The sequence below is a fragment of the Pedobacter sp. TM02 genome, assembly GCF_059705275.1.
The window spans coordinates 229,170-344,512 of record NZ_AP046530.1 but is presented as its reverse complement, the minus strand read 5'-3'; the positions used below and the strand labels follow the sequence as shown (position 1 = coordinate 344,512).

General features: G+C 42.4%; 96 protein-coding genes (2 of these 96 cut by a window edge). 27 read left to right on the top strand and 69 right to left on the bottom strand.

From position 1 onward, the window contains the following. From sov to AC6H1S_RS01465, 16 genes are all read right to left on the bottom strand, one after another. Nucleotides 1-60 carry the beginning of a T9SS outer membrane translocon Sov/SprA gene (gene sov / locus AC6H1S_RS01540; RefSeq protein ID WP_497564873.1) on the bottom strand. It extends 7,095 nt beyond the left edge of the window, so only the first 60 of its 7,155 coding nucleotides appear in the window; it begins with the start codon at nt 58-60; its stop codon lies beyond the left edge, outside the window. Nucleotides 61-71: 11 nt separating this feature from the next. Next, a complete protein-coding gene (ruvA, locus tag AC6H1S_RS01535) occupies nt 72-656 on the bottom strand; it encodes a Holliday junction branch migration protein RuvA (RefSeq protein ID WP_199138454.1) in 585 nt (194 codons plus the stop codon). A gap of 6 nt (nt 657-662) precedes the next feature. Then, a complete protein-coding gene (locus AC6H1S_RS01530) occupies nt 663-2,981 on the bottom strand; it encodes an NADP-dependent malic enzyme (protein WP_497564872.1) in 2,319 nt (772 codons plus the stop codon). A 192-nt stretch (nt 2,982-3,173) separates the two neighbouring features. Then, entirely contained in the window at nt 3,174-4,571 is a 1,398-nt protein-coding gene (locus AC6H1S_RS01525; protein WP_497564871.1) for a lytic transglycosylase domain-containing protein, read from the bottom strand. A gap of 121 nt (nt 4,572-4,692) precedes the next feature. Beyond that, nucleotides 4,693-6,117, bottom strand: a complete 1,425-nt coding sequence (gene gatA / locus AC6H1S_RS01520) for an Asp-tRNA(Asn)/Glu-tRNA(Gln) amidotransferase subunit GatA (protein WP_199138460.1) — start codon at nt 6,115-6,117, stop codon at nt 4,693-4,695. Nucleotides 6,118-6,155: 38 nt separating this feature from the next. Further along, a complete protein-coding gene (locus AC6H1S_RS01515) occupies nt 6,156-6,353 on the bottom strand; it encodes a twin-arginine translocase TatA/TatE family subunit (protein WP_330109172.1) in 198 nt (65 codons plus the stop codon). 40 nt (nt 6,354-6,393) lie between these two features. Beyond that, a complete protein-coding gene (locus AC6H1S_RS01510) occupies nt 6,394-6,741 on the bottom strand; it encodes a Sec-independent protein translocase subunit TatA/TatB (RefSeq protein WP_199138466.1) in 348 nt (115 codons plus the stop codon). Between the two features lie 49 nt (nt 6,742-6,790). Next, nucleotides 6,791-8,068: a murein hydrolase activator EnvC family protein gene (locus tag AC6H1S_RS01505; protein ID WP_199138468.1), complete on the bottom strand. Its 1,278-nt coding sequence runs from the start codon at nt 8,066-8,068 to the stop codon at nt 6,791-6,793. Nucleotides 8,069-8,088: 20 nt separating this feature from the next. Continuing rightward, complete coding sequence (lolB1, locus tag AC6H1S_RS01500) at nt 8,089-8,880, bottom strand: lipoprotein insertase outer membrane protein LolB1 (RefSeq protein ID WP_199138470.1); 792 nt, start codon at nt 8,878-8,880, stop codon at nt 8,089-8,091. After that, entirely contained in the window at nt 8,858-10,555 is a 1,698-nt protein-coding gene (locus AC6H1S_RS01495) for a tetratricopeptide repeat protein (RefSeq protein ID WP_497564870.1), read from the bottom strand. Before AC6H1S_RS01495 ends, lolB1 begins: the two co-directional genes overlap by 23 nt. Nucleotides 10,556-10,606: 51 nt before the next feature. Continuing rightward, entirely contained in the window at nt 10,607-11,041 is a 435-nt protein-coding gene (gene dut, locus AC6H1S_RS01490) for a dUTP diphosphatase (protein ID WP_497564869.1), read from the bottom strand. Nucleotides 11,042-11,044: 3 nt separating this feature from the next. Further along, a complete protein-coding gene (locus tag AC6H1S_RS01485) occupies nt 11,045-12,544 on the bottom strand; it encodes a lipopolysaccharide biosynthesis protein (protein WP_497564868.1) in 1,500 nt (499 codons plus the stop codon). Nucleotides 12,545-12,658: 114 nt separating this feature from the next. Next, complete coding sequence (locus AC6H1S_RS01480; protein WP_497564867.1) at nt 12,659-12,943, bottom strand: acylphosphatase; 285 nt, start codon at nt 12,941-12,943, stop codon at nt 12,659-12,661. Nucleotides 12,944-13,041: 98 nt separating this feature from the next. Further along, on the bottom strand, nt 13,042-13,986 hold the full coding sequence (locus tag AC6H1S_RS01475; protein WP_497564866.1) for an NAD(P)H-dependent flavin oxidoreductase: 945 nt from the start codon (nt 13,984-13,986) through the stop codon (nt 13,042-13,044). 12 nt (nt 13,987-13,998) lie between these two features. Beyond that, a complete protein-coding gene (locus AC6H1S_RS01470) occupies nt 13,999-14,964 on the bottom strand; it encodes a D-2-hydroxyacid dehydrogenase family protein (protein ID WP_497564865.1) in 966 nt (321 codons plus the stop codon). Nucleotides 14,965-14,975: 11 nt separating this feature from the next. Beyond that, complete coding sequence (locus AC6H1S_RS01465) at nt 14,976-16,142, bottom strand: amidohydrolase family protein (protein ID WP_497564864.1); 1,167 nt, start codon at nt 16,140-16,142, stop codon at nt 14,976-14,978. Nucleotides 16,143-16,361: 219 nt separating this feature from the next. On the opposite strand from AC6H1S_RS01465, the gene AC6H1S_RS01460 reads away from it, so the two are divergent. Both AC6H1S_RS01460 and AC6H1S_RS01455 read left to right on the top strand, forming a co-directional pair. Continuing rightward, complete coding sequence (locus AC6H1S_RS01460) at nt 16,362-16,685, top strand: hypothetical protein (RefSeq protein WP_199138494.1); 324 nt, start codon at nt 16,362-16,364, stop codon at nt 16,683-16,685. Nucleotides 16,686-16,776: 91 nt separating this feature from the next. Then, nucleotides 16,777-18,096 (top strand): sigma-54-dependent transcriptional regulator, encoded by a 1,320-nt coding sequence (locus AC6H1S_RS01455; protein ID WP_497564863.1) that lies wholly within the window; start codon nt 16,777-16,779, stop codon nt 18,094-18,096. Here the strand turns inward: AC6H1S_RS01455 and AC6H1S_RS01450 are convergent. Continuing rightward, nucleotides 18,081-20,558 carry a hybrid sensor histidine kinase/response regulator gene (locus AC6H1S_RS01450; RefSeq protein WP_497564862.1) on the bottom strand — a complete coding sequence of 826 codons (2,478 nt, stop codon included), beginning with the start codon at nt 20,556-20,558 and terminating at the stop codon, nt 18,081-18,083. The genes AC6H1S_RS01455 and AC6H1S_RS01450 overlap by 16 nt on opposite strands. Nucleotides 20,559-20,684: 126 nt before the next feature. Here AC6H1S_RS01450 and AC6H1S_RS01445 point away from each other — a divergent pair, with 126 nt between their 5' ends. The 6 genes from AC6H1S_RS01445 to AC6H1S_RS01420 all read left to right on the top strand — a co-directional run bounded on the left by AC6H1S_RS01445 (nt 20,685) and on the right by AC6H1S_RS01420 (nt 26,617). Further along, the gene (locus AC6H1S_RS01445; protein ID WP_497564861.1) at nt 20,685-21,374 is read left to right on the top strand and encodes a helix-turn-helix transcriptional regulator; all 690 of its coding nucleotides are present in this window, start codon (nt 20,685-20,687) and stop codon (nt 21,372-21,374) included. Nucleotides 21,375-21,622: 248 nt separating this feature from the next. After that, nucleotides 21,623-22,114, top strand: coding sequence for a DinB family protein (locus AC6H1S_RS01440; RefSeq protein WP_497564860.1), 492 nt, complete (start codon nt 21,623-21,625; stop codon nt 22,112-22,114). A 258-nt stretch (nt 22,115-22,372) separates the two neighbouring features. Continuing rightward, nucleotides 22,373-23,341: a 23S rRNA pseudouridine(2604) synthase RluF gene (gene rluF, locus AC6H1S_RS01435; protein WP_199138504.1), complete on the top strand. Its 969-nt coding sequence runs from the start codon at nt 22,373-22,375 to the stop codon at nt 23,339-23,341. Nucleotides 23,342-23,434: 93 nt separating this feature from the next. Further along, entirely contained in the window at nt 23,435-24,484 is a 1,050-nt protein-coding gene (gene rlmN / locus AC6H1S_RS01430; RefSeq protein ID WP_497564859.1) for a dual-specificity RNA methyltransferase RlmN, read from the top strand. Between the two features lie 50 nt (nt 24,485-24,534). Further along, on the top strand, nt 24,535-25,233 hold the full coding sequence (locus tag AC6H1S_RS01425; protein WP_497564858.1) for a ComF family protein: 699 nt from the start codon (nt 24,535-24,537) through the stop codon (nt 25,231-25,233). A 1-nt stretch (nt 25,234) separates the two neighbouring features. Further along, nucleotides 25,235-26,617, top strand: a complete 1,383-nt coding sequence (locus AC6H1S_RS01420) for a hypothetical protein (protein ID WP_199138510.1) — start codon at nt 25,235-25,237, stop codon at nt 26,615-26,617. A gap of 107 nt (nt 26,618-26,724) precedes the next feature. On the opposite strand, the gene AC6H1S_RS01415 is transcribed toward AC6H1S_RS01420, so the two are convergent. Both AC6H1S_RS01415 and glyA read right to left on the bottom strand, forming a co-directional pair. Further along, nucleotides 26,725-29,496 carry a PAS domain S-box protein gene (locus tag AC6H1S_RS01415; protein WP_497564857.1) on the bottom strand — a complete coding sequence of 924 codons (2,772 nt, stop codon included), beginning with the start codon at nt 29,494-29,496 and terminating at the stop codon, nt 26,725-26,727. A gap of 11 nt (nt 29,497-29,507) precedes the next feature. After that, nucleotides 29,508-30,779: a serine hydroxymethyltransferase gene (gene glyA, locus AC6H1S_RS01410; protein WP_497564856.1), complete on the bottom strand. Its 1,272-nt coding sequence runs from the start codon at nt 30,777-30,779 to the stop codon at nt 29,508-29,510. Between the two features lie 149 nt (nt 30,780-30,928). Here glyA and AC6H1S_RS01405 point away from each other — a divergent pair, with 149 nt between their 5' ends. The 3 genes from AC6H1S_RS01405 to fcl all read left to right on the top strand — a co-directional run bounded on the left by AC6H1S_RS01405 (nt 30,929) and on the right by fcl (nt 34,614). Then, nucleotides 30,929-31,633 (top strand): hypothetical protein, encoded by a 705-nt coding sequence (locus AC6H1S_RS01405; protein WP_199138516.1) that lies wholly within the window; start codon nt 30,929-30,931, stop codon nt 31,631-31,633. Between the two features lie 87 nt (nt 31,634-31,720). After that, entirely contained in the window at nt 31,721-33,649 is a 1,929-nt protein-coding gene (dxs, locus tag AC6H1S_RS01400) for a 1-deoxy-D-xylulose-5-phosphate synthase (RefSeq protein ID WP_199138518.1), read from the top strand. 38 nt (nt 33,650-33,687) lie between these two features. Next, on the top strand, nt 33,688-34,614 hold the full coding sequence (gene fcl, locus AC6H1S_RS01395) for a GDP-L-fucose synthase (protein WP_497564855.1): 927 nt from the start codon (nt 33,688-33,690) through the stop codon (nt 34,612-34,614). Nucleotides 34,615-34,665: 51 nt separating this feature from the next. Here fcl and AC6H1S_RS01390 read toward each other — a convergent pair whose 3' ends face one another. From AC6H1S_RS01390 to AC6H1S_RS01210, 37 genes are all read right to left on the bottom strand, one after another. After that, nucleotides 34,666-36,282: a gliding motility protein RemB gene (locus tag AC6H1S_RS01390; protein WP_497564854.1), complete on the bottom strand. Its 1,617-nt coding sequence runs from the start codon at nt 36,280-36,282 to the stop codon at nt 34,666-34,668. Nucleotides 36,283-36,287: 5 nt separating this feature from the next. After that, nucleotides 36,288-38,240: a polysaccharide biosynthesis protein gene (locus tag AC6H1S_RS01385; protein ID WP_497564853.1), complete on the bottom strand. Its 1,953-nt coding sequence runs from the start codon at nt 38,238-38,240 to the stop codon at nt 36,288-36,290. 83 nt (nt 38,241-38,323) lie between these two features. Next, nucleotides 38,324-39,313 (bottom strand): MraY family glycosyltransferase, encoded by a 990-nt coding sequence (locus AC6H1S_RS01380; protein ID WP_497564852.1) that lies wholly within the window; start codon nt 39,311-39,313, stop codon nt 38,324-38,326. Nucleotides 39,314-39,399: 86 nt separating this feature from the next. Beyond that, nucleotides 39,400-40,293 carry an NAD-dependent epimerase/dehydratase family protein gene (locus tag AC6H1S_RS01375; RefSeq protein ID WP_497564851.1) on the bottom strand — a complete coding sequence of 298 codons (894 nt, stop codon included), beginning with the start codon at nt 40,291-40,293 and terminating at the stop codon, nt 39,400-39,402. 6 nt (nt 40,294-40,299) lie between these two features. After that, nucleotides 40,300-41,580, bottom strand: coding sequence for a hypothetical protein (locus AC6H1S_RS01370; RefSeq protein WP_497564850.1), 1,281 nt, complete (start codon nt 41,578-41,580; stop codon nt 40,300-40,302). Beyond that, complete coding sequence (locus AC6H1S_RS01365; RefSeq protein WP_497564849.1) at nt 41,580-43,028, bottom strand: lipopolysaccharide biosynthesis protein; 1,449 nt, start codon at nt 43,026-43,028, stop codon at nt 41,580-41,582. Before AC6H1S_RS01365 ends, AC6H1S_RS01370 begins: the two co-directional genes overlap by 1 nt. Nucleotides 43,029-43,050: 22 nt before the next feature. Next, complete coding sequence (locus tag AC6H1S_RS01360) at nt 43,051-44,166, bottom strand: hypothetical protein (protein ID WP_497564848.1); 1,116 nt, start codon at nt 44,164-44,166, stop codon at nt 43,051-43,053. Nucleotides 44,167-44,258: 92 nt separating this feature from the next. Next, nucleotides 44,259-45,407, bottom strand: coding sequence for a hypothetical protein (locus AC6H1S_RS01355; RefSeq protein ID WP_497564847.1), 1,149 nt, complete (start codon nt 45,405-45,407; stop codon nt 44,259-44,261). Further along, nucleotides 45,385-46,101, bottom strand: coding sequence for a WecB/TagA/CpsF family glycosyltransferase (locus AC6H1S_RS01350; RefSeq protein WP_497564846.1), 717 nt, complete (start codon nt 46,099-46,101; stop codon nt 45,385-45,387). The genes AC6H1S_RS01355 and AC6H1S_RS01350 overlap by 23 nt, the downstream gene beginning before the upstream one ends. 84 nt (nt 46,102-46,185) lie before the next feature. Continuing rightward, nucleotides 46,186-47,136, bottom strand: a complete 951-nt coding sequence (locus AC6H1S_RS01345; protein WP_497564845.1) for a Gfo/Idh/MocA family protein — start codon at nt 47,134-47,136, stop codon at nt 46,186-46,188. A 13-nt stretch (nt 47,137-47,149) separates the two neighbouring features. Continuing rightward, the gene (locus AC6H1S_RS01340; protein ID WP_497564844.1) at nt 47,150-48,124 is read right to left on the bottom strand and encodes a Gfo/Idh/MocA family oxidoreductase; all 975 of its coding nucleotides are present in this window, start codon (nt 48,122-48,124) and stop codon (nt 47,150-47,152) included. Between the two features lie 7 nt (nt 48,125-48,131). Beyond that, nucleotides 48,132-48,863, bottom strand: coding sequence for an SDR family oxidoreductase (locus AC6H1S_RS01335; protein WP_497564843.1), 732 nt, complete (start codon nt 48,861-48,863; stop codon nt 48,132-48,134). 5 nt (nt 48,864-48,868) lie between these two features. Then, nucleotides 48,869-50,167: a glutamate-1-semialdehyde 2,1-aminomutase gene (locus AC6H1S_RS01330; protein WP_497564842.1), complete on the bottom strand. Its 1,299-nt coding sequence runs from the start codon at nt 50,165-50,167 to the stop codon at nt 48,869-48,871. Nucleotides 50,168-50,169: 2 nt separating this feature from the next. Then, nucleotides 50,170-50,922 (bottom strand): cytidylyltransferase domain-containing protein, encoded by a 753-nt coding sequence (locus AC6H1S_RS01325; protein ID WP_497564841.1) that lies wholly within the window; start codon nt 50,920-50,922, stop codon nt 50,170-50,172. Between the two features lie 4 nt (nt 50,923-50,926). After that, entirely contained in the window at nt 50,927-51,943 is a 1,017-nt protein-coding gene (locus tag AC6H1S_RS01320) for a Gfo/Idh/MocA family protein (RefSeq protein WP_497564840.1), read from the bottom strand. A 2-nt stretch (nt 51,944-51,945) separates the two neighbouring features. Then, complete coding sequence (locus AC6H1S_RS01315) at nt 51,946-52,995, bottom strand: nucleotidyltransferase family protein (RefSeq protein ID WP_497564839.1); 1,050 nt, start codon at nt 52,993-52,995, stop codon at nt 51,946-51,948. 5 nt (nt 52,996-53,000) lie between these two features. Then, entirely contained in the window at nt 53,001-54,122 is a 1,122-nt protein-coding gene (gene neuC / locus AC6H1S_RS01310; RefSeq protein ID WP_497564838.1) for a UDP-N-acetylglucosamine 2-epimerase, read from the bottom strand. Then, a complete protein-coding gene (gene neuB / locus AC6H1S_RS01305; RefSeq protein WP_497564837.1) occupies nt 54,123-55,136 on the bottom strand; it encodes an N-acetylneuraminate synthase in 1,014 nt (337 codons plus the stop codon). It abuts the gene before it with no gap. A gap of 1 nt (nt 55,137) precedes the next feature. After that, complete coding sequence (locus AC6H1S_RS01300) at nt 55,138-55,758, bottom strand: acetyltransferase (RefSeq protein WP_497564836.1); 621 nt, start codon at nt 55,756-55,758, stop codon at nt 55,138-55,140. Next, the gene (locus AC6H1S_RS01295; RefSeq protein WP_497564835.1) at nt 55,755-56,906 is read right to left on the bottom strand and encodes a LegC family aminotransferase; all 1,152 of its coding nucleotides are present in this window, start codon (nt 56,904-56,906) and stop codon (nt 55,755-55,757) included. Before AC6H1S_RS01295 ends, AC6H1S_RS01300 begins: the two co-directional genes overlap by 4 nt. Before the next feature lie 4 nt (nt 56,907-56,910). Then, nucleotides 56,911-57,909 (bottom strand): NAD-dependent 4,6-dehydratase LegB, encoded by a 999-nt coding sequence (locus tag AC6H1S_RS01290; RefSeq protein WP_497564834.1) that lies wholly within the window; start codon nt 57,907-57,909, stop codon nt 56,911-56,913. 73 nt (nt 57,910-57,982) lie between these two features. Further along, the gene (locus AC6H1S_RS01285; protein ID WP_497564833.1) at nt 57,983-59,062 is read right to left on the bottom strand and encodes a lipopolysaccharide biosynthesis protein; all 1,080 of its coding nucleotides are present in this window, start codon (nt 59,060-59,062) and stop codon (nt 57,983-57,985) included. Nucleotides 59,063-59,133: 71 nt separating this feature from the next. Next, on the bottom strand, nt 59,134-61,602 hold the full coding sequence (locus AC6H1S_RS01280; RefSeq protein WP_497564832.1) for an SLBB domain-containing protein: 2,469 nt from the start codon (nt 61,600-61,602) through the stop codon (nt 59,134-59,136). A gap of 70 nt (nt 61,603-61,672) precedes the next feature. Continuing rightward, complete coding sequence (gmd, locus tag AC6H1S_RS01275; RefSeq protein ID WP_497564831.1) at nt 61,673-62,809, bottom strand: GDP-mannose 4,6-dehydratase; 1,137 nt, start codon at nt 62,807-62,809, stop codon at nt 61,673-61,675. Between the two features lie 164 nt (nt 62,810-62,973). Continuing rightward, a complete protein-coding gene (locus AC6H1S_RS01270; protein ID WP_497564830.1) occupies nt 62,974-64,245 on the bottom strand; it encodes a nucleotide sugar dehydrogenase in 1,272 nt (423 codons plus the stop codon). A 3-nt stretch (nt 64,246-64,248) separates the two neighbouring features. Then, nucleotides 64,249-65,109: a glucose-1-phosphate thymidylyltransferase RfbA gene (gene rfbA / locus AC6H1S_RS01265; RefSeq protein WP_497564829.1), complete on the bottom strand. Its 861-nt coding sequence runs from the start codon at nt 65,107-65,109 to the stop codon at nt 64,249-64,251. Nucleotides 65,110-65,128: 19 nt separating this feature from the next. Then, nucleotides 65,129-65,695, bottom strand: coding sequence for a DUF3109 family protein (locus AC6H1S_RS01260; RefSeq protein ID WP_497564828.1), 567 nt, complete (start codon nt 65,693-65,695; stop codon nt 65,129-65,131). A gap of 9 nt (nt 65,696-65,704) precedes the next feature. Beyond that, nucleotides 65,705-66,475 carry a DUF3108 domain-containing protein gene (locus AC6H1S_RS01255; protein ID WP_497564827.1) on the bottom strand — a complete coding sequence of 257 codons (771 nt, stop codon included), beginning with the start codon at nt 66,473-66,475 and terminating at the stop codon, nt 65,705-65,707. Between the two features lie 34 nt (nt 66,476-66,509). Beyond that, nucleotides 66,510-67,025, bottom strand: a complete 516-nt coding sequence (locus AC6H1S_RS01250) for a DUF2480 family protein (RefSeq protein WP_199141407.1) — start codon at nt 67,023-67,025, stop codon at nt 66,510-66,512. Nucleotides 67,026-67,091: 66 nt separating this feature from the next. Continuing rightward, nucleotides 67,092-69,188 carry a peptidylprolyl isomerase gene (locus AC6H1S_RS01245; RefSeq protein ID WP_497564826.1) on the bottom strand — a complete coding sequence of 699 codons (2,097 nt, stop codon included), beginning with the start codon at nt 69,186-69,188 and terminating at the stop codon, nt 67,092-67,094. Nucleotides 69,189-69,405: 217 nt separating this feature from the next. Beyond that, on the bottom strand, nt 69,406-69,981 hold the full coding sequence (locus tag AC6H1S_RS01240) for an LptA/OstA family protein (protein WP_199141409.1): 576 nt from the start codon (nt 69,979-69,981) through the stop codon (nt 69,406-69,408). Nucleotides 69,982-70,032: 51 nt separating this feature from the next. After that, on the bottom strand, nt 70,033-71,358 hold the full coding sequence (gene bamG, locus AC6H1S_RS01235) for a BamG family beta-barrel-assembly machinery protein (protein ID WP_497564825.1): 1,326 nt from the start codon (nt 71,356-71,358) through the stop codon (nt 70,033-70,035). Next, complete coding sequence (locus AC6H1S_RS01230) at nt 71,339-72,073, bottom strand: type III pantothenate kinase (protein ID WP_199141410.1); 735 nt, start codon at nt 72,071-72,073, stop codon at nt 71,339-71,341. The genes bamG and AC6H1S_RS01230 overlap by 20 nt, the downstream gene beginning before the upstream one ends. A 119-nt stretch (nt 72,074-72,192) precedes the next feature. Beyond that, entirely contained in the window at nt 72,193-73,173 is a 981-nt protein-coding gene (locus AC6H1S_RS01225) for a DUF6427 family protein (protein ID WP_497564824.1), read from the bottom strand. Between the two features lie 116 nt (nt 73,174-73,289). Next, the gene (locus tag AC6H1S_RS01220; protein WP_497564823.1) at nt 73,290-74,279 is read right to left on the bottom strand and encodes a glycosyltransferase family protein; all 990 of its coding nucleotides are present in this window, start codon (nt 74,277-74,279) and stop codon (nt 73,290-73,292) included. A 76-nt stretch (nt 74,280-74,355) separates the two neighbouring features. Continuing rightward, nucleotides 74,356-75,207: a UDP-2,3-diacylglucosamine diphosphatase gene (locus tag AC6H1S_RS01215; RefSeq protein ID WP_497564822.1), complete on the bottom strand. Its 852-nt coding sequence runs from the start codon at nt 75,205-75,207 to the stop codon at nt 74,356-74,358. Nucleotides 75,208-75,556: 349 nt separating this feature from the next. After that, entirely contained in the window at nt 75,557-78,043 is a 2,487-nt protein-coding gene (locus tag AC6H1S_RS01210; RefSeq protein WP_199141414.1) for a YfhO family protein, read from the bottom strand. A 304-nt stretch (nt 78,044-78,347) separates the two neighbouring features. On the opposite strand from AC6H1S_RS01210, the gene AC6H1S_RS01205 reads away from it, so the two are divergent. Further along, nucleotides 78,348-79,163 carry a DCC1-like thiol-disulfide oxidoreductase family protein gene (locus AC6H1S_RS01205; RefSeq protein WP_497564821.1) on the top strand — a complete coding sequence of 272 codons (816 nt, stop codon included), beginning with the start codon at nt 78,348-78,350 and terminating at the stop codon, nt 79,161-79,163. Nucleotides 79,164-79,169: 6 nt separating this feature from the next. Next, on the top strand, nt 79,170-80,105 hold the full coding sequence (locus AC6H1S_RS01200; RefSeq protein WP_497564820.1) for a TIGR01777 family oxidoreductase: 936 nt from the start codon (nt 79,170-79,172) through the stop codon (nt 80,103-80,105). 91 nt (nt 80,106-80,196) lie between these two features. Here the strand turns inward: AC6H1S_RS01200 and AC6H1S_RS01195 are convergent, their stop codons facing one another. The 6 genes from AC6H1S_RS01195 to AC6H1S_RS01170 form a co-directional block, all read right to left on the bottom strand. Next, nucleotides 80,197-80,457 (bottom strand): DUF4834 family protein, encoded by a 261-nt coding sequence (locus AC6H1S_RS01195; RefSeq protein WP_199141297.1) that lies wholly within the window; start codon nt 80,455-80,457, stop codon nt 80,197-80,199. A gap of 174 nt (nt 80,458-80,631) precedes the next feature. After that, a complete protein-coding gene (locus tag AC6H1S_RS01190; protein WP_199141296.1) occupies nt 80,632-80,829 on the bottom strand; it encodes a YwbE family protein in 198 nt (65 codons plus the stop codon). Nucleotides 80,830-80,919: 90 nt separating this feature from the next. Next, nucleotides 80,920-82,206: a DUF3472 domain-containing protein gene (locus tag AC6H1S_RS01185; protein WP_497564819.1), complete on the bottom strand. Its 1,287-nt coding sequence runs from the start codon at nt 82,204-82,206 to the stop codon at nt 80,920-80,922. A gap of 96 nt (nt 82,207-82,302) precedes the next feature. After that, on the bottom strand, nt 82,303-84,342 hold the full coding sequence (gene uvrB / locus AC6H1S_RS01180; protein ID WP_199141294.1) for an excinuclease ABC subunit UvrB: 2,040 nt from the start codon (nt 84,340-84,342) through the stop codon (nt 82,303-82,305). A 624-nt stretch (nt 84,343-84,966) separates the two neighbouring features. After that, nucleotides 84,967-87,375: a M1 family metallopeptidase gene (locus tag AC6H1S_RS01175; RefSeq protein ID WP_497564818.1), complete on the bottom strand. Its 2,409-nt coding sequence runs from the start codon at nt 87,373-87,375 to the stop codon at nt 84,967-84,969. Nucleotides 87,376-87,386: 11 nt separating this feature from the next. Next, nucleotides 87,387-87,971, bottom strand: a complete 585-nt coding sequence (locus tag AC6H1S_RS01170) for a HupE/UreJ family protein (RefSeq protein ID WP_497564817.1) — start codon at nt 87,969-87,971, stop codon at nt 87,387-87,389. A 126-nt stretch (nt 87,972-88,097) separates the two neighbouring features. Here AC6H1S_RS01170 and AC6H1S_RS01165 point away from each other — a divergent pair, with 126 nt between their 5' ends. After that, the gene (locus AC6H1S_RS01165) at nt 88,098-88,577 is read left to right on the top strand and encodes a DUF6702 family protein (RefSeq protein ID WP_497564816.1); all 480 of its coding nucleotides are present in this window, start codon (nt 88,098-88,100) and stop codon (nt 88,575-88,577) included. A 70-nt stretch (nt 88,578-88,647) separates the two neighbouring features. Here AC6H1S_RS01165 and AC6H1S_RS01160 read toward each other — a convergent pair whose 3' ends face one another. Next, entirely contained in the window at nt 88,648-91,083 is a 2,436-nt protein-coding gene (locus tag AC6H1S_RS01160; RefSeq protein ID WP_497564815.1) for an outer membrane beta-barrel protein, read from the bottom strand. A 405-nt stretch (nt 91,084-91,488) separates the two neighbouring features. Here AC6H1S_RS01160 and AC6H1S_RS01155 point away from each other — a divergent pair, with 405 nt between their 5' ends. The 7 genes from AC6H1S_RS01155 (at nt 91,489) to AC6H1S_RS01125 (ending at nt 97,668) form a co-directional block, all read left to right on the top strand. After that, on the top strand, nt 91,489-92,808 hold the full coding sequence (locus AC6H1S_RS01155; protein WP_497564814.1) for a polysaccharide deacetylase family protein: 1,320 nt from the start codon (nt 91,489-91,491) through the stop codon (nt 92,806-92,808). 150 nt (nt 92,809-92,958) lie between these two features. Then, nucleotides 92,959-93,603: a uracil phosphoribosyltransferase gene (gene upp, locus AC6H1S_RS01150; protein WP_199141288.1), complete on the top strand. Its 645-nt coding sequence runs from the start codon at nt 92,959-92,961 to the stop codon at nt 93,601-93,603. Nucleotides 93,604-93,615: 12 nt separating this feature from the next. Next, entirely contained in the window at nt 93,616-93,933 is a 318-nt protein-coding gene (locus AC6H1S_RS01145) for a low molecular weight protein tyrosine phosphatase family protein (RefSeq protein ID WP_199141287.1), read from the top strand. Nucleotides 93,934-94,002: 69 nt separating this feature from the next. Beyond that, a complete protein-coding gene (locus tag AC6H1S_RS01140; RefSeq protein ID WP_199141286.1) occupies nt 94,003-94,701 on the top strand; it encodes a YjjG family noncanonical pyrimidine nucleotidase in 699 nt (232 codons plus the stop codon). A 63-nt stretch (nt 94,702-94,764) separates the two neighbouring features. Continuing rightward, nucleotides 94,765-95,760: a proline and serine-rich protein 1 family protein gene (locus tag AC6H1S_RS01135; protein ID WP_497564813.1), complete on the top strand. Its 996-nt coding sequence runs from the start codon at nt 94,765-94,767 to the stop codon at nt 95,758-95,760. A 15-nt stretch (nt 95,761-95,775) separates the two neighbouring features. Next, on the top strand, nt 95,776-96,300 hold the full coding sequence (locus tag AC6H1S_RS01130) for a DinB family protein (RefSeq protein ID WP_199141284.1): 525 nt from the start codon (nt 95,776-95,778) through the stop codon (nt 96,298-96,300). A 39-nt stretch (nt 96,301-96,339) separates the two neighbouring features. Further along, on the top strand, nt 96,340-97,668 hold the full coding sequence (locus AC6H1S_RS01125) for a flippase (RefSeq protein ID WP_497564812.1): 1,329 nt from the start codon (nt 96,340-96,342) through the stop codon (nt 97,666-97,668). On the opposite strand, the gene AC6H1S_RS01120 is transcribed toward AC6H1S_RS01125, so the two are convergent. After that, complete coding sequence (locus AC6H1S_RS01120) at nt 97,665-98,354, bottom strand: FkbM family methyltransferase (protein ID WP_497564811.1); 690 nt, start codon at nt 98,352-98,354, stop codon at nt 97,665-97,667. The two genes, AC6H1S_RS01125 and AC6H1S_RS01120, sit on opposite strands and share 4 nt — an antisense overlap. 212 nt (nt 98,355-98,566) lie before the next feature. On the opposite strand from AC6H1S_RS01120, the gene AC6H1S_RS01115 reads away from it, so the two are divergent. The 3 genes from AC6H1S_RS01115 (at nt 98,567) to AC6H1S_RS01105 (ending at nt 105,195) form a co-directional block, all read left to right on the top strand. After that, nucleotides 98,567-102,673, top strand: a complete 4,107-nt coding sequence (locus AC6H1S_RS01115) for a DUF8696 domain-containing protein (RefSeq protein ID WP_497564810.1) — start codon at nt 98,567-98,569, stop codon at nt 102,671-102,673. 67 nt (nt 102,674-102,740) lie between these two features. Further along, nucleotides 102,741-103,643 (top strand): glycosyltransferase family protein, encoded by a 903-nt coding sequence (locus AC6H1S_RS01110; protein ID WP_497564809.1) that lies wholly within the window; start codon nt 102,741-102,743, stop codon nt 103,641-103,643. A gap of 100 nt (nt 103,644-103,743) precedes the next feature. Next, a complete protein-coding gene (locus AC6H1S_RS01105) occupies nt 103,744-105,195 on the top strand; it encodes an alpha-L-fucosidase (protein ID WP_497564808.1) in 1,452 nt (483 codons plus the stop codon). Between the two features lie 5 nt (nt 105,196-105,200). Here the strand turns inward: AC6H1S_RS01105 and AC6H1S_RS01100 are convergent, their stop codons facing one another. From AC6H1S_RS01100 to AC6H1S_RS01090, 3 genes are all read right to left on the bottom strand, one after another. Beyond that, nucleotides 105,201-106,739: a rhomboid family intramembrane serine protease gene (locus AC6H1S_RS01100; RefSeq protein ID WP_497564807.1), complete on the bottom strand. Its 1,539-nt coding sequence runs from the start codon at nt 106,737-106,739 to the stop codon at nt 105,201-105,203. Between the two features lies 1 nt (nt 106,740). Further along, on the bottom strand, nt 106,741-107,490 hold the full coding sequence (locus tag AC6H1S_RS01095; protein WP_497564806.1) for a class I SAM-dependent methyltransferase: 750 nt from the start codon (nt 107,488-107,490) through the stop codon (nt 106,741-106,743). 95 nt (nt 107,491-107,585) lie between these two features. Further along, nucleotides 107,586-110,780: a S41 family peptidase gene (locus AC6H1S_RS01090; RefSeq protein WP_497564805.1), complete on the bottom strand. Its 3,195-nt coding sequence runs from the start codon at nt 110,778-110,780 to the stop codon at nt 107,586-107,588. A 71-nt stretch (nt 110,781-110,851) separates the two neighbouring features. Between AC6H1S_RS01090 and AC6H1S_RS01085 the strand changes: the two genes are divergently transcribed. From AC6H1S_RS01085 to AC6H1S_RS01075, 3 genes are all read left to right on the top strand, one after another. Further along, nucleotides 110,852-112,132 carry a glycosyltransferase gene (locus AC6H1S_RS01085; RefSeq protein ID WP_233165727.1) on the top strand — a complete coding sequence of 427 codons (1,281 nt, stop codon included), beginning with the start codon at nt 110,852-110,854 and terminating at the stop codon, nt 112,130-112,132. Between the two features lie 6 nt (nt 112,133-112,138). Continuing rightward, nucleotides 112,139-112,888 (top strand): glycosyltransferase family 2 protein, encoded by a 750-nt coding sequence (locus AC6H1S_RS01080; RefSeq protein WP_497564804.1) that lies wholly within the window; start codon nt 112,139-112,141, stop codon nt 112,886-112,888. Nucleotides 112,889-112,979: 91 nt separating this feature from the next. After that, nucleotides 112,980-113,540: a type 1 glutamine amidotransferase domain-containing protein gene (locus tag AC6H1S_RS01075; protein ID WP_497564803.1), complete on the top strand. Its 561-nt coding sequence runs from the start codon at nt 112,980-112,982 to the stop codon at nt 113,538-113,540. Between the two features lie 41 nt (nt 113,541-113,581). Here AC6H1S_RS01075 and AC6H1S_RS01070 read toward each other — a convergent pair whose 3' ends face one another. Both AC6H1S_RS01070 and AC6H1S_RS01065 read right to left on the bottom strand, forming a co-directional pair. Beyond that, entirely contained in the window at nt 113,582-114,157 is a 576-nt protein-coding gene (locus AC6H1S_RS01070; RefSeq protein ID WP_497564802.1) for a thioredoxin family protein, read from the bottom strand. Nucleotides 114,158-114,172: 15 nt separating this feature from the next. After that, nucleotides 114,173-115,343: the 3' portion of a serine hydrolase domain-containing protein gene (locus tag AC6H1S_RS01065; RefSeq protein WP_497564801.1), read on the bottom strand. It continues 26 nt past the right edge of the window; the window shows 1,171 of its 1,197 coding nt (coding positions 27-1,197); its start codon lies off the right edge, out of view; it ends in the stop codon at nt 114,173-114,175.

The following is a 115,343-nucleotide window of genomic DNA, read 5'->3' as shown; positions in this document are numbered from 1 at the left end:
GGCGTTTGTTCCGGCAAAAAGAAAGAAAAGAAGAATTAAGAGTGTAAATTTATTTGTCAATCGGCGTTTGGTTATAAATTCTTCAAAGCTATTTTTATCATTTGCTCTACCGTTAAATCCTGCGTTGCATTTTTAACGGCATGGTCTAGTGCCTTCTCTGCTACCTGCTTGCCAAATCCAAGCATGATCAAAGCAGATAACGCTTCATCTTTAATTGTATTATGTTGAGGCATAGAAATTAACGAATCTGTACCTTCTTTCTTCAGTTTGTCTTGCAGTTCGAGCACGATGCGCTGTGCAGATTTTGCGCCAATGCCCTTAATGCGCTGGATGAGGGCCACATCAGCCTGTATAATGGCATTTTGGATTTCAACCGGCGTAATAGACGATAGCATCATCCGGCAGGTGGTAGGGCCAATGCCCGAAACCGAGATCAGGTGCAAAAAAAGGCGCCTTTCGCCTTCGTCGGCAAAACCGTACAAGGTATGGGCATCTTCCTTAACATGTAGCCAAGTGTAAATCTTGCAGCGCTCTGTTTGAGGCAGGGCCGAATAGGTATTGAGCGAAATATTGATGTGATAGCCTACACCTCCGGCTTCAACCACCACATAAGTTGGGCATTTAAAAGCCAATTTACCATCAATATAATCGTACATGAGCGTTTACTTTTTAGCTATTCTGTTTAATATTCCCCTTCTCTTTACCGGATTAGCATCTTCTTCCTTGGCCTGGACATCGAGTACCGCAATGGTAATCATATTTACAATTTCCCTTACCGAACTGCCCAGCTGCACAATGTGCACCGGTTTTTTAAGGCCCAGCAAAATTGGTCCAACGGCTTCGGCCCCGCCCAACTCCTGTAAGAGCTTATAGGCAATATTGCCCGACTCCAAGTTAGGAAAAACCAATGTATTTGCGGGTGCATCTGCTAATCTACTAAAAGGAAAATTATCTTTTAGCATAGCGTTGTTAATTGCAAAGTTACCTTGCATATCGCCATCTACAATGATTTGGGGATGTTTTTCGTGTAATATTTTTACTGCTTTACGCACTTTTTCAGGCACTTCGCCTTCATTTGACCCAAAATTGGAGTACGAAAGCAAGGCAATGCGAGGCTGGATATTGAATTTGCCCACCGATTTTTCGAGCAGCAGGGTCAAATCTACCAGTTCTTCAACCGTTGGATCTACGTTAACCGTGGTATCGCCGAAGAATACTGGCCCTTTTTCGGTCATCATCATGTACATACCAGCCACGCGGTTTACGCCAGCTTCGGTACCAATTACCTGCAAAGCGGGCTTAATGGTTGATACATAGTTTTTGGTCAAGCCTGAAATCATGGCATCGGCTTCGCCAAACTCGACCATCGATGCGCCAAAATAGTTCCTATCGCGCATGAACTTATTGGCCTCGAACAAGGTAACTCCCCTGCGCTGGCGTTTTTGGTAGAGCGATTCGGCATATTTTTTCATTCTTTCAGGCTCCAGAGCCGGATCTACGATCTGTACGCCTTCCAAATCAAGGGCATTTTCTTCAATAATCTGCTGGATTACTTCTTTGTTGCCCAACAAAATAGGAATGGCAATATTATCGTCTCTTACAATTTGCGCGGCCTTTAAAATCTTGTAGTTATCGGCTTCGGCAAACACCACACGTTTTGGCGCCTGCTTGGCCTTGTTGGTAATGGCACGCATAATCGAATCGTCCATGCCCAGGCGGCGTTTCAGCTCTTCAGCATAAGCATCCCAATCGGTAATGGTTTTGCGGGCCACACCACTGTCGATAGCGGCCTTTGCCACCGCCATAGACACATTGGTCATCAAACGGAAATCCATTGGCTTAGGGATGATATAATCTTTGCCAAACTTGATGTTTTTGGCATTGTAGGCCATGTTTACAGCTTCTGGCACCGATTTTTTGGCCAAATCGGCAATAGCGCGAACCGCCGCGATCTTCATTTCCTCGTTAATGCTGGTCGACCTTACGTCTAATGCGCCCCTAAAAATATAAGGAAAGCCCAGGACGTTGTTTACCTGGTTGGGGTAGTCTGAGCGGCCGGTAGCCATAATCAGATCTTTGCGCGAGCTGATGGCCAAATCGTAGGCAATTTCGGGATTGGGATTGGCCATGGCAAAAACAATCGGGTTTTTGGCCATCGACTTCAACATGTCTGCAGTTACGCAATCTGCCGAAGAAAGCCCGATAAACACATCCGAATCTTTCATCGATTCGGCCAAGGTATTGAGGTTTCTGCTGGTGGAAAATTCTTGTTTGATCGGATCGAGATTGGCGCGGTCATTACGAATGACGCCGCTCCTGTCGCACATCACTATATTTTCTTTTTTGGCGCCTAATGCCACATATAAACGCGAACAAGAAATGGCTGCGGCGCCGGCGCCGTTTACCACGATTTTGATCTTGTCCATTTTTTTCTTTTGCAGTTCGCAAGCATTGAGCAAGGCGGCCGCCGAAATAATAGCGGTACCATGCTGGTCGTCGTGCATCACCGGAATGTTCATTTCTTCTTTTAGCCTGCGCTCAATTTCAAAGCATTCTGGCGCTTTGATATCTTCGAGGTTTATGCCACCAAAAGTTGGCTCTAATGCCTTTACGATTTTCACAAAGTCGTCGACATTCTTGGTATCAAGCTCAAGGTCGAATACATCGATATCAGCAAAAATCTTGAACAACAAGCCTTTGCCTTCCATCACGGGCTTACCCGCTTCGGGGCCAATATCGCCAAGGCCCAACACCGCGGTACCGTTGCTAATTACGGCTACCAGATTGCCTTTGGCTGTATATTTATAAACGTCTTCTTTGTGATCAGCTATTTTCAAACAAGGCTCTGCTACGCCCGGCGAATAAGCCAAGGTCAAGTCTCTTTGCGATGAATAAGGTTTGGTAGGTACGACCTCGATCTTGCCCGGCCGGCCTTGGGAATGGTAATCTAAAGCGTCTTGTTTTCTGTTCGTTTTGCTCATACAGTACAGTTTGGTAACGGTCAAAGTTACAATTATTTTGTCCTAATGTAACTGTTTTTTAATTGTTATCACACGTACCTACAGCGAATTATGCAACAGCTCTCTGCGCTCAAAAAGTATCGAAACAGGTATTTTTACGGAGAGATTTAGGCAAAAATATCAGGTAATCGGACTCTGAAATGAGGCCCCGAACTAGCTTTTAATCTTCAGCACCATACCCGGTTGCAAGACTGCTTTTTTAAGGCCATTTGTTTTTTTGATCTGGGCCACGGTTACGCCGTCAAATTTTTCGGCAATGCCCGACAAGGTATCGCCAGCCTTTACTTTATAGTTAATGAAGCTCGCTTTGGCCGCAGGCTTGGCCTGTTCGAGGGCGGATCCGTAAATCCTTAGCTTTTGGCCCGGAACAATCGTACTGCTGGGCAACTTGTTCCAAACCTTAATATCCTGCACTTCTACGCCGTACAAATTGGCAATAGCGCCCAAGTTCTCGCCGGGTTTAACTTTATGGTAATTAGATTTGACCACTGCCTTTTGTACCGGTGCCTTCTTGCGAAGCTCCCGCACGTCGTCTGTGGAGGCCAAAACCACCTCACGATCCATTTCGATATCGTTATTTAAAACCTCGTAAATTTTGGCAAAGCTTTCTTGTTCTACCTTAGGCATGATGATGCGCTTAGGCAATTCTGCGGTTCCGTTAACGATTTTTTTCTTGTACGAAGGGTTTAGTCCAACCAAGGTTTCTTCTTCGTAGTTCATAGCCTTTGCCAAATCGGCCAGGGCTACAAAATGGCTCACATGAACGGTATCTGTTTTAAGCGTAATTGGCGAGGTCTGCATGGCAATATTATGCGTATTGGCATAGTTCATTACATATACCGTGGCAATAAAAGCCGGCACATAATCTCTGGTTTCTTTGGGCAGGAAAGGCCTGATGGCCCAAAAGTCTCGCGAACCTGCCTTATCAATGGCCCGAGTTACATTGCCTTTGCCACAATTATAGGCCGCAATGGCCAGCAGCCAATCGCCCAATTCTTCGTAGGCATCCCTGAAATAGGCCGCCGCGGCATAACTGGCCTGGATTGGATCCTTGCGCTCGTCTACAAAATTGTCCATGTTTAAGCCGTAAGCTTTGGCAGTGCCGAACATAAACTGCCAAAGGCCTGTGGCACCCACCCTTGAAATGGCATGCGGACTCATAGACGATTCGATAATAGGCAGGTATTTAATTTCGGCCGGAATGTTGTAGGCTTTTAGCGCTTTTTCGAAGATGGGGAAATAGTAGTTAGACAGCCCGAGCATTTTGCCCATCATGTCTTTTCGCCGACTGTAGATGTCGATAAAGTTCTGTACATATTCGTTATAGCTTAATGGAACCGTTTTTTGAATCGAATCCAAACGCAGCTTATACACCAGGTTCTGGTTATAAAACAGGGGCTTGTCTATGAAAGGTACGGCAATGGTATCGTGGGGCAAATTAGCCGTAACGGCCTTGAACAAGGAATCGTTTTGGTTATTTCTGATCGGATTTTGGGCTGTTGCATTGAAAAATGCCACTAAACTTAACGCAAATAGTACGATTTTTTTCATCAGCTTATTATTTGGTTTTAAATGACGGAAACTTCCGCAAGGAAATCCGGCATCAATTTTATTCGGTTTGCCCATGAATGCCATGAGCATGGCCTATCCAGTACCGCCGAAACGGCTAGTCCTAATTTTTATTTAAAAAGCTATGCGACAGGGAAAGTAGCTCCTGCTCGTTAAAATGTTTGGTCATTAACTGAACACTTAACGGCAAACCCGCCTGGTTATTGCCCAAAGGCAAGGCAACTGCCGGAATACCAGCCAGTGAAGCCAGCACGGTGTAAATATCGGCCATGTACATGACCAAGGGGTCTTGGCTATGTTCGCCCATTTTAAAGGCCGGTGTAGGCGTAACCGGGCTCAACAAGAAATCGTAGGTCTTTAACAGTTCTTCTATCTTTTCCCTAATTAAGCGACGTACCTGCTGTGCCTTTTGGTAATAGGCATCATAGTAACCAGCGCTAAGCACAAAAGTGCCCAACATGATCCTGCGTTTCACTTCTTCACCAAAACCTTCAGCTCTCGACAGCTTGTAAAGGCTGTTCAGGCTTTCGGCATCGGTATTGCGATGGCCGTAATGGACACCATCAAAGCGCGAAAGATTAGAAGAGGCTTCGGCAGTGGTTAAAATATAATAGGTTGGCACCAGGTAATCGAGCAGGTTAAACGATACGTACTCAATTTCGTGGCCCAGGCTTTTGAATTGCTCCAAACTGGCGAGTATGGCCTGCTTAATTTCGGGATCAAGGGCTTCGTTATCAATGGTTTCCCGCAACACGGCAATTTTTTTGGGGGCCAGTGGCCTTAAATGCTGCGCATATTGAGGCACTGCAAGCGTGGCTACGGTGCTGTCTTCTTCATCGGCGCCTGCCAATACTTCGAGCAACAAAGCGGCATCGCTAACCGAACTGGTTAAGGTACCTACCTGATCGAAGGAAGAGGCATAGGCAATTACGCCATAGCGAGAAATTCGTCCATAAGTTGGCTTAAACCCGATGTTGCCACAGAAGGCTGCCGGTTGACGAACCGAACCGCCAGTATCGGTACCCAGAGCTGCCAGGCACATATCGGCTTGTACGGCTACTGCCGACCCGCCCGAGGAACCGCCCGATACCCTTGCCTCATCGGCTGCGTTTTTTACCGCACCGAAATAAGAAGTTTCGTTAGAGCCGCCCATGGCAAATTCGTCGCAGTTCAAGCGGCCAATAATGATGGCATCTTCCTGCAACAGGCGTTTTACTACCGTTGATGAATAAGGAGAAATGAAGCCTTCGAGCATTTTAGAAGAGGCAGTGACTTCATGACCGGCATAGCAGATATTGTCTTTGATGCCAATAACCATGCCCGCCAGTTTGCCTGCCGTTCCGTTAGCTAGCTTTTGCTGTACCGTGTCAGCTTGCTGCGTGGCAGAATCAAAAAACACCTCATTAAACGCATTGAGGTGTTTATGAATGCTTATCTGCTCGAAATAATAGGCCAATAATTCCTGTAAATCAAGCTCTTTTTGGTCGAGCTTTGCACGTATCTCGGCTAGTGAAGCAAATTTCTTCAAGACTTGGATTTAAAAGAATTAGGATAGCGTGAATTAAATTAGTTTTTTTCGTCTCTGTTAGTTGGGTTGCCGCCCGAATCTAACCCGTCTTTACCGTCTTTAAATTCTTTTACGCCTCTTCCCAAACCGCGCATCAATTCAGGGATTTTCTTGCCTCCAAAAAGCAACAAAAGAGCAGCGATAATCAAAAGGATCTCTGGTGTGCCTAAGCTGGCAAGAATTGTTGGTTGTACCATGATTTTTTTATATTAAGTTTTTTAAGTCTGATTTTATGGCCTATGAGTAGGTTTCCTTATCCTTGTGGGGTTCGGTTGCCGTTGGCTCATTGGCTGGGGCTTCGCTTGTTTCTGCAGTAGCCTCTTCTGTTGGATGGTGGCGCGCCGCATTTTTCTCAATCTCTGCCTCTTCGTTCAATTCCTTGTCTATATCTACGGCATTTATGTTCCGATGGATTTCACGCTTGACACCTTCCGACGCATCTTTAAACTCTCTGATACCTTTTCCGAGGCCTCTTGCCAATTCAGGCAATTTTTTACCTCCAAATAACAAAAGTATGGCCACCATAATGATGGCAATCTCGCCGCCCCCCATGTTTAGGAACTCTAATAACACCCCTGAATACATCTTTAATCAATTTTTATACAAATATAGACAAATATTAGTTCTTAAAGGTTTAACGCGCAATCCAACCTTCCGGATTTTGTGCCTTATCGCCTTTCCTTACCTGAAATTCGAGCTCTCCTACACCATTGCTATCACCCACTACACCTATAACTTGCTTTGTAGTTACGGTTTCGCCTTTGGATACGCTAACGCTTTTGAGGTTAGAATAAACCGTAAAATATTCGCCATGATTGATCAGGATAAAGTAACGCCCCTGGAAAGGGCTGATCGATGTAACCTTGCCATTAAAAACTGCGCGCACAGCGGTGCCTTCTGCCGTGTTGTAAGTTACGCCATCGCTATTTGCCGTAGCCTGGTCAACTTTATAGGAACCAAAGCGCTGCACAATATAACCCGTAGCTACCGGCGCAGGCAAACTGCCCCTATTATTTTCAAAAGCGGCAGATAATTTGGCAGCTTCTGGAGTTGCTCTCAGCATTTCGCTGGTTGTTGCCGACTTAGGTTTTGCCGGAGCAGCCGGTGCCGGTCTGTTTTCGGCCTTGGCTTTCGCTGCGGCAATCCGCTCTCTTTCCCTTTCCTCTTCCTCGGCTTTTTTCTTGGCGGCGGCAATCTCTCTGTTAATGGCTGCCCTGATTTCCCTGCTTATGGCTTCCTGTTGCTGCCTTTTCTTCTGGATGTCTTGCTTATACTGTTTTTCCTGTTTGCTCAATTGGTTAAGCACTACGGTTTGCTCTATCTTCTTTTTGTCGAGTTTCGATTTTTCGCTTACCTGTTCTTTAAGCAGGCTGTTTTTGTTCTTTAAGTCTTTGTCGAGTACCACAATCTGATTGCTCAGGTCTTTTTCGGTTCCTTGTATATAGGCGGCCTGTTTTTTACGGTACTGACCAAACTGCTGCAGGTATTTGATGCGCTTGTAGGCTTGGTTGAAGTCGCTGGCCGCAAAAACAAACATCATCTTATCGTACGAGTTGCGGTTGCGCTGTGCAAAGCGGATCATATTGGCATACTCCTTTTTCAAATCGCTCAAGCGGTTCTGCAGGTTATGCACCTTACCCGTATTTTCGGTAATCTGCTGGTCCAGATTTTTCATCTCCGAATTAATGGTAGAGATTTTATCCTGCATTAAACGTACCTGGGCCTTGATCGTGTTGATCTCGGTCAGCGTTAGTTTCTTGCCACTAGCGGTTTTATTCAGGTTTTTTTCGGCTAATTCTATCTGCCTCTGCAGGGCTTCTTTTTTTTTGATCAGCTCTTTGCTCGATTGTGCAAAACCGGTTGAACATAGGCCCGTTAACAGCAGGGAAAGGAGTAACTTGTTTAACTTCATTGCACCAAAAATATAAAAATTTAGTTGATAACCTTAAAATTTTTAGGGACGTTGAAAGGGAACTCTACCGGCACATCGCTCTCTATCTTAGTGAATTCGATCTCAATATTGATCTTTTTCTCGCCCGACATCGTATTGATTTTAACGCTTGATGGGAACAGTGCATTGTTTACCGGTGTATATTTTCCATAGCTTACCTTGAGGGCTTGGGCAGCCTTGGCATCGTTCAACGTAACTTCTGATGGTTTGAGCAAGGTGTTAAAGAGCGTACGATAGGCCAGGTCGCCACTGTTGCCACTCAGCACCCATACACCGTTTTCCTGAACCAGATTGGCATCCATGTTCATAAACTCGGGAATGGTATTGCCGGCAAATATGGCCTGCAACAAGCCAAAACTGATCTGCTTGTTGGTAAAGTTGTAGATATAGCTGAACGGCTTTTGGGTATAGGTTTTTTCCAGCTTATTGAGCAAGAGCAAACTATCTGGCGTAATTACCGCCCTGGCAACTTCAACAATGCCACCGGCTGCCGTAATGATTGCCCAGATCTTTTGGTCTTTCTGTATCCGGAGATTGATAGTTACGTTATTCTCCTCGCCATTAATGTCAAGCTTTGCCTTGCCTTTTAAGGCCAGGGTATTAAAAGAAAGGTCTTTTCCCTTAAGCAGGTTAAGGTTGTCCTGCTTTTTATCGGGTTGGGCGGGTTGCTCCTGACTAACCGGAGGTGTGGCCACAATAATCTTTTTGGTCTTGCAGCCCGTCGCAAAAACCACCAATGCCAATAATAGGCTACTTAATATATTTCTTTTCATTGATTTTCTTGTTTAGTTTATCGGAATCATTTCCTGCCTGCTTGGCCTTTTGCCACTGCTCCAGCGCGGCTGTTGTTTCTCCTTTCAGAAAAAGGATATCGCCGTAGTGCTCTAGGTAAACAGGATTTGAAGCCTCATTGTTTTGCAATGCCTTTTCGATCCAGTTAAGCGCCTGTTCGTACTTGCCCTGTTTAAGCAGTACCATGGCATAAGTATCGGCGATGGATGCATTTTGCGGGAGTGCCGCCGCCGCCTTGGCCGCCAGTTGTTCGGCTTTTGTTAAATTCTGATTTCTTAACGCCAAATAATAGGCATAATTGCTCAAGGTCAAATAATTGGCAGGATCAAGCGAAATGGCCTTATCGAAAGCCGCATCGGCCTCCTTGAGCTTGGCCTGATCTATAAAAACCTCGGCCTGCAGGGCAAAAATCATGGCCTTTAAGCTATTGTCGTCGGCATCTAGCTGCAAAGCCGATTTGATTTCCAGTGCGGCTTCGGCATTTTGCCCGTTTCTATGCAATGCAAAGGCCTTGTAATAATATAAAATGGCCTGATTGGGATAAATGGCCAAGGCATCATCGCCGGTTTTAATGGCTTCTGTGTATTGGCCCAGTAAAGTTTGGATGCTCAATACCTTTTCCCAGGCCATATACAGCTGATCTGACAGCTTTAAAGCGGCCATGTACTGCGCTTTGGCCTGATTGAGGCTGCCTTGCTGGTAATATACATCGCCATAGAGGAGGAGGAGCTTTGGCTCGTTAGGATGCGCCTTTAAAGCCGTTTGAGCCAAAACCGTAGCATCTTTAGCTATACCCGGATTGCTAAATTTGGCCAACATGGCACTGATAATCTTGGTTTTATTGGCCACGGGCATCGCCGGATTTGCAAATGCACTCTTTAAGGCTTCTACAGCCAGTTCGTTGTTCTTTTGCGATTGATAAACATCGGCCAAGGCCAGGCCTATTTCGTAATTATCGGGTTCTAGTGCCTTGGCTTTTTGCAAGAGCGCCAGCGCCTCGGCCTGTTTGTTCTTTTCTAAAAGGATGCCGCTTAAATAGAGGTAGTTTTTGACATCGGCAGGGCCCTCGCTAATCATCTTGTTCAAGGCTTCGTCGGTTGCCGGGGTTTTGCCCTGCACGGCAATGCGCTGCTTGGCTAGGGCCAGCTCTTTTGACGAGCCAAATTTCTTTTCTACGGCATCGTAGGCCTTCTGGGCTTCTTCGGTTTTGCCGGCAATGGCCAATGCACTGGCCTTGTCGAAATAATATTCTTCGGTTTCTGGAGCGAGCTTTACCAATTGGTCGAGCACCGGTATCAAAGCTTCCATGTTGCCGTTGCGCTTGTAAATCTCCGATTGCAGTTTCAGATACCAAACGTTTCCGGGGTTAAGGGCGATGGCTTTTTTAATGGCCACTTCTGCATCCAACAGCTTGTTCTGACGCAGATTAAGCGAAGCCAATTCAAAATAAGCCGCATGGTTTTTGGCGTCCATGGCCACCACCTTGTTAAAGCTAACGTTGGCATTGGCATAATTTTCGGCCATTTTTTCTTTCAACCCCGCAAAAAACAGTTCCTTAACGGCATTGTTCTCTCTCGAAGGAAGCGTTACAGGTTCTTGCGCCTTTGTAAGGGCGCAACAGAGAAAAACCAATACCCAAACAAGTTTAAATTTCATCCCTTTTTAGTTGTGCATGCATTAACGCTTCATTCAAAATTATAATATTAATTATTTTCCCGTATGGCCGTAGCCACCGGCACCCCGCAGGGTATCGCCCAGTTCGGTGGCCAGTTTCCAGTTAACGGTTTCGTGCTTGGCCACTACCATCTGTGCAATCCTTTCGCCATCTTTCACCACAAAATCAGTGTCAGACAGGTTAACCAGCAACACCTTGATTTCTCCACGGTAATCGGCATCAATGGTTCCCGGCGAATTGACAATGCCTATGCCGTGCTTAAAGGCCAGTCCGCTTCTGGGCCTGATCTGCGCTTCGTAGCCTACCGGCAACTCGATGTGTAAACCCGTTGGAATTAAAATACGCTGCAAAGGTTTAATCGTAATGGCTTCATTAATGAAAGCCCTTAAGTCCATACCCGCGGCATGTTCGGTTTCGTAAGCCGGCAAAGGATGGGTTGAGTGGTTGATGATCTTGATGTTTAACATGGGCTAGCCTTTTTTTAAGATTTTCATTAAGCCGTCTTTCTCTACATAATAAATACCTGCAATAAAAACGACGAGCATGGCATTGCCGATATAAATATTGCGGTGAAAGATGAAAAACGAGGAGAATACAATGGCGGTAGAAATTACCAAATAAGCCAAAATCTTTTTCAGGTTATAGGGTATCGGGTAATATTTCTGCCCCAGCACGTACGATAAAACCATCATCACAAAATAGGCCAGCATGCTGGTCCACGCCGAGCCCATGTAACTGAATCTGGGTATCAGCACAAGGTTAAGCACAATGGTAATGATGGCACCTGCTACCGAAATATACAGGCCAAAACGGGTTTGGTCTGAAAGACGGTACCACACCGAAAGGTTCATGTAAATGCCCAGGCAAACATAGCCCAGCAACAGGTAAGGTACCGCAGGCAAGCCTACCCAAAACTCGGCAATGTGCTTTTCGTCTCGACTGATGAAATATTTAAGGATTTCGATATTGGCAATCAGTGCCACAAAAATAATGGCCAAAGCAATTACAAAGTACTGCAAAATGGTGGCATAGGTATTCTTGGCGTCTTTGTGCTTAGCATGACTGAAAAAGAAAGGCTCGGCGCCCAGCCTAAAGGCCGTAATAAAGATGCTCAGAAAGATAGCAATTTTGCATACGGCTCCATAAATACCCACTTCGCCGTTGGCAATCGCAGGGGGCAACAGTTTGTTCAATACGATCTTATCCAAGTTCTCATTAACAATGAAAGAAAGATTGGCCACTAAAATTGGCCAGCTGTAGGAAAACATGGCCGCAAACAATTTTTTATCGAACCTAAGCTGCAATTGCAAAAATTGGGGAATCAGGTAAATAAAGGTTACGATGCTGGCAATAAGGTTGGCAATAAACACATAGCCCACCCAATGGTGCCTGTACCATGTAGCCAGCCAATCGGCACCTAACCAATGGTGCTTAATAATTGCCGGAACGCCATAGATAAAAAACAGGTTAAACCCTACAAAACAGCCGATATTGAGAAATTTGGCTACGCTGTAGCGAACGGCCATTTCGTCGGCACGCAGTTTGGCAAAGGGGATAACGCTGATGGCATCGATGAACAAGATCCACAGGAAAAAATTAACATACTGCTTATAATCGGGTATTTCGCTGGGCTTATTGGCCAGGTAGCCGGCAATCTGTTCGTTAAACACAATACCGGTTAACAGAAACAAGGTAGAAACAAAGGCAATACAAAGAAACGAATTGTTGTATACCTCCTGTTTCTTGTCTTCAAACTTGTTGAGGTACCTGAAATAGGTGCTTTCCATACCAAAGGCCAAAATGGCATTGATGATGGAAGCATTGGCATAGATGTTCGTAAAAATTCCATACACACCCTTGGGATAAACCCTGGTGTAAATTGGGGTAAGGATAAAGTTGAACAGCCTGGAAAGAACCGTACTTATGCCATAAACAGCGGTTTGACCAATAAATTTTTTATATACAGACAATGTAATTTAGATTTTAGATTGACGATTTTAGATTGACGATTTTAGATTTTGGATTTCAGATTAGGCTCGAGCTTTTTGCAATCGTAAACCGTCAAGCTAAATCGTTAATCAGTTTTACCACAACAGATTCTTTTTGATAACTTCAAAGTTGCGATAATTTTTAATTTCTCCATCGGCTACTTCTACATTTTCTACTACCGATTTTTCGGGGCCTTCCTTGCACCAATCTAAAAAGAGCCCCAGTATGGTTTCACTGGCTTCGGCTTCGATGTAAACGGTCCCATCTTTTTGGTTCTTTACCCAACCCTTTACGCCCATTTGGTCGGCTACGGCTTTGGTACTTGCCCTAAAGAAAACACCTTGTACTTTACCTGTAACTTTTATATTGATATGTTTCATTTCGTTATTAGTTGGTTGGTTCGTTGTTGGTTGGTTAGGGTCGATGGTTTTTAGTAAATAGTAGTTAGTTAGTTAGTAACTAATAACTATAAACTGGGTTAAAAATTCATTTCTAGCAATCTTTTTTTCTCTAGCAAAAACTCTTCCCAAACTTCGTTTAGTATTTGTGCTGCAGGCTTAATTTCATCCAGCATAGCCGAAACCTGCCCAATTTCTAGCTCTCCCTGTTCCATATCGCCCTCAAACATGCCCAGCTTTGCCCTGGCCCTGCCCAAAAGCGCGGCCAACTGTTCGGTGCTGGCACCTTCGGCCTCGGCTTGTCCAACCGCAGCCGCAAATTCATTCTGGAGCAGGCGTACCGGCACCAGTTTTTTCAGCCTCAATTTGGTATCGCCCTCGGCCGCATGGATAATTTTTGCTTTAAAGTTGGGATGGCCCGACGATTCTTCGGCAACGGCAAAAGCCGATCCTATTTGAACCCCAGCCGCGCCTAAGGCCATGGCCGCCAACATGGCGCGTCCGCTGCCTATACCCCCGGCAGCAATTACCGGAATTTTTACGGCCTTGGCAATCATCGGGATAAGGCACATGGTGGTAGTTTCTTCGCGCCCGTTATGCCCGCCGGCCTCAAAACCCTCGGCCACAATGGCATCAACACCTTCAGCTTCTGCCTTGAGCGCAAACTTGGTATTGGCAATAACATGGACTACCGTAATTTGATTCGATTTTAAAAAAGATGTCCAGATGGCAGGATTACCTGCCGAGGTAAATACAATTTTTACGCCCTCTTCTACCAAAATATCCATAATTTCCTGAATATTGGGATAAAGCAAAGGTACGTTTACCCCAAATGGATGTTCGGTAGCCACCTTACATTTTCGGATATGCTCGCGAAGAACTTCCGGATACATAGACCCGGCGCCTATAATACCCAATCCACCAGCATTCGAAACCGCCGAAGCCAGCCTCCAGCCGCTGCACCAGATCATTCCGGCCTGTATGATGGGATATTTGATGTTGAATAGTTTGCAGATGGGGTTCATGTTTGATTTACCTTATTTAAGTACTTCTGGATTTACAATATGTGTTGGCCTGCCTTTGCTGTAGTTGACCACGTTTTCGAAGGCTTTGCCAAAATACAGTTCATAGCTGTTTTGCTCTACATAGCCCAAATGCGGGGTGCACACTACATTGGGGAGCGTTAACAATTCAAAATTAGCATTTTTAACGGGTTCGTTTTCATAAACGTCGATACCGGCAAAACCAGGTCGGCCGGCTTTTAGGCATTTGAGCAGCGCGCCACTTTCAATCAACTCGGCCCTCGCGGTATTGATCAATACGGCGGTAGGCTTCATGAGGCTCAGGTCGCTTGCCTTCACGATGGCCATAGTCTGTTCATTGAGACGCAGGTGCAAGGTAACCACATCGGCTTCGCTAAAAAAAACGGCTTTACTAGGAGCGGCTTCGAAGCCATCGGCTATGGCATTGGCCCGCGACTGTTCGCTTCCCCAAACCAAAACCATGGCGCCAAAAGCCTTGGCGTAATTGGCTACCAGCTTGCCTATTTTGCCATAGCCCCATATACCAATGGTTTTTCCGTAAACACTGGTGCCCATGTTGGTTTGCCAGTTTCCAGCTTTCATCGCGGCAATGGCATTGGGCAGTTGCCTCAGGGTATTCATGAGGAGGAGCCAGGTTAGTTCGGCAGGGGCTACCGGCGAACCCACGCCTTCGGCCACGGCCACGTTATAGTTGTTGCAGGCTTCCAAATCCAAGTGTCCGGCTATTTTACCTGTCTGACTAATCAGCTTCAGGTTGGGCAGCTGTTTAAGCAAAGCAGCCATAATGGTTGTCCGCTCTCTGATCAGCACCAATGCTTCTACATCTCGCAACTTGGTGGCAAGCAAAGTCGGATCTTTTTCGGTATCGTTCAGGATTTGTACTTCGTGGCCATCCAACAGTTCGAAACAAGCCAAGGTTTTAACTACATCCTGATAATCGTCTAATATGGCTATCTTCATGGTCTATCTCATTAAAATAAACGTTGGACCTGGTCGCTTTCCAGTTTAAAATCGGCCGAGAGCTGCACCAGGTTCAGGCCTGGCTTTTTGCCAACTTTGAGGCTTCCAAAAGTTGAGTCGATATTTAAAAACATGGCGCCGTTTAAAGTTGCCCATTGCAACAAATCGGCAAAAGGGATTTGCAAACGGTCTTGCAGGGTTTTCATTTCGGCCAAAATATTAAGCTGATGGTTGCTGGCCAAGCTATCGGTACCTAAAGTTAAAATTACCTGCTGAGCCTTGAACATTTTTACATCGGGCAAACAGTTTTCGATATACAGATTAGCATTAGGGCAAAGGCACCAATACAAATTAGCATGTGCTTGTTCGGCAAATTGCACATCTTCCAGCTCGCTCATGGTATTATGCACCAACAGCGTATTTAACGTTTGGTTGAGCTGGGGCAAATGGTAGCGGATTGCATTCTGGCCCGAGGCCTGTGCTTCGTGTGGAGGAATGCCTACACTGGTAAAAAAATCGGCCAATTTACCTGTTCCCTTGCTAAAAAGCTCGTTTTCGCCAGCCGTTTCCTGGTTGTGAATGCTCAAGATATCATCTTCGGTATGGTTCTTTTTAATTTCGGCAAACAGACTTGAAGAAACCGAATATGGCGCATGAGGTACCACAGAAGCCTTGAGTGGCAAGAAATCGGCCTTTAGTTTTAGGCCAGCTTCTATTACCGGTGCAGCTGATCTGCTGAAGCCAAAAACTTCAACAAAGGTATGGTAATAGATTTTGCTTTGCAGCTTAACAGGTTTCGAATCCAGTTGATTGGAAATATCGCCGACGGCAACAATGCCATTGGCATACATGGCTTCATCGGCTTTTTGCATAGCCGCGATTATTTCGTCTTCGGGCTGTGCACGCAAGGCCAAAATCTGTCTGATGAACTGGGGCAGGCCGGTATGTTCGTCGATTTTCTTGAACAGGTGCGAGAGCTCCAAATGGCAATGGGTGTTAACCAAACCCGGAATAATGGCTCCTTTATACTTAACAATGCCTTCAAGCTTCATTTCTTGAGCTTGTTCGGGCGTGAGCACGGCGGTAATGGTTCCATCGGTATCAAGGCCAATTACGCCATTTTGGACAGGAGCTGTTTCAACCGGAAAAATCCAGTCGGCCGAAATGTAATGTTGCATGCCACAAATTAAGCGCATTCTGTTCGAAACCTAAGAAGTTTATCTGTTTTTTGACGACAAAATCAGCAAGTTGTAGAGAAACGCTACAACAGCAAACCTCATCAATAAATTTATTACACTGATTATCAATTAATTGAAAATAATTTTTCTTTTGGCACCATTATGCGCTATAGCTCAGTATAATTATTTATTTCAAAACCCTAATTTAAAAATACAGTTATGAAAAAATTATTTTTAGCCGCTACGTTAGCATTCGCAGGATTTTCGGCAGCACAAGCAAGTGAAGCAAAATCAAAATCAAACCCAATCGAAATCGTTACTACCGTTCAAGACAGCGTAACCAAAACGCCGGTAAAATTGGAAGATTTGCCAGAAGGCATAAAAACTACTTTGGCTTCTGAGCCTTACAAAGCCTGGACAGCTACTGCTGCTTTCTTGGTCAAAGACGAAAAAGCCAAAAAAGAGTGGTACCAAATCGATGTGAAGAAAGAACAAGAAACCGGTTCTATCAAACTTGACAAAGACGGTAAACCTGTTGAATAGCTAAAAAAATCAACAGCATAATTGAATAGCAGAAAACACAATTATACTTTAACAAAGGCCAGATTTATCTGGCTTTTGTTATTTTTGTATCATGTCAAAATTCCTGATTGTTGAAGACGACTCCACTTTTGCGCAAATTATTGAAGGCTTTTTAATTAAAAGTGGTTTCGAGGTCTTATTGGCATCAAATACCAAACAGGCGTACAAACTAATTGGCGAACAGGATTTCGAGCTGTTGCTGGTCGATTATCGCCTGCCCGACGGCACCGGGCTCGACGTGCTCAAATATGCCCGCGAAAAAGGCATTTTCACCCCTACCATCATAATGACCAGCTTTAACGATGTGCGTACTGCCGTAAAATCGATACAGCTGGGTGCATTCGACTACATTACCAAACCGGTAAACCCCGACGAGTTGCTGATGGTTATCAAAAACTCGCTGGCCAAAGACGAAGCTGAACCTGTGTCCACAGACGATAACTTTATTAAAGGCAAAAGCGAAGTAGCCGAAAAACTGCATCAGCACATTGCCCTGGTAGCTCCAACCGATATGTCGGTGATTATACAGGGCGAAAGCGGCACCGGCAAAGAACATATTGCCAAAACCCTGCACCTGCAGAGCAAGCGCAGCACCAAGCCTTTTGTCGCCATCGATTGTGGCACCTTATCGAAAGATTTGGCCGGCAGCGAGCTTTTTGGCCATACAAAAGGTGCATTTACCGGTGCGCTGAACGATAAAAAAGGACAATTCGAGGCCGCTAATGGGGGTACTTTGTTTTTAGACGAAGTGGGCAACCTGAGCTACGAAGTGCAGGTAAAGCTACTAAGGGCCCTACAAGAGCGTATTATTCAGCCTATTGGCAGTACAAAAGCCATCCCTGTAGATGTGAGGATCATTGCCGCCACCAACGACGATTTGGCCAACAGCATCCAGCAAGGCGAATTTAGGGAAGACCTTTACCACCGCCTAAACGAATTTAAGATACAATTGCCTGCCTTGCGAGATCGAGGCAAGGATTTGGAACTGTTTATCAACCACTTTATTACGCTAAGCAACAAAGAACTGAGCCGGAACGTACAGGCTATTGAACCCGATGCCAAACAATTGTTGCTGGATTACGATTGGCCAGGCAATTTGCGCGAGCTCAAAAACGTGATCAAAAGAATGGTGCTTTTAAGCCCTGGCCAAACGGCCGGAATGGCAAGCCTGCCCGACGAAATGAAAATGGCCGTAAGCCAGCTGTCGAAAAACAGCAGCACCGACCTCAAAGCCGTAAACGAGCAAAACGAGAAACAGCTCATTACCGAAACCTTGCAAAAAGTAAGGTTCAATAAATCAAAGGCGGCCAAGCTGCTTAATATTGACCGGAAAACGCTTTACAGCAAAATGGAACGCTACGGCATCGAATAATCTATTTCATCGATCATTACCAGCAACTGATTTAGCTCTTTAATAAGGCTAATGGCCTGATTCTTTATCTTCTCGTCAACCTGGGGGCTTTCCGCTATTGCAAGCTCCAGCTTTCTGAACTTTGCCGCCAGCGCGGCAGCCCCAACCTGCGCAGTACGTCCGGCCAAACGGTGTACAATAAGTCGGCAATTGGCTTTGTCGTGTTTTTCGATGCTTTCCTTAAGCATTGCGCTATCCTGCTGGCAATCGGCCTGAAACTGGTTCAGTATCCTTTGCAGCAATTGTTGATCGCCCAAAGTCATCTTTTCAATGGTGCTCACATCAAACGCTACCTGTTCTTCAATCACCATCATTCTTTCGAAAATAGACAAGAGGTCTTCTGTTTTAAAAGGCTTTGTAATCAACCCATTAAATCCTTCGGCTAAAATAGCCTGCTGTTCATCGGGCAGTACCTGCGCCGTAATGGCGTAAAACTTAACATGCGAAGGCATTTTATGCTTCAGGATGCGGTGCAGTTCCAAGCCTGACATTTCTGGCAGGCGCATATCAATGAGCACATAATTTACATCGCTGTGTTCGGCATTGAGTATGGCTTGTGCAGTGTTAAAGGTTTGATAAGGGATATCGTGTTTTTCGAAAATCAATGCGCAGAGCTCTAAAATCAATTGGTCATCGTCTATCATCCATACTTTGCCGGTATTGACAATGGGGTTTTGGCCAATGGCTTCCAGTTCGTTTTCGGGTTTTTCGGCATGTCGATATTTCAGGTGGAAAGTAAAGGTAGTACCCTTCTCTTTTTGGCTCTTCACGTTAATGTGGCCACCCTGGCTTTCTACCAAAGATTTGACAATGGCCAAGCCCAAACCCGTTCCGGTTTGGTTATGGATGTATTTTTCGTTGCTTTCTAGCTGTTCAAACTCGTTAAAGATCCGTTGGATGTGTGCTTCGTCAAAACCAATACCCGTGTCTTTGATTACAAAGTTAAAATGCACAAAACCGCCATGCTTTTTTAGCGACAGATCGAAATTAATCTGGCCTTTTACCGTAAATTTAATGGCATTGCCCAACAGGTTGAACAAAATCTGCTTCAATCTAAAAGCATCGCCTAAGGCATACTGTACCCCATCCAAGTCAAAGGCTGCAACCAAACCAACCTGCTTCTGCTCGGCCAATGGGCGCATAACCTCTATCACCTCATCAAGTACTTTGCCTACGTTAAACACTTGTTGGCTAAAAGTAAACTCGCCCGAAATGATACGGTTGTAATCGAGCACCTCATTTACAATCTGCAATAAATGCATTGCCGATTGGTAAATGGCATCCACATTTTTTTGGTTCGGCTTATCCTGTTGTGCAATCAGTTCGGCATAGCCTAAAATAGACTGCAGGGGCGTTCTGATTTCGTGGCTCATGTTAGAAAGGAAGCGCTGCTTGGCCTTGCTGTGGTATTCGGCCTCGTCTTTGGCAGTTTCGAGGTCCTTCCGGTAGCGGTTAATGCTGGCAATATCTGTTAGGATGAGGTACACCAGCACAATGGTCAGGAAGAAAAAACCGATCAGCAAAGCCGTAATCTGCCCTGCGCCTTTATTCACGACGGCTTTGGCCTGGTTGTTTTTCAGGTCTACCTGCGCTACCGCATCTGCCTCTACCTCTTTCAGGATATTGAGCATTTGGGTGGTAATCAGCGTACTGGCCGTAGCCAAATCGGCTTCCCTTTTCAAAAACCTGGCGCTTTTTTCTTTCTGCTCGGTTTCAATGGTTCTTAAAATGGTGTCGATGTGGTTGGCAATGCTATCTTCAACCTGCGTATTTAAGGTATCGCGCTTGATCTTAAATTCTTCATTGATGATTTTATAGACTTCTGATTTCTTCTTGCCAAACAGCTTGCTTAAAAATCCCCTCGATTTTTTCTCCTCTTCGGGCGCTACAATGGTAGTCGAAGTAGACGTTTCGGTAGTCAGCAACGCACTATCGCGTTGTTGGCCGCGCTGGGCAATCAGATCGCTCAGCTTGCTTACTTCTTCTGAAAACGATTTGGTATTAACCAGGGTTTCGCGTACTTGCATGTACATCACAAACTGCTGGTCTTTATCATCAAGCAATCTTTTAATAGACCTGATGCGGCGCAATTGGGCCTTGTCTTTGGCATAGAGCTTAGCCAAGGTATCTAAATTACCACGCGAAGCGCGCGATTCCCTGATAAACTCGGCGCTCTTTCCCTTGTTGTTGATGGCCTGGTCGCGTTGCAACTGGTCGAGTTTTGAAATGCTGTGCGACAACTGGTTTACCATTTTGAGGCGCTCGTTTGGTGCCGAAATCTCTTCAACGGTGCGCAACATCTTCTTAAAGGCAAACCTGCTGATGGCCCAAGCTGTTAAAAGCGCAAAACAAGCCAATAAGAAGCCTATCACCACTTTGCTCTTTGCTACCGTAAAAAAACGCCTTTTGATATTGGTCTGCATTAAAATTGTTTCACGCTAAATAACCCTTAGTTAACGCAACGGTTTAGAAAATGTAGTTGCGTTTAAATTTCGGTTTCGTTTCTAACCGATTATCTGTAGTTTTATCACAGCTATTTTCAGGCCAAAATGAACAGAATAGACAGACTTTTTGGAATATTAATCTTATTGCAGTCAAGAAAATACGTAACTGCCGAAAAAATTGCCGACCAGTTCGACATCAGTATACGTACAGTTTACCGCGATATGCGGGCGCTTGGCGAACAGGGCGTTCCCATTAGTTTTGAGCCCCATAAAGGCTACTTTATTGTACAGGGTTATTTTTTGCCGCCAATTTCGTTTAATTCTGACGAGGCCAATGCGTTATTGCTGATGGAACGATTCTTAACGGGCTTTGGCGATAAATCTATTGCGCACCATTACACCACGGCACTCAACAAGGTAAAAGGCGTGTTGCGCAGCAGCCAAAAGGAAAAGCTCGAAAACCTGAACGAAAACATCAGGCTGCAGCTACCCGAAAGGCTGAAAAACGACACCGAATACCTCTCAGCACTCCAAAATGCCATCAGCGCCAAATGTATTGTAGAAATAGACTATAAAAACAAGAAAGGCGAAGCCAGCAAAAGAGAGGTTGAGCCAATAGGCCTGATCTTTTATGCTTTTAGCTGGCATTTGATAGCCTGGTGCCACCTGCGCAACGAATATCGCGATTTCAAGGTTATCAATATCGTATCGGTTAAATGCACCGAAACCCCCTTCCGCAAAAGTGAGCACATGGCCCTGAACGACTACATGAAGATATTGCCAGTGGATTATTAAGGTATCATCATGCCTGACCTCGATTCCTGCATCTCATCAAATCGTTTTTTATGCTTTCGTTGATTTTGAAGCGCAGTTTGAAGCCTTGATTCTTTGGTCCATTTCTCATCAAGGAGAAAGGACTAGCCTGCAGGCTAGGTGGCGAAAAACAAAATGCTGCTAAAATTTTTCATCCCGAATTTCGCACTGCCATAGGGTTGTCAGTAAGCGCTCGTTACTTTGTTTAAACAAATAGCAAAACGATGAACATGATTGAACTTTTATTGACCGAATTGGCGCAAGAAGCCCAAACAACCCGTAAAATGCTGGCTTTGGTACCTGCCGACAAATTGGATTGGGCGCCGCACGAAAAAAGCATGAAAATGAAAGACCTGAGCGTCCACATAGCCGAGTTGCCAACCTGGGTAACCCTAGCTTTAAAAACCGACGGCCTGGATTTTGCCACAGAGCCCTACAATCCAACCTCAGTAAGCAATGCCACCGAGTTGCTTGCCCTCTTCGAAAAAAGCTACGAAGATGGTCGTTCGAGCCTCAGCCAAGCAACAGACAAAGACCTGAGCGGCACTTGGGTTTTGCGCAACGCCGATCAGATTTATGCCGCCATGACCAAGTACGAAACCATCAGACATGCCTATAGTCAAACCATTCATCACAGGGCACAACTAGGCGTTTACCTGCGTTTGTTAAACATTCCAATTCCAGGAAGCTATGGCCCCAGTGCAGACGACCCAAGCTTTTAAATCCTGTACCTTGACAACCTTTTTGGCTACTTTGGCCCTAAGGGTTGTCAAAGTTTGGCTTGGCATTGTTTTAAACGTTGCCCGAAGCCTGATTTATTCTGAGGTTGGGCACCCGCGACTTGATTGACGGTATTTCAGCCCTAAAAATCCATAGCATACTGGTTTTGCATCAAAGATTTGATCGGCAAAACTCAGTATTGTTGCTGTTTATCGGATTAGAATTGGTTACTTTGTAAGATATTTCATAATCTTTACCCCATGTCTGATTCTACAACACGATTAAACAAATACATTAGCGAAAGCGGTTTATGCTCAAGAAGAGCGGCCGACAGGTACATTGAACTTGGCCAGGTTTTTATTAACGGGCGCAAAGCTAAGGTAGGCGACAAAGTGTTTTTTGGCGATGTGGTAAGCGTAAATGGCCAAACCATTGAGCCACAACAGGCAGAAAACACCATTCTTTTGGCTTATAACAAGCCTGTAGGCATTACCAGCACCACCGAAGCGAAGATCAAAGACAACATTGTAGATCATGTAAACCACAGCGAGCGGGTATTCCCGATTGGCCGGCTGGACAAGGACTCGCAAGGTCTTATCTTTTTAACCAACAACGGCGACCTGGTTAACAAAATACTTCGTGCAGGCAATAACCACGAAAAAGAATATGTGGTTACCGTAAACAAACCCCTTACCGATCAGTTTATTGAAGGCATGGGCAAGGGTGTACCGGTTTTGGGCGTGATGACCAAAAAGTGCAAGGTAACCAAAGAAGCAGCCAATGTTTTCAGAATCGTGCTTGTACAAGGCCTCAACAGGCAAATCCGTCGCATGTGCGAGCATTTTGGCTATGAGGTAACGAAACTGGAGCGCGTTCGGATTATGAACATCACCTTAAAGGGCATTCCGGTCGGCGATTGGCGCGAGCTTACGCCAGAAGAGTTGGCGCAAATTACCAAACAATTGGCCAAATCGAGTTCTGAGAAACCTGCAACCCCTAAAAAAGAAAACCAAAGATCGGCCGCTCCAAAGACCGAAAAACCCGCACAGCGCTTTGGCAAAGAGAAAACCCCAGCAGCAAAAGGCAAGGCCAAAGCCAATGGTGGCCCAAGCAAATCAAATACCACAGGAAGCGACTGGTTTAAATCTGGACCCAACAGAAGGCCTACCCGACCAGGCAAAGGCAAATCGGGCGCACCTGCAGCCAAAACCCGCAGCCCCAAAAGATAATTTAATACCGATGTCAAAAAGTTCAGGTTTGGGCGTCATTTTATCAACGAACCCATTGCTAACGAACTAATATGAGTATCTTTGCACCGTAACATGCTTAGCACGAAGAAAATAGATATCCGTTCGCTTGATTTGGCGCAATTGCAGCAGCACTTTGCCGAAATGAAAGAGCCCGCCTACCGAGCAAAACAGGTTTACCAATGGCTTTGGGAAAAATCGGCACGTAGCTTTGACGAAATGAGCAACCTGTCTAAAGACCTGCGTAAAAAGCTTGCAGACAATTACGCCATTAACGTTGTCGAGATCAACAGCGCACAGTTTAGCAACGACCACACCATCAAAAATGCCTTCCGTTTGTACGATGGCAACATTGTGGAAGGCGTATTGATTCCTACCGACGAAAGGATGACAGCCTGCGTAAGCTCGCAAGTGGGCTGCAGCCTCACCTGCAAGTTTTGTGCAACCGGCTATATGGACCGCAAACGTAACCTTAATGCCGACGAAATTTACGATCAGGTGGTGCTGATTGACCAACAGGCTAAAAAGAACTACAATATTCCCTTAACCAATATCGTATACATGGGCATGGGCGAACCATTGCTTAACTATGCCAACGTATTGAAATCTATTGAACGAATTACCGCTCCCGATGGGCTGAACATGTCGTACAAGCGAATTACCGTTTCTACTGCAGGCATTGCTAAAATGATCAAAAAACTGGGCGATGATGGCGTAAAGTTCAACCTGGCCCTGTCGCTACACGCCGCCAACGATAGCAAGCGACACGAAATCATGCCTATTACCGAACACAATTCGTTAAAGGCATTGGCCGAAGCCTTGAAATACTATTTCTCCAAAACCAAAAATCCGGTTACCTACGAATACATCGTCTTCAATAATTTTAACGACGAAATACAGGATGCCATGGAGCTGGCCAAATTTTGCAAGCACGTGCCTTGCAAGGTAAACCTCATTGAGTACAACCCTATTCAATTTGCCGATTTCATCAATGCCAAAGGCGACAAAATAGATGCTTTTGCCAATTACCTGCGCAGCCAGGGCATCAACACCAACATCAGGAGAAGCCGTGGCAAAGATATCGATGCAGCCTGCGGACAGCTGGCTGTAAAAGAAACGGCTTAAATTTTCGCAAATGTATTCGGCGTATGCCAACAATTGCTTAAATTGTAGGTATGATAGCCATCAAGCGCTTAGCCGAAGATACGATCAACCTGCTCTTCCCATTGCTCTGCAATGCTTGTGGCACGCATTTGCATTATGGCGAAAAAGAAATCTGCAGCCATTGCCTTTACGACCTTCCCTACACCGATTTCCATTTATATCCAGACAACCCGGTAGCAAAACAATTTTGGAGCCGTATACCTTTTAACGCGGCCATGGCGATGCTCTATTTTAAGAAAGGCAACAAAGTGCAACAATTAATGCACGGCCTTAAATATAAAGGCAAAACCGAAACAGGCAGACTGTTGGGCCATCTTTTAGGCCAAAAACTGCTTCAAAATCCAGCGTATGCCGGTATCAGCGCCATTGTGCCTGTACCTTTGCATGCGCGCAAAGAAAAACAAAGGGGCTACAACCAAAGCCTGTTCATTGCCAAGGGCATAGCCGAAGTTTTGGATGTTCCGGTAAAAAATGCTAACTTATTACGCCAAAAGGCCACCAGCAGCCAAACCAAAAAATCGAGATATACCCGGCACGAGAACATGGAATCGGTTTTTGAGGTGAGGCATCCTGAAGAACTAAAAGACGGGCATATTCTTTTGGTCGACGACGTAATTACCACCGGATCAACACTAGAAGCCTGCGGCCAAACGTTATTAAACATTGGTGTTAAAAAATTAAGTATAGCTACCCTTGCTTTTGCAGAATAAGATGAGAATAAAACTACTGCTTCTGAGTATCTTAACCAGCCTGATCTTTGCGGCCTGCAACAAGGACGAGGAGCTGACTCTAGACTTGGATGCCAAACTCAACTTCTCATCAGACAGCGTGTTATTCGATACGGTTTTTACAGCAGTAGGCTCAAGCACCAGGAGATTAAAAATCTACAACCGAAACTCGAGGGCCATTAACCTCAACCAAATCCGTCTAAGCGGAGGCAACAATTCGGCTTTTAGCCTGAACATTAACGGACAAGCGGTTTCAGAAACCAATAACCTCAAAATAAACGGCAACGATTCGATCAACGTCTTTGTCAAAGTCAACATCAACCCAACCCAGCAAGACCTCCCTTTTATTGTGCAGGATTCGATTTTGTGCTATTTTAACGGCAAAAAGCAACGCATTGCACTGGTGGCCTACGGACAGAATGCGGTGTTTATCAACAGCGCCACCATTAAGAACAATACGGTTTGGAACAGCAAGCTACCCTACATCATCTACAAATCGCTCACCGTAGCCGAAAACACCAACCTGACCTTAGAGCCGGGCACCAAAATCCTGTTTCATGGCAACTCTACCATGAGTATTAAAGGCACCTTAACCGCGCTGGGCACCAAGGCCGATAGCGTTGTATTTGCCAGCGATCGGCTGGAAAAGCTGTACAGCAACGAAACCGGGCAGTGGAATGGTATCCATTTCTATCCCGAAAGCAAAAATTCGCGCATCAATTATGCAGTCATCAAAAATGGCATTACCGGCATTACCGTCGATTCGTTATCGGTAAACGACCAGCCCAAGCTGCTATTAACCAACACCATTATCAAAAACATGGAGGTGGTAGGCTTTTTGGGCTATCAAACAGACCTCACCGCCTTCAACAATCTTTTCTTTAACTGTGGCCAATACCTGCTCTACGGCGTGGGGGGTGGCAAATACAACCTTAAACAAAATACTTTTGCAGGCTACAACCCCTACTTTGCACGGAAAACAGCGGCCGTATACTTCTCTGATTATATCAGCAATACACAATCGGGCAACCTGAACATCGATTTTTACAACAATATTGTATGGGGAAGCTTGAGCAATGAGTTTCTGATCGACAAAAAAGTTGCCAATACACTATTAACGGCTACCGTAAAAAACAACCTGCTCAAAATCAATACAAACACCTTAAACGACACCAACCTGCTGAACAGCGATCCACTATTTATCAATGCTGATGCCGGAAATTTCAGGCTGGCCAAGGGCAGTCCGGCCAACAACAAGGGCTTTGATTTGAGCAACGACAGCTATTTCAATGCTTACCTGAACAAAGATTTAAACTATAAGTTAAGAATATTTCCCTCAGAATTAGGTTGTTACGAAAATAATTAAAAATTTTATTGCCCTTTTTAAAACAATTGGCACTTGCTCGCGTTTATTATATCGAGAGCGTTAATTTAGATGGTAAGGGTCGATATTTTTTAGGAAATATCGGCCCTTTACTTTTTAAGGAAGTTATGGAGCACCTGTTTGATTTCTTCTGGATTAAACGGCTTTAAAACGTGTCCGTTCATGCCACAATCCCTAAATTTCATGTTTTCGTTATGCAAGGTAGATGCCGTTAAGGCAATAATGGGCAGGTTTTTGTAATAAGCGCCTGGGATTTCGCGAACAATGCGCGTGGTATCAAAACCATCAATGCCCGGCATACGGATATCCATAAATACCAGGTCGTATGTGTTGTCCATGATTTTGCGGATCGCTTCTTCGCCATTGGAGGCAAAATCGATATCCAAGCCCCATTTGCTCAAAAATCTTTTGGCAATCAGGATATTCACCTCGTTATCGTCAACCACCAAGATGTGTTTGCCCGTAAAAAGGCTAGGCAAGGCATGAGGCACTTGAACTTTTTCAGGTTGCTCCAGCAATTTGAAGCTAATTTCGAAACAGAACACCGTTCCCTTGCCTTCTACGCTTTGCACCTCTATTTCCGATTGGTAGAGCTTGATCAGTTTTTTGGTAATGGCCAAACCCAGTCCCGTACCTCCGTATTTTCGCGAAATATCAGTTCTGGCCTGGGTAAATGTTTCAAAAATATAAGACTGCTTTTCTTTGGGAATACCGATGCCATTATCCGCAACTTCAAAATAAATCAAGGCTTCGTCTGGCGTTTGCTGTTTGAGCTTAAGCGTAAACTCAACTTTTCCATGATCGGTAAACTTGATGGCATTGCCCAATAGGTTCATCACAATCTGGTAGAGCCTTGTTTTATCGCCCAGCAAGGGTTCGGGTATCTTGTCGTCGTAAGTCAGCAGCAACTGGTTTCCTTTTTTGCCGGCGGCCACCTGTAGCGAGTTGACAATGTCTACACAAAGCGTGTGCAAGTCGAAGGGCAAGGCTTCCAATTGCAGGTTTCCGGTTTCTATTTTGGTAAAATCGAGGATATCGTTGATGATATTGAGCAGGTTTTCTCCCGAGAACTTCAGGATGTTCAGGTCGTCAATCTGCGAATCTTTGGGTTCGTTTTCCAACAACAAATGCGTCATTCCGATAACAGCGTTGAGTGGCGTACGTATTTCGTGGCTCATCACCGAGAGAAACATCTCTTTGGCTTCGCTCAGTTGCAGGGCCTGTTCCCTGGCCTCTACCATTTCGCGCTCCACCTGTTTGCGTTGCGTAATGTCGTAAATAAGCTCTACCTGGCGCTCTAATTGTCCGTTGGCATTGATGATCGGCGTATTGGCCACCGAAAGCCAGATAGGTGTGCCGTCTTTTTTATGCGCCAAAACCTCAATGGTATAGGCTTGCTTGTTGTTGGCCTTTTTACGCGATTTAAGGATCAGTTCCTTGTCGGTTTCGGGCGTAGAAAGCACATCGCCCAGCATTTTGCCCGAAAGCTCGGCCAGCGAATAGCCTATTAGGCTTTCCAAGGCATCGTTTATCCAGGTAATTTCTCCTTTCTCGTTCGAAATGGTAACGCCAGTATTGGTTTTGCTGGCCACCAGCGACAGCACCTGCAGCTCTTCTTCGGCCTTTTTCTTTTCGGTAATATCGATGATGATTTCTACCTCGGTTTCTACCTTGCCTTCGTCGTTTAGCACTACCGTATTGTAGATGGACAGCCAAATGGGTTGTTTATCTTTACGGTAGGCCAGAATATCGACGGTAAAGGACTGCTTTTGCTGGGTAAGCTGGCGTGCTTTTTCAATAAGCGACCAATCGGTTTCTGGACCGCGAATCAAATCGCCCAAAGGCTTGCCCTTTACTTCTTCGAGGGTAAAGCCGGTAATTTTCTCAAAAGCATCATTAACCCAAATGGCATTGTTGTTGGCATCGTTAATTACCACGCCATTATTTACCTTGCTGGCCACGAACGACAGCTGGGTCAATTCGTTTTCCACCTTTTTGCTTTCGGTAATATCCCTGCCATAGCAATACCAGCGATTGTCTTTGGCCACCATGTTCCAGCCCATCCATTTCACCTGGTTGTACTTGCTGACCAGCCTAAAATCGATGCTGAACTGTTTCTCGCCACTTCGCAATCCATCTTCAATCGCGTAAACGGTTCTGTTTACATCTTCACGCAGGCAGTAATCCCACATGCTCTGGCCAATGGTTTCCTCAACGGTATATTGCAACAGCGAGGTTACCGCATCGTTGATAAAAAGAATGGCTCCATTACGGTCTAAAATACAATGGATTTCGGGCGAAACCGTAAAGATATCGACAAACTCATCAAAACGTTTGGTTTGGGCTTCGAGCTGGGCATTTTTTCTTTTAAGCGCCAGTTGAGCTACCACCTGTACTGCCAGGGTAGACAGGGCTTCGAGCTGGTGTTCGTTAAGGTTTCGGGGCTGTACATCGAGCAGGCAAAGGCAGCCCAAGGCAAACCCTTCGCTGTCTTTTAGCGGTGCACTGGCGTAAAACCTAATGTGGGCGTCGCTATTAACCAATGGATGGCTCGACAATTCTGGTTCCTGCCTTACATCTGGCATCAAAAAAATATGATCGGCCATCATGGTATACTGGCAAATGGTTACCGTTCTAGGCAACTTTCTATGCTCAGCATCTACGCCTACGGCCGATTTCAGGACCACGCTGTCGCGATCAACAAAAGACACGTAGGCAATAGGCACATTGGCAATCTGCGCCGCAAGCTTCACCAAATTGTCGAGCTCATGCTCCAGTCCGTCTCCCAAAATATCATAAGAATACAGTGCAGCAAGGCGCTGTTCTTCTTGTTCAGGAGAATAGGGAGACTGGTTGAACATTGCTTAAAAGCTTATTTATAAAGCGGGAAGCGGCTGGTTAAGGCTTGTACCTGTTGTTTGACCTGGTTAAGATTATTCTCGTCTTCCGGATTGCTCAATACCTGGTCTATCAGGTCTACAATCTGTCCCATTTCGCTTTCTTTTAGTCCCCTGGTAGTAATGGCCGCCGTACCTACGCGCATGCCCGAGGTTACAAACGGCGACTTATCATCAAAAGGAACCATATTTTTGTTAACCGTAATATCTGCCTTCTCCAATGCATTTTCGGCCAGCTTACCGGTAATGCCCTTGTTGCGCAGGTCAATCAGCATCAAATGGTTGTCTGTTCCGCCAGAAATGATACCATAACCTTTGGTTACAAAAGCTTTGGCCATGGCCTGTGCATTGGCACCAACTTGTTTAATGTAGGTGAGGTAATCGTCGCTAAGCGCTTCGCCAAAGGCAATGGCTTTAGCCGCAATGATATGCTCTAGCGGACCGCCTTGTGTACCTGGGAAAACCGCCATGTCTAAAATGGCCGACATCATTTTGATTTCGCCTTTTGGCGTTTTGTGTCCCCAAGGATTTTCAAAATCCTGCCCCATCATGATCATGCCACCACGCGGACCGCGCAAGGTTTTATGGGTAGTGGTAGTAACGATATGGCAATGTGGCAACGGATTATTCAACAAGCCTTTGGCAATAAAACCTGCTGGATGAGAAATATCTGCCAACACTAAGGCGCCAATCTGATCGGCTACCTTGCGGATAAAAGCATAATCCCATTCTCTTGAATAGGCAGAGGCACCACAGATAATCAATTTTGGCTTTTCGGCTAGGGCAACTTCCTCCAATTTGGCGTAGTCGATCAAGCCATCTTCTTTTTTAACACCGTAAAAGTGTGGCTGATACAATTTACCAGAAAAGTTAACCGGCGAACCATGGGTCAAGTGGCCACCGTGCGACAGGTCGAAGCCTAAGATTTTATCGCCAGGCTGGATAACGGCCAGCATAACCGCCGCATTGGCTTGTGCGCCCGAATGGGGCTGTACATTTACCCATGCGGCTCCAAAAAGTTGTTTTGCTCTTTCGATAGCTAAATTTTCGATGTCATCTACCACTTGGCAGCCCCCATAATAACGTTTGCCCGGCAAGCCTTCGGCATATTTGTTGGTTAATACCGAACCTGCTGCTTCCATTACCTGTTTGCTCACAAAGTTTTCGGATGCGATAAGCTCAAGACCATGCTCCTGTCTATCTAATTCTTTGTTAATTAGATCAAAAATTATAGTATCTCGTTTCATTATGGGAAAAGTATTTTTGGTAAAAATACTAAATTATTGCTGAATTTTAGCGCCAAAACCAGAGCCTTTGCGAGGCAATAATAAATTGCCGTTTTTTCTTGATGTTCACATTTTTTACTAAATTTAATCTCTTATCTAATTTATTAAAAATGAAAAAATTAGCGTTTCTTACCGTTGTATTATGGATAGCTTTGTTTGCAACCAGTTGCAATAAAGAAAATACAACCGCCAAAGCCAACCTGAGTTACAGCTTTGGCGTTAGTAACCTGTATGCCTCTTTAGGCAGCACCGCTGCAACCAGTGGCATGCCTGTAGCCCAGGGAACAAATGGCAGCATCAATTGGACAAGCATGTCGCTTAACATTGCCAAGATCGTGTTCAAGGCCAGCCATGCCGGATCAAATGTGGCCTTCGAATCGATGAACTTCAATGCTATTAATCCCTTGCAAGTGGGTATCGTGAAAGGCACCGTTGCTATTCCTGCCGGCGTATACGAAAATGTTAAATTCAATTTAAGCCTGGCAGAAAATGCCGCCGTGCCTACTTTTACGCTTAACGGCACCTATATTGAGGCCAGTGGCACGCAGATACCAGTTTCTGTGCAATTTACACAATCGCAGGCACTCGACTTCGAAGCCAAACGTATTGAGGTGGTAGCTGGCGACTATATCGCCAATGTTTCCATCAAAATCAATCAGCTGGTAACCGGCCTAACCAGAAACGACTTTGGCCAAACCACGCGCACAGGCAACAATAACGCCATTGTAGTAACCAGCACCACTAACAGAGCACTATACGAGAAGCTGATGGCCAACTTGGCATCGACCATTAGTTTTGATGTGGCCAAGAAATAAAACAGGCATTGGTTAGGATGAAATTTGAAACGATTCTTGATAAAAGTATTAAACAAAATGCCGTAATTTGTACTTTTTATATACGGCATGGAAATTAAGACTGGAGCTTTACTATCTACTATCAATTATCCCGCTGATTTAAAGCGATATAGTGAACAAGATTTAGAGCAAATTTGCCAAGAGCTACGCCAATACATCATTGATGTAGTTAGCATTAACGGCGGGCATTTTGGAGCAAGTTTAGGTGTGGTAGAGCTCACGGTTGCCTTACATTATGCCCTGAACACTCCTTACGATAAATTGGTATGGGATGTGGGCCATCAGGCATATGGACACAAGATCCTTACCGGTAGAAGAAACCAGTTCCATACCAACCGTATTCTAAATGGCATTAGCGGCTTTCCTAAAATAAGCGAAAGCGAATATGATACTTTTGGCGTAGGCCACTCTTCAACTTCAATTTCGGCTGCTTTGGGCATGGCCGTGGCCTCCCATTACAAAGGCGAAAAAGACAGGCAACACGTAGCCGTAATTGGCGATGGCGCCATGACCGCAGGCTTGGCCTTTGAAGGCTTGAACCATGCCGGCATCGAAAATTCCAATCTATTGGTAATTTTGAACGACAACTGCATGTCTATCGACCCTAATGTGGGCGCCCTAAAAGAATATTTAACCAGCATCACCACCTCTAAATCGTACAACCGTTTCAGAGACGATGTTTCGAATGTATTGACCAAGCTTTCAGAACTTGGGCCCAATGCACACAAGTACGTTAAAAAGATAGAAAAAAGCATCAAAGGCACTTTGTTAAGGCAAAGCAACCTTTTCGAAGCACTCAATTTCAGGTATTTTGGTCCTGTTGACGGACATGATGTTAAAAAATTAGCTTCAGTAATCAAAGACCTGAGCGCAATTCCGGGACCGAAACTATTACACTGCATCACGGTAAAAGGCAAGGGATTTGCACTGGCCGAAAAAGACCAAACCAAATGGCATGCACCAGGTTTGTTTGATAAAATTACCGGCGAAATTAAAAAACCAGTAGTAGATAAGCCACAGCCACCTAAATATCAGGATGTTTTCGGGCATACCCTAGTAGAACTGGCCGAAAGCAACCCGAAAATCGTGGGTATCACTCCGGCAATGCCTTCGGGATCATCAATGAACATCATGATGAAAGCCATGCCCAATCGCGCTTTCGATGTGGGGATTGCCGAACAACACGCGGTAACTTTCTCGGCGGGTTTGGCTACGCAGGGATTGGTACCTTTTTGCAATATCTATTCGAGCTTTATGCAAAGGGCTTACGACCAGGTTATCCACGACGTGGCTATCCAGAACCTGAATGTAGTGTTTTGTTTAGACAGAGCCGGTTTGGCCGGTGCCGATGGTGCTACACATCACGGCGCATACGATTTGGCCTACATGCGTTGCATTCCGAACATGGTGGTCGCTTCTCCGATGAACGAGGAAGAGCTACGCAACCTGATGTATACTGCCCAGCAAGAAAACATCGGCCCGTTTACCATCAGGTATCCACGTGGCAATGGCGTAATGCCCGACTGGAAACGCCCGTTTAAGGCACTGGAAATTGGCAAGGGCCGCAAAATCTGCGATGGCGAAGATGTAGCTATCCTAACCATTGGTCATGTAGGCAATTTTGCCGTAGAAGCCTGTAAAGAACTCAACAGCGAAGGCATACATCCTGCACATTACGATTTGCGCTTTGTAAAACCTTTAGACGAAGTCCTGCTACACGAAGTATTTAAGCGTTATGCCAAAATAGTAACCGTAGAAGACGGTTGTTTACAAGGCGGCATGGGCAGTGCCGTATTGGAATTTATGGCTGATCACAACTACAAGGCCGACGTCATCCGATTGGGCATTCCTGACGAATTTATAGAACACGGCGAACAGCCTGAACTTTGGGCGCTTTGTGGCTATGACACACAAGCCATTATCGAAACTGTAAAAAAAGTAGCGATAAGCCGTACCACTAAAACAATGGCCTCTTAAGCCCTCTAAAAACCTAAAGAATATACATTTACCGCGTTTTGGAAAAACATTCAAAAATATACGTTGCAGGCCATAGAGGAATGGTGGGTTCTGCCATTTATCGCAAATTGCAAAAAGAAGGATATACCAACCTAATTGCCAGAAACTCTGACGAGTTAGACTTGAGGAACCAACAAGCTGTTGCCGACTTCTTCGCCAACGAAAAACCCGAATATGTGTTTTTGGCTGCGGCCAAAGTTGGTGGCATTGTAGCCAATAATACTTATCGCGCTGATTTTTTATATGAAAATTTGGCTATCCAAAACAATGTTATTCATTCGGCTTATGTAAATGGAGTAACCAAATTAATGTTTTTGGGTTCAAGTTGCATTTATCCAAAACTGGCTCCGCAACCATTAAAGGAAGATTATCTACTGACTGGATTGTTGGAAGAAACCAATGAGCCCTATGCCATTGCCAAAATTGCGGGCATCAAAATGTGTGATGCCTATAGGGCACAATATGGATGCAACTTTATTTCGGTCATGCCTACCAACCTGTATGGCTATAACGATAACTATCATCCACAAAACTCTCACGTTTTGCCAGCGCTGATTAGAAAATTTGACGAAGCCAAGAAAAACGGCATTAAAGAAGTAGTAATTTGGGGTTCGGGCACGCCTATGCGCGAATTCCTCTTTGCAGACGATCTAGCCGACGCTTGCTATTTCTTGATGCAAACCTATAGCGAGCCGAATTTAATCAACATAGGCACCGGAGAAGACCTCACTATAAAAGATTTAGCTTTGTTGATTAAGAAAGTAGTAGGCTTTGAAGGCGAATTGACTTTTGACACGACAAAACCAGACGGCACACCACGCAAACTAATGGATGTTTCGAAACTGCATGCACTGGGCTGGAAACACCAAATTGAGCTGGAAGAAGGACTGAAGCTAGCTTATCAAGACTATCTCAGTAAAATATAAAAAGAAAAGGCTCATGAGTTTCATGAGCCTTTTTAACCATATGATTAACTATTAGAAATCCTGATATAAATTTCGAAAGCTACTTCTTAAACCAAAAGTAAATAAAGAAGTATTATTTGTCATATCCGAATTATTTTCTTTTCTGATTACTCCACCTATTTCAAGGCGTAAGTTATACTTAGGATTTAGCAAATAAGCTACCTTACACTCGGCAAACAGAAGATTTGTTTTTAAACCTTGTCCAATTGAATTTCCGTAATCAGAAACATGCGTATAATAATCTTGAAAAATGTCTTTACCATAATTTTTACCTGCTGGGTCTAATCCATATTGAGCATAGAGAAGTTGGCCCTGAAAATCAAATCTTTTATAGCTGTAATTTACTATGCCTAATAGTTCTCTGAAGTTTGCACCGAATGGATGGGCTAAAGGCTGGTTCATCTCTGCATAATTAGAAACGCGATCAAAATGTGCATAGGTATAAGGTCTGGCAGTGTTAAACTCTACAAGATAATTCAATGATGGTGTGTTGAAAAGATCAGAACCTCTTAATCCTAGCTGCAAAGCCCATTTATTAGCCCAATAACCCTTGTTGCTAAAAAACTCCTTGGCAGTAAATTCATCAATCATAAATTGGCCATATAATGCCATATTATTAAGCACTTCATATTTAAGGTTTAAACCTAATCGCATTTTATCTGGCGAAGTTGTATTAGCACCCTCAATTGGTCTCAAGAAAACAAACGGATGGATATAATTGAAATCAAAGCCACGTTTGCCTTCTACTTCTGCATCTGCCCATGTTACGGCCTGGAACAGGCCAATGGAAAGACGGTTTGTTGCATTCCAATCTACATAGTGCATAGCGCCCCATTTTCCTCTCGCACCCAGACGCCGATCTGTTGTTAGCTTAGGTGCTCCGGGATCAAGCATATATCCAAATATTGTTTGGTATTGCACACTTCCAAGGGTTGCCCTTATTCTAAGAAAGGAATAGTTAGCCGCAACATCGGATAAGAGCATAGAGCGATAACCGTCACCTATAAAATTTTTATCGTAACCCAGTGAAAAGTTTAGATGTTTATTAGGGGTATATGAAAGCAAAGCTGTAACATAAGACCAGTCTTTGGTATTTTTGCCAAGTTTTCCAGTCATCTGACTTGGCACTACTTGATTCTTATTTATAAAACTGGTTATATAGTCTGAAAACACAGCTTGGTTTTCAAACCCATTGGTATAAAATGAAAATTTATCGCCAACTGTCGCTCCAATTTGATAGCCTCTTGTATTTAGCCAAGTACTGGGATTATTGATTCCATTAAAATCGTGTCCAATCTGAAAGTCCGGGAGAAAATCAGCATACACAACATAGTCGTCGCCTTTAAAATTAAACAAGTGTTCTTCAAGCAATTTTCTTCTTACCCACGAATGTTTATTTAAGGTATCAACCCCCACCACATACATCAAGCTATCATAGCGAACACGCAACAAAGAATCATCAGCATAAAAGCCCTTAATAGACGAGTGCGAACGACTATTTACATCATATACGGATTTATTAAGCTTTTGGTAAAATTGATAAGAGTAAGGTATATTAACATTTGGTGTTTGAGCCTTTGAGCTACTAAAAGCCAAGACAAAAACAATCATCCATAGATGTTTCTTCATTTCGTTCAGGGGGTTTTATCTAATTGCGTATGAGTGTCAAGTTCTTCAAAAATAGAGTTTTTACTTTTATACTCTCTTACTAACGCCTTCATAGTGATTACAACCTGCCTATCATCATTTTGTTTGGCAAATTGCAAAAGCGTATATATCTGGGATTCGATTTCAGAAAACACATATTCTCTTACTTTTCCAATCATAATCTTTTCATGGTGGGTAGGCATGGTGTTTTCATTATCATTCAATAACTCTTCGAATAGTTTTTCTCCGGGGCGTAAACCAGAGTACTGGATTTTAATATCTTGATTAGGAACTAATCCTGCCAAGCGAATCATTTTCTTTGCTAGTTCCACAATTTTAACAGATTTTCCCATATCAAAGATGTAAATCTCCCCTCCTTTACCCATGCAACCGGCCTCAAGCACCAAACGACAGGCCTCGGGTATTGTCATAAAATAACGAGTAATTTCTGGGTGAGTAACCGTAACTGGTCCGCCTTTCTCAATTTGTTGTTTAAAGCGAGGTATTACCGAGCCATTGGAGCCCAAAACATTACCAAAACGAGTGGTGATGAATTTAGTGATTGGCTTTATATCCAAATCATTGATATAGCTCAATCCATTGCTGAAAACAAAATTATGATTGCTTAAAGAATTATTTAATGATTGCACATAAATCTCTGCGATGCGTTTAGAGGCCCCCATTACGTTCGTAGGATTCACCGCTTTATCAGTAGAGATCATCACAAATTTCTGCACGCCATGTCTAACGGCCGTATCGGCTATAGTTTTAGTACCCAATACATTTGTTTTAATGGCTTCTGCAGGATTATCTTCCATTAAGGGTACATGTTTATAAGCCGCGGCATGGTAAACATAATGAGGCTTAAATGTTTCGAAAAGATGATGCATCCTTTTCTCATCCTTTACATCACCTACAAAAGCATGAAAGTTGGTATTGGTATGCGTTTCTTCTAACTCCAAATAAATATGGTGTAGAGCGGTTTCTGACTGATCGCATAGAATGATTAAACCTGTATCGAACTTCATTAGCTGACGAACGATCTCGCTTCCAATGGACCCTGCCGCTCCAGTAATTAATATTCTTTTATCTTTTAACTGGTTTTGTATGCCTTCAATATCTATCTGAATAGGTTTCCTATTCAACAGGTCTTCGATATTGATATTCTGAATCTGGGTACTGTGAAACTTACCGCCGTTCCAGGCATCGGCAGGCGGAATATTCAATACGGTAATCTCGTTCTCTAAGCATACATCTACAATCTGATTTTTACGCTCAGCAGGAATAGTATAGGAAGCAAAAATGATTTCATCAACTTCGTGTTCCTTGATAAGCTCTTCTAGTTTAATAGCAGATAAGATCTTAATCCCATCTATTGTCTTGCCTACCTTACGATCATCATCGTCTACAAAGGCCATAATGGTTTTGTTTACTTTACCATCATGATCAAAAGTACGTTTAGTAGCCAGACCTGCTTCGCCAGCGCCATAAATAATCACTTTTCTTTTGTCGAGATTAAGATTTTTGATGTACAAGAAAAAATACTTGATCATTACCCGATAAGAAATCAGCAACAAAAAACTGCAAAGGCCGGTTACAATAATAATCGTATTTGATATATATGGAGGCCTATTAAATGCTATCACTGCTAAATTGAGAAAAAAGAAAATCCCACTACTGATCAGTACTGCAAATAAAATCCTAAAGGTATCTTGAGCACTGGTATAGCGAATAATGCCTGAATAGGTCTTCACATTCAGAAAAACAATAATATTGATAACAGTAAAAACAAGTACATTTCGACTAAATTCAACAAGATCTAATCCTGAAATATCTAGGTTATATCTTACGAAATAGGCAATAGTCAAAGACAATAGACAAACGCCCAAATCCAGCAGGAAAATAATCCAACGAGGTACTATATTTATTTTACCAAACAAAATAGAATAGCCTTAATTTAGAAGTAAAGATAATATAAAAAAATAAATCATATCTAATTTTTTAACCCAGCGTTTAAACTACGTTATAGAGAGTTATCAATCTTTATCCTTCTATAAAACAATTGACTTCTTCCCTCTATTAATAATCTTACTATAAAAAATAGAGTCGCCGAAAACAGCATAAACATTATTGACAATAAAACAGATTTTCTTGCAAAAAAAACCACGATAATATTAATCAATAACTGTACTACAAAATACAGGCCAGAAACTCTTAAATGTGGCCAGCGAAGACTGTTGGCCATATATTGATAGAAGTGACTTCTATGAGCATCTAGTATATTCTCTTTACGTATTAGCCTAAAAGCAATAGTAGAAGTAGCATCAAGCCCATAAAACAAAAGCAATAGAACAAACGAGAAATTGTTGCATTTTAAAACTAGCTGTCCGATTAAAAAAACAATAATAAAAGCAATACCCACACTTCCGACATCACCGGCGAAACAGCTGGCTTTATTTCTAAAATTAAAAAAATTAAAAACCAAAAGTGCAAGCGCTATAATTACAAGAAGGTCTTCTGAGGTAAAAGCGATAATATACCTATTGATATAGTATAATGTACCAATCGTCAAAAGGCTATAACTACCGGTTACACCATTGATACCATCCATAAAATTATAGGCATTAATTGTACCAATTATAAAAATGATGGCAAAAACAGTATAGTACCATGGAAAGGTCAAAATACCTAATTGCAGAACCAATAATAGTACAGCTACAAGATGAATGCTGAGTCTAAGCGAATATTTCAAGGTAAACAAATCATCTAAGAAGCTTATTATACTTATCAAAACCAGCCCAAAAATAAAATAAAGATACTGAAATCCATAAAGAAAGAAAAATAGTAGTGTGGCCAGCACGAAAATTATCCCGCCTCCTCTAATCGTTTTATCGATATGAGAACTTCGTGAGTTTGGGTGGTCGATAATATTAAAATGGGTAGCTATCTTAAAATAAATCAGCTCTAGGGCTAATAAAATAATAGATATTACTACAAGATTTGCTAAAGGCATATGAAGAACTTTCTTGCGAAGATAGGTAAATTCATGCTTCTTTGAAACGAGTGGCGACGGTATTAAATACAGAAAATCAAACTATTCTATTTGGCAGTAAATGATTTAGCAGTAATGAATAATCCTTCTTTAGAGGCTAGGGGCAACTCAACGCCTAAGGCTTGCTTAATCTTAGCGTTGCTAACTGTAAAATTTTCTGTAAGCTTATGCAAGCGCTCTGTATTGGCAGGAAAACCCATTAGATCGCCAATTTTCGCAAAAAAAACAACTATACGAGCTGGCAAAAACCAAAACTTCGGTTTTTGATTTAGTGCATCGGCTAAAACAGCTATTACCTCATTGGTAGATAGTGGGTCGTCATCAGCCAATTGATAGGTATCTGATGGGACATTTTGCCTAATTAATTCGGCAACTACAAAACAAAGATTCTCTATACTTAAAAATGATCTTCTGTTTTCGAACGAGGACAATGGATATGGTATATTTTTTTTAACAAATTTATAGAGCAGGTTTAAATTGCCTTTGTTTCCCGGGCCATGTATCATACAGGGGCGAATGATGTAATAGGATTTATCGGCAGGAAGATATTGTTCCTTAATGTATTCTTCAGCAAGAAGTTTTGACTTTCCATAGTCTGTCCTCGGATCAGGGATTACAGATTCAGTTAATAGCTCATCTGTATTGTCTCTCGAAGCTTTAACAGAGCTCAAAAAAATAAATTTGGTTGCATTAGATTCCAGAAACCTGGAATACAATTTTTTGGTTAGCTCAAAATTAACCTTATAATATTCTTCCTTATCTGCGCTTTTTTTCAAATCGTGTGCTTTTCCGGCCAAGTGTATTATAACATCACCATTAATTTCATAATCATCATCTCTAAGATTTAATGCCTGCACATCGAAACCTAGATCGGCTAGATATGGTTCAAGATTGCCGCCAACAAATCCTGTTAGCCCAGTAATTTGTATTTTTTCTTTCACTGGGATTTATTTAATCTGTAAATTTGATGCTCTCGTTTCTTTTAGGGCTGGTGTAATGTTACAAAAGCTAAACAAGAATAGCAGATATATAAAATCTATCATACCCTTGTCTGAAGCCTCTTCATAGATCTGTGCGCTGAAAAAACCAAAAATGAGAAATATAATAAGAGACATATAAACATCTCGATTAATTTTATAGGCAATAATTACATTATAGAAATAAAACAGCATAAAAAAGAAAAAAAAACAGACCCCAGTTTCTGCAATAAGGGTAATGTATAGATTATGCGCATTTGAGTAATCCAAAGCATCATCAATTTGTTTAACTGCGTTCTGAAAATTACCAAATCCCGTACCAAAATAATTATAATCACCTATTATAGTAAAACTTACGCGTTTAATTTCATTTCTGTCATCGGATTCTAATACCGCCCATACAGCGTCGAAATCTATTCCACTATTAATTTCTATATTTGAAACATTCCCAAGATCATTAGTAATGGATGATCCACCAATAAAACGAAGAATCAGGAAGTTTTTGTATTTATCTATTAAGGGCGTAAAAAGCAGGACATATAATAAAACAGCCACTGCTCCTATATATTTAAATGTTGTGCCGCTAAGCTTTACCTTTTTGATGTTAAATAAAGCATAAATAATCAAGCAAAGATAAATTCCCCTTGAGAAGAATGTAACCAAGGCAAGTATAACCACGATTTTCACATATTTGTTCTTTATCAATGGCAAGAACATCAACAGAATCATACCATTATGGTTACTTGCCCATAAACTACTCCCTCCCCTTATAAAAAGAAGGTTTGTTTGATAATCTATCGTACATACGTATCTATAAAAAAAACTCAGTGATACCCATGTTATCGCAATGGCGTTAATGGCTTTACCAGAATGTATCTTATGTGAAGTTGCCAAAAAGTAGTTATAATAGGCCAGGGCGCAAAAAAAAAGGTACAAATAAAAAAAATGGGTAATCAATCCATCTAACGACCTTATGTTTATAAATGGGAGCATTGCCATTAGCCCCAAGCCAAACAAAAAAAGGCTATTTTGGGATTTTTGAATATTAAAATATCGGAATATAATAATGGTGGAAAGCAAGAGTTCCCAATATGAATAAAAAACAAAGTGGATATTAGGAACTAGGTAAACGAGCCATTTCCCCGCAAATGCCAAAAAAGGCAGAAAGTATATATAATTAACCCTCTTAATAAGAAAAAATATTAACAGAAAATTCGTCAATATCGAAGAAGCAAAAAATACCCTGTCCATTATGCGAGTTTTGTAGCCCTAAAATAAGATACAAGTTTAAATAGTTCTTTTCTGTAGAAGAATGCAATTGCGACAAGCAGCCCCAACCTAAAAAGTGTATAATAGAAATAGTGGTCTATAAAATAAAAGTATCCTATGTTTGCAACCAAAACTATAAGTATAAACGGTATAATTATATCGTAAGAATGCTTAAGAATGTTAACGCCTGATTTAAATATATATTTCAAGACTAATGCCGAGCATATATACATTACAAAATAGGCCAAAGAAGAAGCAAAAATTACATATTTAAATCCGAATTGCTGAAAAATCAAATTGCTAAACAGAAGCGTGGAAATTCCTCCCAAAATAGCAATCACCGAAATAAAAATCATCTTTTTTTCATATTCGATAATAAGAGAATTAATTAGGAACAAATCATATATTACTAAAGGAAAGGTAAACCAGCCTAAAGCATAATGATATTCTAAATACTTATCTCCGGCAATGATGTATAATATTTCCTGCGAAAATATAACCAACAAAACAGCAATGCCACAGGTAATATAAAAATTGATCCTACACCCTAATCGTATAGACTTCTGGTCGTTATTTTGTAAGGCGACATAAAAATCTGGCAGGAAAGTGCTTCGTAGGGATCCGCTGACAAATAATAGTATGGAGGCAATTTGAGCCAGGATATTGAACTTGCCAACATTCACATAATTACCGTTCAAGCCAATAATTACTTTTGAAATCTGCTCAATAATTACGCCACTCAGCAAATTAGGTATCTGTGGTATGGAAAAATACAGAATGTATTTGAGGTGTTTCTTTGATATCTTCAAAGAAATCTCATGTCGCACTTTATAGAAGATATAAGCTAATAGCAGCACACTAATCAATAAAATCGAGTAAAATCCGCCATAGAACTTGTTATCTATTAAAAACCATGAAAACAGAAGCGTAAATATCAATGTGCCTGCCCCTTCAAGGAAGGTAATCCAAGAATATTCCTTACTTAATTTTAAAGGAATCAACAATTGATAATATATAGATATCATTGATTTGAGCAGGCCAAGGCTCAATAAAAAAATAACAAACCATTTCGCAATACCAAAATAAGTGGCTATGAAATCTATTTTAACCATTACTAATGATCCTACCACAAAGAAACACAATACATTTATGATCAATGTGTTTCCTACAAACTGATATAGATCATCCTGCTTTTCATAACAATATCTTCCTACTGCAGAACTTGTATTAAGCGTAACCAATATTGTGGCAAACCCCAGATAGCTTTGGTAAAGTATAAGTTTTCCATATTCTTCTGCATTGAGAACCCTTAACAGAAAAGGAATGATGAGCAGAGACAATAACCTCAAAAATACGCTCGCACTAAAATAGTTAAGGAAATGCTTAATATTCTTGTTAGATTTTATATGGGTTAAAAGATTATTCAACATGTTTTTTATCTCTTAAGATTATTTATAGGTAAATTATAGTATCTCCAATTAGATTGTTGCTATAACTTTTCGTCATAAATATATCTTCTTCAAGCTCACTATTTTGTTGTAAATAAATTTCTCTAACCTTATTTTGGTCATATTTGTCCAATATACTTAATAATTCTGTGGTGGTTCTATAAAGCCTAAATGAAAATACCTTATCATTTAACGGACATTTATCTTCATTCGCTGATAGGCAGAGCCAAAACACCAAAAAACCATTATAGGCAAGTTCGTAAATTACAGAACTAAAAAAAGTAAAGCAAACTACGTTAGCATTTTGCAAAACACTCCGATCTGTAAATAGAATATTTTTATAACAGGCCAGCTTATTGAAGTTTTGAGGATTAGAATCAACGTGCAAGACTAAGTTGAATGTAAAGTTTTCGCTTCCATAAAGTTTATCCAGTATCTTAAAAAGCTCATCGATTGTGCTCATTTCAGCCTCGCCAAGATGAGACCCTGGTAATTGGCCATCAATCCCGGATGTAAAAAAGACAATCGTTCTTTTTACATCCGGGCTGATCAGATTTGCCTGAATTCTTTTATCAACGTTGTCTAGCAAATTTTCCTTATCCTTTACCCTGCTATAACCAACCAGCAACAATTTGGTCCTGTTTCTTTTTATCCTATTGAAATATCCTAGGCTGTTTTTGCTTTTACATAACGCATAATCTACCCCATAGGCACCATATTTATTAGACCCATAATGATCTAAACTCATAGGCCTAAGTAGTGCTCGGGTAATAAAGTACTTTATTTGTCTAAAGAATGAATTACGAGAATTATAATCAACAAATCCTTCTTCTATTAAGAAAGTTTTGATTGAGTTGGCAAAGGAAAATCTAATTAGCCATTTTTCAAAGAAACCGATGTCGTTTGCTAGAACCAACTTAGAAACCTTTTCATCTGTTATGATCTTTCTTATTTGATGTATGTTATCTTGCAATACTTTTTGGCCAAAGACATAATCGCGTATTTTAAAATAATCTATACTACAATTTATGCTGTGAACTTGGTATGTTTTAGACAAGGCTAGGTTATCGATAAACTCTCTTGATCGTTCTTTGTTGGCCTGTTTTAGATTGATCAGCATAAACTCGATGCCATTTTTATCGAAATACCTTAAAATATCTGAATATAGGCTCAGGTGGTTATTGGTCGACAAGATGAATGCATGTATCATATCTACCCTATTATATTCTTAATGATAGCAGAAATATCCTCTCCAATGGCTTCTTTTTTAGTCGCACTACCGATATGAGGATGGTCACTTTTCATCAAGCCATCTATTTCTTCAATAAATGTATTCATTACACTGCTTACCTTGATATCCATCCCGTTTAGTTTTTCTAAAGATAAGACACTGACTCCTTTTGCTTTAGCCGTTTCCAACACAGCAGAATAGCACCCAATTACCAAGTCGGTTGTTTTCAGTATCTCATCAATATTAAATTCATCTTCAATAATGGAGTATTTATGGAAATACTCTTTACAATAGGTGATGCTTTTTTTGCTCTCTCTAGGATGGAGCTTAATAATGACATTATATTTGTCGTCAATCTGGCTAAATACTTTAGACAGAAAAACATTTATCTCTGTCAGGTATTCCTCTCCTTTTATTTCCTGAATAACTTCGGTTACATAAAGTACATTTTTTTTATCGTTGGCTGCGAATATAGTTTTCCTATCTTCTTCATGTTCGGGCAGATTAAATAAAAAAATCTTATCAGAATCTTTCCCGTTGTTTTGAATAAGATTGTAAGTATCTTTAGAATTACATAATACATATGATTCCTTTTTATAGAAACCTGGTATATCCCCAGCAAAACTAAATAACCTTTCGACCTTTAGAAATCTCATGATTTTTAAGAACAAGGTATTAAACTTAGGCGCAATATCTTCTCTATGATTTGTATTTAAAAATAGCGTATTCTGTACAACAATGATCTTAATCTGCTTTTTTATGCAGATTTCCTGGATATATCTAATGTATAGGCCACCCAAGTCTGTTGTTAAAATAACGGTATCTGGCCTATCAAACAACAACTTAAAAAAAATAAAGCCGAAATTGACTACGAGAATTGGCAGCTTTATTATGCTTACCAATGCGTTCTTACTTTCGAAAGACGGAATTAAAAATTGCCTATTTATCTTTAAAGACAATTTAGACAGGTATTTTTCATTTATTTGATTAAAAAATCTATTGCCAGGAATATACAACAATTTCAGCCTAAATTGATTGCTTAGAGTTTTGCCCAGATAATCTATAACCTTTATATGAGTATAGATATAATACGGGATAATAAAGATCTTATTCTCCTTTGTACTTTCCATAATTCAGCAATACTTTCGAAAATTTAAACATGGCCTTAATCATGCGCATCCTGGTGTGCTTCTCAAATATGAGCCTGTGCAAGAACCTTAATCCGAGTTTGTTGATTAAAGGTGGGAAATAGTGCAACTCTTTATTTGCGCCAACTTGGGAAATAAATGCCCCACAGGTATAAATATTTGACGTTTTGTTTAATTTTCTTAATTCTAATGCCATTTCATCTTGTAATGGACAACCCAGCCCCAGTACCACAACGTCATAATTTTTTTTGCCTATTTCCTCGATCTCCTGCAGCAATTTGGTTTTATTCTCAAAAAATCCACTCTGACAGACAATGTTGAGATCTTTAAACCTTTCTTTCACTGAAGCGGTAAAGTCCTTGGCCTCATCTGGAGTGCCTCCCAACAAGAAAACAGATTTGCTTTCTCTTTCGCATTTGTCAAATATTATTGGTGCAAACGATGAAAAATCAAACGAAATCCTGATTGTTTTCTTTGCCGAGCATAGATTGTTCAGCTTTGTCATTACCAGACCGTCGCTTATTAGGTAGTCAAACTGCGTATAGTCAACATCGGATTCTATAGCAGTTGTAAAACTTATAAAATTAATAAATGTTGCAGTAATGGTTTTGTCATCGTTAAATATAACATCATCAATACGTTGAGGGCACTTACTATAGAATAATTTAAAATTCACGTATTACAAATTAGATTTAATTTCAACAAGTCACTAATCGTCAGCTCCTATTACTATTTCGTAAAACACAGCCTTATTGAAAGATTAATAGCCACCAATTTTATTATAAAACTTGAAATTTTTTAAATGCTCCTCAATCGAGCAGATATCGCTTTTATCTTTACCTAAAAAGGATTGTACCATTTTCAGTACCCCTGGTTTATAATCTAAATCATTAGTGTAATCAGTATTAGTTCCGTTAACCGCTACACTACCTTTAGCCTGAACATGCAATTGTTCTAAGGGCTTAAGGTAGTATCTATTATTTGTCGTTAAGATCTCAATTGCCCATCGGCCTGCAGAGTCCCAGTTTGAAGAATAGGAAAAAGGGATGTTATTTTCAGTTACGCCGTTTCCCATAAATATTGAGCCACTAGAATGCCATTGAACAGCACTTCCCGATACTTGTGCATCCAAGCTTTTGGGCCGACCAGCTAAATAGAATACGGTATCGATAACATGACTAGAATTAGCAATAATAAATTTATTTAATACATTTTCAGAAAACTTATTGGTATCAATAGTATGTACCCATTCTGTAAATTCAAAATTCACCGAAATGATGCCGCCTTCTGCCTCAATTTTTTTCTTAAGTTCTATTACTGATGCATAAAATCTGCGGTTATAGGCCACAAATACATGCGCATTATGCTGTTTGCTGTTTGTTATAATCTCTTCAACCTCATTAAGGTTTAGCCCAACCGGTTTTTCTACCAAGATATTTTTTACTCCCATTTGAATGAGCTTTAGTGTAGTTGGCACAAGCTCTTCGATAGAAACGGCAACAATTGCATTTTCAGGAATTTTTCCGGCATATTCTTGCACATAATTTAGTAGTCCGCCCGAAACCGCACTAATGTCAAAGGCTTTCTTCAATTCGTTTATCTTTTCTTCTCCTCTTCCAACGACTAAAAAATCTACCTCTAATTTTTTTAAGACCTTGATATATTCGGTGGCCATATAGCCTGCGCCTATTAACAAACAATTATTTTGCATTTATTTTTGAGTTTTAAGTTATTGGACAGCGATCAGTATCTTCTCCTATATGCTTGCTGAAAATCGGCAACATTGCATTAATCATTTGTTGATGTAATTTGCTTGAAACCGAATACTCCGTTAAGCCCGCATCTTCTCCTTTTAAAATACGTTCGGCAACTAAATTAGTCATCTGGCTTTGATAAAGAATCTCAAAGCTTGTGTGAACAGGTTGCCAGTTGTCTTCTTTTTTACTACTTGTTAACACCCCATTTGCTTCGTCAATTTGCCAACAGTAGTTTTCAGCCAATATTTGGATTTTTATAGGAGCTGTTGAATTTTCTCTCGAGTGAAGGAATAATTCAGAGCCATTTGATTGCCTACCAATCAATGTCCCCAATAATTCGAGATAGCCGCTTCTTTTACCTTCAATAACTTTTAAAATGCCATCGATATTGTATTCAAAATCATCATTGCCATTTAGGTATCCCAAAGTATCTATAAAATGGATAGAATTACAGGCTAGCCCCCAGTCTCCACCAATAGCCGTGAATGTTAATTTTTCGTCTTTTTGGATTAATTTCTTGATACTTTGGTAAACAGGCATAAATCTTCTTGGACAGTTTACCCAGCAATTGATACCATTTTGATTAATCAATTCCTGGACTTTATTATATTCTTCGATTTTTTGGAATAAAATCTTTTCGAGAATAAGGTTTTTTACCTTTTTCTTATCCAAAAGTTCTACCAAAATCTTATACCTAAAACCGGCAGTTGTAGCAACAATGCAAACATCAATTTCATCGGCTAAGAGATCTATTGAATTATAGTACTTGACTTTATCACGGTCTGATTCGTTTAGAATCTCATTTGCTCGCTGCTTGGCTATTTCTAGAGACGCACTACTAGGATCGACAACCTCTATCGCAATCTGATCTTCCATTTTGGAGAGCCCTTGCAGGTGCCTGCTGCCGAGCTGTCCTGCCCCTATTATTACAATTTTTTTCATTTAATAACTATATGCTTGTCCATCCTCCATCAACAACTAAATTGTGTCCAGTTATGTATGATGCTTCGTCGGCTAATAGGTAATGAACCGCAGCAACAATATCATCTGGTGTTCCCATTCGCCTTAATGGAACCTTACTATTGTATCTATTCACAAATTCTTCTGGCTGATGATCAAAGATACCGCCAGGAGAAACCGTATTAACCCTTAAACCATAAGGGCCGTAATAGGCTGCGAGATACCTGGTTAAATTGTTTATGCCGCCTTTAATAGCCGAATATGCTCCTGGCATAGTCATATTGCTTCCTTCATAAACAGTAAAATCTGGACCAACCAAACCATAAATGGATGACATATTGATCAGCGCTCCAAAGCCTTGGACCTTCATCTGCTCTAGTGCCAGTTTACAACAAATAAAGTAGCCGTTAAGATGCATATCTACATTTTTTTTCCACGAATCGAACGGAATATCTTCAAATTTAAGTCCCCAATCTTTCGTTCTTGGATAGGCATTATTTACCCAGCCATCTAATCGACCATGCTTTTGAATAATACTTTCGATAGCGATACGTACAGAATTTTCATCGGTAATATCTATCGCAACATCCAGATCATTGGTTGCCGATAGGTCTGCCGAGATAGCCGTTGCTCCTTGATCTCTTAGACTCTGGGTGATTCTGCTTCCTAAAAGACCATTGCCTCCAGTAACAACTATAACCTTATTTTTTACAGAAAACATTGCTTCTAATTATATTTGCGAAATACTGGTTTTATAACGGGAGAGTTTAAGTATTCTTCAACCCCATTCTCAAGAGCTTGTTTATACACTTTTAGAGAAGCCTCTACAGCGGCCAGCGTTTTCTCTAACTCTTTTGATTGGTGCGCATAAGAAATAGCAATATAAGGCATGATTACTTTATTGTTGACCATCTCTTGCGCAAACAATGTTCTTAGCGCCAAGGAAACCTGTCCATCAGAATCTTTTGTGATATAAGCCGGAGAGCATGGATAGCCTTCAACATAAAAATTATCATTGATACCCAATTCCCTAGCAATATCATTCATTCCATCCATCAGCTTTTGGCCGTAAGACCAGAAGTGCTCTATAACAGAATCTCTTTTTAAGATTTCCATGGTTTTAATAAAAGCACCCAGACCACTCATTTCTGCACCATGCGTTGTAGAAGTTAAGAACACCCTTTCTGCACCTTCATTTAAAATACCTCCTAATTCCATTATCTCTCTTTTACCCCCTAAAGCTGCAACAGCGAAACCATTTGCCATTGCTTTGCCAAATGTGCACAAGTCTGGCTGAATGTTAAAATATGTTTGCGCCCCCTGCATATGCCATCTAAAACCTGTAATCATCTCATCGATAATAAACACTGTTCCGTTGCTTTTGGTCAATTGCTGCACTTGCTGCAAAAAATCATCTATTGGTGCCACAGTTGTTGTAGCTTCCATCATAACTGCGGCAATTTGGCCCGGGTATTGATCAAAAAGCTTTTTTAAAGATTCGATATCGTTGTAATGGAATTTTAATGTAAGGGCTTGAACTTCTTCTGGTACTCCTTTGTTCATTACAGTAGAACCGATAAACCAATCGTCATAAGAGAAAAAAGGCTGTTCAAATGGTACGGCAATATATTTTCTTTTTGTATACGCTCTTGCCAATTTCATTGCCGCGCTTGTAACTGCCGATCCATGTTTTGCGAACTTCACCATATCCACGGCAGGAATAAGATCTATTAATAACTCTGCAGCCTTTAATTCTGTAATTGAAGCCCTAGTTAAGTTGTTCCCCTTTAATATTTCGTCATAGCAAGCATCAGCAACTTCTTTATTGGCATAGCCAATGTTAACTGAACGTAAGCCCATTCCATAATCCAAAAATTCATTCCCTTCATTATCTGTCACATAGGCCCCTTCTCCACTCTCTAGAATTGATGGCGCATTGATTGGAAATTGATCATCGCCTCTTGAATATGTATGAGCTCCACCTGGAATAGCTTTGTGAAGTCTATTTTTAAATTCACTGTTCATAACTATTTTTCTAATTGTTTTTGCTTGTTAAAATTGGTCCAATATTCTTCGCTTAAAGCAGAATTAATCTTCTCGAATCCATTTTCAATTATTAAATCAATAAGCTCCTTATCTCCCGTACTTATGATTTCCTTGCCTTTAAATTCTATGATTTTTTTAAAGAAAGATGCATCATCTGGATAATCTAATGTCAATCTTAGGTTATCGTCTTCTTTAAAGTCGGTTATTGCTATTGTCTCTATCTTATCTGCATCAAAAATTTTGCCCCAGCCTGTTTCAAGCACCTGCTGGTTTATATTTTTTAAAGATTCCTCTAAAAAATCGGTCGTATAGCCAGCTACGTTCATACCCAACGGCAATCCTTTTGTGCTTGCATACGAAGATCCCAAATTTAATTTTTCGATTACCATTCTAGCGGCTTTGGGCGAACAAAGTATATCGTCTCCATCAATAGATATAATGCTTTTGATGTCATTGGCTTTTGCACACTCCAGATGTCTTAATGGAATATTTTGATCGGAGCCGTAAAACACCTCAACACCAGTATCTTTAAAAAAATCTTCAAACTTTTTATTTTCTGCAAGTACCGACGTTGTAATGTAAATCTTAACTTGCGCTTGACCAATTTCTGTTTTGAACTCCTGCTGAAATCTTTCTACAAGCCATTCGATAAATGTCTTGCCTTCAACCTCTATCAGGTGTTTTTGGGAAAGCCTTGTAGATCCTAGCCTTGCCGTTATAAATATCCCATTCATTTTACTACAAAGTTATAATTTGGTTTTTCGTATCAGAATCTTCCACAGCATACAAGATCTTTAAAACCTGATGATCGTGTTCTAATGTATTTGGAAACGCCTCTTCATTTTTGGCCGCTTTTAAGAATGCCTGCATTTCATCAATATACATCTGCTCGGTAATATTTTTATTATAGCCATCTTGAGCTGACAGGGTTTCATAGGTTATTTCTTCCCATGTATTCAATTCTGGGTCAAAAATCTTGATCATGTTATCTTCCCAGTTCCAATATAGCTGTTTTTCTTCTCCATTTATCACCAATCTCCTTGTAGCGTTTCTGGAAACAACATCTACAGAGAGGTTAAAAATACTTTTCCCATAATCCATCAATAAATTATAGGTATCGTCTATTTCATCAGCTCCTTTAATATCAATTGTTTTTTTAAAGAAGCCCGTAACCCTTTTGGGCATCCCCAAGACCAATGTAATCCATGTAAGCTCAAAAGGCACTATCTCCCGACCGCCACCGGTAGCTTTGTTAGAAACATAATATTCCGATACGGCTTCATACGTATGCCAATCTGGCAGGTATTGACCAGAATGATAAAGAAAATTGGTAACCTTACCTAATACATTATTTTTAATTATATCACTGATCTTTTTTATGGCGGGATGAAAATATAGCGTACAAGACGGCGCAAGGCATACATGTTTGCTCTTTGCATCCGCTATCATCACTTCAAAGTCGATATCAACTACGCTTGCTTCGATAAAGGCAGGTATTCCCAAATCTATTGCCTTTTTCATATAAATATGATGAATATCTGGAGGCAACGATATAATAAAGGCTCCCACATCATATTTATGAATAGCGTCAACAAAGCTACTGAACGTCTCGATCTGATAGCGTTCTTCTGTTTCAAGCCTTCTATCTTCCCTTAAATCAAAACCTATAATATTTTTTAGCCCTATAGCTTGGAGGTTGCGTACTCTCCTTTTTCCCATTGAGCCCAAACCAATAACTAGAACAAAGTTTTCCATTATTAAAATTTAATATAATTTATATCTTCTTGTGCTTTTTTAAAATCATCATGTTTACCAATGTCCAACCAATAGCCCCTTAATGGATATGAGGTAACTTTACAGCCTTCATTAATCAGGTTTTCTAATAGATCGGTAGCATTAAAAGCTGTGTTGCTCGGTATTTTATTGCAAATTTCCTTCTTCATAAGGTATATGCCTGCATTAGCAAAGTAAGTATAGGTTGGTTTTTCGCTAAAGCTTAATATTCTATTATTTGAAGTTTCTAAAATTGCATATGGAATGTTGACATTATAAGGTATTGTAGCTACGGAAAAGTCGGCATCGGATTTGATAAATTCCAAAAAGAAATTCTCATAATCCAAGTTGGTTAGAATATCAGAATTGGTTACCAAAACATAATCGTGCTCAAATTGATCGATTAATGAAACCGATCCTATAGTTCCCAAAGGAGAATCTTCCTCTATATATTTAACATTTATCCCTTTTTCTTGTCCATTCCCAATTTTATCTTTTATTAAACCGCCCAAATACCTTATTGAAATCCAAAAATCATCGACACCAAAGCTAGCCAACCTATCTAAATTGTGTTCGATTATTGGCTTATCGCCTACCTTTAATAAGGGTTTGGGCAATGTATCTGTAAGCGGTTTAAGCCTTTCTCCCCTACCACCGGCCATTATTATGGCGTCTAGCGGCAAATAAGATTTATAAAACCTAAAATTGATTATATTTATTACGACTCCATTTTTATCTAAAATCGGTAGTATTTTAAAGTTGTCGTTTCTGTAATTAACAACGTCGTTTATCGTATAATTCCCTCTTTGGATAAATTTTGGATTTTCTTTTATGAATTCATCCACAACAGAGTCGAGATCCAAGCCTCTCAGCAACCCTCTGCGGATATCGCCATCTGTTAAAGATCCCAGTAATTTCCCTTCTGCATCAACAACAAACAGGATTGCATCCAACGCCAACTCGTTTAATTTTGCCAAGCAGTCTTTAATTGGCGTTAAAGAGGCTACTAAATGCTTTTTATAATCATTTTTCATATTGTTTATTTGGGCATTGCCGTGGCAAAGTTCTTCAATTCACTTATTGCCAGAGAAATTGCATTTTCATTTTTATAAATATTCGTTCCGTTATACGATCCAAGCTCTTCTATTTCCTTAATTTTTTCTAATATAGCTCTATGCTCTATTTCTACATTAAAGATATTTTCGCTACAAGCTCTTCCTTCTTGTCTATTTCCCAAGTTAATAACATATTTTTTAAATGAGGCCGCTTCGATTATTCCGCTTGAAGTATTGCCCAACAAAAATTTGGCATGGGTTATTGCAGAAAAATAGCTTTGCGTACCTAAGTTTTCTATTAAAAATACATTTTCTAATTTACTCAACTCATTGATGAATATAGTTCTGACCAAATTGCCTGCAGTATCTGCATTTGGCATGGTAATAAGATATTGGTAATCTGGCCGGGCATTAATTACCGCAACTATTTCCTGTGCATATTTTACATTTTCATCAGCTTTGATAGTTTCTGGATGAAAAGTAACCAATATGGTTTTATGTTTAAAGTTAACGCCCCACTTTGTCTCAAAATCTGCTGTCGATAATATTTTCACATCACTCAAGTTTTCCAGACTTAAGGCACCCACATTAAAGATGAGACTATTTTCATCAAGCATATTTGCTAGCCTATCCTTGTAGGTTTGAGTTGAGGCAAAATGAATACTTGAAGCATGGGAAATAGCATGCCTAAAGATATTGTCAATGGCTCCCATTGTTTTTTCGCCACCGTGTAAGTGGGCAAATTTAACTTGAAAGGGTATGGCAGCCATCACTGCGGCAAACATTTCATAACGATCCCCTAAACTAAGTACCACATCAAATTTTTCAGCATGTTCTTTCCAGAAGTCTGCAAACTTGATCATGGTAAGCCCCATTGCAGTACTTATTGCATTGGCCGAATCTGTAAGCATCATTGATTCAACTGTATATTTGACTTCAAAGCCCGCTGCTGTTACTTGATTGATGCTTTTGCCGTGAAATTCGGAAAGATGTGTTCCAAAAGCTATGATAGCCAATTCAAAAAAAGAATCTTTTTTTATTGCCTTTAATAGAGGCAAGTAAATTCCAAAATCGGCCCTCGAACTTGTAAGTACACCTATTCTCATCTATTTGAAATCTTTAAATGTAAGTTTGTGTCCGGCAGATAAATCAGTTAAAATAGTTCGGCCGATTACTTCCCGCATTTTCATTGGAGAGATCCCATCTCCTGGACGCAACATTTCCAGGTCATCTTCTGTCAGGATTTCTCCCTCAAGCTTGTTATTTACAAGATGTATGCTTTTTCGGGCAATTGCTATATTTTTAAGTTCAGAAGCACTTGGTTCTTTGTTTGAGGATCCTAACGAATTCTCTATATGTCTAATAGCAGTTACCATAGCTTTGAGCTCTTCTGGCTCCAGCGATGCAGCATGGTCTGGGCCTGGCAGTGTTCTATCTAAAGTAAAATGTTTTTCAATTACGGTAGCCCCTAAAGCTACTGCCGCAATAGGCACTTCTATGCCTAGCGTATGATCAGAATAGCCCACCTCAACACCAAATTCATCTTTGATGGCATTCATTGCCAAAAGGTTCACATCTTCATAAGGCGTCGGGTATTCGGTATTGCAATGCAATACGGTAATCTTCGCGTTTGATTTTGCCTTTATTACTGCTATCGCTTCACCTATCTCTTCCATGGTGCTCATACCCGTAGAGAGAATAATTTCTTCGGCTAGTTCTGCAATTTTTTCAAGATATGGCAGGTTTGTAAGCTCACCAGAGGGTATTTTAAACAACTTTAAGCCTAACTCTTTCAAGAAATCAAGGCTATCTAAATCAAATGCAGTAGAGAAGAAATTTATATCTTTTGACCTGCAATATTCAACAAGATCATGATGATCATCTTTTGACAACTCGAGGTTCTTTAGCATCTGCAGCTGGCTTATAGAATCATCACCAGTATTTTTACTCTGATAAGCCGCCTTAACCGCTGCCTTACTCACTAGTTTTGATGCATTGAAGGTCTGGAATTTCACATAATCAACTCCAGCCGCCACTGCAGCATCTATAAGTTTTTTAGCTTGAAGTATGTCGCCATTATGGTTTACACCAGCTTCTGCAATAATTATTGTTCTATTCATCTTAATTCATTTTCCCCGGATTGCCATAAATCAAAGCATTATCCGGTATATCTTTAACTATTACAGAGCCTGCCCCTATAACTACGTTGGATCCGATATTAATTCCTTGTCTAACTACTGTATTTGCCCCAACGAATGAATATTTCCCCACACTTACATTTCCTGCCAGAACTACACCGGGGGCAATATGGCTATAATCACCAATTCTGCATTCATGCTCGATTATAGACGAAGAATTGCATATTACGGCCTTTCCTATTTTGGCACAGGCATTTATAATGGCGCCCGGCATTACAACAGTGCCATCACCAATTGTCGCAAGTGGTGAAATCTGTGCCGATTTACTGATAAGAAGTGGGCATTCGACATGTCGAGACAACATCTTATCAAAAATCTTAGACCTGATCTTGTTATCGCCGACACCTATAAAAATATTGCTCTCTTTTAGCAGGTTGGATACATATTCATCATCTTCCGTACCCAAATACTTCAGCTTATACGGATTATTTGCCTTCTCTTGTTTCTCACAATAACCTAAAACATCAAAATCACTAGAAATCAGGGCATCTAACATTACATACGCATGCCCAGAGTATCCAATAATAATTGCTTTCCTTCTCATAACCTCACGCTGCTAGGAAGGTTTACCAACCTATCGGCTATAAATTCGCTATTTGACAAATCGGTTCGCTGTGCGTCTTTGAACATGGGTAATGTATGCATTAAAGCCCAAATTGGTCTAGCCATAACACCATTACTATTCATATAAGCCAAAAACTCCTCTCTTTGGTCTAAGCCATCCAAGAGAATTGCGTTGAGCCAGTAATTCGCCTCAGCGTCTTCGATTTCATTGCAAAACTCAATCCCGTTGGCATTAAATTTTTCCATATAAATAGCCGCCAGCTCCCTTTTATTTTTAACGTACGCACTCAATTGTTCAAGTTGGGCGCAGGCCAATGCGGCATTGAGATTAGGCATCCTATAATTATATCCAATCTCATCATGTATAAAGGCCCATGGATGTGGCACTTTTGCTTGAGTTGTTAAGTGCTTGGCTCTTTTCGCCAATGCCTGATCGTTTGTTATTAGCGCTCCGCCACCACCGCTAGTTACAGTTTTATTTCCGTTGAAGCTAAATATACCTACTTGCCCAAATACACCGGTATGCTTGCCTTTGTAATAGCTTCCGAGCGATTCAGCGGCATCTTCTACAAGTGAAATGTTCCAATTTCTGCATATGTCGGCTATTTCGTCGATTCTACAGGGTAATCCGAATGTGTGCATCGGTACACATGCCTTGATACGGTTCCCCGTTTTTTTATTATAAGTAAAGCCGTCAGCTCTAAGCTCGCCATGTTCGTTAAGGAATTGGGCCAGTGAAGATGGAGACAAACCTAATGTATCTCGATCTACATCAACAAACACAGGTTTAGCTCCTATGTAACTTATTGCATTGCAAGTAGCAATAAAAGTCAAGCTCTGAGAAAGCACTTCATCATCGCGCCGTACGTCGGCCATGAGCAAGCCCATATGCAATGCGTTAGTACCATTTACAATGGCAACGCAATACGAAGCGCCTGTTATTTCGCACATCATTTCTTCGAAGCGATCTACAAATGCTCCAACCGATGAGACGAAGGTAGAATCTAATGTTTCCAATACATACTTTCTTTCATTTCCAATAAAAAGAGGTGCATGTAAGGGGATAAAGTCTTGATTGGGAAATTCGCCTTTTATGAAGTCAGCGATCTCCTTCAAAGAAATATGCATATTACTATATATTATAAATGTCGGCCTTATATTGTTTTAAGTTCTCTTCCTTACTAAACCATTCTATGGTTTCTGCTAAACCTTGCTGAAGAGTATAAGATTGCTTCCAGTTTGTATATTTTTGAATTTTTTCGTTGCTGCCGTATAATCTAAACACTTCCGATTTTTCTGGTCTCAAACGCTCGTCGTCAGTAATGATTTTAGCCTCGGGGTTTATTTGTCTAATTAGCTCCTGGGCCAAATCTCCGACAGAGATTTCGGATTGTGTGGCAATATTGCAATCATGTCCGATTAAACTGTCGGATTTTGCAATTTCTATAAATCCCTTTGCGGTGTCTTTTACAAACAGCAAATCTCTTGTAGGGCTAAGATCCCCCAACTTGATTTCTTTTTTGCCATTAAGCAATTGTGTAATAATCGTTGGTATGACCGCTCTTGCAGATTGGCGAGGGCCATACGTATTAAAAGGCCTTACAATAGTTAAAGGCAAATCAAAGCTTCTATAAAACGAATCGGCAATGCAATCTGCTCCGATTTTACTGGCCGAATAAGGAGATTGGGGTTGGCGAGGATGTATTTCATCAATTGGAATATATTGCGCTGTACCATAAACCTCCGAAGTAGAAGTTACAAGTACCCGCTCTACCCCAAGGTCTTTAGCGGCCTGAACAATATTTAAAGTTCCCTTTACATTAGTATCTATATACGAATCTGGAGAATGGTAGCTAAAAGGGATTGCAATTAAGGCGGCGAGGTGAAAAACCACATCTATTCCTTTCATTGCCGTTCGCACCCCATTAGGGTCTCTGATATCTCCAGCAAATACATCAATTTGGTCGAGAACCGTTTTTGGCAGGCTATCTAACCAGCCCCAACTATTAAACGAATTATAATAAACAAACGCTCGTACTTTGGCTCCCTCTTCAACTAATTTTTCAACCAAGTGGCTTCCAATAAAGCCATCTGCCCCAGTAATTAAAATACTTTTATTTTTTAACTCCATTAATTTTATCTTAAGATTTTTATTAAAATATATCTTTAAAGCTTATTAAAACCTGAGTGACAAAATCTAGATTTTAATAAAATTTTGTGAGGTATCTTCGTGCGGTAAAAAAGAATACCCCAATTAAACCCGCGATCATTCCCCAAAACACAACCATTACTTTTTTACTTACCTGTACTTTTTCAAGAGGTAGCACCGGTGTATCTATCGTTTCTATCAGGGGGGTCTCTCTTCTAAGTGTGATTCTGGAAAGTTCCAGGTTTTTAACCAATTCTGTTAAAACCGCTTTATTCATTTCAGCATTGAACTGAGATCTTTGGGCCCCACTTCTCAAGACCATTCTTGTTGGATTTATATTAGGGGTTTCATCTAGTGTTGATACGGCTGAAACTATAGCACCGTTTAAAACCAATTTAACAGAATCGCTTTGTCGTTTAAGTATCGCTACATTCTGTGCAGATTTCTTTGTTTTAGTCTGTACATAAAAGTCATTTACAATTTTAACTAACTGATCGTTGAAAGCCTTGGCAAAGAACTCATCTATTGCTCTTACTTCTACCTTTATGATATTCAGTTTTTTATCTGGCCGGCTCACAGTCAAATAGCTCTTCCGAATATTTGACGTAAATTCGCCAATCAAGCTGTCTTGAGCCCTAGTAAACAACTCTTCAGGTTTTTTAGCAAAATATAGGCTCTGTTTTCCCAACTTCTTTGAAAGGCCTTCCCTAAGTTTATTAAAGTCAATATACCTATCGATTAATAATTGCTTTTTCCCATTTATTAATACTTCGCTAAGCAGTGTTTTTTGGAGTGTAGTTCTAGACCTATATAGTTCTAATAAATTATCTCCCTGAAAAAGGCTACCGTTGCTCCCCAAGTCAATACCTACCATCGAGGCAAGTCCTGAATATTGTCCTAAGCCCCCAGAGCCTCCGCCTGCTTCTTCAAGCACAAATGTTGTTGATGCTACATAAATTATTTTCTTTGAACTGGCATATAAATACCCTAATGCAGACCCTAATAATCCCATTATTACGAGAACAAGCCATTTTGACAAGATATAGCGGAACCATTCCTTGCTCTTTAGCATGATTTCTTTTAATGAAATCTCATCCGTTAAATTTTCCTGTTCTTGATCTTTTTTGACGATCATTTCAATATTATTTTAATACTCTTCTGTTTAAGTGAAGACCTGTATTTAATTCGCTTATCTGCCACGGGATACTATCTCAATAGACTAACTATAATTGCCGCCAATGATGCCAAACCCGTTCCGATACCTATCCAAGCCTGTGCGCTTAATTTTTCGCGCTCTGCACGTTTTGGCACCATAATTTCTGCCCCCGGTTTTACTTTTGGATAACTGTTAAAAAATAAGAATTTCCCTACCGCTGCAGCTGACCCATTTGCATATTTAATATAAACTCCTCCTTTTCTAGCATTAGACGTAAAACCACCCGCATTATTAATATATTGTTTTAGACTTTTCCCTGGCAGGAATACTATACTGTTAGGATTTAAAACTTCACCTGTAACCTTAACTGTCTGCAAAGTTCTGGGCACACGAATGACATCCCCATCTTCAACAATTAAATCATATTTCGACAAGGGGTTACTTAAAATCTTTTCTAAGTTTATACCTACCAAATCGCTTTGAATTAATTTCTGTTCAATTTCAGCCTTAACTGTGTCTTTTACTCCTGATTCTTGTGCCCTTTTTAAACTCAAGAACTTCTTATCCTCTTCTTCTTTATTATTAATCGCATTTTTATCGGTCGGATTTACTTTTTCTGCTCCTGGTCTTTTTAAAGAAGCACCATCTGCATAAGCTGACGACGTAAGACCACCTGCTCTTCTAATAAGGTCAGAAATTCTTTCATTTTTATTGGTAATCGTATATGGCCCAGGATAAACTACCTCTCCTTCTAATTTAACTTGCTTTTGCGTAGTATATCCTTCTGCACTTCTCACTGAAATGATATCAAAAGGTTTAAGTACAAAAGAATTATCCTGTATTTTTAGATTTTGATCAACATTTACCGTAAAGACCTCTGCAGTTTTTGCCTTTGCAGAAGTCGCATCACTATTTCTAACTCTTCTCGAAATCTCAATCCTATTTGGAGTCGCACCTTCTCTAAATCCGCCTGCTAATTGGATAATCGATTCAAGAGTCATGTTATCGGCAAAATCAAATGTCCCAGGTAAACGAACCTCTCCTTGGATGCTTACTTTATATTCATCGCGTAGGTCGAACACAGAGGATATTGTAATTTTATCTTCACGTTGTAAAGGAATATCTTCTGTGGTGCCTGCCATTACTTTAGCAATATCAAAAGACAGCATCGAGAAAGTATTATTTGGATTTAGTCTGTTAATATAGGCGCGATTCAAAAATGCATCTTCTGTTAATCCTTCGGCTTTATTGATCAATCCTTTTACGGTTAACCCTTTTTCTAGTTCGTAGATTCCTGGTCTAAATACTGCCCCTAATATCTCTACTCTATTATCAAAACGATCTAAAATCGCTTCTACAATATATTTATCACCATTCTTTGGCTCATAAGTATTAAATTCTGATGCCGAAATATCTGATATTCTTCTTTCTTTATCTGTATTTTGGAAGGATTTGATTTTAGCAGTATAAGCCTGGGTGGTAAAGCCTCCCGCGAAATTAATTACATCTTGTAGTGTTTCGCTCTTTTTGATTTCAAACAGGGCGGTTTGCTTAACTTCTCCCGAAATTTCTACTCTTTTTTCGTAAACTGGTACATGAATAACATCCTGGTCTTGCAATCGGATGTTATCCTCCTGAATGCCTTTTAATAAAAAACTGTAGACATCAACAGTCTTGATCACTTTATTATTTCTAATAATTTGAATATTCCTGAAGGATCCATTATGCGATGGGCCACCACAGGCATACAGTACAGCATAAACAGTTGACAGTGAAGATACCGTAAATGTACCTGGTTTAATTACACTACCTGTTACAGTTACTTTAATACTTCTGATATTTCCGAGGTTTACGGCCAAGAAAGAACGGCCTGTAGTTATTGCCTTATATGTTTTCGACATTGCTGTCTTAATTTTAGACGTGGCTTGCTCTATAGTCAATCCACCTACAGCAATTCTTCCCACATATTGGATGTTGATTATACCATCTGGACTTACCTGCGGATTATAACTTGCTTCGTTATCACCTGTTAAGTCAATAATCAATTTATCATCAGGGCCAATAATATATCCTTGAGGTGTTGCAATCCGAAGGTTTGGCTCAAAGGTAATATTGCCATTACGAAATAGCTCTGAACCAAATATTTTTGGGGCAACTTCATCGTCTTTCTCTTTCTTCTCATTAGCAATGTTTCCACCTTGCGTAGTTTCACTATATTCTCGCCCTGTATTAGAAGATTTGTTTTCCGTTTGCGTTGTTGTTCCTTGACTACGCAATTTATTTACCCGCAAACGCAACTTTTGGATTTCTTCTGTTTTCATACCCCTAGCAGAGGCCATTTGCTCCAGTTGTGCTTCTGTATAGCCTATTGATTCTGCATCTTTGATCATTTTCAGAATTTGCGAATCAGATAGCTGATCAACTTTTACATCTACATAACTGGTTTGAGCTATAGAAGAAAAATGAAATACACATGAAAATAAAACAAAGGTGATTAATAAAGTTACTTTTTGTCTCATTGGTATTTTGTATCTTAGGTATCCGTATATTTCTACACGGTATTATTAAATTAATATTTAGCCTTTAAGCTTATTCAAAATAATTGAGCGTATTAAAGCCCCCATCTTTTAAGAATTCATCCTTTTTCATCAAATGTAAGTCGGAGGTCACCATATCATTTACCAATGCAGGTAAATCATATTTTGGTCTCCATCCTAGTTTGGTCTTCGATTTACTAGGATCGCCCAACAACAAATCAACTTCAGTTGGCCTAAAATATTTCGGGTCCACTCGCACAACGGTCGTGCCAAGTTTTAGGTTATTTGAATTTAAACCTAACTTTTCAATTTTTTCTTGGTCTATATCAATAATTACGCCCTTTTCCTGTTCTTCTTTTCCAGAGAACTCGATTTCAATCCCAAGTTCAGCAAAGCTCATTTTTACAAAATCGCGGACAGTTGTCGTTATTCCTGTAGCGATTACAAAATCTTCTGGTTGTTCTTGTTGCAAAATGAGCCACATGGCCTCTATATAATCTTTAGCATGTCCCCAATCACGTTGTGCCGATAGATTACCTAGATACAAGCAGTTTTGAAGGCCCAAGGCTATTTTGCAAGCAGCACGGGTAATTTTGCGCGTAACAAAGGTTTCACCTCTTAAAGGGCTTTCATGGTTAAACAAAATTCCATTGCAAGCAAACATGCCATAAGCTTCACGATAATTTACGGTAATCCAATAGCCATATATTTTGGCCACAGCATAAGGCGAACGCGGATAAAATGGTGTGGTTTCGCTTTGCGGAACCGCCTGTACCAGGCCGTACAATTCGGAAGTTGAGGCTTGATAAATTTTAGTTTTGTTTGTCAACCCTAATATTCGCACGGCCTCTAATAACCTTAAGGTGCCTATCCCATCGGCATTCGCAGTGTACTCCGGCATTTCGAAACTTACTTGCACATGGCTCATAGCTGCCAAATTATAGATTTCGTCTGGTTGGGTTTCTTGAATAATGCGAATCAGATTGGTAGAATCGGTCAAATCGCCATAATGCAATTTAAATCTTACATTATTTTCATGTTGGTCCTGATATAGATGATCGATACGATCGGTATTGAATAAAGAAGACCGCCTTTTAATACCATGAACAAAATAACCTTTTTTTAAAAGGAACTCAGCTAAATAAGCTCCATCTTGTCCTGTTACTCCTGTAATTAAGGCAACTTTCATATTAAATAACTAATTCTTTCAAGCTTGCAAACTTAACAAATAATTTCTGCCTTTTACTACAGAAACTTTACATTTAAATGGATAAAAATCCACAAAAGTCATTAGCCGACATTAGTAAAAGCAAATGTTTAAACTCATATGTTTACTTTAATCATCTTGAATTATTAAAGGCGTGCATCTACAAAGATGCGATTGATGAAAGATTTTGTATCAAAGATAATGGCACCATTATTTTTTAAATCTTCGTAATCTATATCAAGAAATTTATCATGAGCTACGGCCAGAACAACTGCATCGTAAGTAATGGTTTTTATCTCAGGAATTAATTTAAGCCCGTATTCTTTTTTAACTTGTAGCGGATTTGCCCAAGGGTCATAGATATCTACAGAAACCCCAAACGAACTAAGTTCCCTATAAATATCGATTACTTTGGTATTCCTAGTGTCAGGGCAATTTTCTTTAAATGCAAAACCTAAAATGAGTACTTTTGAATTCTTAATATCTTTATTCTTGGTTAGCATCATTTTGACTATCTTATTCGCCACGAATATGCCCATTTCGTCATTTACTCTACGTCCAGATAGAATAACTTCTGGCTTATAACCTAAAGATTCCGATTTATAGGCCAAATAATAAGGATCTACACCTATACAGTGCCCGCCAACTAATCCAGGTTTATATCTGAGAAAGTTCCACTTAGTACCAGCTGCTTCTAGCACATCATTGGTGTCAATACCCATTTTATCAAAGATCAAAGCAAGTTCATTCACAAATGAAATATTCACATCTCGTTGAGCATTTTCAATTGCCTTTGAGGCCTCAGCCACTTTAATACTGGATGCTTTATGTGTACCGGCGGTAATAATACTAAGGTAAAGCTGATCTATCGTTTCCGCTGTCTCTGAATTAGATCCGGAAGTAACTTTTTTAATTTTTGTTAGCGTATTTATCCTATCGCCTGGATTGATGCGTTCAGGTGAATAACCACAGAAAAAGTCGACATTGTATTTTAAACCCGACGTTTCTTCTAATATCGGTACACAATCTTCTTCTGTACATCCCGGATAAACCGTCGATTCGTAAATTACAATATCATCCTTTTTCAACAATGAACCAATCATGGCAGAGGCCTCTAGAAGCGGCCTTAAGTCTGGCTTTTTGATTTGATCTATTGGTGTTGGTACAGTTACAATGTAGATATTACATGATTGGATATCAATCGAAAACGAAGAAAAAACCAGATTTTTAGATTGGAGCGCCTGTACCAATTGTTTTAAATCAGCTTCTTGAGTTTTATCTATGCCATTTTTTAATTCATCAATTCTGCTTGGGTCAATATCAAAACCTACAACCTTGTATTTCTTTGCAAATTCTATTGCTAAAGGCAAACCAACATAACCTAAGCCAACTATTCCAATCTTTATATGTTGGTTCATTATTTACCTTACTATCTTTAATAAATATTCGCCATAACCACTTTTTAAAAGTGGTCTTGCAATTTCCTTTAACTGTTCGGCATTAATGAAGTTCATTCTGTAGGCTATTTCTTCTATGCAACCTATTTTCAGGCCCTGGCGTTCTTCGATAATCTGTACAAACTGGCCAGCCTGCATTAAAGAGGTAAAAGTGCCTGTATCTAGCCAAGCGGTTCCCCTGCTCAAAATACCTACTTTTAATTTGCCTCTTTTGAGGTATTCTTTATTAACATCGGTAATTTCGTATTCGCCCCTGGCCGATGGCTGGATATTTTTGGCAATCTCTACTACAGAATTATCATAAAAATAAAGTCCTGGCACTGCATAATCTGATTTGGGCTCTTTTGGCTTTTCTTCTATAGAGATGACCTTATTTTCCTTATCAAATTCTACCACGCCGTATCGCTCCGGATCAGAAACCTGATAAGCGAACACCACACCGCCATCGGGATCTGCGGAAGCTTGTAGCAACTTAGCCATTCCGTCGCCATGGAAGATGTTGTCTCCTAGAATAAGCGCTACTTTATCCGTACCAATAAATTCTTCGCCAATTACAAAGGCTTGGGCCAAACCGTTGGGCTCGTGTTGTACAGCATAGCTAAAGCTACACCCTAAACTTGCACCATCACCCAATAGTTTTTCAAAATTTGGCAAATCATGTGGCGTAGAAATAATCAATACCTCTTTAATTCCAGCTAACATTAAGATAGACAACGGATAATAGATCATGGGTTTATCATAAACCGGCATCATCTGTTTGCTCATGGCTAATGTTAAGGGATGCAGCCTCGTACCGCTTCCTCCTGCTAAAATTATTCCCTTCATTGGTTTTATTTGGTATGGATTAATCTTTTGAAGTTACGCTATTTTCCAATTCGGCGTACCATTCGGCACCATATTTTCTGATCAATGGCTCTTTAAGGAACTGGTAAACTGGCACTTTGAGTTCGCGGCCAAAGGTACAAGCATCGCTGCAAATGTGCCACCTATCGTAATGCAGCACATCAAATTCTGGATATTTGGTAATCCGGATCGGATAAAGGTGGCAAGAAATTGGTTTTTTCCAATCCACCAAACCTTGCTCATAGGCTTTTTCGATGGCACATTTGGTAATGCCGTTTTCGAAAGTTACGTAGGCGCATTCTTTATTGCCATCTACGCAAGTGGTGGTCAAGTCGCCATCTAAATCTACAACATAGGTACCTTGGGCCTCGATGGCTTCAATGCCTTTTGGCGCCAACAAGTGCTTGATTTTAGGATAGATTTCCTGCAGGATTGCAGTTTCTGCCACTTCTAGCGGGGCACCCGAATCTCCTTCTACGCAACAAATCCCCTTGCATTTATTCAAATTACACACAAAGCTTTCGCTAACCACATCTTCATGCACTAAGGCATTTTGTACTTCAATCATCTGTTTGAGCTAACTTCCTATTGGATATTTCAGGCCTTCGGCCGATTTGATTTCTAGTGTTACCGAACCTACCAAAATCTCTACCTGCGCCTTTACAGGCACCCTGTTACCATCATCGGTTATCCAAAGGTACAATTTACTATCTTTTCTAAAAACACGCCCTGGCTTAATGGAGGGGCTGAATTTGAGGCAACGGATATTGCCTAGTTTACTTTTTACGTTTTCCTTGCCCACATATTCTATTTCTAGCGCACTGATTTCGTCGCCCAGAAAATAGTTGAGCTTGAACTTCTCGCCGATTTTCAGTTTCGAAATATCCAAGCTACGGGCAAAATAATAGGCCGAAACCAAATCGAATGTTTGCGTGGTTGGCGTAGCAAAAGTACCTCTATTAGCCACCACTTTCTTGTCGTCCTGGTGAAACCTTGCCTTGTCTTGCCTCCGATAGCTGGCCTCCCTGATATTTTCTTGATAGAAATAAGGGGTAAGGTCGGTTTTGTCGATATAGGAATCGTAATGGTCCCTGATCTTGTAAAAAATATCGAAAGTGCCCGAAGTCTGCGCATCGACTGACAGCCTATAGGTAGGTTTATTGTCGAATTTGACATCGGTACCCAATACTTTAATAGTAGCTTCGGCAGCGGTTAAAAACCCATACTTCAGCTTATAACTCAATACCTCTCCCTCTTGAAAGATGGGCTCTTTCTTAAGTGGCAGCTCTTGTGCCAAAGCCTGTACGCCAAATAATGTTACAGCTATTCCTATTATTAGTCTTCTCATATTTGGTGAACAAACAAAAAGCAATCCAAAAAAATTAGTCCTTACGCTTATAAATCGGCACTGTTGAGCAAGGTTCACCAAACATAATGCTTTTGGCCACCGGCGTTAGCAATGCCGTAATTTCTACATAGGCAGCCACAGGCACTTCCAAGTCGGCGCAACCTTTGATCACCACACGCTGTCCGGCAAAGGCATTAAGGTCTATTTTGGCCAATGCCTTGCTATAAAGCACGGCTTCAAGTACATCAAGGTTGCCAAACACTACTTCGTTGGCGTATGGTTGCATTTTATTGGCCAGTAACATATAGGCCCAAGTCGGCACAATGGCATCGGCGCTGCAAATAATTGCTACGTTTTTATCCTGATACTGCGACCAGTCGTGTTCCTTGATAAAGGCCCTAAAATCCTGCTCTTTGAGAATCAGCCCATGAAACAGATTGTCTTTAATATCATACACCAAGCGTTCTCCTTTGTGGAAATATTCTTCCAGATTTAGGGTTAGCAAACCACTTGAAGCCACTTTATTAACGATGTTTTCCTGAATATCCATAACCTCTATAAAATAAAAAACCGTCCCGACTAAAGTGGGGACGGTTGTAAAATTACGCAATTCAGCTTAATAGAATTTCACCCTATTGTCTTTTATATCGCTTTTTTCTTGTAATGCCTGGAAAGCAGCGCCTAAAGAGCGTTGGCCTAAACCAAGCAACATCGTTTCTTTTTGCTTAAATGTGTTGCCCAATGGTGCAGGAGCGGTGAAACCTTCTACGGTAAACACATACACGCCTTTCTCGCCATCAACTGGTTTAGACAACTTGTTTACAGCCGAACCGAAAATAGTACCAACTACCTTGTTTTCTTGGGCCAAACCTGGAATGATCGGGTTTGCAAACACCATATTTTGTACTGGAGTAGCGGTTTTGCCTAGTTTTTGGGCTACTTGATCAATGTTTGAAGCACCTGCCAAGGCTTTGTTAGCCTGCTCAGTCAACATTTTTGCTTTAACGGCATTCATGACCATAGGCTGGATTTGTTTTTTTACATCTTCCAAGCTCAATTGGCCTTTAGGTTTAATATCTGTTAAATGGGCAACTACAAAGCCATTGTCCATGGTGTAAACCTGACCAAGTACATCGCCTTTTTTGGCATCGTATGCATCTCTGATCAGCTGACGAGGATTATCCAAGCCTGGCGCAAAGCCTTGTGAAGAAACTACCTTGTCGGCCACACCCACGGTATAACCTTGTTTTTGAGCCAAGGCATTGAAGTTATCGCCTTTAACCTCGTTTAAGAAGTTAGACGCTTTTTTATAGGCAATATCCCTGGTTTTGGCACTTGGGGCCAATGTTTTCTCGATATAGGCCAATTTAGCCTCTTTAGAAGAACCGATTTGCTTTTCGATCTTGATCAAGTGAACACCGAATTGGGTTTTTACTACTTTCAAGTCGCCGGTTTTTCCGCCAAATGCTGCCTCCTCGAATGGAGCTACCATGGCATTGCGGCCGAAGGTACCCAAATCGCCACCTTTATCTTTAGAGCCGTCTACGCTATATTTTTTGGCCAGTTCGGCAAAGCTTCCGCCTTTTTGTACTACAGCTTTTAGCGAGTCGGCCATTTTAAGTGCATTGGCTTCGCCACCTACTTTGCTCGGATCGATTAAGATATGGCTTGCTTTTACCGAATCAGGAGAGAAACGGGTGCTAATCACCTTGATCAGTTTATAGGAATTGCCTGAAAATTTAGGACCGTAGAAACTTCCTGCAGGATAATTGAAAATTACCGAATCTACAGCCGGATCCAATTTTCCTTTAGCAATATAAGCATAAGGAACTTTTACGTCAGAATTGTTGATGGCAAACAACGAATCGTTAGGCGTAACCTTGAAATCGGCAGCCAATTTCTCTACTTGTGCTTTAACTGCTGCCGAATCGGTTGCAGTTGGCTTAATGCTGAAAGAAACATATTCGAAAGAACGGGTCTCAACAGGATTGTCAAAACGTTTTTTGTTGGCATCGTAGTAAGCTTGATAATCAGCATCTGTAATTTTTACGTCTTTGTCCAAAACGGTGCTGTAATCCAGGTTTACATATTTGAAGTTAACCAGCTTGTTGCGGTTGATGTATTCGTCGTTGGCTTCTAATGAAGTTACGTATACCGAATTGCGAACTAGGTTGGCATATTTTTGTTGCAAAGCCTGTTTCTCGATTTCGGCCTGTAGCATATCCCATTGTTGCTTAAGCTTAGGGTCTTTTTGTTGTGCTTTTAACGAAGTAATTACGGCATTACGGTCAAGCTCGCCTGTTTGCGGGTTTGAGAAATACTGTTTAATCAGTGGGCTTGGATTTTTGCCTTGCAAAAGGTCAAAAAGCTCATCGCCTGAAACGATTAGGCCCAAACGTGTATATTCTTTGGTTAACAACACATTGGCAATTTCGCCCTGCCATGCCTGATCAACAGCCATGGCCTGCATTTGCGGGTTGATGCTGCCACCATATTGCTGCTTAAACTGTGAAATGCTTTGTTCTACCTTAGGATTAAATTCTTCATATTTAATCTCCTCGCCGTCTATAGAGCCAACCGAAGTTCTAGAAGCTCCCCAAAGAGACGAAGTATGCTGCAACAAAGGCTCTAATACAAATAACGCTAATACCACTGCGATACCTCCTACTAGAAAATACCCCATCTTGGTACGCATGAAAGTCATTAATCCCATATTATTCTTATTTTATCAATTTTTTTTAAGAGGGCGCAAGATACAAATTTGCAACTAATTAGAAAATATAATTTTCATCTGTTTAGCTATTGATTTTCAGTGGTGATAAAGCCATCCTGATTTTTTGTCCATTTCTGCTATACACCTCGGCAAATCATGATGGTTTTAGTTGATTTTTGCCTTGAATTAAGCAGATAGTCTGCTAATCTATATTTGTTTAAGGGACTATTTTATCTTTAAGATAGCCTTCGGCAGCGGCGTCTTTAATGTTATAGGTACTAAAATCCTGGGGAGCCGAAAACTGTGTTCCTGTAACTACATTGCCATCTTTAGTGGTAACCGTACCAAAAGGCGAAAAATACATCCGCTTGTTTTCGTCCCAGGTCAGTTCTTCGGTGGTAAAAGTAATCTGATCGTTGATCACCACCACGTGTTTCCTAAAAATGGTGATTTTTTCGCCTTCCTTGTTGATGGCATAGTCAGAAGTGATAGAGCCTGTGCTTTTGAGGTAATCGTCGAAAAAGTTGATTTTTATACCCTTAGGCATTTCATTGTACTTTGGCCCTTGCGATGGAGTAACTTGGTCGAGAATGGGGGCAAAACCTTTTGCTTTTACTTTGGCCGAATCGCTATAGATAATTTCTACGCCATAAGAACGGTCTTTGCTCAAGGTAATCTTCTTGGCCGAGATTGCGGTGGCATTCTTCAGGTCATCGTCGTTGCAAGCCAGCATGACGCTGCTCAGCACCACCAAAAGCAACAATAGGCCAAATGGGTTACCCGACTTTCTCATCAGTGTACATTTTTTTCATCTGTAACGAAAATTTACGCTACAAAGTCTGTCTTAGTCGAACCTAAATCTGCTGAACCACTTATCGTTAAGTGTAAAGCCCAAGTGGAAATTGATGTATTTTTCTTGAAGCAGGCCGTTGCTAATGGTTCCTCTTTTGCCCAGCTCGGCACTGAAGTTCATTTTATAAAGGGTTCGGCCAAACGACGATAAAGGCAAGCCTAAGCCTACCGTAACGGCCATTTGCTTAATGTCTTGTCCGGCCATTTGGATGTAGGTTTTATCGTATTGGAAGCCAAAACGGTAATCAACCCTTTTAAAATAGCCGTTAATCGCGGTAATATCTGGTGTAATCTGGCCTCCAACAGAAAAGCCATAAGTATCTTGCAAGCCTTGGTTTACCTTGTCGATGGTTAAGTTAGACCATTTGCCTATGCGGTAGTCGGCACCAAACAACCATTTATTGTTCTTTTGGATGCTGATACCAAAGTTGTGTATCAAAGGCATTTTAAGATTTGTTGGCGCATTTTCTACAAACACCAAGGTATCGATTGCCGTTTGTTCATTGCCTTGCGAATCGTTATAATATTGCGTAACGACCTGGCTTCTTTTCGAATTGATTTTAGACGATGAGGACCCCGAATAGCCCAACATGATCGTGGTTTTGCTATCTAGGCTAATGTCATACTGTGCACCATAAGAAAAACCAATGCCGCCTACGCTGTTTTTAGCCTGCAAACGCGAATTGATGGCGCCTGGTTCGTTTACATATTCTGTAGAACGGTTTTCCAAAAGGTTACCAAACAAATATTCGGCATTGGCGCCAATCCTAAAATGATCGCCAAACTGTACACCATAGCCCAAATAAGCTTTGGTTAAGCCACCTTCGCCGGTATACCTGTAATCCACGTTTTTGGTATTGTCGGTAGTGGTACCCACTTTTGTAGAATTGATAAAGTTGTAGCCCAGCTCCGAATAAGGCATGATGCCAAAACTCAATGCCGATTTTGTCGTTACCGGAAAAGCAAGCGCCACATGGCTCAGCGTTGAGTTGAAACTATTCTCTTTTTGCGTGCTGTTGCTCAATTCGGTAAAGCCTGCGGCCATTCCGATATCTAAAGTTGTTAGATTGATCGATGCATACGAGGCCGGGTTCTGCATGTTAATGTTATTGAAAAAATTAACTTTGTTTACCGCGGTAGAAACGCCACCCATTGCCCTAAGCTGGGGCAGCAACGAACCTTTGATGTTTCCTACTCCGAATTTAGAATATGGAGATTGCAGGGTAATTTGTGCATTTGCAATTACACCTGTCAGCAAAAGGCAAACTACAAATGTATATCTTAATTTTTGGTACATATTAGTGTATAAAAACTTCATTCAATCCTTTTAGAACCAAATAGGGTTCGTTTGTTATTTGGGGTGCAAAGATGCTATTTTTTAATTGTTTACTCAAAAAATCGGCATCGCCACCTGTTATTATGACCCTCAGGTCGTTGTATTTCTTGTTTTCTGAAGCTATAAATCCTTCCACTTCGTTCAGCACGCCCAACAAAACGCCGCTTTTGATGGCATTGGCGGTATCTGTGCCTTCCGGGATGGATTCTTCCTTATCCCAGCTGATCAGCGGCAGCCTACCGGTATAATGGTTCAGCGCCTTAAACCGCATGTTGATGCCTAAACTGATGCTTCCTCCAAAATATTCGCTGTTGGCGGTCAGCACATCGTAGGTAATGCAAGTTCCCATGTCGATCATCAAACAATTGGCGCCAGCATATAGGCCTTTTGCCGCAATTACCTTTGCCCACCGGTCTAATCCTAGCGTGGGCTGCGTTTGGTAGTGGTTTTTAATGCCGGTGTTGATTGCGGTGGTAAATGGGATATAGCGAACAGACCGGCTCAAAAAGTTGCCTAGTGCTGTTACATCTCTGCTTACGCTAGAAACAGTGGCATTTTTTACCTGGTAGGTTTCGATTAGGCTTTGCAGGCTAATTTCGTCCAGTTCTTTTAGCCTTTGGAAATGAACCATGGTCTGATGGTCGAAAACCGCAAGCTTACTATTTGTATTTCCAATATCAATAACCAGATTATGCATAAGCTCAAGCCTGGAAAGATTTGTCCGCAATTTGAACCAGAAAAGCTACTACTCCAAATTTCATGGCACAAAGCTATCAATCTTTGGCAAGTTTCAAGGTCTCAAATTGTTAAAAAAGGTTAAACAAACAAAAAATACTGAATGCTGCATACCAAAATGGCGAACAAGCTTTCGTAGAACCAGCGTTTTTTGGCATTTGAAAAATAGTAGGCCAGCAACACCGCACCCGGTGGTACGCACAGCAAAAAATGGTAAACCCTGAAATCGGGCTTGGTATAAAAGCTGATGATGACGATTACAAACATGAAGAACAGCATCTGAAAAGCCTTGCGTGTGCTGATAAAGCTTCTGAAAAAATTCTCGCGCAGCTGCAGGGCGGCCAAAATGATGATTACACCAATGGGGATCAAGACTAGATAGTCGTTATAATTGATTTGCAGGGCCGAAGGGAATTTATTGATCAAGGGCTTCCAGATCTGGTAAAACTGGCTGATTTTATCATTCCAATAATAAAAAACGGCGATGAAGAAAAAGATGGTAAGGAAGCCGATAATGCCCGCAATCCATTCGCGCCAGTTGAACGAGCGATACAGCAAAAGGCTGAGCCACAACATGAGCAAGAGTACGATGAAGGGGAAATAGATGAGCGTACCCAAAGCGATGATCATGCCGATATCGAACATGGTCATCATGGCATTGGTGGTTTTGCCAATCTTCAAGAACTTGTCCATGATCCAAATGAGCAGGAAGTTGCAAATGAGCGGCGGACTCAAAATCAAAAACTGCAAAAACAGGCTAGAACCTGTTACATACAGGAGTGCGGGCAGATAGCTCGGTTTGGCCAACAGGCCGTGGTTGTTGATGATGCGGTTAAAAAGCAAGGCCTGAGCAAAAGTGACGACCATGGCCAAAACGATATTAATGGCCGGCGAGAACGAATCGGCAATCGGAATTTGGATCAGCAACTTGGCATAAGGCTCCAAAAACTCGAAACTCAAGGGATCTGGCAAATGAATGAAAATAGCCAAACGCATAAAAATGGTGTATGCGGCCAGCAATAAAAGATTGAATGGGCTTAAGCTCCGAAACTGATTGATCATGCCTGTTAATAAGGACAAAGTAAAGAAAATTTCGTGAAATCTTCTTGTGGTTAGTGCTTAATACACCACGGCCGGTGGTGAAGAGGTTATAGCCGAAAAATATGGACTATTTACGACTACACTCTGGTATATTTCTTCACCACTTGGTCAATAATAGCCGCTGTTTCATCGGGAAAGTTAAACTGGTGTTCCTGTGGCTGCGCTACAAACTGCTTTAACATGGGCAACCAGTTTTTATTGCTGCCCCAAATTACCGGCAAACCCAATTTTTTTAAGGCATAGGCATTGCATTGCTGTTCGTACTGGAATTTCATGGGGGCCACCAACAGTTTTTTGCCCAAGAAAAGGGCTTCGGCCGGGCCCTCAAAGCCACCTCCGGTAAAGACACCCTCGCAACTGGCCATACTTTTGTTAAAACGCTCGTTATTGATCGGCTCTACAAACACGTTTCCGTCGGCATAGCTGAGTTTGGTATGTTTTGAAAAAACCTCCCATCTTACATTAGGGATCTGTTGCAGGAGTTTAACCAGGTGCTTATCGTCAATGGCGGGCAAGTAAACGGTATAGTGGCCCAAATTGGTGGCCTGCAGGTTCCTGATTTCGCTCCTGATCACCGGTGTGTAGATAAAATCGTCATAACGCTCAAAATGAAAGCCGATATGATGGGTGGTGGGCGCATAATGGCTTAAGATGAGCTTGCCCCAATCAATGGTTTTGGGACGCGGCACTTTTCTCGATTTAAATGAAGCCTGGTGGCTCAGCGAAACGCTCTCTAGCTTTTGCATTTTACAGGCCCAGGCGGTAACCGGTTCAAAATCGTTGATAATCAGGTTGTAATCGGCTAGCGGCACTTTGCGCATGTCTTTGCTAAAACGTGGCAAATTCATGTTTTTCCAGGTTTTATAGTGGTCTACCCCACCCTTTTTCCCAAAAACAAAACTGAAGCCATGCAATTGGTATTTAACTTCCTGGCTCAGTTTGACGTCGGCTTGCGTACCCGAAACCAAGATGTCTAAATCTCCGTGCTGCTGCAACAAGGGCACGATTTCCCTTGCCCTGCTAATGTGCCCATTACCAGTACCCTGAATTGCATAAAGTATCTTCATCCGCTCCTAATATCTATATTTTTCGGCAGTATTTATAGTTTTAATGGAAATGAAGCGAACATGGTGGTTTTATGCTTTAGGCAATTTCTAGCTTGATCTTTTGCAACAAGGTATTCACATCCAATTTGCTGTGCAGGTCTTCGCCGTCAGACAGGATTCCTTGTTCCACATCGTCCTTCTCAAAATCCTTGTATTCGAACTTAAAGATTTTCCATTCTTTTTTGTGGTATTCCAAGGCGGTAAGGCTTTCTACCCAATCGCCGCTGTTCAGGTATTTAACCCTGCCCTCTTCGGTACTGATTTCCCTGATTTCGGGCTGGTGAATATGCCCGCAAACCACATATTCGTAGCCTTTTTCTATGGCCAGTTCGGCGGCTGTTTGTTCAAAACTGTTGATGAATTTTACGGCATCCTTAAACTTAGCCTTTATCTTTTGCGAAAAGCTCATTTTTTGTCGACCAAGCAAGGCAAGGCCCCAGTTTACGAAACTGTTGATCAGGATTAGGCTGTCGTAGCCAATGGCTCCCATTTTGGCCAGCCATTTAGAATGCTGCATCGTTACGTCGAAAATATCGCCATGAAAAAACCATGCTTTTTTGCCGTCGAGCTCGAGCACGAGTTTATTTTGCAAGTGGAAAGTACCCATGTGCATATCGGCAAACTTGCGCAGCATTTCGTCGTGATTGCCGGTAAGGTAATAAACCTGTACGCCCTCCACCATAAACTTCATCAGTTTGCGCAGCACTTTCATGTGTGATTCTGGCCAGTATCTTTTGCTGAACTGCCAGATGTCGATGATGTCGCCATTCAGAATAATCATTTTGGGCTTGATGCTTTTCAGGTATTTGAGCAGTTCTTTGGCATGGCAACCATAAGTACCCAAATGCACATCAGAGATTACGGCAATTTCTACTTCTCTCTTTTCCATGGACTGATTTTTTGGGGATAAAATGCTAGATGCCCATATAAACCGGCATCCAAAGCTGTTGACAAAGGCCTTAGCCTAATCTTCTTCTTCATCAATAGTCAGGTCGTATGGACTAAAGAAAAAAGCAATGATGACAAGAAGGCAAACAATCAGAAACAGTTCAGGCATCTTGATACAGTTTTATAATGCAAAATTGCAAGCAACAGATTAACAAGATGTTAAGAAAACATTATTTCAAACAAATGTTAACAAATTGAAAAATCAGGAAGGCATTGGTGAAGGCCACCAACAAACAATAAAAAAGCCCCTTGCTAGGCAAGAGGCTTCAGATTATTTGAATGATCGGGCATTAAGCCGCTTTCTTCTTTTTGTTGTCGGTATAAAAACCAAAACCCAAGAATGCCAATAGCAAGACAGAACCAAGCAAAGAAATCTTCTCGCCGGTATAGTATGATTTTGGCTCGAACTTGAATTCAACCTTGTGGTTGCCTCCAGGCAATTGCGCAGCACGCAATACGTAGTTTGCCCTGAAATATGGTTTTTGAACGCCATCTACATACATGTTCCATCCTTTGTCGTAATAGATTTCAGAGAATACGGCAATAATATCTCTTGGCGCGCTATAGCTGTATTCGATATGATCTGGATGGTAATGCTCCATTTTGATGAAAGCAGTTGGATCGGCGCCCAAACGGGTAGTGTCGATCTGTTTTTTATACTGCTCGTCAACAATAGCTTCTTGTTTTGGATCGAAACTGCTAATGGCTTTCATTTCCTCGTCGGCATTTTTTACAAACTGGATTCCTTTTACAATCCATACGTTGCCTAAGGCCGTGCTGTTGCGCTGCATCTTATAAGAACCATTTTGCGGATCTTGCAAAATAAAATATTTGGCATTAAGCATATCCAGCACATCTTGGTTCACACTTTTTCCAAATTGGTGCTCAATGAGTTCGTCGTAACGTTTAAGCTTGGCCGCATGGTAGCCCCCAATGGTTTTGTGGAAAGCTGAAGTACTTGCATTCTGAAAGGTTTCTATACTCTGATCGTACACCCTAAAGTTTGGATCTTTATCAGACATGATGAAAGTATCGACATCACGTGGCTGGAAGTAGTTGTTTACCGCACTTTCGTTTTCAAAGTTTTTATTGTTCAGGTAACGGCGGTCAACCTGCCACATATCGATCAATACGGCGAGCGCCAACAAGCCACAGGCTAATTGCGTGTTCATTTTTTTGGTAATCAATGCCCAAACAATGGCAAAACCAATAACAATGAATAGGAAAGAACGAATGGCATCGGCGCGGGCAATGGAAATCCTATCTTCAACTACTGCCGAAGCCAGTCTATGCGCAACACTCGCATTGTTCTGCAGGCCTTGGGTTAAATGCGCCACAAGTTCATCATGAGCCTGGGTTTTAAAGCTAAAGAATAAGGTTGGCAAAATAGCCACAACTAAAGCAAAGCCCCCAGTAATACCTGCCGACCAGGTCAGTTTTTTAATCAACTCCTTCTGATCCATTTTGGATTCCATCGCTTCTTTAATGGCCAAAAAGGCAAGGATAGGCACCATGAGGCCAACAACGGCCAAAATAGATTCTACCGCCCTGAATTTGTTATACAGCGGGAAGTAATTAAAGAAGATATCCGATACGAATGGAAAGTTTCGGCCAAACGACAGCAGCATAAACAATAGCGTTACGGCTAAAGTCCACCATTTGAGCCTGCTCTTCACGATAAACAAACCAAACACAAACAAGAAACACACAATGGCACCAAAATAGTAGCCTCCGGAAGTGCCTGGCTTTTCGCCCCAGTATTGGTTCATGTTTTGAGCAAAAAACGATAGAATCTGGCGTTGATCCTGCTCAGGATATTGAGAAAAACTCTCTCCGAAAGCCTTGTAGAAATGGCTTTCGGGCTCCATCATCTTGTCTATGCTCGAAGCACCGCCATATAAATCGGGAATGAGGAAGGTAAAGCTTTCGCCCACACCCTGGCTCCAGTTATAGGCATATTTTTTAGACATACCCGCATTTTTCTCGGTTGCATCGCTGGTTAGGTTAGACTTGCCACGGTTGGTTTCCTTGGCATATTCTGAGGTCGTCCACAATAAACTCGCGTTTACCATAACCGCCAAAATCACTGCAAGGCTTAAAAAGCCAATGGCTTTGCCCAAAGCGGGCAGCGTTTTGTTTTTATAGGCCTGATAGATTTCGATACCTACAAAAATGAGGATGGCCAAGAACAGGTAATAGGTCATCTGCACGTGGTTGGCCCTGATTTCGAGCGCCAAAAACAAGGCTGTTAAGCTCCCGCCCAACCAATATTTGCCACGCAAAGTGATCAATATACTGGCTATGATAGGCGCAAAAAAGCCGATGGCCAATGCTTTATTACTATGGCCCGCAGCGATAAGCACAAAATTATAGGTGGTAAAGGCAAAGGCTATGGCCCCCGCAGCGGCCAGCCAAGGGTTTATTTTCAAGGTAATGAACAAGAAATAAGCGCCTACCAACAACAAAAGCACGGTACCTACTGGATCAGGAAAGGTTTTTGTAATTAAAGCGATACCATAGGTAGCACCATTATAGGCATACTGTACCCAAATTTGGTAGGCAGGCATACCACCAAACATTTGGTTGGTCCAAAGAGGTCCTTTGCCATCTTTATCCTTGTACTCCATAATCTCCTTCTGCATCGCTTTCGATTGGACTACGTCGTTCTGCACAGGGACTTTCCCCTGCATTACGGGGCTAAAGTACGCGAAACAAATAACCGCAAAAATTGCAATGATGGCCAAATGAAGACCATTCTGTTTAAACCAATTGTTCATTAAGGTTTTATATTTAAAATTAAACTAAGCCCAAAAATAGAAAATTGATGCAGATTAAAAAGGAAAAATTTGGGGAAGTGCCATGAGGCCGCCATTTGCAAGCGCCTATTCGTTCCAAGACACCCCGATTAAGTTGCCCCCAACACAACCAGATGAGCTCAACCAAAATTAATTTCAATAATATTTGAAAGTTCAGAAAATTATCCTAAATTTGATGAACGAAATAAATGACAATTTACCACCGAGCCGATAGGCTCATTTTACGAAGTATTAATTTCATTTTTTTCTGAAACTTAAAAACAAAATGATGGATCCGCTAGTTAACCACCTCATCCTTTACGACGCCGAATGCCCAATGTGCAACCTCTACACCAAGGCTTTCATTAAAACAAAAATGCTGGATCCAAACGGCAGAGCGGCTTATCAAAATACTCCAGCAACGGTTTGTTCTTTGGTGGATAACAAACGAGCAGTTAACGAAATCGCTTTGGTAAACACAAAAACCGGCGAAGTAACTTATGGGATCTATAGCATCTTCAAGATTTTGGGCAATGCCATGCCTTTGTTTAAACCACTTTTCAGCTTCAGGCCTTTTGCCTGGCTAATGAGCAAAGCGTATGCCTTTGTTTCTTATAATCGTAAAATGATCATTCCCTCAAAAGCTAAACCCAATGAACTATTGCCCGATTTTAAATTGCACTACCGAATTGCCTATTTAGTTTTTACCTGGCTGTTTACTGCCTATACCCTTACCGCCTATGCCAAAATCTTAAGTCCGCTTGTACCATTGGGTACAGCATATCGCGAATACTTGATTTGTGGGGGACAGATTGTATGGCAAGGTTTGGTTTGTCTTTGTTATAAACGCGAAAAATATTGGGATTACCTGGGCAATATGATGACGATTTCTTTTGCAGGGAGTTTATTGTTGTTGCCTATACTTCTAATAGATCGCTTTGTTTCTGTTGATGCCCTAATTTGTGTCTGTTACTTTTTAGGAGTGGCTGGAGTCATGTTTTTGGAACATTTGAGAAGAGGACGAATCCTAGACTTAGGGCTTACCCTCAGTATCACTTGGGCTATTTATCGATTCGCTGTTTTGGTTTGGATTTTAATCTAATTGACGATGAAAAAGTATAAAAAAATTGTACTTGCCGGTGGCAGTGGCTATTTGGGTCAAGTTCTGGCCAGGCACTACAGCAGTTTAACAGAAGAGGTCATTATATTGGCCAGAAAGCCCAAAACCAAACAAGCAAACATCAGAACCGTAGTTTGGGATGGCAAAAGCGAAGGAGCTTGGGCGCAGAACCTGGAACATGCAGATTTGTTGGTCAACCTTTGCGGCAAAAACGTCAACTGCAGGTATACTCCTAAAAACCAAAAGGAAATTATCAGCTCGCGTGTTACGCCTACTCGATTATTGAATTGGGTTGTCGAGCGCATGGAGAATCCGCCAAAAGTGTGGATCAATATTACTTCTGCTACTATTTATCGCCATGCTGAAGATTGCGCACAAGACGAAATTAATGGCGAAATAGGTTACGGTTTTTCTGTCGATGTCTGCAAAAAGTGGGAAGCCGGTTTTTTTGAAACTTTCCTACCGGGCACCAGAAAAGTCGCTCTGCGCATGGGCATTGTTTTGGGTCGGGCCGATGGTGTTTTTCCAAGGCTTTTGAATTTGGTTAAGTTTGGCCTGGGCGGGAAGCAAGGTAATGGCCAGCAATATGTGAGTTGGATACATGAACAGGATGTTGCCTTGAGTACGGAATGGATATTAACACATAATGATATCAAGGGAATAGTAAATTGTACGGCTCCAAACCCTATTAAAAACCATGAATTGATGAGGTTGATAAGAAAAGCTTATGGCATTCCGTTGGGCTTGCCTAGTTCAACCTGGATGTTAGGCATAGGTGCTTGGCTCATTGGAACCGAAACCGAGCTGATCTTAAAAAGCAGATGGGTTTTGCCTAGCCTTTTGCTAGCCCATGGTTTTAAATTCCAATATCCAGCTGCCGATCTGGCAATCACGGATTTGATGGCCCAGGCAAAGATTAGTTAGCCATGAGTTGAAAACTGGTAATCAGGCACTGAATTTTTCACCACCTCAGACACCTAAGTAGTTGGGGCATTGGGGTGCAGCAATCCGGAAACTATTTTACTTCTTCAAAGTCTACGAAATCGCCCAGTTTATCGGCGTTGCCTTTTTTGTCTTTCTTGTTAGGCATATAGTCTATGCTGATAGACCCCTCAGGTCTTCTTGATCTTTGTTGCTGTTGTTGTTGCCCATAATCGCCTTGGCCTGGCATAGTTCCGAAGGCTTTTCTGACCATTACTGGAAATATCATCCGAACCAATATGCGAATGATCCAAAGGATGAGGATGGCTATGAAGAGGAATTTTAACAAACCCATTTTTATCTAATCTAAAATTCAAAAACAAAAGCTGATCATTGCCATTGCGACAATTTTAACCAACCCTTAAACACAAATATAGACGAGGTAAGCGTTTTTTTGTTACTTTTCAAAAAGATAGTTACACTTTAATTACAATTGGCAACTGCAATTGTTTGCAAACAGTCTTATCGGCTATTCTTCAATAATCTCCACCACCCGACCAACCTGTCCATCATCCAGCCTGACTTTGATCCCTCTCGAATGGAAAGCCGCCGAGGTTAATATATTCTTCACAAAGCCATAGGTTACGGTGCCGTTTCGTTGGTCTTTTTTCAGGATGATGCCTACTTCCAAACCCGGATAGATGTCTTTTCTGTTTTGTCCTTGCATACTTAAAATGGTCCATTGCCTGTTTCCCTAACAAATAGCTGTATGGCCATTCAAAATTAGGCTAAGTGGCTTAAACTCGCAAATTCTTTATCAAGGCAGTTTACTGAAATCGATTTCGGGCTTCCTATTTGTTTTTTTACGGGTCAGCATGGTTTTGTAGGGCGTAAAATCATTAAAGAAACCATCTATCTTTAAATAGAAGTTCCCATTTGGATGGATACCTCCTTGGTAATCCTTGCGGTAGTTCTTGCGTCCGGTTGCATCAATGCTGAACATGGCTTTGTCTATTTCTATCCAGTTGCCTTGGGTATCGCACACCCATTGGTTGCCATAAGTGCCGGTTCTGGCCACATCGCCCATGTTTGGCGAAAAGTTCTCGAGGAACGAATACAGTCGCTTGGCATAGGTTTGTGTTTGCGGGCGCTGGAAGCAGGCAATCAGCTGCCATTTGTTAAGTTCGGGCGCAAAAAAGTAAGCAGTGTATTCCGAGTAATTATCGGCCAACGGCCTAACCCGCAACAGAAATTTATAGGTATTTCCGGCTTTCCAAAGGTAATTGAGGTAGCTTTGCCCGCCGCTGCCTTCGCCGCCAAATTCACCACCATGCACACCTTCGCCCTTTTTAATCAGCTTGATTTTGTGGCTTTCGGGAATTTCCTTCGGGTTATCGGTGGTGAATGGGCTCCACACCGAGAACAGGATATGGCGCTCTGTTGGCGAGTTAACCTGCATGCCAAAATAGCCTTCGCCAAAGCCATTGGCCATAAAATAGCTCCCCATCTTGTCTTCACCTACCGGAATGGTTACTTCGTTATAAAACCACTCTGCATCTACGCCTTTAGGCTGTTCGTAGTTCAAATGGGTTGATGGGCCACGACGGCCAAAATGGAACAATCCGTCTTCGTTTCCTTTTACGTAAACAACATTTCCAACTGTTGCCGTTCCACTCAGCAGCAGGTTCTTGATGGCTGGGAACTCGTTGCCATTTTTGCTCAAGCCTTTAATTTGGATGGCCACATAGCCCGTATCCTTGATCTTCCATTCGCCAACCTTTTTGTTGCTGGCATTATCGGCTTCGAGGTCTACCGTTTTGCTTGATTTGTTAACGGTAAATCCCAAGGTAGCCTTGCCTTCGGTCTTCACTTCGCCCAAAGCTACCGCTAAGGTTCCGGGTTGTCCTACGCGAAAATAGACCGTAAAAATATCGGATGGGTTGGTCCAGCGCTCGATACCATTGTTGGTAATGCTGCCTCTTCTTTCTGATTTGTTAGCGCTGTACACGTTGCCACCCAATGGCACGCTGACTTCCTGTGCGGCTAAATTTAAAGAGACCAGCGCGAGTAAGCCCAATAGGATTGATGATTTGAATGTTTTCATAGCAGTAGATTGATAACTGCAATTTTAACAGAAAACTTTAACTCCCAAGCACTTCTATTAAAAAGTTACTCAAACGATTGTGCTGGCAACAGCATGCTATTTCGAAAACCGCTCTTCAAAGACTTTTTCCAAGGCGAACATTTCGTCGCGCAGGCGGGCCGCCAGCAAGAAATCCATGTCTTTTGCCGCTTTCTGCATGTCTTTCCGGGTTTTGTCTATGGCTTTTTGCATTTCGGGCTTGGTCATGTATTGTACAATCGGATCGGCAGCTACGCTCACCTCATCTACTTCAACATAGGCTTTGGCGCGTTCGTTGCCTTGGGCCGACATGCTGAGGATAGAGCCTTGTTCCATGATCTCCTTTTTGGTTTTGCCTACTGTTTTCGGGACAATGCCATTGGCCAGGTTGTAGTTGACCTGTTTTTCTCGTCTGCGGTTGGTTTCTTCGATAGTCCGTTCCATCGATTCAGTCACGCTGTCTGCATACATGATTACACGGCCACGGTCGTTACGCGCGGCACGGCCAATCGTTTGGATCAAAGCCCGGTCTGAACGCAAGAAGCCTTCCTTATCGGCATCCAAAATGGCTACCAGGCTTACTTCTGGCAAGTCCAGGCCTTCGCGCAACAGGTTGATGCCCACCAACACATCAAATTCGCCCAAACGCAAGCCTCTCAAAATCTCTACCCGCTCCAGTGTTTTCACTTCAGAGTGGATGTAGCGGCATTTGATATTCAGCCTGTCCATGTATTTGGTAAGTTCTTCGGCCATCCGTTTGGTGAGTGTGGTTACCAAAACACGATCGCCCATTTTAATGGTCTTGTCAATCTCGTCCAACAGGTCGTCTACCTGGTTAATGGCTGGCCTTACTTCAATAACCGGGTCTAGTAAGCCGGTAGGCCTAATCACTTGTTCAATCACCACGCCATCGGATTTTTGGAGCTCGTAATCTGCAGGTGTAGCACTTACATAAATGGTTTGTGGCGCCAGGCGCTCAAATTCGTCGAAGTTAAGCGGGCGGTTGTCTAAGGCCGAAGGCAGGCGGAAGCCATATTCTACCAGCGACATTTTGCGCGAACGGTCGCCACCATACATGGCGCGGATCTGTGGTACGGTTACGTGGCTCTCATCAATCACCATCAGGTAATCGTCTGGGAAATAATCCAGCAAACAGAAGGGTCTCATGCCCGGCGAACGGCCGTCGAAAAACCTCGAATAGTTTTCGATTCCGGAACAATAGCCCAGCTCTTTCATCATTTCGATATCGAAATTTACCCTTTCCTCCAATCGCTTGGCCTCGAGCAGCTGCCTATCGGCCAGCAACTGGTTTTTGCGTACTTCCAGTTCTTCCTGAATGCCCCAAATCGAAGCATTGAACCTGTCTTTTGGCGTAACGAAAAGATTGGCCGGATAAATGGCCATGTCTTCTAGCTTTTCCAGCGTTTTTCCGGTAACGGGGTCGATGATAGACAGTTCTTCAATATCGTCGCCAAAGAATGAAATGCGATAGGCGTTATCCAAATAAGCAGGAAAGATATCTACGGTATCGCCTTTTACCCTAAATGTACCCCGTTTAAAATCGTTGATGGTACGGGCATATAAAATCTCGACCAAACTATGCAAAAAGGAATTGCGGCTAATTCTGGTGCCCACGCCGAAACGGAAAACAGACCGCGAGAAATCTTCGGGATTTCCCATACCATAGATGCACGAGATGGAGGAAACCACAATCACATCTCTCCTACCCGACATCAATGCCGAAGTGGTACGCAAACGCAGCTTCTCGATTTCTTCGTTGATGCTTAAATCTTTCTCGATATAAGTATTGGTCGTAGGCATGTAAGCCTCTGGCTGATAGTAATCGTAGTAAGACACAAAGTAGTTAACCGCATTCTCGGGAAAGAACTGCTTAAACTCACCATAAAGCTGGGCCGCCAAGGTTTTGTTGTGGCTCAGAATCAGGGTTGGCTTTTGGGTCTGCTCAATGACATTGGCTACGGTAAAGGTTTTGCCCGATCCGGTTACGCCCAGCAAAGTTTGGTAATGCTCGGCCGCATTGACACCTTCTACCAATTGTTTGATAGCCTCTGGCTGATCGCCGGTGGGCTTATAATCTGAGATGAGTTTAAACTTCATTGTAAGTAAAGATACTAGATAAAGGTTAAAGCCGAAAGACCAAAACTTAAAGATGGAATGAAGTTGACAGTTTGCAGTTTTCGGTTGGCAGTTTGCAGTTATCAAAGCTATAGCCAGAACACATCTTCATCACTCTTAATTCCTTAATGGTAAACCTACCAAAGTCAAAGACCAAAGCTCAACGATGGGGTCATAATACATTGGTTCTCCATTTTGAGCGACCAAAATGGAGGAAAAGTCGCCGACTGCGCCCTTTGCTTTAACGTTTGCGCGGAGGCCTATACTGCGCTGCCGCAAAGGACAAGGTCGGGAAAAGTAATTTAAGGGTCATTGCCAGGGCCTGAGATGACGCCGCCACTAAATGCAATATTGCTCGAATTACACCTCTTTTTTAAAAAACCGGCTTAACTGGCAACTTTTTGAAACCCCTTAATTTTCTTAATGCCTTAATGGTTCAACCGGGTAAGGCGGAAAGATGGAATGGAGTTGGCAATTCTCAGTTAGCAAACTACAAAGCCATAGCCAGAACACATCTTCATCACTCTTAATTCCTTAATGGTTCAGCGCCATAAAAAAGGCTGTACAAATTTCTCTGTACAGCCTTTTACTCCTTGCTAAATGCAATTATTTGCTTTTCTTTTCGAGCTGCATCGGGTTTGAGCCAACCGATTGTCCTCTGGCTGGCGCCGCATTGGCGGATCTTACCTTAAACAACTGGAATTTTGAGGGTTGTGCACCCGAGCCCCAGGTGTTGTTGCTTTCGTCGATGTCTGCAGTTTCGCGCATCGGATCCAGTTTAATCGAAGCTACTTCTTTATCATAAACATAGAATTTAGAAGCTTTTTGCTCATTTAAACGCCAAATTTGTGCCGGTATCCTGTCTACAAACTTAGAGCCATCCTTAAAGGTAAACTCTACGATAATCGGCATTACCAAGCCCCCTTTGTTGCCAAAATTCAGTTCATAGAAGAACTTGTTGGCATACTTCGCTTTTTCTTCGGCCGTAAATTCTTCCATTGGCAAACGGGCAGGTTGCGTAGCTTTAGGTGCCAAGGTGGTATCAATTTCTACCAAACCCCTGTCGTATTTCCAATAAAAATCTCTGGCGGCCAAATCCTTATCGGTATAAAACTTGATTTTGCTGTCTTCACGGTTTCTGATCTTAGAAATATCTTCGAAAGCATTCACTGCTGGTTTTTCTATCCTGTTGCCTCTGTTGGCACCCATCATGCGGCCACCCGCGGGTGTATTTCCGCTTGGATAATCGGCTTTGGCATACCTTACGCTATCCAAGGAGATATCGCAGGCATCGGTGCCAAAGAACCAGCCTCTCCAAAACCAATCCAAGTCTTCGCCACTGGCATCTTCCATCGTCCTGAATAAATCGGCAGGCGTAGGATGCTTGAATGCCCATCTTCTCGAATATTCTTTGAAAGCGTAATCGAACAGCTCACGGCCCATAATGGTTTCGCGCAGGATGTTTAATGCCGTTGCCGGTTTAGAGTAGGCATTTGGACCAAAGTTGACGATATTTTCCGAATTGGACATGATTGGCTCCAATTGATCTTTTGGCAGCTTCATGTAAGGCACGATGGTATAGGCCGGACCTTTTTTGCTCGGAAATTTATTATCCCAAAGTTCTTCGGTGAGGTATTCTACAAAAGAGTTCAAGCCTTCGTCCATCCAGGTCCATTGACGTTCATCGCTGTTTACGATCATCGGGAAGAAGTTATGTCCAACCTCATGTATCACTACGCCCAACATCCCGTTCTTGGTGCTTTCGCTATAAGTTCCATCGGCATCGGTACGGCCATAGTTGAAACAAATCATCGGGTATTCCATGCCATTGGCTGCTTCAACGCTTTGTGCCACCGGGTATGGATAAGGAATGGTAAAATCTGAATAGGTTTTAATGGTATGGGCTACTGCTCTGGTAGAGAACTTGCTGTACAAACCATAGGCCTCTTTGCCATAAAAGCTCATACACATTACATTTCGACCGGCAATTGGCTGTGCCATGGCATCCCAAACAAATTTACGGGAAGCTGTCCAGGCAAAATCGCGAACATTGTTGGCCTGGAAAACCCAAGTTTTTTTGGCTTCTGATTTTTTGGATTCAGCGGCTTTGGCCTCGGCCAGGGTCACTACTTCTACAGGAGCAGTGGTGCTGGTTTTGGCTTTGTTGTACCTGGCCAACTGGGTTGGGCTAAGCACCGAACTGTAGTTGATACACTCGCCGGTACCACCCACAATGTGATCAGACGGAACAGTCATTTGTACTTTAAAATCACCAAAAGTCAGGGCAAATTCTCCCCTTCCGGTAAACTGGTGGTTTTGCCAGCCCTGAAAATCGCTGTACACGCACAGGCGTGGATACCACTGGGTCATGGTGAACAAGTAATTGCCATCTTCCGGAAAGAACTCGTAGCCACCACGGCCACCACCTGCGATACGATCGGTTATTTTATATTTCCAATCGATATTAAATACATATTGCTGACCCGACTTTAAAGCTGGGATTTCGATACGCATCATGGTTTTGTTGATGGTATAATTTAATTTTTTACCTGTAGCATCGGTAATCTTGGCAATAGAAATGCCATAGCCATTATCAACCGGAGTTGTTGGCGTGGTCATTTTTTCCAGCTGCACATTCGAAGTGCCAACCGGCATTCTGGTACTGCTCTGGTAATTGGCATTGCGCAAATTGTTGTGTTCGTTCTCGTCTAGCTGGATCCAGATATAGGTCAGCACATCGGGCGAATTGTTGTGGTAAGTAATGGTTTCGCTACCGGTTAGGGTCAGCTTTTTCTCGTCCAGTTCGCACTTGATGTTGTAATCGGCGCGTTGCTGCCAATACTTTACGCCAGGTGCGCCGCTCGCGGTACGCTGCTCGTTAGGCGTATTTAAAATGGTGCCCAATTGCTCGAACTTGTTGCCGTGGTTGCTACCCGGATTGTTCAAGATGTTTTGGGCAAAAGCCGTTTGGCCTAGGAGCGCCACTGAAAAGAAGATCTTGTAAAATTTGTTCATTCTTCTATAGTTTAGTTAGGAATTCTTTCTAAAGCCATTTGTAAAGCCAGGCTAAATACGGCTGCCGATAAAAATACAACCCATTCCCTGCGCTTGATCTTCAAAAAAGACAACGCGAACCAGGTCAAGGCCAAAATAATCACTACAAAAAACACCTGCCCTACTTCCAAACCCAGGTTAAAGCCAAACAGGCCCCAACCCATATTCTGATCTTTGGCCAACATCATCCGTACCGAATTGGCGAAACCCATGCCGTGGATCAAGCCAAAGAACAGTGCAAGATAATAATTTGTATGGACTGCCTTGGCAGAAAAATCTTTTTTAAGGAGATTGCTCAAAGCGGTAACAAAAATGGTGCATGGAATAAGAAACTCTACCCATTTGCTCGAAAACCTGACCACATCCAACACACTGAGCAAGAGGGTAAGCGAATGGCCAATGGTAAACGCAGTCACCAAAATCAGCACCTGCTTAAGGTTGCGGGCCGTATAAACCGCCACCAGGGCCAAGATAAAAAGCTGATGGTCTAGCGCATCAAGACTTACGATATGGGACCAGCCCAGCTTAAAATAAAACAGAAAATCGGCTAAAGGCATTAGAATGTTAGAGGTTTATTCAAAAGAGCTGTTAACTTTGTTTCAGAGTCTAAATTAGATTCTTTTTATTATTTAAACGAAACATTGTTGCAAATGCAGGCCTTCTATTCAAAATTGTTACTTGTTTTGTTCTTTTTTCTTCCGGCTGGGCTGAAAAAGAGCAACAAACACCCTTTGCACGTGAGCACCACCGAGATTAATTTCAACGCGAAAGAGAGAAGCCTGGAAATAACCTGCCGCATTTTTACCGACGATTTTGAAAACGTATTGGCGCAACAGTTCAAAGCCAAAACCGATCTTTCAAAGCCAGCCATGCATAAAGCCATGGACGAGCTCGTTAAGAAATATATGAACCTTCACCTGCAATACCTTTTAAATGGCAAAGCGGCAAAAGCCAGTTACGTAGGCTTTGAAAAAGACAACGAAGCCACCAACGTGTACCTGGAAATCGACAACGTTAGTGCTTTGAATACCCTAACCGTAAACAACAGCATCCTCTACGACCTTTTCGATGACCAGATGAGCATTCTGCATGTAGAAAAAGGCGGGATTAGAAAAAGTACGCGTACCAATTACCCCAACCGCGAGCTGAGCGTGAGTTTTTAGCGAATGGCCAATTGTCCATAGTCCATGGACAATAAACTATCAACTATGGATTGAGGATCATCAACCTGCCCTAGTTATTGATCAAATCATCGTTGGTTACGCCTTTTTTCTTCGAGAGGTTTTCTTTCAGCTTGCCAAAATTGTAAGTAAAACCCATATAAATGACCCGATACGGTGTTGTGGTAGTAGATGCTGTACGGAAATTCGCATCTTCGGTATACGCATTTGCGGTAAACCACTTCTTGAAAAAGCGATTGAAATTGATAGAGGCGGTCAGTTTTTTATCAAACAACTCGGCACCAATATTTACCTGGTAATAAGGAAAAGCATTGACGGTGTTCATCAAGGCATAAGCCGACCTGCTCACGCCACCATTGCCACTTAAAAAGAAGGATTTATAAAAGCTATAGGAGAAAAATCCATAAACCTGGCCGCTAAAGCCCTGCTCTTGCTGCGTTGGCATGGCGGTATTCTCGATTTTGTTATAGCGGACGGTTCCACCGAAGCCACTTCTCAGTTTTTGGAGATTGGCGGCAAACGTAAAAGTTGCACTTACCTCTCGATTTTTGCCCAAATTACCATACTTTGTAGTGCTTATGCCGTTTACCTCGTTAAAAGTAGTGTATTGCACAATCATATTGCCGGTATAGGATGCATTGAGGATCAACGACATGAAAACTGGCCCTAGCAGCAAGCGGTTTTGAAGCGACAGCGAATGGATGGTTTGTGCACTGAGGTTGGGATTGCCAAAAGAGATATTTAGTGGATCGTTGTTATTGACAAAGGGATTAAGTGCATTGATATAAGGGCGTTGCAAGCGTTTGGTATAGCCAAATACCATCGTATACTTATCACTCAATTTGGTATTCATCGAAAAATCTGGAATGAGCGAAGTATAGTTTTGCTTGACGTTGGTATTCGAACTAAAAAAATCGCCATCAACGGTCGTATGCTCAAGGCGCAGCCCCGTTCTGAAATTAAGCTTGTTCAAGCTAAACGACAACGAGCCGTAGCCACTATACACTTGCTGTTTGTAGGCAAAGCTATTCGAATTGGAATAATCGGGCTGAAAAGGATCGTTTTCGTTGGTTCGGCTCAGGCTCTGGTACGTTGCATTGGCATCCCTAAAAATGAATTTGGCGCCCATTTCCAACCTTGTCGATTGGGTTAGGGGCTCGATATAGTCGCTTTGCAAAGTGTATTCCCTGTTTTTGGAGTAGCTATCATTCTGCCTGAACAGGTTACCATTGGCCATGGCCATAAGGCTTGTATTCAACCCATCGTTTTTGCTAAACTGCCCGTTAAACCTGAAACTGAGCTCTCTATTGGCGTTTCCTTTAAATTTTTTAATGAAATCGCTCCCTACCCCAAAAGACGGAATGTTATTTCTGATATGCTGGGTAAAAAAATCATGTTGCGGAGTAGCATTGGCAAATTCAGTTGTAATGTTTTGGGCAAACCTGCTTTTGTTGTTGCCCCCACCCACATTGGCATAGGCCACGATGGTCTGCAGGGTATCGATGTTATAGCTCATCTCCAGATTGCCGTCGTTCGAAAAGCGATTGGTGGTCCGCTCGCCTTCCAAGAACCTGCTTTGGTATACCGATGGTTGCAAAGGCAGGGTTAAACTGGTTACGTCCGCTTTGTTATTGTGGTTGCCGCTTAAAAAGTACGTACCCGTAATGGCAAACTTGCCCGAGCGCGCGCTGAGGTTAGTACTGGTTTGGTAATTGAGATTGGAGTAATAGGCGCTGAAAAAACCATTGTAGCCCATAATTCCTTTTTTGGTAATGATATTGATAAGGCCGCCAACACCCTCGGCATCGTATTTGGCCGATGGATTGGTAATGACCTCAATTTTTGAAACCACCACTCCTGGAAAACCTCGCAAAGCATCTTTGGTATTTGCCGCAAACATGGCAGTTTCACGGCCATTGAGCAACACCTTGTAATTGGTTTGTCCGTTCAGTTGCACGTTGCCTTCGCCATCAACACTCAGCATGGGTATTTTCCTGAATATTTCGGTCAGGTTTTCGCCTTTGGCCGCCACGTCTTGCTCCACGTTGTAAACCAATTTGTCTTTGTCTTGGCTAATCAATTGCTTCCGGCCAGTGATCAGCACTTGTTTCAGCTGATTAGACATGGGTTGCAATACATATAGTGGCAAATGATCCTGTGCGTTTTGGCCAACTTTAATAGACTTGACCAGTTTGTGGTAGCCAAACAAGTTGAACGACAAGAGATAGGTACCCGAATCTGCCTGAAGCACAAATCGGCCGGTCGAATCGGATAATGCACTGGCAACAACCGTTTTTGCAGAATCGTTCTTCAAAAGGCTGATGGTTACAAAAGACAACGGCTCCTGACTGGTGCTATCTTTAACCAGGCCCTGCAATCTGGGTCTTACCTGGGCTTTAGCTATCGATCCAAAAAAAGAGAGCAGCACCATGATTACGAAAAAATTCGTAGTTAATGGGTATACCGGACATGTTTTTGTTTTTTTCATTTTTTTAATCTGGTTGGTTACTTGGCTTATAGACGAATGGTGTCAAAAAAAAGCGGCGCCTGCCGAAATGGACAAACAACAAGACGAAGATAATACTAATTAATTAATGACAAAACTAATCGATTAGTATTTATTGAGCTAAAATCACCATAAACGGCTCAATCATTGTTAAAAAAATCAAAAAAACCACCTTCTAAATTAACAGAAAAGGCTTTTCAAAGGTTAGCCCCATCGCCATGCAGTCAAGCGGTGCGCAAGAAGAAAAATAAAAATCATGGTTTTTGGGGAACGAAATTTCAAGGAAAACCATTAGCCGGTGGCAACCGGAAATTTATCTTCCTAACTATTTGCGACTTCCATTGTTTCTTTGAAATTGTTATCTTAACAGTTATAATCCTCCCTACTATGCAATTGTTAATCTACTGTCCGAAGGTTACTCCCCGCATCAAATACACATTTAACTTTATTTTTAGGGAGATTTTGGGTTGCGATTTTGAATTTACGGGCATTGCGAATGATTTTTTGGCAAGTACACAGCCCAAAATCAGTTATGCGGACGCCCCTTTGGCCGATGAGCTTTTCTTTGCCAGCGCTCCCCTGCTTAACCAACATGCCATTACGCCTATCAATATTGAACTGACCGCATTTGGTGATAGGCAGGTGCCATTTGCAGTGGCCAACAGTACTTTGCCTTTTGATGTTTTTGCTGCTTCTTTCTACTTTTTGAGCAGATACGAAGAGTATTTGCCTTTCGAAGCCGATGAGCATGGCCGTTTCCGCGCCGAGCTAAGCCTGCAGTATCAACTTGGGCTACTGGCTGTTCCGGTTATCGACAACTGGGCACTGCTGCTGAAAAACATCCTGCTCAAAAAGTTTCCTTCGCTTATTTTTGTCAAACGGAAGTTCAGCTTTGTTCCGACTATCGATGTAGATCGTGCCTATCATTTCCGTTCGAGTGGTTTATTAAAAAATACCATCCGGTTTTTGAAGGCTGCCCAGCAACTGAAAACCGACAAAATGCTATCGATCATCAAAACTGGCCTTGGCCATAACGACCCGTTCGATACTTACGACTATTTGAAGCAAATCCATTCCGAATACGGCTTAAGTCCGGTTTTCTTTTTTCTGCTGGCCAAATCCAACAACAACTCCTTCGATAGCAACCTGGACCCTAACGAAGAAGTGTTTAAAAGCCTGATTCTCGAAACTGCACAATATGCCAGCATTGGCCTGCACCCTTCTTATGCTTCCAACACCGAAACGCATAAGATCAGCGAAGAGCTGCAAAACCTGGAGCAAATCAGCAGGCAACGGATAGATTCGTCGCGTCAGCATTTTATCAAGGTGCATTTGCCTCAAACCTATCTCCAATTGATCAAGGCTGGCATCAACCACGACTATTCGATGGGCTATCCCTCGCAAGTGGGCTTTAGGGCAGGCACCTGCACCTCATTTTTTTGGTACGACCTGCAACTGGAGAAACAAACACACCTTAAAATCCATCCTTTTGCTTTAATGGATGTCACCCTGCAGCAGTACCTCAAGCTCAGACCGCAGCAAGCCATGGCACAAATAGACGAGCTTATTGCGAACATCAGGCTGGTAGACGGCACTTTTTCGAGCCTTTGGCACAACGAATCGCTATCGGATGCCCGGCCTTGGAAAGGCTGGAAGGCCGTTTATGAGCATCTGCTGGAACAAGCAAGCCAACATGAAAGAATTTAGGACTGTAGGCTGCAACACTAAAATTATGAAACAAGCCTCTTGTATGCATAATCTTCTTCATGCCCTAATGGTTCAACCTGTTTCTCTCTACCTCGCAATTAAACATCCTAACCATTCAACAATCAAATTGCAATTTGGTATATTTACCCTATGATTTTCGACCTGAGCAAAACTCATTCTATTGCCAATACTTTTATTGCCGAACTCCGCGACGAGCAAGTCCAGAAAGATTCGATGCGCTTTCGGAAAAACCTCGAACGCTTGGGCGCTTTTTTTGCTTACGAGATCAGCAAAACCTTGACTTATCAGGAAGTGCAAACCCAAACTCCGTTGGGCATTGCCAAGAGCACAGTTTTAAAAAGCCAACCTGTATTGGCCACCATTTTAAGGGCTGGCTTGCCTATGCAACACGGCCTTTTAAGCGTTTTCGATCGCGCCGATTGCGCTTTCATCACGGCCTATCGCAAAACCAAAAAGAGTGGCGATTTCATTATCCAAATGGAACATATTTCTGCGCCCGACCTGGAAGACAAAGTTGTGATTTTGGCCGATCCGATGTTGGCTACGGGCCTGAGCATGGTACTTTGCGCCAAAGAGCTCATCAATCGTTATCAAATCCGGAAACTGCATATCATTGCGGCCATTGCCAGCACCGAAGGCGTTAAGCACGTGCGTGCCAATTTGCCAAAGGCCGATTTATGGGTTGGCGCCATAGACGACGAAATGACCAGCAAATCTTACATCGTTCCGGGCCTTGGTGATGCCGGCGACCTGGCTTATGGCATCAAAAGCTAAGTCTTTTATCGAATGAATATCCTTTTTGTTTGCAGCCGCAACAAATGGCGCAGCGCTACTGCCGAGACCATTTACCAAAACCACCCTGTGCATCAGGTTAGATCGGCGGGTACGGCACAGAGTGCCAGAGTTAAGGTCAATTACAAACACATCAACTGGGCCGATTTGATTTTTGTGATGGAAAAGAGGCATCGGCAAAGGCTGTTCGAAAATTTCGAAGCCGAATTGAGCGGCAAGTCCGTCGTGGTACTCGATATTGCCGACGAATACACTTACATGGATGAGGAACTGATAGCGACCCTCGAAACAAAAGTAGCTCCTTACCTTTAATAGCCGATTGCTTTATCCTACCTTTGCCATCGTAACATTCCGTTTTCAAACCTTCAAAATTTTACGACTGTGCAATTACCGATTAAGCATATTTTCTTCGACCTTGACCATACCATTTGGGATTTTGACCGCAATGCCCAAGAAACCTTGCTGGAGCTTTACGAGGTGTATCAGCTCAGGGCGCTGGGTCTTCATTCGGCACAGGAATTTATTGACCGCTATACCGAAAACAACCATCGCCTTTGGGCACAGTACCATTTGGGCCAGATAACCAAGGAAACCCTGCGCGAAGAACGTTTCAGGTCGACCTTCTTGGAACTTGGCGTTAAACCAGAGGCTGTTCCCTTGCAGTTTGAAGACGACTATGTCAGGATCAGTCCGACCAAGACCAATCTTTTCGACGGTGCCAACAAAGTGCTGGCTTACCTGCAAAGCAAATATCAATTGCACATCATTTCGAACGGCTTTAAGGAAACCACCTTAACCAAAATGGAGCTTTCGGGACTGAACCCTTATTTTACACAGGTTATTATTTCTGAAGATGTGGGTGTAAACAAGCCCAACCAAGCCATTTTTGAGCATGCACTGCAAAAAGCTGGAGCACAAAAAGAGGAAAGCATCATGATTGGTGACAGCCTAGAGGCCGATATCCGCGGCGCCCAGGCTTTTGGATTGAAGGCCATCTTTTTCAATCCGCTAAAAATAAGCAGACCTGCCGACGTAGAATGGGAGATTGCCCACCTGGAAGAGCTATTGGAACATTTTTAACATTTCTTAACAGTTTTCGGTTTAATCTTTGAACTGAACTTTACACACACAAAACTGAAACAAATGAAGAAGATCATCTTATTGGCCCTGGCACTTTGGAGTGCACAGCTGGCCTTTGCCCAAGGCAACCGCACCAAAGCCGAAGTTTTTATTGAAGTTGAAGACAGGGGCACTTTTACCGTTTACCTCGACAATGAATTTGTAGGCTCTACAAACGGCCGTTTTAGGTTTTATGATGTTTACAATGCTTCTCCAACCCTGTCTATTGTACAGGGCAACAAGAAAATATACAGCGCCAGGATTAGCGTTAGACCAGATGAACGTATCGTATTCAGCTACTCCATTAGGCAAGGACTAAAACAAGTTAAGGCATTGAACCTTTACAGAAACAGGCAATACGCCTTAGATGATTTCGACGATTATGCAGGCGCCTACAACACGGGCATCGTGCCACCAGCCAGACCTGGCAATACCAATTCCAACAATTTCGAAAGCTTATTGACCATGGTAAAAAAAGAAGCTTTTGACGATGGCAAAATGAATGTGATTTTAGTTTATGCCAACAACAACCGACTTTATACCGACCAGGTGGCTACTTTGCTGCAGGGTTTTACCACCGATGACAAGAAATTAAGCCTAGCCAAAAGCCTATGGGCCTTAATCGCCAATCCGCAGCAATATTTTTCTTTGGCCAACTCGTTTAGCTTCATGAGCACCAAAGACGATTTTCTGAACTTCATCAAAAACAACCCTTCGTCGCGACAAGCCAGAGGAATGGATGCCGTTACCTTCGAACAATTAAGAAACCAGGTCAAACGCGAGAGCTTTGACGACAGCAAGACCAAGCTGCTGCAGGCAACTTTCCAGAACTCGGCGCTAAGTACGGCGCAGCTTGCCGAACTGCTTAAGCTTTATGCCTTTGAAGACAAGGCCTTGGCCTGCGCCAAGCTGGCTTATCCTTATATTGCAGATCCGCAACGCTATTTTACCCTAAAAGACGTTTTTACTTTTAAAAGCAATCAAGATGCTTTGCTCGATTTTTTGAAGCGTCAGCAATAAAGCTTAAATTAAAATATGAATTTAGCCCGGGTACACCGTTCCATCAACCATATAGCCAATGCCTACCAGCAAAAGCTGCACACATTTAGGGAAGACCATTTTCAGTTAGCCCCGCCCATGGGTGGCTGGAGCTATAGCGAGGTATATTCGCATATTTTCGACGCCAGCTTGCTTTCTTTGATCGCCATGAACAACTGCATCAGAAACGAAGGCGAAAACAAGCCTACGGCCCTAGGCGTAAAGCTGGTGCTGTTTTTTGGCCAGCTGCCACCCGGAAAAAGATACAAGGTGCCCAAACGCATGGCCGATAGGGTAAAAAAGATCAGCTTGGCCAATGCCCAGCAGTTCATCACCGATTTTGAATTGCAGCTGGCCAAGCTTTATCCGCAGGTTGATGGTGCCAATCCCAAAATCAAGACCAAGCACCCCCGATTGGGCTATTTAAACGCCAGGCAATGGCTGAGGTTTATCGAAATACACCTCAACCATCATTTGAAACAGCTGAAGCGCATTGAACGCAACTTTTTGCAACATGCATAATTTTGAAGATAGCCCAAATATTTTCACATCTTTGCGTTTATGAAACTACCGGCCATTAAAGGTTTTGATGAGCAAGCGCTGAAAAAGTATTTCAAAAATACAGGCTTATTGATGTTTGGCCGGGTAGGCAGTGCGGCCATCAAGATGCTGATCAGCATCAAGGTAGCCAACTACCTCTTGTCGTACAACAATGGCATCCTGAACACTTCTACCTCTTATATCTTTCTGTTTGCTTCTATTGCCGGACTAGGCTTGGACAGCTTTATTGTTAAAACGCTACACCAGGCGCCACAAGACAGAGATAAGATATTGGGTACGGCTTTTACCTTAAAAGCCATTGCCGGACTGCTTTGTATTCCGGCCATCTTCTTGGCCTGGCAGCTCTTTCCACTCTCCGATGTACCCTATCTCCTTATTTTCATCCTGTCGTTTAGCGGTTTGTTTCAATCGTTTACGGTAATCGATTCCTATTTTCAGAGCGAAGTACAGTCGAAATACATCATGCAGGTGCAGGTTTTAGGCAATCTGTTATCGGCGGGCATCAAATTGTTGCTCATTGTATGCAAGGCCGATCTTTTTTATTTTGTTGCTGCCTTTACCTTCGACATCCTGTTGCTCTCGTTGGGGTATATCCTTACCTACCAAAGAAAAGGCCGCAGCATTTTCGAATGGAGCTATGATAGGCAATTGGCCAAGCAGCTTCTTCACTTATCCTGGCCATTGATCATTTCGGGCATTATGGTTTCGATTTATATGAAAATTGACTCGATTATGCTCAAAGAGATTCTGGGCCATAAAGAAGGGGCCGAGGCTTCGGGTGCCTATGCAACGGTGGTCAGTTTCAGCGAAGCGCTTAACTTTATGCCGGTAGCCATTGTCACTTCCTTGTTTCCGGCTATCCTCAATGCCAAGCGCGACGATTTTAACCGCTACCAAAAACGCCTGCAGAATCTTTTCGATCTGATGGTTTGGCTCAGCCTGGCTTTCGCCATTTTTATCACCATTGCGGCGCCTTATATCTATAAATTTTTCAAACCCGAATACGCATCGGCGGCACCGGTACTTTCGGTGCATGTTTGGGGCAGTATTTTTGTGTTTCTTGGCGTAGCCAGTGGCCAGTTCCTAATTGCCGAAGGCTATAACAAACTGACCTTTGTACGCACCGGATTGGGCGCTATCATCAATATTGTGCTTAACTTGATCCTGATTCCCAAAATGGGCATGATGGGTACGGCCATTGCAACCGTTATCGCCTATTTTTCTTCTACCTTCCTGATCATTCTCATTCCGAAAACCCGCCGGCAGGGCCTGATGATGCTCAAATCGTTACTGCTGATCAGTACGTTTCAAAAACTGTTCAAAAATTAAGGGTTTAACCGATAAACGCAGGTACGCAATGTTTTGGCAAAAAAGCTGTAGCCTTTCGCTTTGAGAAAAGTATAGATTTTTGAATCCTTGATGGCATCTACGTCAACATTTTCTTCTACCAAGATTATACCGGGCTTGTAAAGCTCCCAATTGTTGGACAGCAATACCTGAAAATCGAGGCCTTCTACATCGATGCTCAAAAAATCGATGGTTTGACCTTTAGGCAGGTACTGATCAAAAACTTCGGCCAAAGGCAATACCTCGATGTCAAGTACCTTGATGATCTTGTACTTGGTCGATTCTGCATCAACGCGTTCGGAAACTTCTTTAGAAAAGCTGTTGAGCGCGGGTTCGTTAAAGCAATAAAACTTAAGCTGGCCCCTGGTTTCGCCTATGCCGATGTTCAGGTTGATGTCTCTTTTCCTAAAAAGCCTAAAGGCCTTGATGGCATCTGGGGTGGGCTCGATATTGATGCCTCGCCAGCCTCGTTTATAAAAGTACTGGGTATTGGAAAACCTAACGGGATGATGGGCGCCAACATCAACAAAAAAACCTTTATAATTCTTTTTTTGCTCAAAAAGAGCCTTTAAAATCATGTCTTCTCCATCTTGGCTATAAGACCTGCTGTACTGAAAATAATGGACAGGAAGATATTTGGAAAGAATTCGTTTGAGGTTCTTGATCATTAAGCCTTGTTTGTTAAAACCGTTGCCGTAATTATTTTAAAGCCCAATTGCTTTATCGGACACAAAGAAACATTTTTGTTCGGAAAAAATATAACTTTTAAGGTTTTTAAATGGCCTGTGTCAAGCTTGGTTGCAAAGCATAGCTACCCTAGGGCGCAATAAACTTGAATATTTCTTTTACATTTACTGTTGACTACTTCCGTTTTAAATTAATGTTCGCTAGCAAACTCTTCCGTAGGTTATTTTTTTTATGGCTGTTCGGCCTCTTTTCAACCACTGTACTTGCGCAGCAACAACCTATCCCCGATTGGGTAAAAGACATTGGGGGTTCTGGAGAAAGCAAGCTGACAGGCATAGCGGTTGATCAATTCGACAATGTTTATGTGGCTGGAAACTTTCAAGGTACGCTCACCGTCGATCATTCGGGTATATCGCCTGCGGTTAACCTGAATTCTAATGGCAGCTACGACATATTTATAGCCAAATATACACCCGATGGCAAACTAATCTGGGCAAAATCGATAGGCGGATCGGCGCTAGACCAAGTGAACAATCTTACCGTCGACGTTAGCGGAAATGTAATCCTAGGGGCTTCGTTTGGATCGGGCATTATCGATTGCGATCCAGGATCTGGTATTTTTAACATAAGCAACGCAGGTGGCGACGATGCCTTGATTGTAAAGCTAGATGCCAATGGAAATTTTGTATGGGCCAGGGGTTTGGGCGGTTTTGGCACCGAACGTGGCCACGTAGTAACCACCGACAACAACGGTAACGTGATTTTTGTAGGCGCATACGGCTCTGCAAGCATAACTTCCGGAAGTTTTACCCTGACGAACAAGGGCGGTTTAGATGGTTTTATGGTCAAATACGACTCGAATGGCAATACCTTATGGGCCTATGCCATCGGCAGTTTTAGCGACGATGAAATCAAAAGCGTAAAAACCGATTCGAATAATGCGATTTTAGTAATGGGTTACTTTAGTGGTGGCGTAAACCTCAATCCTAAAGGCCCCGCCTATAACCTCACTAAATCAGTACCCACCTATTTTGTTGGCAAATACAGTACTAACGCCGACTTATTATGGGCCAATGAAATCGAAGCCTCAGGCTCACAAACGGTTTCATCTATTGCGGTTGGTCCAACAGACGATGTGTTTCTTACCGGGGTGTATTCGGGTCAAATCGACTTTAAATCGGCCACCAATACGTTGTCGCTTACAGCCGTAGGCACTAGGAATCTCTTTGTTACCCAATACAACACCAGTGGCCGGCCAATTTGGGCCAGAAACATCCAAAGCACAGCCATTAACCCATACAGCTACTACATTACGGCCGATGTGGAGAACAGCGTATACATCGGTGGCTTTTTTGATCAGTCGCTTACCTTTACCGACGGCACCAATAGCAAAACCATTACCTATCATGGCGGTCGCGATACTTTTTTCGGAAAGTTTAGCGGCACTGGCGACTACCTTTGGGCATTTAACTTTGGCAGCAACTGCGTAGGAAACTATGGGCATAAAATCGCTGTCGATTCTAAAAAGAATGTACTGTTAGGTGGCGCTTTTTGCAGCACGGTTGATTTTAACCCTTCTACCTGTGTGCTTAACCTAACCGCCAAGAACGCTAATTCGGATGGTTATATTTCCAAATTCAATCAGGTTAAACTAACCGGCGACCCTTTGATCATTTCCTTCCAACTGGCCGAGCAGAGCGAGCCAGCAGTAATTGACAACGCAACCAGGAGCATAAAAATAAAGGTGAAAGAAGGCACCAACGTTACCAAATTAAGGCCCACTGTACAAACCGATATTGGTGTACTTACGCCACTTTCTGACACAGAGCTTGACTTTACCAATCCCAAACCTTACAAAATCTCATCTAACTGTATAGACTATATCTGGACGGTAGAAGTAATTGTTGAGGAATCGGGTAAGCGGGAGGCCTGCTCTGCAGAAACCATTAGCTTAAGTGGCGCATCGGGCGCTGCACCGAATGCCATTTTTCAATGGCAGATTAAAGATACCAACGCTGCTTGGGTCAACGCGCCTAATCCTTCGAATCAGTCAGATTATCTTTTCCAAAGCCCAGCCAACAACAGCAATGCCGATATGGTGATTGAATTGAGAAGGAAAGTGAGCGTGAATGGTATTGACACTTACGATTCTGAATATACCTTGACCGTTCATGCTGCTACAACCAACAACATCATTAGCGCTGCACAAACTGTTTTCTGCAATGGAACTGCCACCCTAACTTTAACCGGCACTACTCCAAATGGGGCAAGTCATATCGCTCCGGCTTTTGTATGGCAACAAAGCAATAACCAAACAGACTGGACCGACATCAGCAACTCGGATAACGAAAGTTTTTCGCCGCAGCCATTGACCCAAACCACTTACTTCAGGCGAATTACAAAATCAAACACTTGCAGCGCATTCAGTAATATCTTGAAAATAGAAGTCTATCCGGCGGTTACCTCGGCCCATGCAGGAGCCGATAGCCAACTTTGCGAAACTCCAACCCTAACCTTGGATGCAAATTTGCCGGCGACAAATGAAACGGGTACCTGGCAGGTGATGAGTCCGGCTGGTTACCTCCCTTTCACCACAGCCAACCTCAACAATCCTAAAGCCACTATTACCAACATTCCCCAGAATCAGGAAATCATCCTGAGGTGGACCATTAAGCAATTGCAGGGTTGCGGCAGTACCTCCTATGCCGAAATAAAACTTTACAACTACGCCAAACCGGTGGTTTCTACACCAGCAAACATAACCATTAACAATGGGCAAAGCATCGTAATACCAGCATCTTTTACACCAGATCCCAGCACTGCTTATACCTTCAAATGGAGCCCTGCAACCGGACTTGACGACGACAGCAAATTAAATCCAACAGCAAATCCTTTACAAACCACCCTTTACACCCTGACCATAAATTATGGCCAAAATTGTACTGTGGTGGCCAGTACCAGGATTATTGTAGACAAGACAACTCAACTGAACGTATGTTCTGAAAACATCTTCTCGCTAACTGGCGATGCCAATAATGAGGTTCAGTCCATTCTTCAATGGCAAAAACTAATTAATGGCACTTGGACCGATTTGTCTGGTGAAAACCAGCAAAGCCTTAGCCTAACTGCCGATCAAAACACTGGAAACGGGACAGTTCAAGTTGACTACAGAAGAAAGGTAACCGTTGGCAACTTGGTTTATTACGATTCGAAATATGAAGTTGCCATTGCACCAACCACTTTCAATAACCTGATTGGCGCAAGCGCTACTGTTTTTTGCAGCGGAACGGTAAACAATTTGCAATTAACGGGCAGCAACCCGAGCGGAGCCACAACTGCCGTGATCGGTTTCAGCTGGGAGCAAAGTACCGATGGTGCTTCATGGCTACCCATTTCGGGCACTTCAAAAGATCTCGTTGTCGGCTCGCTTTCCCAAACTACTTATTTTAGGAGAATCACAAAAGCGGCTAACTGTACAAGCCCGAGCAATAGTTTAAAAATAGAAATATTCCCCATGGCTACTATTGCCAATGCAGGGCAGGATGCCAGCTATTGCGACGTAAGCCAAGTAACGCTCGATGCCAATCCAGTTTTGCCAAATGAAGTGGGAAGCTGGCAGGTTGTTGCTCCAATCGGCTACCGACCATTTACGGCACAAAACATAAATAATCCTAAAGCCACTATCGATAATTTGCCGCAAGGACAACCGGTTAAGTTAAGATGGACAATCGATAATGCGAACTGCCAAAGCTCAAGCAGTTCGGAAGTAACGCTCATGTCTTATCCGGCATTGATGTTGCAGGCACAAAGCCAGCTGTTCATAGACCTAGGCAAAGCTGTTAACTTAGGTGTAAGCGCCAACTTAAGCAGTAATATTCCTTATACTTTTGCGTGGAGCCCTCAAACCGGGCTCGACCAAAGCGATGTGCTCAGTCCAAATGCCAGTCCGGCCGAAACAACCACCTATACGCTACAGGTTAGTTATGGCGAGACTTGTATCAAAACCCTTTCGGTAACGGTTAGGGTTATCAAAGAAATCCACATCCCCAATGCTTTCTCGCCTAATTTGGACGGCGTTAACGATACCTGGGAAATCAAGAACCTTGACAGCCACTTAGGCTCCAAGTTGATGGTATACAACAGGAATGGCACTATTGTTTATCAGGCTTTCAATTATGCAGGTGGCTGGGATGGCAAGCACAAAAACAAGCCCTTGCCAGTTGGGGTATATTATTACACCATTGCGCTCAACGACAAAAAATCGACTATTTATACCGGCAGCGTTACAATTATCAGGTAGAATTAAACAACTTATCCAAGCAAATGATTCATATCCTATCTTTGTGGCTACCTAACAACCCAGTTTAATGCAACATTTTGCGCCTATAGCCCTTTTTGTATACAACCGCCCCAAGCATACCGAGCGGACCCTAAAGTTTTTGCAACAGAACGAATTGGCTTCAGAAAGCAGGCTCTTTATCTTTTCGGATGGCCCTAAAACCGTAGCCGACGAAGACAAGGTAAAAGAGGTAAGGGAGTTCATTAAAAAGGTTGAAGGCTTTAAGACTGTCGAAATTATTGAAAGTCAGACCAATATGGGGTTGGCCAATTCGGTTATTGCAGGTGTTAGTCGGCTTACCCAAACCTACGGGCAGGCCATTGTTTTTGAAGACGACCTGATTTCGTCGCCATATACCCTCACTTACTTTAACGAGGCACTGGACCGCTACCGCAACGAAGAAAAGGTCATGCACATCGGGGCTTACATGTATGCCCTCAAAGACGAAAACCTGCCTGAAAGTTTTTTTTACCGTGCGGCTACCAGCTGGGGCTGGGCTACTTGGGCAAGAGCTTGGCAACATTTCGAGCCAAACATCGATACTTTAATGGCGCAGTTCGACTCCAAAAAGAAACACGCCTTCGCCATCGAAAACACCATGAATTTCTGGAAACAGATGCAGGATTTCAAGAACGGCAAAAACAACTCTTGGGCCATCCGTTGGTATGCGTCCATCTTTTTAAAGGGTGGCTTGACTTTAAACCCTTCGCAATCGCTGGTTAACAACATCGGACACGATGGCAGCGGCATCCACTCGGGGCTGAGCGATATTTACAACGTCATCATCAACCCCAAGCCCATTAAACAGTTCCCATCGGTTATTGCCGAAAACGAGCAGGCCTACCAGACCATTAAGCATTTCCTGGCCAACCGCAAAGGCAGCTTGTGGGCACGGATCAAGCGTTTCATCAAAGAGAAACTGAACTCGTAGGCTTCGAAAGTATTCCAATATCCTTTGATGAAAGGCCAATATAATTTAATAGCCATCCAAAAATTAGGATTAAGTTTGGATAGCTACCAAATCTATTCCCATGAACAAAATACTTATTTGTTGCTTTTTCATCTGCAGCTTTGCCTATGCCCAAAAACCCATCAAGCCTTATGGCGCCACACCAGCTAAAAGACAATTGGCCTGGCACGATGTAGAAGTTTACGGCCTTATCCATTTTACACCGACAACTTTCGAAGACAAGGAATGGGGTTATGGCGATGCCGATCCGAAAATTTTCAATCCGACTAATTTTGATGCCGAGCAAATTGTAAAGGCCGCCAAGGCCGGCGGTTTAAGAGGAATCATCCTCGTGGCCAAACATCACGATGGATTTGCTTTATGGCCAACAAAAACCACGCCTTACAACATTTCGAAAAGCCCGTTCAGAAACGGCAAAGGCGATTTGGTGAAGGAAGTACAACTTGCCGCACAGAAATACGGACTTAAATTCGGCGTGTATTGTTCGCCTTGGGACAGAAACAATCCACAGTATGGCACACCAAACTACCTTGCCATTTACCAGGCGCAGCTCAAAGAGCTGTATAGCAACTACGGCCAGCTGTTTATGAGCTGGCACGATGGTGCCAACGGTGGCGACGGCTATTATGGCGGTGCCCGCGAGAAAAGAAGCATTGACAATACGGTGTATTACGATTGGAAAAATACCTGGGCCATTACCCGTAAAATGCAACCCATGGCCAATATATTTAGCGATGTAGGCCTGGATGTGAGATGGGTGGGCAACGAAGAGGGCCATGCGGCCGAAACTAGCTGGGCCACTTTTACGCCTATGCCTCCACAAGGCAAAAACGTAGCCGTTCCGGGGCAGGCCAATTATCCAGAAAGTCCGGTGGGAATTAGGAATGGCAAATTCTGGATGCCAGCCGAATGCGATGTACCTTTGCGAAGCGGCTGGTTTTTTCATGCCAAGCAAAAGCCCAAAACGCCAGAAGCCTTATTCGATCTTTATTTAAAAAGCGTTGGCCATGGCGCAGCTTTAGATTTAGGTCTGGCACCCGATACCAGAGGGCTCTTGCACGACGACGATGTAGCGGCCCTGCAAGCCTTTGGCCAAATGGTTAAACAAACTTTTGCCCAAAACCTGGCCAAAGGCGCCAGCATTAAATCGAGCAATACCAGAGACAAAACCCATGGCACAGCAACGCTTTTAGATGGCAATAAGCAAACTTTTTGGGCAAGCGCCGACAATGTACACCAAGCCAGCTTGGAAATCAGCCTAAAAACTCCACAAACATTCGACATCATCAGCCTACAGGAGTTTATTCCCTTAGGGCAAAGAATAGAGGGCTACAACATTGAAGTTCTAAAGAACAATACCTGGGAAAAGGTTTACGATGGAACCAGCATAGGCGCCAAAAGGCTCATCAAGTTGGCACAACCCGTTACGGCAAGCAAAGTACGCCTCAACATCACCCAATCGCCGGTATGTTTAACGCTGAGCGAGTTTGGGCTTTATAAAAAATCGGCATAATTAGGTTAATCTGCCTTGCGTAAAGAATCTCTGGCAGTAGCACTGAAAATGATCAGCTTGTTCATTTGCTCATTAACCTGTTTACGGTAGCTATAATTTTCAGACTCGATGTCCTTTTTCATCAGTTGGGCTACCGCATACGATTGCTGAGCCACTTGCGCTTTAAAATCAAGCTCAAACAGATCTTCTTTGTCCAGTTTGAGCTTTTTCATCTTTTTAACAAGTTCCAAATTGCTCCGGCTTGGCGCCAATCCGTTTTCTTCGATAAAGACTATTTTTTCGGCCTTACTTAAAGAGGCCTTTAAAGTCATCACCCGATTAAAAGCATCTGCGTTTTTGGCATATTCGATACTCAGTTTTTTAAATTCCTCATGCTGATACCTTGGACTAAAGCCGATCACGCCAGCAGCAAACGCAAGACCAATGACGCATGTAGCGGCATACCTGGCCCATATGCGACTCGAATTCATGGGTTTTACATACAAAAAGCAACAACTTACAAAGCCAGCAATTACGCCGCCCAAGTGACAGGCATTATCTGTTCTGCGGCCAAACCAGCCGTTTATCAGCACCAATATCATCACAATAAGGGTACTCACCAATAAAGCCTTGTTTGCGTTTTTCTCGTAGGCTTTATTAAGCAACAAGGCAATAAAGGCTCCATATAATCCCATGATTGCTCCAGATGCACCCATCAAAATCTCCTCCTGATGAAAAATTATACTCACCAATCCACCACAAATACCACTAAAGAAATAAATGAATACAAACTTCCGCCAGCCCAGTTTGTTCTCTATCATCAGCCCTAAATACAACAAAGCATACAGGTTAAAGAACAAATGAAGCAACGAGGCGTGCATAAACTGGTAGCTGATTAATCGCCAATATTGCCCGTTCAAAACCAGTTTTCGATTGTTGGCACCCAAATTAAGCAATAACTGCTCTAGCTTTTGCACCACTAAAGCCGGATCGACAACTGTAGCCTTGGCAAAAAAGTACCTGAAATAAATAACGGTACAGATAAAGGTAAAGCCGAAATAAAAAATATTTAGCCAAGTAATAATGGGTGTTGCCAAATAGCCTTTTTGGGGCCAAAAAAGATAAAGCACATTTTTGATTTTGTTCTTAACCGCTAATGGCGCCTTTTCAAAGTAAGCATTGTCTTGGTTAAGCACAAAACTGTGGAATTGTGCAAGACTTTCTTCCCATATATCTTTAAGGTGAAACTCGACATAGGCAAATTCATGAAAAAACTTTGCCAGGTTCTGCTTATTCTTGCCATAATCGTTAAACCACATTTGCAAGCCTACGCACTCGCTCTTTACTACGGCAAAGTTACTCTCTATCCTAAGTGAAATCTCTTCGCTATACGATTGCCACGACAGGCCAGTATAGGCAATCAGCCCATTTGAAGAGATATGGCTTAGCTTCCAGCCCAAATTCTCGATGGCCTGACGAGCAATAATAAGATATTTGTCTGCCGGAAAATCTCCTAAGGGAATATATTTCTCCGTTTTTGGCGAGTAACCCCAACTAATGGCCATATCAAGACTTTTTGGCTTCTAAAATAATATAGGGCGACAATTGCCTCGAATCGAAAGGGAAGATTTTGCTAAATACCTTGCCACCAAGCCAAACCGCTTTTTTAAACCACCTTACGCCAACCGATTTTTCTTTCTCGTTTTCCAGCCATACGCTAAACCGGCCAAAGTAACGCGATTGCAATACCTCTAAACCTGCATCCTTGCAAATTTGGGCCAGCAGTGCCGGATCCATACAATCGATGTTGTGCTTATCGTAATTGGCCTTGTCGAAGTTCTTTTGGAACCAGCCGTTCAAAGCCTTGAAATTAGGCAGGGTAATGAACAGGCTTCCTCCCGGTTTTACAAAGGCAATATGCCGGTTAATAATATCAGCCGTATCGTTAAAATGCTCAATCAAACCGCAGCTCAGTACCAAATCATATTGCTTTTCGGGCACATAGCTGAATAAATCCGTTTCGATGATATGGATGTCGTTTTTTTCGAGCCCGTTTACCTTGAGCAGCTGTTCGGTAATTGGCGGATGGACAAAATAATCGAGCAAAGTAGCGTCAAGCTTGAGGTATTTCCTTAAGAAAACGGCATAATAGCCCGGAAATCCACCCAGCTCGATAGCAGTTTTAACCTTGTTTTTTTCGGTCAGCTCGGCCAGTTGGCGATGAAAAAGATAGTTTTCAGGAATAACTACCGATAAATCAGTTTTGCTCTCCCAGTACTTTACCCAAAAATCCCTATCGGTTAGTAAATTCGACATTATTCCTTTTGTTATGCTAATTGCTTTTATTGTTTTATGCTTTATTGCTGAATTGTTTAGGGGCGAACCGGCAACCCGTAACCGGCAACTGATACCTATTTCAAATCCTTCATAATTTCGGATACGGCCTTTTCCAATTGCGGGTCTTTGTGCTGCAAGCGGTCTTCGAAGGTATTTTTCACATAAATATCCGGTTTTACGCCTTCCTTCTCTATATTTTTGCCATCCATGGTATAGCAGCCCCACGACGGCAAGCGATACGACGAACCATCAACCAGGCCCTTGGCTGAAGTAAAGATAATCCAACGATAGCTTTCCGTACCGATGATCTTGCCCAGTTTCAATTGCTTGAATCCGGCAGCGGTCATTTCGGCGTCGCTCAACGATTGCTCATTAATCAAGAGCACAATAGGTTTAACGGCTGGCGCAAAGTTGCTTTGCGGCGACATTTTGCCTCCGCGGTATTTCCACTGCAGGTATGGCCGTTGCGAAAGGAAACGCAACACCTCATCGTGCACATTGCCACCCGTATTGTAGCGCAGATCCAAAATAATGGCATCTTTGTTGTTTTCCTGTTCAACCATATCGAGCAGGAAGCGTTCCAGCTCGCCGCCGCTCATGTTTTTCATGTACGAATAAGCGATACGGCTATTGCCCCATTTGGCTACATTGTCTCTGTTTTCGGCAATCCATTCGTCGTACAGGTTGGCCCTTAAAGCCGCCGCACTTTGCGGATGCACGTTGACATAGCTTTTTTTGCCGTTGCGCATCAACCCCAAACTCATTTCGCGATCTAATGACGGCTTGCTGAAATAATAATCGCGGTCCATTTTTTCGTCAACCTTAACGCCGTTCACTTCTACCAGCACATCGCCTGGCTTAATGTTTTCTCCGGCCAAAAAGGCATTGCTTTTACTTACCACACGTGCTACTTGGTAAGGTTTTTCATTATCGAATAGGATACCCGTTTCGTTGGTGATGTAATTCAGGTTCTTGCGCTCTTCGGCACCAAAACTGTTAAAGCCCATGTGCGACGAGTTGAGTTCGCCCAGCATATCGTTCAGCAAAATCCTCAAATCGGTTCGATTGTTTACATAAGGTAGGTAAGCCGCATAGCGGGTCTTCATTTTTTCCCAGTCAACCCCGTGGAAGTTCTCGTCGTAGAAGTTTTCGTCGAGGCCCACCCAAGTTTCGTAAAACATTTGGTTAAACTCGGCGTTCAGGTTTCTGCTGAATTTGTAGCCGTAATCTACCTTGTCTAGTTTGTTGGCATCGGGATTGTATTTATTGATTACGCCACGGCTCAGCACATAGAACTTGCCCCCGCTTTCTATCAGGTTAAAATCGCCTCCATCGCTTACCTTTTCGTTTTTGTTGTTCTCAAAAGGCTCTAACGTAGTACGATACACCGACGGCGCACCGCCATCCTGGTTGGTGGTATAATACACCAGGGTTTTGTCGCCCTTGGCAAAAACATCAATCAGGTATTGGCTGCCAAAATTAGGGCTAACTTGCTCAATACGATCTAATATTCTTTGGGTATTGATGGTTATTAATGCAGGTGCCTTTGGTGTTGGCTTGGTTTCGGCTTTCTTTTTAGCCGTATCGTTGGCCTTTTCGTTCTTTTGGACTGGCGTTGCCGGTTTTACCTCTTTGGGCTCGGCAGGCTTGTCTTCCTTAAACAGCTCATCGAACTTATCCGAACGGAATGGCGTATCGTAATTGTTCAGTGCCATGCGGTAAACATGCGGATCGACAAGACCCGTTGGGTACGAAGGCTTGGTGCGCGAACTGATGAAATAAATGTACTTACCATCTGGCGACCATACCGGGTTGGTTTCCGTCACGCCAGTATTGGTTAAGTTAATGGTTTTATCTTGTTTGATATCGTGCACCAAGATGTCTTGCTCAAAGTTGCGGAAAGCCGTAAACAACACGTATTGATCGTTGGGCGAGAAGCTTGGCGTCGCATTTTGAATGGCCCAAAACTCGTCTTTCACAATGGTTTTGCTTTCCAAAGTTTTAAGATCGAGCAGGCGCAGCTCGTTGCGGCCGCTCAGGTAAACCGCCAAGGTTTTGGTTTTGTTGAAAGTAATGTCGCGGTTATTGGCTTTGTCTTTGGTTAGTTGTTTGGCTGTTCCTTTGCCATCGCCGGTGATGGTATACCAGTTCTGGTAGCCATTAAAAGTTTGGTTAAACAAAATCGTTTTATTGTCGGCCAGCCATTTCACTTCCAGCGCGCGCTCTCCGCTGTTGCTTATTTTTCTGATGAATTTGCCATCGATATCGCTCACAAAGATTTCGCCCCTCGATATAAACACAAACTTTTTGCCATCGGGCGAGGCATCGAAAGCCGAAATATTTCCTCTAACGTCGTATTCCTGCTCTTTGCTCAGCACCTGGTTGCGCGTAGAGGCAACGTTTACCTTTTCGGCTTTTTTGCTGGCCACATCGTACACATACAGCTGGTAGTCTTTCTCAAAAACAACGGCTGTACCATTGGCGGCCACAAACGGACGTTTAATAGAAGTTTCGAACCGGGTAAGTGCCGTTTTTTTGCCATTTACAAAAGTGTAAAGGTTGTACTCTTCGTTGCCCTCGTCTGATGCAAAAAACACATTGCCTTTTTGATCTACACTGGCCCAAAAATCCTTGCCAATGTAATCGGTATAGCGTTTATAAGCTTTGGTTTTAGGGTTGTACGATTGGATATCGGGGTTAAATGCGCCTTTGTAATGCTTTCGGTTGGCAAAATTCTTGCTCTCCCAGGTATCGTTGAAGAAAAGTTCGCCGTTTGGCGCCTCGGCAATGTTATGGGTGGTATTGAAATAATTGTCGAACAAACGGATGGCGGTGCCGCCATTGATGCCCACTTTATAGCTCGAATAAGAATTGTACCTGCCCGAAGTAAAGTAAATGGTTTTCGAATCCCAGCTCCAGCCATCCACCTCGTCGGCGGCATCGTTAAAAGTCAGCTGCTTGATTTCGCCACCGGCCATGGGCATCAGGTAAACATCGTAATTGCCAAACTGGTTAGACGAGAAAGCGAGCCATTTTCCATCAGGCGAAACGCGTGCATTGATTTCTTCGCCGGGCATAGCCGTTATGCGTGTGGCCAAGCCTCCTTTTACGGCTACTTTCCAAATATCGCCGTCGTAGCTGAATACAATACTTTGTGCATCGGGCGTTAATGAAGGATAAGCAGCAAAATAAGTTTGGTCTTGTGCTTGAGCAAAAACTGGGAACAGCAATAGCAAAAATGCCATTGCGCCGAACATATTCTTCTTCATAATTTTGTTTATTGGCTTTAAGGGTTGAAAATACGCAACTATTTTACAATCCTAAACAATAAAATGTATTTTTGATTGATTTGAAAGTAGTACACTTAAATACCTACGACGGAAACGGAGGCGCCGGAAGGGCCTGCCTGCGGTTGAGCAATGCGCTTAACGCAAATGGCATCAGCTCGAAGGTCATGGTGTATTATAAGTTTGGGCAAAACCCAGCCATCGACACCTTTAGCAAAGGCATTCTGGCCAAGTTGCATGCCGTTTTTAACATCATGGCCGAACGTTACCTGGCTAAATTATTGACCAAAGCCGTTAAAACGCCCTTTTCGCTCCAGTGGTTCGGCAAATCGATCAAAAACCATCCCGACCTGAAAGATGCCGACATTATACACCTGCACTGGGTAAACCATGGCTTTTTGTCGCCAAAAATGCTGGCCGAGCTGGACGAACTGGAAAAACCTATTGTATGGACTTTCCACGACAGCAATGCCTTTACGGGTGGCTGCCATGTGCGCTACAGCTGCGAGCATTTCCACCGGCAATGTGGCAACTGCCCTATCTTAAGCTTAAGCGGCCCTAAGGATATTTCGCACAAAACCTGGCTGCGCAAGCAAAAGGCTTATTCCGAGCTTAATTTTCATGTGGTTGCCCCCAGCCATTGGATGGCCAACTCGGTCAAACAAAGCAGCCTGCTCGGCCTCAGGCCAACTTCGGTTATTCCGAACACTGTTGAAACTGATATTTTTAAGCCTTATGTAAAAGCCGAAGCCAAGAAGGTGCTCAAAATAAAACCCGATCAGTTTGTGATCATGAGCGGCTTTATGCCCTCCAAAAACGACAAGCACAAAGGCACGCAATATTTGCTGGATGCGCTTAACGAATTGGCGGCAAGGCCCGAAGTACCCAAAGAAAAAATAGAGCTGGTTATTTTTGGCAACAAAGACGAGAAAAACCTGCCCGAATTTCCTTTTAAGACGACCTTCTTGGGCACAATCAGCAAAGACGACCATTTGGCCAAATGCTACTCGGCCGCCGATGCCTTTATTACGCCATCGCTGGAAGATAATTTGCCCAATACGGTCATGGAAAGCCTGGCTTGTGCCACGCCGGTTATTGCTTTTAAAACGGGTGGCATTCCGGATATGGTTAAGCATTTACAGAACGGTTATCTGGCCGATTATCAATCGGCAAGCGACCTGGCCGACGGCATAGAATGGCTATTTTTGCACGAACAGCCTGCAGAAGTGCAAAAGGAAGCCAGAAGAAGCATACTGACCCATTTTGCCCCTGCAGTAATTGCCGGTCAACACGAAGAATTGTACTACAAACTCATCAGCGCCCTACCCCAATAATCAGTCATGCAGCCTAAACTAAGCGTCATCACCATCGTTTATAATAATGTTAAGGACATTGAGCGCACCATGCTTTCGGTGCTCAACCAAACCTACAAAAACATCGAGTACATTGTAATAGACGGCAATTCTAGCGATGGCACGACCGAGCTGATTGGCAAATACAAAGACCGACTGGCCAAATTTGTGTCGGAAAACGACAAAGGCATTTACGATGCCATGAACAAAGGCTTGGCCCTGGCCACTGGCGATTATGTGCTTTTTATGAACTCGGGCGACGAAATTTATGCACCCGAAACAGTAGAAGAAGTCTTTGCCTCGGCTCCATCGGGCGATATTTATTATGGCGAAACCGAAATGTTCGATGCCGATTGGCATAGCTTGGGTCAGCGTCGCCACGAAGCACCTGAAAAGTTCGACTGGCATAGCTTCAAATACGGCATGAATGTTAGTCATCAGGCCATCTACATCAAGCGAAGCCTTACCGAACCTTACGATTTGCAATACAAATACAGTGCGGATATCGATTGGATTTTAAAGGCGGCCAAAAAATCGTCGAACATTGTGAATACGCATTTGTACGTAGCCAAATACCTGGTGGGAGGCATGTCGAAGCAAAAACATTGGGAAAGCCTAAAGGAACGTTTTAAGATATTGAGCCATTATTACGGCCTTATACCGAACGTAATCAACCATGTTTTTATCGCCATTAATTTAGGCCTGTACTACATCAAACATCGCCGCACCAACGATTAATCAGCGCTGATTATAGCTTGAACGAATAAATTTTCGCAAACAATAATTTTTTCTGCGTGTCTTTAAACATGAATTAAAAACAGAGAAAATTATGGGACGTTTAAGTAACCGCACCATTGCAGTGCTATCAGAAAATGGATTTGAAGAAGTGGAGTTGACCGAACCAGTTAAACGCTTAAAGGAAGAAGATGCAACCGTACATGTCATTTCTTCCAAAAGTGGATCAATAACCGCTTGGAACCACGATCATTGGTCGGTCGAAGTAGCTGTTGACAAAACCCTCGACCAAGCGAACGCTTCCGATTATGATGGTTTGGTGTTGCCAGGTGGTGTAATCAACCCCGATCAATTAAGGGTTAATGACGAAGCCATTGCTTTTGTAAAGTCTTTTTTTGAAGCCGGAAAACCGGTAGCTGCCATTTGCCACGGACCGCAAACGCTCATCAATGCCAAAGTAGTTGAAGGCCGAGAGATGACTTCGGTAAAAAATATAGCGCAAGATTTGATCAATGCAGGTGCTAAATGGGTAGACGAAGAAGTAGTGGTTGATCAAGGTTTGGTTACCAGTCGCACACCGCAAGATCTGCCCGCTTTTAACGATAAATTGGTAGAAGAATTTGCCGAAGGAGTGCACGCAGGGCAACATGCCTAAAAAGAAAGAGGCTTAGCTGTGCTAGCTAAGCCTCTTTTAACTTATTCGCCTTTATAGCTTGGGTCGTTCTTTCTGAAACGAGCAGCTATTTTGGCCAGTTCATCATCATTAAGCTTGGTAGTTAGCTTTAGTGCTTTTACAAAAGCTACCACTTCTTCTTTGGCCGCAGGGCAACCGATGATGTTCTTACCTTTCACTTCCATGCCCACTCCTTCAGGTCTCAAATGCGAATCGACCAACAATTTGCCATTCGTATCGAAAATAAACCATACCGGAATGCCGAAGCCATCGCTATTGTGCTGCTTAAGCATGGCATCTGCCCCTGGGTTTTCGGTTTTCTTTAAAGTCGGGTCATTTTCCATGACCGTTAAATGCCTAACCACAAAACTCTTGTCGAAATAGGCTTTCACTGCTGGATCGTTCATACTATCGTCCATTTTATGGCACCAACCACACCACGAAGCGTGAAACATGATAAATACTTTTTTCTTTTGGGCTTTAGCCTCTTTAATGGCATCCTTCAAAACGGTTTCGGCCGAAGGAGGTGTGCTTTGCGCAAAAGCCACATTGGTTAGCAATATGGCTGCAAAAGCAATAAATAGGATTTTGATTTTCATGCGATTAGTTTTTTGCTAATTTAATATTTTGGGATAAGAAAACGGCATGCCCGCCAAATACCGGCTCACTTTACGGTAGGGGTAATCGCCACCGCCTTTGTCGGCAAACACCACAATAATGGTTTTGGTTAAAGGATCAACATACAGGCGCTGGCCCAACATGCCTTCGGCAGCATATTCGCCGTTAACGCCTTCCTGTGGTAACCACCATAAATAGTTTTGTGTTGTTTTTTGCCAGCCCTTACTGGTTACAGGAGTGCGGCCTTGCATTTTAATGGTTTGCAAAACCCAATCTTGAGGCACCACCTGTTGGCCATTGTATTGCCCATCGTTCAGGTATAAACGTCCAACTTTTGCCAAATCAATGGCCGTAACCTGAAAGCGGCTTGCCGTATTGGTCAGCCCCTTTACATGGTCGAGGCCCCAGCTAGCCCGATATTGGGTACCGATACGTTGCCACAAGCGTTCCTGAAAATATTGAGCGAGGCTCTTTTTGGTAGCCCTTTCAACTACCCAACCCAACAAAATGGCATCAATGCTTTTATATTGCCATGCTTGTCCAGGATAACCCACGCGCTTTACCTTTAACAGCTCGCGCTTCATATCGTCGGTATAGTAATATTTGGCTTCGTCAGAGAAAAAGGCATTGATGATGCCACCATTGGTATCGCGAAAGGCCAAGCCTGATTTCATGGTAAACAGGTCGCGCAAAACCAAGGTACTATAAGCCGAATTTACACCGAGCTCTGGAATGTAGTTGAGGATAGGGTCGTCGAGGCTTTTGATGTGGCCATCGGCCAATGCCTGCCCCACCAACACCGAAAGCATGCTTTTAGCTATCGAAAAAGTGGTAGCCAAAGTACTGTCGCTATAGCCTTTATCATATTTTTCGTACAAAATACTGTCGTTCCTGATCACCATAAACAGATTTACCTGGCCGGCTTTAAGGTAATCTTTTAAGGGTAGGTAATGCTGCTGCCCATCAAAAACTTGGAGCGTATCCAGGTCATTCCGTTGCTTGGCCGGTCGGATGAAATGGAAAGCTGAATCGCTGGGCTGTACATAGGCCTGCGGAAAAATCTTGTAGGTTTCGGCATTGGGCGTACGGTAGCGCAACACTTTTAGCAGCACCGGCTGCCAAATAAACAGGATGGTCAAACCCAGCACTATTATACCCAGCAAAGTG

Bases quoted from the DNA above. Each gene is read 5' to 3' on its own strand.
- ruvA (WP_199138454.1), bottom strand. From the start codon at position 656: ATGTACGATTATATTGATGGTAAATTGGCTTTTAAATGCCCAACTTAT.
- AC6H1S_RS01530 (WP_497564872.1), bottom strand. From the start codon at position 2,981: ATGAGCAAAACGAACAGAAAACAAGACGCTTTAGATTACCATTCCCAA.
- AC6H1S_RS01525 (WP_497564871.1), bottom strand. From the start codon at position 4,571: ATGAAAAAAATCGTACTATTTGCGTTAAGTTTAGTGGCATTTTTCAAT.
- AC6H1S_RS01515 (WP_330109172.1), bottom strand. From the start codon at position 6,353: ATGGTACAACCAACAATTCTTGCCAGCTTAGGCACACCAGAGATCCTT.
- AC6H1S_RS01510 (WP_199138466.1), bottom strand. From the start codon at position 6,741: ATGTATTCAGGGGTGTTATTAGAGTTCCTAAACATGGGGGGCGGCGAG.
- AC6H1S_RS01505 (WP_199138468.1), bottom strand. From the start codon at position 8,068: ATGAAGTTAAACAAGTTACTCCTTTCCCTGCTGTTAACGGGCCTATGT.
- lolB1 (WP_199138470.1), bottom strand. From the start codon at position 8,880: ATGAAAAGAAATATATTAAGTAGCCTATTATTGGCATTGGTGGTTTTT.
- AC6H1S_RS01495 (WP_497564870.1), bottom strand. From the start codon at position 10,555: ATGAAATTTAAACTTGTTTGGGTATTGGTTTTTCTCTGTTGCGCCCTT.
- dut (WP_497564869.1), bottom strand. From the start codon at position 11,041: ATGTTAAACATCAAGATCATCAACCACTCAACCCATCCTTTGCCGGCT.
- AC6H1S_RS01480 (WP_497564867.1), bottom strand. From the start codon at position 12,943: ATGAAACATATCAATATAAAAGTTACAGGTAAAGTACAAGGTGTTTTC.
- AC6H1S_RS01475 (WP_497564866.1), bottom strand. From the start codon at position 13,986: ATGAACCCCATCTGCAAACTATTCAACATCAAATATCCCATCATACAG.
- AC6H1S_RS01470 (WP_497564865.1), bottom strand. From the start codon at position 14,964: ATGAAGATAGCCATATTAGACGATTATCAGGATGTAGTTAAAACCTTG.
- AC6H1S_RS01465 (WP_497564864.1), bottom strand. From the start codon at position 16,142: ATGCAACATTACATTTCGGCCGACTGGATTTTTCCGGTTGAAACAGCT.
- AC6H1S_RS01460 (WP_199138494.1), top strand. From the start codon at position 16,362: ATGAAAAAATTATTTTTAGCCGCTACGTTAGCATTCGCAGGATTTTCG.
- AC6H1S_RS01455 (WP_497564863.1), top strand. From the start codon at position 16,777: ATGTCAAAATTCCTGATTGTTGAAGACGACTCCACTTTTGCGCAAATT.
- AC6H1S_RS01450 (WP_497564862.1), bottom strand. From the start codon at position 20,558: ATGCAGACCAATATCAAAAGGCGTTTTTTTACGGTAGCAAAGAGCAAA.
- AC6H1S_RS01445 (WP_497564861.1), top strand. From the start codon at position 20,685: ATGAACAGAATAGACAGACTTTTTGGAATATTAATCTTATTGCAGTCA.
- AC6H1S_RS01440 (WP_497564860.1), top strand. From the start codon at position 21,623: ATGATTGAACTTTTATTGACCGAATTGGCGCAAGAAGCCCAAACAACC.
- rluF (WP_199138504.1), top strand. From the start codon at position 22,373: ATGTCTGATTCTACAACACGATTAAACAAATACATTAGCGAAAGCGGT.
- rlmN (WP_497564859.1), top strand. From the start codon at position 23,435: ATGCTTAGCACGAAGAAAATAGATATCCGTTCGCTTGATTTGGCGCAA.
- AC6H1S_RS01425 (WP_497564858.1), top strand. From the start codon at position 24,535: ATGATAGCCATCAAGCGCTTAGCCGAAGATACGATCAACCTGCTCTTC.
- AC6H1S_RS01420 (WP_199138510.1), top strand. From the start codon at position 25,235: ATGAGAATAAAACTACTGCTTCTGAGTATCTTAACCAGCCTGATCTTT.
- AC6H1S_RS01415 (WP_497564857.1), bottom strand. From the start codon at position 29,496: ATGTTCAACCAGTCTCCCTATTCTCCTGAACAAGAAGAACAGCGCCTT.
- glyA (WP_497564856.1), bottom strand. From the start codon at position 30,779: ATGAAACGAGATACTATAATTTTTGATCTAATTAACAAAGAATTAGAT.
- AC6H1S_RS01405 (WP_199138516.1), top strand. From the start codon at position 30,929: ATGAAAAAATTAGCGTTTCTTACCGTTGTATTATGGATAGCTTTGTTT.
- dxs (WP_199138518.1), top strand. From the start codon at position 31,721: ATGGAAATTAAGACTGGAGCTTTACTATCTACTATCAATTATCCCGCT.
- AC6H1S_RS01390 (WP_497564854.1), bottom strand. From the start codon at position 36,282: ATGAAGAAACATCTATGGATGATTGTTTTTGTCTTGGCTTTTAGTAGC.
- AC6H1S_RS01380 (WP_497564852.1), bottom strand. From the start codon at position 39,313: ATGCCTTTAGCAAATCTTGTAGTAATATCTATTATTTTATTAGCCCTA.
- AC6H1S_RS01370 (WP_497564850.1), bottom strand. From the start codon at position 41,580: ATGGACAGGGTATTTTTTGCTTCTTCGATATTGACGAATTTTCTGTTA.
- AC6H1S_RS01365 (WP_497564849.1), bottom strand. From the start codon at position 43,028: ATGTTGAATAATCTTTTAACCCATATAAAATCTAACAAGAATATTAAG.
- AC6H1S_RS01360 (WP_497564848.1), bottom strand. From the start codon at position 44,166: ATGCTGATCAATCTAAAACAGGCCAACAAAGAACGATCAAGAGAGTTT.
- AC6H1S_RS01355 (WP_497564847.1), bottom strand. From the start codon at position 45,407: ATGGAAAGTACAAAGGAGAATAAGATCTTTATTATCCCGTATTATATC.
- AC6H1S_RS01345 (WP_497564845.1), bottom strand. From the start codon at position 47,136: ATGCAAAATAATTGTTTGTTAATAGGCGCAGGCTATATGGCCACCGAA.
- AC6H1S_RS01340 (WP_497564844.1), bottom strand. From the start codon at position 48,124: ATGAAAAAAATTGTAATAATAGGGGCAGGACAGCTCGGCAGCAGGCAC.
- AC6H1S_RS01335 (WP_497564843.1), bottom strand. From the start codon at position 48,863: ATGTTTTCTGTAAAAAATAAGGTTATAGTTGTTACTGGAGGCAATGGT.
- AC6H1S_RS01330 (WP_497564842.1), bottom strand. From the start codon at position 50,167: ATGAACAGTGAATTTAAAAATAGACTTCACAAAGCTATTCCAGGTGGA.
- AC6H1S_RS01325 (WP_497564841.1), bottom strand. From the start codon at position 50,922: ATGAATGGGATATTTATAACGGCAAGGCTAGGATCTACAAGGCTTTCC.
- AC6H1S_RS01320 (WP_497564840.1), bottom strand. From the start codon at position 51,943: ATGGAAAACTTTGTTCTAGTTATTGGTTTGGGCTCAATGGGAAAAAGG.
- AC6H1S_RS01315 (WP_497564839.1), bottom strand. From the start codon at position 52,995: ATGAAAAATGATTATAAAAAGCATTTAGTAGCCTCTTTAACGCCAATT.
- neuC (WP_497564838.1), bottom strand. From the start codon at position 54,122: ATGAGAATAGGTGTACTTACAAGTTCGAGGGCCGATTTTGGAATTTAC.
- neuB (WP_497564837.1), bottom strand. From the start codon at position 55,136: ATGAATAGAACAATAATTATTGCAGAAGCTGGTGTAAACCATAATGGC.
- AC6H1S_RS01300 (WP_497564836.1), bottom strand. From the start codon at position 55,758: ATGAGAAGGAAAGCAATTATTATTGGATACTCTGGGCATGCGTATGTA.
- AC6H1S_RS01295 (WP_497564835.1), bottom strand. From the start codon at position 56,906: ATGCATATTTCTTTGAAGGAGATCGCTGACTTCATAAAAGGCGAATTT.
- AC6H1S_RS01290 (WP_497564834.1), bottom strand. From the start codon at position 57,909: ATGGAGTTAAAAAATAAAAGTATTTTAATTACTGGGGCAGATGGCTTT.
- AC6H1S_RS01285 (WP_497564833.1), bottom strand. From the start codon at position 59,062: ATGATCGTCAAAAAAGATCAAGAACAGGAAAATTTAACGGATGAGATT.
- AC6H1S_RS01280 (WP_497564832.1), bottom strand. From the start codon at position 61,602: ATGAGACAAAAAGTAACTTTATTAATCACCTTTGTTTTATTTTCATGT.
- gmd (WP_497564831.1), bottom strand. From the start codon at position 62,809: ATGAAAGTTGCCTTAATTACAGGAGTAACAGGACAAGATGGAGCTTAT.
- AC6H1S_RS01270 (WP_497564830.1), bottom strand. From the start codon at position 64,245: ATGAACCAACATATAAAGATTGGAATAGTTGGCTTAGGTTATGTTGGT.
- rfbA (WP_497564829.1), bottom strand. From the start codon at position 65,109: ATGAAGGGAATAATTTTAGCAGGAGGAAGCGGTACGAGGCTGCATCCC.
- AC6H1S_RS01260 (WP_497564828.1), bottom strand. From the start codon at position 65,695: ATGATTGAAGTACAAAATGCCTTAGTGCATGAAGATGTGGTTAGCGAA.
- AC6H1S_RS01255 (WP_497564827.1), bottom strand. From the start codon at position 66,475: ATGAGAAGACTAATAATAGGAATAGCTGTAACATTATTTGGCGTACAG.
- AC6H1S_RS01250 (WP_199141407.1), bottom strand. From the start codon at position 67,025: ATGGATATTCAGGAAAACATCGTTAATAAAGTGGCTTCAAGTGGTTTG.
- AC6H1S_RS01245 (WP_497564826.1), bottom strand. From the start codon at position 69,188: ATGGGATTAATGACTTTCATGCGTACCAAGATGGGGTATTTTCTAGTA.
- AC6H1S_RS01240 (WP_199141409.1), bottom strand. From the start codon at position 69,981: ATGAGAAAGTCGGGTAACCCATTTGGCCTATTGTTGCTTTTGGTGGTG.
- bamG (WP_497564825.1), bottom strand. From the start codon at position 71,358: ATGAAGTTTTTATACACTAATATGTACCAAAAATTAAGATATACATTT.
- AC6H1S_RS01230 (WP_199141410.1), bottom strand. From the start codon at position 72,073: ATGCATAATCTGGTTATTGATATTGGAAATACAAATAGTAAGCTTGCG.
- AC6H1S_RS01225 (WP_497564824.1), bottom strand. From the start codon at position 73,173: ATGATCAATCAGTTTCGGAGCTTAAGCCCATTCAATCTTTTATTGCTG.
- AC6H1S_RS01220 (WP_497564823.1), bottom strand. From the start codon at position 74,279: ATGAAGATACTTTATGCAATTCAGGGTACTGGTAATGGGCACATTAGC.
- AC6H1S_RS01215 (WP_497564822.1), bottom strand. From the start codon at position 75,207: ATGGAAAAGAGAGAAGTAGAAATTGCCGTAATCTCTGATGTGCATTTG.
- AC6H1S_RS01210 (WP_199141414.1), bottom strand. From the start codon at position 78,043: ATGAACAATTGGTTTAAACAGAATGGTCTTCATTTGGCCATCATTGCA.
- AC6H1S_RS01205 (WP_497564821.1), top strand. From the start codon at position 78,348: ATGATGGATCCGCTAGTTAACCACCTCATCCTTTACGACGCCGAATGC.
- AC6H1S_RS01200 (WP_497564820.1), top strand. From the start codon at position 79,170: ATGAAAAAGTATAAAAAAATTGTACTTGCCGGTGGCAGTGGCTATTTG.
- AC6H1S_RS01195 (WP_199141297.1), bottom strand. From the start codon at position 80,457: ATGGGTTTGTTAAAATTCCTCTTCATAGCCATCCTCATCCTTTGGATC.
- AC6H1S_RS01190 (WP_199141296.1), bottom strand. From the start codon at position 80,829: ATGCAAGGACAAAACAGAAAAGACATCTATCCGGGTTTGGAAGTAGGC.
- AC6H1S_RS01185 (WP_497564819.1), bottom strand. From the start codon at position 82,206: ATGAAAACATTCAAATCATCAATCCTATTGGGCTTACTCGCGCTGGTC.
- uvrB (WP_199141294.1), bottom strand. From the start codon at position 84,342: ATGAAGTTTAAACTCATCTCAGATTATAAGCCCACCGGCGATCAGCCA.
- AC6H1S_RS01175 (WP_497564818.1), bottom strand. From the start codon at position 87,375: ATGAACAAATTTTACAAGATCTTCTTTTCAGTGGCGCTCCTAGGCCAA.
- AC6H1S_RS01170 (WP_497564817.1), bottom strand. From the start codon at position 87,971: ATGCCTTTAGCCGATTTTCTGTTTTATTTTAAGCTGGGCTGGTCCCAT.
- AC6H1S_RS01160 (WP_497564815.1), bottom strand. From the start codon at position 91,083: ATGAAAAAAACAAAAACATGTCCGGTATACCCATTAACTACGAATTTT.
- AC6H1S_RS01155 (WP_497564814.1), top strand. From the start codon at position 91,489: ATGCAATTGTTAATCTACTGTCCGAAGGTTACTCCCCGCATCAAATAC.
- upp (WP_199141288.1), top strand. From the start codon at position 92,959: ATGATTTTCGACCTGAGCAAAACTCATTCTATTGCCAATACTTTTATT.
- AC6H1S_RS01145 (WP_199141287.1), top strand. From the start codon at position 93,616: ATGAATATCCTTTTTGTTTGCAGCCGCAACAAATGGCGCAGCGCTACT.
- AC6H1S_RS01135 (WP_497564813.1), top strand. From the start codon at position 94,765: ATGAAGAAGATCATCTTATTGGCCCTGGCACTTTGGAGTGCACAGCTG.
- AC6H1S_RS01130 (WP_199141284.1), top strand. From the start codon at position 95,776: ATGAATTTAGCCCGGGTACACCGTTCCATCAACCATATAGCCAATGCC.
- AC6H1S_RS01125 (WP_497564812.1), top strand. From the start codon at position 96,340: ATGAAACTACCGGCCATTAAAGGTTTTGATGAGCAAGCGCTGAAAAAG.
- AC6H1S_RS01120 (WP_497564811.1), bottom strand. From the start codon at position 98,354: ATGATCAAGAACCTCAAACGAATTCTTTCCAAATATCTTCCTGTCCAT.
- AC6H1S_RS01115 (WP_497564810.1), top strand. From the start codon at position 98,567: ATGTTCGCTAGCAAACTCTTCCGTAGGTTATTTTTTTTATGGCTGTTC.
- AC6H1S_RS01110 (WP_497564809.1), top strand. From the start codon at position 102,741: ATGCAACATTTTGCGCCTATAGCCCTTTTTGTATACAACCGCCCCAAG.
- AC6H1S_RS01105 (WP_497564808.1), top strand. From the start codon at position 103,744: ATGAACAAAATACTTATTTGTTGCTTTTTCATCTGCAGCTTTGCCTAT.
- AC6H1S_RS01100 (WP_497564807.1), bottom strand. From the start codon at position 106,739: ATGGCCATTAGTTGGGGTTACTCGCCAAAAACGGAGAAATATATTCCC.
- AC6H1S_RS01095 (WP_497564806.1), bottom strand. From the start codon at position 107,490: ATGTCGAATTTACTAACCGATAGGGATTTTTGGGTAAAGTACTGGGAG.
- AC6H1S_RS01090 (WP_497564805.1), bottom strand. From the start codon at position 110,780: ATGAAGAAGAATATGTTCGGCGCAATGGCATTTTTGCTATTGCTGTTC.
- AC6H1S_RS01080 (WP_497564804.1), top strand. From the start codon at position 112,139: ATGCAGCCTAAACTAAGCGTCATCACCATCGTTTATAATAATGTTAAG.
- AC6H1S_RS01075 (WP_497564803.1), top strand. From the start codon at position 112,980: ATGGGACGTTTAAGTAACCGCACCATTGCAGTGCTATCAGAAAATGGA.
- AC6H1S_RS01070 (WP_497564802.1), bottom strand. From the start codon at position 114,157: ATGAAAATCAAAATCCTATTTATTGCTTTTGCAGCCATATTGCTAACC.